Source organism: Xanthomonas indica (genome assembly GCF_040529045.1).
Classification (GTDB): Bacteria; Pseudomonadota; Gammaproteobacteria; order Xanthomonadales; family Xanthomonadaceae; genus Xanthomonas_A; species Xanthomonas_A indica.
Genome location: NZ_CP131914.1, coordinates 252,672 through 364,485, shown reverse-complemented (window position 1 = coordinate 364,485; position 111,814 = coordinate 252,672). Strand labels below are relative to the sequence as shown.

Genomic DNA, 111,814 nt, shown 5'->3' with positions numbered 1-111,814 from the left:
GCCGGTGGCAAGCGCTATGAAGGCGCGTTCGAGACGTCCGAGGACAACGCGGCACCCTACATGGAGGAAGGCGCCAACGTACGCGTGGCCTACGCCAATGCCAAGCCGTCCCAGTTCGATCGACTGGACAAGCTGGAGGGCAACAAGCACCTGGGCGCGGTGCTGCGGCGGCTGGCGTTCGGTCTGCCGCTGCTCAGCGTGCTGATCTTCGTCGTGTACCTGTTGATCACCCGTCGCCTGTTCGTGGCGCAGGCACCTCAGGCACCTCAGGCGCCTCAGGCACCGCCGATGCCGCCGGCGCCACCCGCGGCCTGAGCGGCGGACGGGACCGCAGGCATGGTGCCGATTGACAGCGATGATGCGGTAGTTAGGGTGACCTACTGCCCGCTGATCCGGATCCATTGCATGCCCGTTTCGGAGTTCCCCGACCTGCTGACCCGCCACATGCGCCGGATTCGTGCCAGCGCCGCCGGCGTGGCCAGCGAGATCGGGATCAGCCGCGAGGCGGTCAACAACTGGCGGCACGGCTATTCGCTGCCCAACCGCAAGCACCGCGACAAGGTGCTTGCCTGCGCCAACTACCTGCGCTTGACCGAAGCGGAAGCCAATCGGTTGCTGGTCGCGGCCGGCTTCGAAGCCGAATTCCCGGCCGAGCCGACAGCTGCCGCCGCGGTGGCGTCCGCACCGGCATCGGCATCGTCCTTGCCGACGTCGGTTGACACGACCGTGACCCGGTTGTTCGAGCGGCTGCAGCAGCTGCGCCCCTATCCGGTGCTGTTGCTGCTCACCCAGGCGCACTGGGGGCAGCCGCCGGAGCGGGCTGCGATCCTGGCGCAGGCGCAGGCGCGCTACGGTCGCGAGCGGGTCCTGCACCTGCAGCCCTCCTTCAGCGCCGGCGAGGATGCCGACGCCTACTTTGCCGCGCTGGGCCGGCAGTGCGGCATGGAGGGGGTGGCGTCGGACTACGACTTCGAGACCGGGCTGGGCCGCCTGTTGCGTGCACCGGGCTCGCTGTTCTGTCTGGTCAGCCGCTTCGAGCAGGGCGCGCCCGCGCAGCGCCATCTGCTGGCGGGAATCCTGCGCAGCCTCAGCGAGATGTACAGTGGGCAGTTGCACCTGATGATCTGCGGCGGCGCGGCGCTGGCCGACCTCAAGTACCAGGGCGGGGACCTGTCGCTGCTCAACATCGCCACCACGGAGACCTGGCCGGAACTGACCGTGGCCGACCTGCAGCGCATGGCCGCGGATCCCGCACCGACCGTGCAGGCCGCGGCGCGCGCGCTACGCCTGTCCGGCGGCCACCCGCTGCTGGCCAGCGCGGCGCTCCTGCTGCTGGCGCAGGACGATCCCAGCGATGAGGACGTGACCGAACAGTTGGCCTGCCACCCGCCGCTGTGGCAGGCGTTGCTGCCGCTGCTGCGCGACCCGATGCAGCGTGGCATCGTGCAAGGCTGGCTGGACCAGCCACGGCTGGCACCGGCACGCCCGTACCTGCTGGACCCGCTGCTGCGCCATCTGTACTGGAGCAACCTGCTGGTGGCGCGCAGGCATCCCGACGGCAACTGGCTGGAATGGCGCTGCGAGGCGATCCGCCGTGCCGCTCGCACCATCGTCCATCAGCTCGACGGCGGCGCTGCGTGAGGGCCGCTGCCGCGCACCTGCGTTGGCTGCGGCTGCTGGCGCTCGCGCTTGCCACCTGGTTTCTGGTGAGTCTGCTGTTCGCCCCCTGGCTCAATCCCTGGATCGCCTGGCGCGCGCAGCGCGATGGCCAGACCCTGATGCTGCTGCAGCGCAGCCGCATCGACATGCTGCTGATCCGCGAGGAGGCGCTGTCGCATTGGCTGATCCATCGGCAGTGGCCCACGGCGCCGGCCTTGCCTGGCGTGCAGGATGCGGCGCAGGCGGTGGTGACCGTCGATGCGCCGGCCGAGTTCGAACTGCGCTTCCGCTACACCAATCTGTTCCCGCCGCAGTCCGGCCTGCGTGGACGGGCGCTGATCTACCGGCTGGATCCCGCCTCGCAGGCATGGCACTGCCGTCCCGGGATTCCACCCCCCTCGGCGGCAGCGCTGATCCCACAGGAATGCCGCCACTCGGCGCCATGGACCATCGTCGAATGGCTGGCGTTGCTGCTCGCCACCGCGATCGCGCTGCTGCTGGCGCTGGCGCTGCTGTGGTGGCGCGTGCGCCCGGCGATGCTGGACGTCGTGCGCGTGCCGCGGCGCGTGTTCCGGCACCCGATTGGCACACTGCCGCAGTTGCACCGGAAACTGGGCTGGATCCGTGCGCGCGACGGCGTGCTGCTGGCTGCCGGCATCGCGGGGGCGCGCTGGCGCGAGGCGATGGCCTATGCGCGCGGTGGCGCGGACCTGCGTGCGGCGGCGCTGGCGGCGCGCGTAGAGGCCGTGGCCACGCGCGCGACCGACTGGACGCTGCCCGGCCAGGTCTGGCTGTGGGCGTTGCCGCAGAGCCTGCCCATCGCACTGGAACGCCTATGGCTCTACCAGCCCGATCCGGCCCTGCCCGGCGCGGCGATCGTCGAGCAGTTGCGCGGGATGCGCAGCGGGCAGGACGTGGTGCTGGTGGTCAGCCCTGGCGCCGATGCCGACGCGCATCTGCTGGGCTTCGCCAGCGACCCGGCCAACCTGTGCGCGTGCCTGGACCAGGCCGGCCAGACAGAATGGCTGCTGCGACCCAAGGCGACGGAGGTGCTGGTGGCGCTGCTGGCCCGGCAGTTGAAGGTGACCCGCATCTCGCCCTACCAGACCCATGGCGGCATCACCCGTCCGGCCTCGTTCTTCGGCCGGGAAGCGCTGCTGGCGCGTGTGCTCAACCGCGAGCCCGGCAACTACCTGCTGGTTGGCGGCCGACAACTGGGCAAGACCAGCCTGATGAAGGCAATCGAACGGCGCTTTGCCGGGCATCCGCACATGTATTGCACCTACCTGTCGCTGCGCGACCACCGCCTGGCGGCGCGCCTGGCTGCCGAGTTGCGGATGCCAGGCGACAGCGGCATCAATGCGCTGGTCGACGCGCTGGCGCAGCGCGCCGGCGGGCGCCGTCTGTTGCTGCTGGTGGACGAGACCGACCTGTTCCTGCGCGAGGAGGCGGCGAGCGGCTACACGCAACTGGCGGCGCTGCGCGCGCTGAGCGAGGAGGGGCGCTGCCACTTCATGCTTGCCGGGTTCTGGGACCTGTACGAAGCCGCGGTGCTGGACTACGCCTCGCCGATCCGCAACTTCGGCGAGGTCATTCACCTGGCCGGGCTGGAACACGAGGCCTGCGTGGCGTTGGCGACCGAGCCGATGGCGCGCCTGGGGATCTACTACGGCGAAGATCGCCTGCCCGAGACGCTGGCCACGGCCTGCGGGCAGCGTGCGAATCTGGTCGCCATCGCCTGCCAGCAATTGCTGGAACGCCTGCCGCGCGCGCAGCGCCTGATCGAGGCGCAGGCCGTGCATGCGGCGATGCACTCGGATGCGATGGCCGATGCGCTCGCCGGCTGGGCGCGGCTGAGCCCCGACCCGCTGGCGTGCCGGATCGACCGGATCCTGGTCTACCGCGTGGCTCAGGCGCACCATGCCGGGCCGGCGGCGCGATCGCAGACGGCCGTGGTGCGGATGCTGGCCGATTTCGACGCTGCCGGCGTCGCGATGGACGCGGAACTGCTGCGCCGCGCGCTGGCGCGCCTGCAGTTGGCCCACGTGCTGCGCCGCACCGATGATGGGGCGCACTACCGGTTCGCGGTGCCGCTGTTCGCCGCGCAGTTCCAGCCCGGCGAAGTGGATGCGCTGTTGGCACGCGAACTGCAGTCGTTGCGCGCGGAGATGCCGCCGCCTGCCTAGGGCCTGCCCAGGAATGGGTGATAGGCCCTGGCGCGTGCCAGGTCCGTTGCGGTACCGCGTCTCGCTTCACCGCGCATGACACGCTTCAGGGCGTACAGCCTGCCGGCGACGTCCCTGGGTGGATCACCGGACCGCTACAATCCGCGCCACTCCTTCTTGCAGCCGTCCGCCCCATGCAGTTGATCGACATCGGCGCCAACCTCACCCACGAGTCCTTCGATCGCGACCGCGACGCGGTGCTGCAACGCGCCCGCGCCGCCGGCGTCGCGCAGTTGGTGGTCACCGGCGCCAGCCGCGAACACTCGCCGCTGGCGTTGCAGTTGGCGCAGCAGCACCCGGGCCTGCTGTACGCCACCGCCGGCGTGCATCCGCACCACGCGGTGGAGTACACCGCCGAGTGCGACGCCGAACTGCGCGCGCTGCACACGCACGCCGAGGTGGTGGCGGTGGGCGAGTGCGGCCTGGACTACTTCCGCGACTTCTCGCCGCGGCCGGCACAGCACCGCGCGTTCGAGCGGCAACTGCAGCTGGCGGTGGACACCGGCAAGCCGCTGTTCCTGCACCAGCGCGACGCCCATGCCGACTTCATGGCGCTGATGCGCCAGTTCGACGGCAAGCTCGGCCCGGCGGTGGTGCATTGCTTCACCGGCAGCCGCGAGGAACTGTTCGACTACCTGGACCGCGATTGGTACATCGGCATCACCGGCTGGCTGTGCGACGAGCGCCGCGGTGCGCACCTGCGCGAGCTGGTGAAGCACATTCCGGCCGAGCGGCTGATGATCGAGACCGACGCGCCGTATCTGCTGCCGCGCACGCTCAAGCCGACGCCGAAGGATCGCCGCAACGAACCGGCCTTCCTCGCACACATCGTCGAGGAGCTGGCGCGCGACCGTGGCGAGGACGTGGCCACGGTCGCTGCTTCCAGCACTGCCGCCGCGCGGACGTTCTTCCGCTTGCCGACGCCGGCCTGAGGGCAGGCGCCGGCCGGTAAACAGGTGTAGGAGCGGCTTCAGCCGCGACCGGGCGTTACCGGCAAGGCGTCGCCGCGGCTGAAGCCGCTCCTACGAGACGCGCAATGCGGCCTGCCGGGCGGCAGCCGCCGCCTCACTCGACCTGCGCGTCCTCGCGCTTGGCTTCGGCCATGGCTTCCGGCTCCAGTTCCTCGGCGCTGCGGTTGAGCTTGACGAACACGCCCCAGGCGACCAGCAGCAGCGCCGCGCACAGGCCGACCGCGGCGGCGTAGGGCAGCTTGGCCGGGTCGTCGTGCATCAATTCGAAGATCGACACCAGGGTCTCGATCGCCAGGGCAATGACGATGACCACGAAGAACCGCGACAGGTAGCGTCGCACCCGGGTCGGTCCGCTGACCTTGACGTCGCGCTGCACCTCTTCCTCGTAGATGGTCTGGCCCAGCTCCAGGGTCACCAGCGCCACGGTGAGCAACCCGATCGCTTCCAGCACCACGTTGAAGCGGTCGCGCACCACCAGTTCGCCGCCCGGCGTCAGGCCGTACCAGAGCTCGAGCACGGCCATGCAGATCAGCCCGGCCGCGCACAGCAGGAACAGCAGGATGATGAGGAAATGCCCGCCGCGGAACAGTTTTTCCATGCGCGTGCCCGTCGCTTGCCCCTGTGTGGTGGGCGAGCATAGGCGCCAGGCACGTCAGCGGCGCGCGAAGACGCGTGGCCGCCTCGCGGTCAGGCACACGCTCGCCTGCGGCGGCGCGCGGCGTGCCATGGGGATGCGAAGGGCGATTGCCGCGTCGACCGCGCGCGGCGCGGGTCAGCGCGCGGGCAGACCGGCCTGGTAGGCCTGCAGGTGGCAGTACGCGGCCATCAGCAGCGGTGCCTCGTGCCCGGCGGCGCGGGCGCGGGCGAGCATGTCGCCGACGATCTGTTGCGCTTCCACCTGCTGCCCGGCTTCCAGGTCGCGCAGCATCGACGCCTTCATCGGCGATCCGGGGTGGGTCAGCAACTGCAGCGCGCTGGCCTGCGCCGCCTCGGGCACCGCTTCGCCGGCGGCCGCGGCCACCGCCGTGCACTCGGCATACAGGCCACGCACCAGCGCCACGCCGTCGTCGCTGGCGACGATGCGCCCGATCGGCGCACGCATCAGGCAGGTGGCTGCGGCCAACGCGGTGAGGAAGGTGTACTTGATCCATTGCTCCTGCGCGATCCGCGGCGTGGCCAGGTGATCCACGTCGGCGTGCGCGCATGCATCCGCCAGGGCGCGCACGCGCGCGCTGTCGGCGCCGCGGCCGTCGCGCTCGCCGAAGGTCAGCGAGGCCGGCTTGGCCAGGTGCTGGATCGCGCCATCGGCATCGAGCACCGCACTGATGAAGCACAGCCCGCCGATCACCCGTTCCGCACCGAAGCGCGCATCCAGCGCCCGGTAGTGGCGCAGGCCGTTGAGGATCGGCAACACGCTGGTGCCGTCGTGCACGGCCGGCGCCACCGCGGCCAGCGCACTGTCCAGGTCGTAGGCCTTGCAGCTGAGCAGCACCAGATCGAACGGCCGCGCCTGCGCCGCAGCGGGCAGCGTTTCGGCGGTGAGCGTGTTCACCGCGATCGTCGCATCGCCGCGCGGACTGCGGATGCGCAGATCGTCGCGCTGCAGGCGCGCGGCCCGCGGCGGCCGCACCAGGAAACTGACATCGACGCCGGCCTGGGCCAGGCGTCCGCCGAAGTAACCGCCGGTCGCGCCGGCACCGAGAATCAGGATACGCATGAGACGTGGATCGCCATGGAGTGGGAGGCGTCCGACTGCGGGAACGCATGCCGGCAAACGAGCGTGTATGCAGCGCGGTCGACGATGCGACGCAATCGGCTATGCCGTTGCGCCGCATCGCGCGCCGCACGCGCCGTCAGCTGACTGCACGTAGCGGCGACCAGTGCGGCTCAGCTCTTCTTCACCAACTCGACGCGGCGGTTCTGCGACTTGCCTTGTTCGGTCGCATTGTCCGCCACCGGATCGGCATCGCCGAAGCCGGCTGCGCTCAGCCGCGACGCATCGATGCCCTGCGCAACCAGGGCCGCGACCACCGCCTTGGCGCGGCCCTCCGACAGCGTCTTGTTGTGCGCGGCATCGCCGGTGCCGTCGGTGTAGCCGTTGACGGCCAGCTTCAACGCGGCGTCCTGCTTGAGCAATTGCACGACCTGCGCGATCTGCGGCTGCGAGTCCGGCAGGATGTCGGTCTTGTCGGTGGCGAAGTTGACGTGCAGCGCCACCTTGCCGGTCTTGTCGATCTGCGTCTTCAGTTCGCTGGCCGGCAGCAGGCTGGCGGTGACTTGCAGCGGCTTGGTTTCGGCGATCAGCAGGCCGCCGCCGAATTGGTAGCTGCACAGGTGGATCCAGATATCGCGATCGGCGCGATGCACCACGAACACCTGCGCCGGGTTGTTCCAGACATCGCCCAAGCCGCTGTTGTACTTGGTGGCGACATCGCGTGGCCACTCCTTGATCTTCTGCGTGGCCGCTTCGGGAATGCGGCCGTCGAAGATCTTCTTGCCGCCAAGTGCCGTGACGACCGCCTCGATGTTGCGTTCCAGTTCCAGGTCCGAGAAGGTCTTGCCCTGTGCGGCATCGATGTGCGCGGACCAGACCTTGCCCTCGACCGGCTGCAGGCGATCGCCGGTCCAGAACGGCACCTGGTCGAAGTCCGCAACGTCCGGTGTGCTGCTGGTGACATAGCCCGTGGGCAACGCGATGTAGGGGAAGTCTCCCAGCGGGACGTCGGACACCGGCAGGCTGGCCGGGTCGAATGCCGTACTGGCGGCAGCCTGCTGCGTGGGAGCGTCCTGCGTGCTGCTGGCAGTCGCCGCGGGGGCCGGCGCCTGATCGTCGGGATGCGCGGGCTGCTGCTCATGCTTCTTGCAGGCGCTCAGACTTGCGATGACGGCCAGGGCCAAGGTCGCCACTACTGCTCTTTTCACAGAGATACTCCTTGTCGGGGGACGAACCAAACTAGTGTAACGGCGAGATCGATCGATCTTGCCGCAGAACGATGAATCCGCGTCGACCAACGATGGCGACGCGTGCTTGGTCGCAATGGAAACGGGATCAGTGCGCGAGGTCGGGGGGCTGGAACAACGCGTCCGGCTGCGGACCGTAGTCGACGCGCTGGATGTCCCATTGCTGCTGCTGTTCCAGCCCGGTCTTGCCGCGATAGGCGAGCACCAGGCCGGTTTCGCGATCCAGCCACATGGTGCCCTGCCGGGTCCTGCCAGGACCGTCCGGGTTGGCCAGGCGATAGCGCCATTGCACGGCGGAGCGGCCCGCGCGCAGGCCGCTGTCGCCTCGCTGGCAGTCGGCGAACATGCCCAGGCCCGCACAGGGCTGTTCCGGGTCGAAACGCAGCGGCCAGCGCATGCCGGGAACCGGCATGGCACCGCCCTGCTGGCCGACGATCCAGCCAGTCGGCGCATCCTTCGCGAGGATCAGGGCATACGACCGACCGCTGGCATCCTGGAACTGGATGCGCAGCGCGCCGTCGCGAAAGAACACCGTCGCCGGCTGCGCCGCGCCGCGCGGCTGGATCCGGCTCAGGCCGCCAAGCTCGTTGGTGGTGACCTGCGCTACGCCAGCGAACCCGGCGTCCTCGGCGTGTACCACGCCGGCAAATGCCTGGCACAGCGCCACCACGCACGTCAGCCGTGTCTGTCGACGCATCACTTGTCCAGATTGCCCTGCGTATAGATCGGCGACTGCATGCGCACGATGGCGTAGCTCTCGATCGGCAAGCGCCTGGTGAATGGCTGCAGCGGAGACGATTCGAACGTGCCTGGCTTCAGGTACTGGGATTTTCCGCCCAACACCCAGTCGACAAAAGGAACCACCAGCGGCGCGTCGTAGACCACCTTGATCTTGAGGATGTTGGCGTCCTGCACATTGACGCCACTGCTGCCGACCGCATCGCTGCGATACGCGAGCGTGTCGTTGGGCAACGCATACTGACCGTTGTACTGGCGTTCGCGGAAGTTGCTCCACGCGGCGCGCGTCGGATTGATGACCGTGATGCGGCCATGCAGCGTGAGGTCGGCGAACGCCTTGGCGTATGCCACTTCAACCGCGGCTTGACCCGTGTCGTTGGCATACAGCGGCATCATGCCCTTGGCGAAGCCCTTGCGCATCTCCATGCGGTCCACCCCGCTGACCGCGCCCGCGCGCGCCGCCATCAGCGCGGCATAGTCGAGCGTGGACTTCATGCGGTACAGCAGCACGGCCTGGATGACGGCAAGCAACAGGAACAGCAGCACCGGTGTGATGATCACCAGTTCCACCATGGATTGGCCGCGCATGGACGAGCGGCTGCGCAGAGCGCGTACGCGTGCTTTCATGACCGGGCTCCCGAATAGGATGGCACCGGCGCGGTTGCACGCCAGTGCCAGTGTTCGCCGCGTTGCGGTTGCAGGCGGTCCAGCGCACCGCCATGGAACTCGATGGTGGCCGCGGCGCGCCGGCACATCGCGGTGCGATACGGCCTGACGTTCTCGCGCCACTCCAGCACCACATCATCGTGACCCAGGAACACCAGATCCAGCGGATAGCCCATGCCGATGGTATGCACGCTGGCGCAGGGCCGGATCAGCAAAGCTTCCGATCCATCCTCGGCCAGCGCCGGGCGCGCCAGCAGCCCGCGCGCGCGCGACCACCAGGTATCGGCCGCCCACACCTGCGGGATCGGGTTGCCGGCGCTGCGCTCGATGCATCCGCGCTTCACAGGATCCCCTCCTGCAGCATCTTCAAGTAGATGAAGTAACCCAGGAACAGGAAGATCAGCGGGAAGAAGAACATCACCAGCGGCAGCATCATCTTCACCGGTGCTTCCAGCGCCAGCTTCTCGGCGCGCAGGAAGCGCTCCTCGCGACGCTGGTTGGCCTGCGCGCGCAAGGTGTCGCTCAAATTGGCGCCGACCTTGTCGGCCTGGATCAGCGCACTGGTGAAGCTGGTGATCTGCGCGATGTCCATGCGCTCGGCCATGCGCCGCAAGGCCTCGGCGCGCGGCAGGCCGGCACGCAGATCGCGCAGCATGCGCGAGAACTCCTGCGACAGCGCCCCTGCCGGTCCCTTGGCGACTGCCTGCTCGATGCCGCCGGTGACGTTCAGGCCGGCCTCGACCGACATGGTGATGAAATCCAGGTAGACCGGCAGATCGCGCACGACGGTCTTCTGCCGGGCCTTGCGCCGCTCGCCCAGCCACAACGCGGGGTACAGCCAGCCCAGCACGCCGCCGAACAGTAGGCACATCAAGCCCGAGCCGATACCCAGATGGCCGAGCATCCCGGTGCACAGCAGGAAAAAAGCGATCACCACCAGCGCGCTGGCCATGCGCAAGCCGTAGAACTCTTCCGGCGTCAGCGTGTAGTCCTGGCCGGCGGCCTGCAACTGGCGATGCGTCTGTTCCAATTGCGCCACGCTCAGGCGCGGCGCGATGCGCCGGGTCAGCACCGTCACCAACGGCCACATCAGTTGCATCAGCCGCGGTAGCGGGTCGTAGTAGGTGCGGTCTTCCAGTTCGACCTCGCGGATCACGCCGCGCGTGCCGATGACCACCAGCGCGACGGCGCCGGCAGCCAGAAGAGCGATGAGGACGAGCATCCAGGTCATACGTCGATCGTCATGATCTTCTTGCAGAGACGATAGCCCAGGTATTCCATGACCAGGCAGATGGTGATCACCACCCAGCCGTGCCAGCTATGGAACATCGGCTGCATGGTTTCGCTGTACATCAGGCTCAGATAGCCGATCAGGAACACAGGCAGCATCGCCATGACGATGCCCTGCAGGCGGCCCTGTGCGGTCAGCGACTTCACCTTCTTCTCCATGGTCAGGCGTCGACGCAGGGTCTCGGCCAGGGTCGCCAGGGTTTCCGCCAGGTTGCCGCCGACTTCGCGCGAAATGTTGACCGCCGAGACGAACAGTTCGGCATCGGTAATGGGTACGCGCTTGCTGAAGTTCTCCATCGCCTCTTCGGCGCGAAGCCCCATGTGCTGCTCGCGCAGGACCAGCGCCAGTTCCTGCGCCAGCGGCGGTTGCCCGTCGTGGACCAGCACTTCCATCGCCGGCGCGAAGCCAACGCCGGCACGCAGGCTGCTGGACAGCATCTGCAGCGCGTCGGGGAGCTGCTCCTGGATCTTCTCCAGCCTGCGCTTGCGCAGGAATGCGTAGACCTTGCGGGGCGCGAAGATCAGGAAGATCCCGATCAGCACCGCGATGACCAGGCTGCCGGTCAGCATCCAGATCAGCAATGGAATGATCACCATCACGATGGCGCTGATCATGTACACCTGGGCCGGATCCAGGAACAGGAACATGTCCGCGAGGTTCATACGGGCCTGGTCCATGAAGCTTTCGCGGTAGCGCTTCAGGAACTGCTCGCTGGAGCGCGCGATCAGCAGGATGGCCATCGCGGTCCCGGCAAACACCAGCAGGGCGATCAGCCACAGGCCCATCAGCGCGCGCCTCCCTGGTTGCGGAAGATGCCCAGATCCACCGACACGCCGCGCTCGGCGAGTTCCTCGTAGAACTCCGGCACCGCACCGGTCGCCACGAAATTGCCGGCGACCTTGCCGTCGGGGCCGTGGTAGGTGGTGGGCTTGAACAGGAACAGGTCCTGCATCTGGATGGTGCCGCTTTCGATGCCGGTGATTTCGGTGATGTGGCTGACCTTGCGCGAGCCGCAGGGATAACGGCGCTGGTGCACGATCAGGTTGACCGCCGACGCGATCTGTTCGCGCACCACGACCATCGGCAGCTCCATGCCGGCCATCATCACCATCACCTCCAGGCGCGACAGCGTCTCGCGTGGGTTGTTGGCGTGCGCGGTGGTCAGCGAGCCTTCGTGGCCGGTATTCATCGCCTGCAGCATGTCCAGACACTCGCCGCCGCGACACTCGCCGACCACGATCCGATCCGGGCGCATACGCAGCGCGTTCTTGACCAGGTCGCGGATGGTGATCTGGCCCTTGCCCTCCATGTTGGGCGGGCGGGCTTCCAGTGCCACCAGGTTGGGCTGCACCAGTTTGAGTTCGGCCGCATCCTCGATGGTAACCACGCGGTCGCCGTCGGGGATGAAGTTCGACAGGATGTTCAGCAGGGTGGTCTTGCCCGAGCCGGTACCGCCGGACACCACGATGTTGCGGCGCTCGCGCACCGCCATGATCAGAAACTCCAGCATCGCCTCGTTCAGCGAGCCGAACTTCAGCAAGTCCTCACCCATCAGCCGACGCGTGGCGAACTTGCGGATGCTGATACTGGGCCCGCGCAGGGCAACCGGCGGGATCACCGCGTTGACGCGCGAGCCGTCCTTCAGGCGTGCGTCGACCAACGGCGAGCTCTCGTCGATGCGCCGCCCCAGGGGCGTGACGATCCGCTCGATCGCCGCCAGGCAGGCGCGTTCGTTGGAGAACACCACGTCGGACTTCTGGATGCGACCGGCACGCTCGATGAAGATGTCGTCATGGGAATTGACCATGATTTCGGTGACGGTCGGATCGTCGATCAGATCCTCCAGCGGCCCCAGTCCGATCGCCTCGTCCAGCACCTGCTTGGCCAGTCTGCGCGGGCTGATGTCGGCCGGCAGATCGCTGAACTCGCGCTTGAGGATGTCGTCGATCAGGTTGATGGTGCTGTCGCGCAGCGCGCTGTCGTCCATGCTGCGCACGTCCATGCGCCGCAGATCCATCTGCCGCACCAGCGCCATATGCAGCTTGGTGCGCCAGGTGGCGATGTCCGACGGCGGCGGGCCAGCCACCACCATGTCTGTTGCCGCGGGCGCGGTCGGCTGGCGGTCGGCGGCGGCCTCGCTCGCCGCCGCAGGCGCTTCTGCTGCCCTGGTGGCGGCGCCGTCGTTGGCGGCAGGCGTCTGCCGGACGATGCGCGCATCGTCGCCACTGACCTTCAGCATGTACTGGCCGATGCGGATCTCGTCCTTGCCGTCGATCGGCCCCTGCTTGGCGAGCACCACTTTGCCGTTGAGCGTGATCGGCTCGCGCCCGCCCAGGGGCAGGATGAACACGCCCTCGTCCTCGCGCAGCAGGGTGGCGTGTTTGCCGGCAATGTTCCAGCCCTGCAGCATCACCAGATTGGCATCGGCGCGGCCGATGCCGCACTCGCGGTGCATGCATTTGACCTGACGCGTGTCGCCTCCTGGCGTATTGATCAGCACTGTGAACATGGCGGTGAACCTTGCGCTCCGTGGGGTGGATTACTTGATCAACTTGTCTTGGCGGGGGCTGATTTCGTCCTGCAGCTCCTTCTCGATCCCCTGGGCGCGCTGCAGGTCCTGGAGGTTCTCCGGCGAGGTGGGGCTGACGATGCGCGGGGTCACGAAGATCACCAGTTCGGTCTTGTTGCCGCGGAAGCCATCGGAGCGGAACAGCTTGCCCAGGATCGGGATGTCGCCCAGCAGCGGCAGCTTGTCCACGGCCTTGGAGGCCTCCCGATCGAGCAGGCCGGAGATGACGATGGTCTGGCCGGCAATGACGTTCAGCTCGGTCTCGACGCGCCGGGTGAGGAAGCCGGGAACGCCCTGCACCGATACCGACGGATCGATCCGGCTGACCTCGGCCATGATCGAGGTATTCACCTGATTGGACGAGTTGACCGACGGGTTGATGTTCAGGCGGATGCCGTACTCCTTGTACTCGATCTGGGTCTGGCCAAGGATCGACGGCACCACGATCGGCACTTCGCCGCCGACCAGGAAGGTCGCGTTGCTGCCGCTCTTGGCGCTCAGCTTGGGTTGCGCCAGCACCCAGGCCTTGCCGCGGCTCATCAGCAGGTTGATCTTCGAGGCGATCGTGGTGGCGATGCCGAAGTAGCCCTGCGGCCCGGGCAGCTTGGTGGGCAGCTGGTCCTTGATGTCCTGGAAGGTCTGGTTGTCCTGCGGCAGTACGCGGAAGTAATTGTTCGTGGTCACGTCGCGGATGAGGCCGCCGATCGGACCATCGATGGTGCTGTCCCAGCGAATGCCCAGATCCTCCACGGCGTTCTTGTTGAACTCCATGATGGACACGTCCATCTGCACCATCGGCCGCATGCCCACCGGGTCGGCCCCGGCGAAGTTCAACACCTGCGGATAGATCTTCTGCAACGCCTGGATTTTTGCCGTGGTGGCCGCGTCGACGTCGTTGCCCGAGATCACCACATTGGAGCCGATGGCCCGCACGGTAACGCCCGGCGTATTGCCCAACAGTTCGCGCACGGTCTCGGCCGCACCTTCGGACTTGCTGCCACCCACCGTCACGTTGACGTCGCGCTGGCTGCCATCGGCCATCCATAGGTGGACGTTGGTCTCACCGGGCTTGGTGCCGATCATGACCAGCTCGGACTTGCCGACTGAGAAGACGCTCAGGACCTCGCCGTCGCCGACCGCGATGCGGCGTAGTGCCCCGGATACCCGCCGCACCACGGCCTCGCCCGCATAGATGCTTTGCGACGGCTGGATCAGCGGGGCGACCGACGGCTTCTTGTCGCCGGCCAGAGCGACGCCGCCACCGGCTGACGAAGAGCCGCCGTTGCCCAGTTCCTGGATCTGCGATTCCACTGTCTGCTTGAGCTGGTCGACTTGGCGCCCTTGCGCCATCAGTCGCGCCTGTTCCGCCGATGTGGCATCCGCTGCCTGTCCGGCCGCCGGCGCCGGTGACGGCGCCGCAGTGTGCGCGGCTGGCCGTGCGGCTGCGGCGTTGGTGGCGGCCTGTTGTGCCGATGCGTTCCATCCCCCGATGCCCGCCAGCAGCAAGCCGGCCAACCATGGCGCCGATGTCCCGGCCTTGCTCCTGCGACGGCGTGTTGCTTGCGTCATGCTTAACCCTTTCCGCCAATGATGAACTCAACGCGGCTGCTTCCGCTGCCTGTGTTTGCCGGATCGCCCGATCCCAGCGATCGCAACAACTGACTCTCGCTCATGCCCGTCGCCGCACCCGGCGAGGTGTCCTGTACTTCGCGCAGCAGCACGCGTACCGCGCCCACCTTGGAGGCAACGGCCAGCTGCTTGGCCTGGTACTGGTCCAGCTCAAGGGTGACGCTGGAGAAGCCGGTGGAGGTGTTGGACTCCTCACCTTCCTTCGGCGTCGACGCCTCGCCGATCCGGCTGCCGGCCGCGAGCACCTTGATCTTCTGCAGCAGCGGGAACACCTGTGCACCCGCTCCCTGGCCGCCAGCGCTGCCGGCACCGCCACTGCTGGTGGCGGCGTCCTTGACGAAGAAGATGTCGATCAGGTCGCCCGGCGCGATCATGCCCGAGATCGAATTGTTCTCGTCCACGCTCATCGTGTAGGCGACCTTGCCCTTGGGAATCAGCCGCGAGAACTGGTCGTACAGCGGGACCAGGGCGCTGGCGCTCAGCGGCGCACCGCCACGTGCCGGCGCCCGCAACATTCGGCCTTCGAACTGGGTGTGGTTGTCGGGCGTGACCGCATCGGCGGGCGCGAACTCGGCCGGGACCGTGCGCAGGGCCAGATCGCTGCCCTGCAGGATCGCCCCCTGCGGCAAATCGTTCACCGGTACGGCAACGTCGACCATCGGCCGGTTGTCCTGGGTGCGCTCGGCGACGGTGGTACGGATATAGCTGACTGCGATGAAGGCGGCCAGGCCGGCCATGACCACCGCGATCAGGATGAAAAGGACGTTCTTGCTGAGTTTGGGTTTCTGCATTGAAGAGGCGCCGTCGGGCAGGTCATCGCGAGGAAAGGGGGATCACCCCACCAGCACGTCCGACGCCGAGATGGCGTAGACGAAGGCGGCATAGAGATCTTTCAGGGCTGTCACCACCTCGGTGATCACGTCGGGCTTGGCGATCAGTACGATCACCAGCGCCATGACCACCACGGTGTATTCGATCGTGGACTGACCGCGCTGAAGGCGTCGGTCGGGCAGGGCATGCGCGTTCATTCGACCACCGCGACGATCACGGTACCGGTGTGTCCGCGACTCGAGGTCACGGTGACGCGATCGTCCTGCCGGGTGAAACGGGAAACGCAGTGCGGGCTGTTCGCCGTGCAGGCCGACGAAGACCCGTCGCGCGCATAGCCCTGCCCGGCAAAGTACCGCGCGTAGTACTGCTGGTTCTGCAGCGGCGTGTAGCGGTTGAGCATGCTCAGCGTCCTGACATGGCGCGGCGTGTCCATGTAGACGATGTCCTCGGCGACCTGCGTATCGGGCAGCCGGCCGAAGCCCTTGCCGACGCCGTCGGCGGGGAGGTCCTTCTTGGGGACCTCCATGACGCCGATCTGGCCCTGCGTGCGGTTGGCGTCCCCGCTCAGTTCCACCGTGATGTAGTAGCCGCTCTTGGTCATGTGTCCGAGCACGGTCTTGTTGCCCATCGGCGTGGTCACGACGGCGTTGCCCCACTCCTTGCGATAGAACTGCTCGACCTGCTTCGGCGATTCGGCGACCCGGAAGCGGCTGGCCCGCATGGCGATACCGTTGTAGAGCATGTGCTCGGACACGATCTCGCCCGAGGCCTGGTCGGGGACCGGCACCTCCGGCCAGTCCAGCGCATGCGCCTGCTGCGCCGCGGCCGTCGACAAGAGCGCGCCAAGCCCGCCTGCGAGCATGCGGTGGGAAACGCGCGGACTCATGGCTTGCCCGGCTTGACCGGGTAGTTGGCGAGCTTGTCTGCAGGCACGACATCCGGCTCGATCGCCCCCAGCTCGAGATCGCCCAGAGAGCCGACCATGGGCAGGATCGGTGTCAAGGGCTTCAGCAAGTCGAAGACCCCGTCCAGCCCCTCGAAGTAGGAGACCGGCGCCAGTGGGCGTACTGTGGCGATCACGCTGCGCGCACCGCTGCGCGGACCGGAGGCATTCCAGGCATCGGTCAGCAGTGTCTGGTGACGCTTGTCGGCCAGATTGAGGTTGTCCAGCGGCTCGAGAAAGCGCGCGGGTCGGCCGTCTGCGGTCTTCAGGTCGCGATAGTTCAGCGTCACTTCCGCAGTGACGTAGCCGCTCTTGCTGGGCGGAAAGGCATTGTCGAAATAGTTCTTCGGTAGCAACTGGGCTGCTTCGTCGACGTAGCCGGGAGAACCCTTGTTGGCAGTACGCGTGACCGACAGGTCGCGCTTTTCCAGCAGCTTCTGGTTCGAGAAAGTATTGAGCATCTGATCGGAGAACGTCCCGCTGCTGACGCCGGACGTACGGCTGGTGATGGGCGCGTCTGCATCGGCGAAGTTGCGGTCAAGCGCCTTGCTCTGCAGCACGGCGCGGCTGGCCGGCTGATAGTTCTTGGCTACGCTGGCTTCCCAGGCGGCGTTGCGGGCCGCCTGCATCGCCATCTGCTTGCCATGCCCCAGCTTGGCGACGACCGGGATCAACAGGAACAGCGGCACCAGCACAGCGGCGCACACCGCCAACTCCACCATCCCCTGTCCGCGCATCCTGCGCGCTGGTGTAAAGAGCGTCGTCTTCATCCTGTGTCCTCCTAGTTTTCTTCCTTCTCACCTGCCACGTTGGAAGGAATCAGACCGCTGCCGAGACTGAACGACTTGACCTGCAGCACGCAGCCGTTGCCGCCCTGCAGCGGCTTGGCCTCCAGCGGAATGGATTGCAGATACGCACCGGCACCATCGATCGTGCAGCCGGCCGCATCGCCGGGCGACTCGGAAAAGCCCCACTTGCTGCCGCCCGACCACATGCACACTTCCTGCTTGCCGTTCTCCCAACGCGTGCAGGGCTGTCCCTTGACCTGAGCGTCGCCAGCCAGTTTCCAGCCGATGGCCTGCACGGTCTGGCGCTCCTGCGCGCGCGCACTGCTGTCGATGGCCATGTACATGCCGTTCGCGTCTTCGATGGCGTCCTTGTCCGTGTGCTCCTCGAGCTTGACCATGCACGCAGCCTGCGCGCTATCGCCATCGGCGCCGAGGGTCCAACTGACCTGGTGCGCGAACTGCCGATGCGCATCGATCATGATCTCGACCTCGCCGGTTCCCAGCTTGGCTTCGTCCTGCGGCGAAAGCGCACGCGTGGGCATGCCGGAGCCACGGCAGGCTTCCAGCTTCGCCTGGTAGTTCTTGCGTTCCAGGTTTTCGCCCCCCATGCGCGACTCCCAGGTCAGGACGACATGGAGGGCGGGCAGCGACCTGACCCCGCTTTCCGAGGAGGAATCCCCGCCGTTGCCGCCCTCGGTGGCGTCGTGCGACTGGCAGCCGGCGGTGGACGCCAGCGAGGCCATGCAAGCAAGCGCCAGCGCACGGGATCGGTTGGTCAATAACATCATGGAGCGGCCACCAGGAGTGTTCGGTCGGAAAGGGGGGTTTGCACCAGGCGCGCCTGCCAATACGGACTGAACAGGCTGCCTTTTTCGAACTTGCTATCGCCTCTGCCCCATACCGAACGCCGGAAGGCGCTGAGTTCGTAGGGACGATTGAAGTAGACCTGCGCACTGGCCATCGCGCGCAATTGCTCGCCGCGCGCCTGATCCTTCAGCTGCATCCGTCCACTGCCGATCTTCAGCGCCGAGCTGGTGCGCGCCTTGTCGACCCGGGTGCCGACTTCGACGGTGTAGATCGGCCCGGCATTGGCACCCTCGGGCTGCTGCGAGTAGGCGTCCTTGACGTCCCGATAGCGAGGGCTGATGCCGTAACGATAGCTGTTGATGAAAGCTTTGTTGCGTTTGAAGTCCGGCAGGACGGCCGGATCCCCTTCGATGAATGCACCGGCGATGTCGCTGCGTTTGGTGCCGTTGTAAGCCCGATAGGTGCGATTGTTTTCGTAGGGCGACCGCCATCCCCGCCCGTTGTTCATGCCGGGAAAGAAGTTGGGTTTGCGATTGTCGACCGCCTGGGTGCCAGCCCAGCCGATCGGAATCTTGAGGGTGGTGACAAGCAGCGGAAGCTTGAGTTGAAAGGTGTCCACGGCCGACCACCGGTCGTACTCGACCATGTCGGTGCCGCCGTTGTTGTTGAAGATGCCGAACGCCGTGCCGTCGCGTGCACGCGTGAACGTATCGCGCGACGCCATCACCACATTGCGGTAGCGCTCGCCGCCCTTGTTGGTGCTGGTCAGGCCGCGGCGTTCGCCTGGGGTATAGCTTTCCAGCTGATTGCCTGCGGAAAGCACGTTCTTGGCCAGAACGCCCTTGCCGACCACGGTCAAATCGGCATCGGGCACATTGTCCTTGACCACCTTGCTGGCCATGGCGAAGACGTTGGCCTCCGACGTGAGGTCGCCCACCGCCGCCTCGGCGGCCAGCGCGTAGGGATGATCGAGCATTTGATCCAATATGCCGATGGTGGTGTCCGCTGCCCGCAAAAAGGTTTGGCGAAATATCTTGAGCGTTCTGTTGATCACCGTCATCGCGCGATCGACGCCGATCAGGACTTGACCAAGGGCCGGCACCCAGAACAGCAAGACTTCCGCGACCTCTACGACCTTCTCGAAGTGCACCGACGATGAGTGCACCATGGTCAGCCAGGAGTTGAGACTGACGATCTGCGCGACGGCCACCTCGTTGGCGACGCGTCCGCGATTGAGATACGCCGCGAAATTGCGCGCGCGCGCCTGCTCGACGGCGATGCTGTACGCCGCGGCATCGGCGGCATTGGTGAGTTCGACCTTCTTGCCGACCACCTGTCCGGTGTTGAAGGTCACCAGCAAGCCGACGCATAGCACCATCAGGAAGACCAGCACCATCGGCATTGCCTGCCCGCGCATCCTGGCGCGAGCGCAGGTCGGCCCTTGGGCGACCGTCATGGTCGAGGAATCGGCAGCGGCGATGATCACCATACAGCGTCCTTCGGGCAACACCACGCCGAGGGCACGACGCATGCGTCGGACCCGGCTGGTTCCATGGGATTGAGGAGCTAGCTAATGCGCAGAAGCCTGTGGACGGCTCCTGCCGGTACGACCAACGGCAGGCCACCATCTGCCCGTCGTCGGGCAGATGGTGGCAAGAGCGTTACTTGTTGCCGTTGTAAGCGGCCATGCCCTTGTCTTTGTCGGCCTGCGCCTGCGCCTTGCCGGCGTTGGTGCCAGCGCGGTTGATCATCTGGCTGGCATCCTGCTTGCCCGACAGCTCCTGCGCCATACCGGCAACCTGGCTGCGGACGGTGCCGCCGAAGAACGTGAACACGCCGATCGCCGCGATCGCGATCAGGGCCACGATGATGATGTACTCGGTCATACCCTGGCCGTGCTGCTTGCGGCCGAAGCGGATGGGCTTGCGTTGGATCTTCATCTGATTCCTCTCCTTGGCTCGATCGCCCAATTACCGGCAACACACAAGCGTGCCCCGCGGCAACGTGTGGCGAGTGGGTTCATTAAGTGAAGTCGTTCACGGAGACGAAGCTGGTCTCCGGCCCGCGCTTTACGTCCAGTAAAGAGATGGTGTGTAGCGGACGTGTGCACTGTAGCGTCGGCTTATTGCCGTTACAAGAAAACTAGCGTTAATAAATTGGCGCTTAACTAGGTTCGCATCACATTATTGAGTCAAACTTTGGACGCGTGCGATCCCGTATGGAATATACAATTGTGAATTCGGTGCCGTTGCGCCGTGCGCACCGTCAGATTTGGATGTGATGCATGGCAGGTATGTCGGCGTGTGGCGCGTCATGCCATCCGCGCATGCCTCTGCGCTCGCTGCCCTGCGCGGGCGCGGACCGAGTGATCGCAGGCGGTCGGCGACGCAGAACGGGACAGCCGGCGATTTGTATCGACACGGTGCAAGCTGGCGACGCCTGCTTCGGCTAAGCCCGTGAAATCACGACATAGCTGGCAGACGGCGCGACGCCGCCCCAGGTTTGCCGTCAGAGATTCTGAGCCGGGCCGACGCAGGGAGGCGTCCCGGTGGTGCCGCCGCCTGCGGGGCCTGGGACGCGTGAGCCGTCTGCAACTCGGGCGCGGAGGACGCGGAACGTCAGCTCCGCAACCCCACCCCGCGCCGCAGCAGCCACAGCGCCAGCGCCGCCAGCACCGCGACGAAGCCCAGCATCAGGCTGTAGGCCACCCACACCGGCACGTCGCTGCTGCCGAGCAGGCCGTAGCGGAAGGCGTTGACCATGTAGAAGATCGGGTTGGCATGGGTGGCGGCCTCGGCCCAGCCCGGCAGCAGCTTGACCGAGTAGAACACGCCGCCCAGGTAGGTCAGCGGGGTCAGGATGAAGGTCGGCACGATCGCCACGTCGTCGAACTTCTTCGCGTAGACCGCGTTGATGAAGCCGGCCAGGGAGAAGATGGTCGCGCCCAGCAGCACCGTGGTCAGGGTCACCAGCGGGTGCGGGATGCGCACCGGGGTGAAGAACATGGCGATGATCAGCACGATCACGCCGACCATCAGCCCGCGCAGCACGGCGCCGGCGACGTAGCCCCACAGGATCACCCAGTTGGGCATGGGGCTGACCAGCAGTTCCTCGACGTGGCGGCCGAACTTGGCGCCGAAGAAGCTGGAGCTGATGTTGCCGTAGCTGTTCTGGATCACGCTCATCATCACCAGGCCGGGGACGATGAACTGCATGTAGCTGTAGCCGCCCATGTCGCCCACGCGCGAGCCGATCAGGCCGCCGAAGATCAGGAAGTACAGGGTCATGGTGATCGCCGGCGGCACCAGGGTCTGGCCCCAGATGCGCAGGATGCGCTTGACCTCGCGGCGCACGATGGTGCCCAGCGCGATCCAGTTGCGCTGGGCCGGGGTGGCGTCGGAAACGGGAAGGGTGGAATCGGTCGGGGTCGTCATGGTCGTCGCCGTGGGGGCATCAGGGAGTGGCGGACGGCGGCGTGGCGCCGGCGCTGGCCGTGGCGGCGTCGCGGTGCTCGCCGGTGAGGCGCACGAACAGTTCTTCCAGGCGATTGCTCTTGGTGCGCATGGAGCGCACGCGGATGCCGGCGTCGCCCAGCGCGGCGAACACGCGGTTGAGGTCCATCGCCCGCGGCATGTCCAGGTCCAGGGTATGCGCGTCCTGGGCGAGCAGGGTGGTGCCCTCGATCGCCGGCAGCTGCGCCGGCAGTTCGCCGTCGATGTCCAGCAGGAAGCCTTCCACGTCCAGCTTGGCGAGCAAGGCGCGCATCGGGCCCTGCTCGACGATGCGGCCGCGGTCGATGATCGCCAGGTTGCGGCACAGGCTCTCCGCTTCCTCCAGGTAGTGCGTGGTGAGGATGATGGTGGTGCCGGCGGCGTTGATCTCGCGCAGCACGCGCCACATGTCGCGGCGGATTTCGATGTCCACGCCGGCGGTGGGTTCGTCCAGGATCAGCAGGCGCGGCCGGGTCATCATCGCCCGGGCGATCATCAGCCGCCGCTTCATGCCGCCAGACAGGGTGCGGCTCATCACCTGGGCCTTCTCCCACAGGTGCGCGCGCTTGAGTTCCACTTCGGCCAGGCGCTCGGCCTCGGCGCGCGGCATGCCGTAGAAGCCGGCGTAGTTGACCAGGATGTCGAAGGGTTTCTCGAACAGGTTGAAGTTGATTTCCTGCGGCACCAGGCCGATCAGGCGCATCGCCGCGCTGCGCTGGCTGCTCAGGTCGGTGCCGAACACCTCGACCTGGCCGGCGCTGAGGTTGACCAGCGAGCTGATGATGCCGATCAGGGTGGACTTGCCGGCGCCGTTGGGGCCGAGCAGGGCGAAGAAGTCGCCGGGCAGCACGTCCAGCGACACGCCGTGCAGGGCCTGCACGCCGTTGTCGTAGGTCTTGCGCAGGTCGCGCACGCGCAGGGCAGGCGCCAGCGTCTGGGGAGAAGGAGTGGATGCGGGAGTCAAGGCGGGCCTTCGCGCCGCATCGACGGCGCAGGAGAAGTGCAGCCGCTATTATAGAAGACCTCGTGGGGTCGCCCCCGGCCACAGACTGTTGCATCTCCGTGCCTGCCCAATTCCCGCTGAAACTGGTCGATCGCCACATGCTGGCCCCGGCCGTCGGCCACTACCGCTTCGTTCGCGACGACGGCCAACCCCTGCCGTTCGTGCCCGGCCAGTTCGTGCAGGTGCACTTCCACTATGCCGACGGTACCGCGACCAAGCGCAGCTACTCGCTGGCCACCCGCCACGATCCGGCGCAGCCGGCCGATGCCACCGTCGAGATCGCGGTCAGCTTCGTCGCCGGCGGCGCGGCCACGGCGTTGTTCGAGGGGCTGGAGATCGGCGGCCAGGTCTGCGCCAGCGGTCCGTACGGGCGCTTCTGCCTGCAGCCCGGCGACGTCAACCGTCGCTATCTGCTGATCGCCACCGGCACCGGCGTCACCCCGTACCGCTCGATGCTGCCGTTGCTGGAAGCGGCGATGGCCGAGCGTGGCGTGGAGGTGGTGCTGCTGCTGGGTGCGCGGACGCCGGCCGAGCTGCTGTACGGCGACGAATTCCGTGCCTTCGCCGATGCGCACCCCGGTTTCCGCTTCGTGCCGTGCTTCTCGCGCGAACTGCCGGAGGCGCCGCATGCCGATGTGCGGCATGGCTACGTGCAGCAGTTCCTGGGCGAATTCGCGCCGCAGGCCGAGGGTGACATCGCCTACCTGTGCGGCAATCCGAACATGGTCGACGCCTGCTTCGATGCGCTGAAGGAGGCCGGGCTGCCGGTGCAGCACATCCGCCGCGAGAAGTACGTCAGCAGCAAGTAGCGGCCGCGGTCGGCGCGGCGTCCGCTCGTAGGAGCGGCTTCAGCCGCGACCGCCTCACCGGGAAGGTCTGCCCGGGGCGAAGCCGCATGCTCCCGCAGCGTCGGTGCGCTTCGCGCCCTTACCCTCACCCCAACCCCTCTCCCGGTGGAAGAGGGGGCAGTTGTGCCAGCCCATGATGCTTTCACTCGAGCTGTAAAGGACGCTTGACAGTCGTTTCCGCTGCGCGCATTCTCCTGTCAAGCGTGCTTGACAGGGGGCAAGGTCGGCACGACAGGAGCGGCAGCCGCAACGGTGCCGGATCGGGGATCGGCTGAGAATCGGGGACAGTGATGGGCAACTGCAGGCGCAACGCGATCGTGATGCTGTGCGTGAGTCTGGCACTGCTGGCGGTGGCCTGGCTGCCGCTCGGCGGCAGCGACTATCTGCGTGGGGTATGCATGGGCGTCGGCATCGGCGGCCTGTTCATGGCGCTGTTGATGTGGTGGTCGCGGGGCAGCCTGGCCGACAGCGCACCGCGGGCGCTGGCGCGGCGCTACTACCGCGAGTTCTTTCCGCCGATGGGCGCCTACGTGGTGGTGATGCTGTTCTGGAAGCGCCTGCTCGACAGCGTCGATGCGCACTGGCTGCGCGTGGTGGTCGCGCTGCTGCCGGCATTGACGTTGGCGCTGGTGATCCGCGCGGTGGCGCGTTTCGTGCGCGACTCCGACGAACTGCAGCGGCGCATCGAGCTGGAATCCATCGCCATCGCTGCCGGCCTGACCTGTGGCGTCTACATGGCCGCCGGCTTCCTGCAGGCGGCGCAGGTGATCGCGGTGCCGGCCTCGAGCGCGATGCTGTGGGTGTTCCCGGCGCTGTGCATGACCTATGGGGTGGTCAAGGTCGCGAACGCGCGCCGCTACCAATGAACAGCCGCATCCGCGAACTGCGCGAGGCGCACGGCTGGTCGCAGGGCGAACTGGGCGAGCGGCTGGGCGTGTCGCGACAGACCATCAATGCGCTGGAGACCGGCAAGTACGATCCGAGCCTGCCGCTGGCGTTCCGTATCGCGCGGCTGTTCGCGCACAGCATCGAGCAGGTGTTCCTGTTCGATGAGGCCGAGTAAGCGCGCACTCCGTTCCATGCCCCACCGGGCACCGACGACGCCATGTTCCGGCATGGCATTCTGCAAGCCATGAACTCAAGGATGCGAACCATGCGACACCCCTCCCGGCCGTTCGCCATCGCGGCGGCGACCCTGTTGCTCGCCGCCTGTCAGGCGGCCCAGGCACCGACGCCGCAATCGTCCGAACGCAGCTATGGCGCGCTGCGCTTCCACCCGTGCACGCTGACCAATCCGGTGGCCTCCAACAACGTGCCGGCGCAGTGCGCGCGCATGGCGGTGGCGGAGAATCCGGCGGCGCCGAACGGCCGCAAGATCGAACTCAACATCGCCTGGCTGCCGATCACCGGCGAGGGCGGCAGCGACCCGGATCCGGTGTTCTTCCTCGCCGGCGGTCCCGGCCAGGCCGCCACCCAGGTCGCCAGCATCGTCGACATGGCGCTGCGCGAAACCCGCAAGCGCCGCGACGTGTTCCTGATCGACCAGCGCGGTACCGGCCAGTCCAATCCGTTGAGCTGCCTGGGCCCGGACGGCAAGGAGATGCCGCTGGCCGATCCGGCGCGCGCGCCCACCGCGAACGAACTGGTCGACTACGCCCGCCGCTGCGCGCAGTCGCTGCAGGGGCGCGCCGATCCGCGCTACTACACCACCACCCAGGCGATCGGCGATCTGGATGCAGTGCGCGCCGCATTGGGCGTGGATAAGATCAACCTGATCGGCGGTTCCTACGGCACCCGCGTCGCCCAGCAGTACGCGCGCCGCTACGCGCCGCACGTGCGCAGCGTGGTCATCGATGGCGTGGCGCCGAACGATCTGGTGGTCGGCGGCGAGTTCGCCACCACCTTCGAGGATGCCATCGCCCTGCAGGCCGAGCAGTGCAAGGCCGACCCTGCCTGCGCCAAGCGCTTCCCCACCGATACCCGCACGCAGTTGCGCGCGGTGGTGGAGCGGCTGCGGCAGGCGCCGGTGGAGGTGGACTACCGCGATCCGGCCAGCGGCGAGAGCCGCCACGACCGGGTCACCGCCGACACCGTCACCAGCCTGGCGTTCTCGTTCTCCTACGCGCCGCAGACCGCGTCGCTGCTGCCGCTGGTGCTGGACGAAGCCGCCAACGGCCGCTACGGGCCGCTGATGTCGCTGGCGCGGATGATGGGCGGGCAACTGGACGGGCAGATGAACCGCGGCATGCAGTGGTCGGTGATCTGCGCCGAGGACGCCGACCGCTATCGCGCGCCGCAGACCCACGACACGCTGCTCGGCCCGGACGTGGCGCAGATGTTCTTCGCGCCCTGCCCGGTGTGGCCGACCGGCACCCGGCCGGCTGACTTCACCGCGCCATTCACCTCCACTTTGCCGGTGCTGCTGACCTCCGGCCAGCTGGATCCGGTGACGCCGCCGCGTTACGCCGAGCGCGTGCTGAAGGGCCTGCCCAACGGCCGCCACCTGGTGGTGCGCGGCCAGGGCCACGGCACCATGACCCTGGGCTGCATGCCCAAGCTGCTCGGCCAGTTCTTCGAGACCGCCGATGCCAAGCACCTCGATGCCACCTGCCTGGACGCGATGAGCGGCGTGCCGGCCTTCACTTCATTCAACGGATGGGAACCATGAGCTGCGCAGCGTTCGACAGGGAGCGGCAGGCATGATCGTCGCCGACAATCTGCACAAGGCATTCAAGACCCGCGCCGGCGCCGTGCAGGCCGTGCAAGGGGTCAGCTTCCAGGCCGCCGACGGCCAGATCACCGGTTTGCTCGGCCCCAACGGCGCCGGCAAGACCACCACCTTGCGCATGCTGTACACGCTGATGGCGCCGGACCAGGGCCAGGTGCGCGTGGACGGCGTCGACGTGGGCCAGGATCCGATGGCGGTGCGGCGCGCGCTGGGCGTGCTGCCGGATGCGCGTGGCGTGTACAAGCGGCTGACCGCGCGCGAGAACATCGCCTACTTCGGCGAGCTGCACGGACTGTCGACGGCCCGTATCGCCGAGCGCACGCGGCTGCTGTCGAAGGCGCTGGACATGGACGACATCCTCGACCGCCAGACCGAAGGCTTCAGCCAGGGCCAGCGCACCAAGACCGCGATCGCCCGCGCGCTGGTCCACGACCCGCGCAACGTGATCCTGGACGAACCCACCAACGGCCTGGACGTGATGACCACGCGGGCGCTGCGCGGGTTCCTGCGCGAGCTGCGCGAGGAAGGGCGCTGCGTGATCTTTTCCAGCCACATCATGCAAGAGGTGGCGGCGCTGTGCGATCGCATCGTGATCATCGCCAAGGGCACGGTGGTGGCCGCCGGCACCGCTGACGAACTGCGCGCCCTCACCGGCGAACCCAATCTGGAAGACGCCTTCGTCAAGGCGATCGGCAGCGACGAGGGACTGCACGCATGAGCCTGCTCCGTACCGTATTCACCGTGATGCGCAAGGAATTGCGCGACCTCTCGCGCGATCGCCGCACCCTGGCCTTGGCCTTGCTGCTGGGGCCGCTGCTGTACCCGGCGCTGATCCTGGGCATGGGCGCGCTGGCCGAGAGCCGCGTGCGCACGCAGATCGACAAGCCGCTGGACATTCCGGTGATCGGCCGCGAACGCGCGCCGAACCTGGTCGCCTTCCTCGCCGCGCAAGGCCTGAACGCGGTCGCGCCGCCGAAGGACCTGACCAGTGCGATCCGCAGCCAGGACGTGGACCTGGCGTTGAAGATCGACGAGGACTACGCCAACGCCTGGCACGAAGGACGCCCGGCGTTGGTGGAGATCATCAAGGACAGCACCCGCCGCGATGCCGACATCCCGACCCAGCGCGTGCAGGCCGCGTTGAGCATGTACGGCCAGCAGGTCGGTGCCTTGCGCCTGCTGGCGCGCGGCATCGATTCGCAGGTGTCGCGGCCGCTGGACGTGGCGCTGCAGGACCTGGCCACGCCCGAGGCCAAGCGCGGTGCGTTGCTGGCGATGCTGCTGCCGGTGCTGCTGACCATCACCTCGTTCATCGGCGGCGCCTACCTGATCCTCGACGCCACCGCCGGCGAACGCGAGCGGCAATCGCTGGAGCCGCTGCTGGCCACGCCGGCCTCGCGCAGCGCCATCGTCAGCGGCAAGATCGCCGCGGCCTGCGTGGTCGGCCTGGTGTCGCTGCTGCTGACCCTGCTCGCGTTCAAGCTCAGCGCGCAGGTGGCCAGCGGCATCGGCCGCCAGCTCAACGTCAGCTTCGTGGCGATGCTGCAGATGCTGTTCGTGCTGTTGCCGATGCTGTTCATCGGCACCTCGCTGCTGACCTACCTGGCGGCCTCGGCCAAGAGCATGAAGGAAGCGCAGAGCCACATGACCTGGCTGATGCTGCTTCCGATGCTGCCCGGCTACGCCTTGATGGTGTATCCGCTGAAGACCACGCTGTGGCAGTTCGCGGTGCCGTTCCTGGCGCAGAACCAGATGCTGATGAAGATCATCCGCCGCGAGGCGATCGATCCTCAGATCTGGGCGGTCTACCTGCTCACCGGCTTCGGCCTGGCCGCGGTGCTGTGGCTGGCGGCGGTGCGCCGCTACCGGCAGGAGCAGTTGGCGATCTCCGCCTAAGCCGCCAGCAGCGCGCGGACAAGCGCCGCGCGCTGCGTCGCCCTGGTCGCGGTCGCCGCACGAATGCGTGACCGCGATGCGCATGGCGTTCCCGCACGGCGGCTGCATCCGCCTTCTGCGCCCCCATCCGTAGTGAGTCCTGCATGTCTTCCGATCCACACGATGAGCCTGCACCGCATGCCGCCGGCCGCACGCGCCTGCTGGTGTTGGGCGAGGCGCGCATCCTGCAGCCGGGCATGCTGCGCTGGCTGAGGGCGGTGGCCTGGGCGATCGCCTTGCTGGCGCTGATGGTGGTCGTGGCAGTGGCGGTGCCGCTGCTGTGCGGCAGGCTAATGCCACCGGGCGCGGGTCAACTCGCCCCGTATGCCACGGCATCGATGGCTGCCGTCCTCTACGCCGTGGCGGTCCGCCTGGGCGAGCGGCGCTGGCCGGCGGAGCTCGCCTGGCGCGCGGTGCCATCGCAGTTGACCCTGGGGGTGTTGCTGGGCGCGGCGATGTTCGCGGCGGTGATGGCGCTCATGGCGACGTTGGGCGTGTACGCGATCCGCGGGACCGGGCCGGCGCCGATGTGGGGGCCGCTCGGCAAGGCACTGCAGGCCGGCGTGGTGGAAGAACTGATGCTGCGCGCGATCCTGCTGCGGCTGCTGTGGCGCGCGTTCGGTCCCTGGCTGGCGTTTGCGTTGTCGGCGGCGCTGTTCGGCCTGGCCCACCTCGGCAATCCGAACGCGAGCGTGTTCGCCGCGCTCTGCATCGCGGTGGAGGCCGGCATCATGCTGGGCGCCTTCTACGTGCTCACCGGCCGGCTGTGGGTGTCCATCGGCGTGCATGCGGCCTGGAACTTCACCCAGGGCTACCTGTTCGGCGCGGCGGTGTCGGGCACCGACATGGGGCCGGCGATCGCGCGCAGCACGGTGCAGGCCGGGATGCCGGACTGGCTGAGCGGCGGCGCCTTCGGCCCGGAAGCATCGCTGCCGGGCCTGCTGGTGTGCACGGTGGTGGGCGCGATCGCGACCTGGGTGGCCTGGCGCAAGGGGCGCTTCGGCGCGCCTGGACGCCGTGCGGATAGTGCGCCGGTGTCCTGAACGTTTTCGCGCGGTGCCGCGCCTGGCGATGCGGCGTGCCCGGCCACGGTGGCCGGGCACGCGTCAACGGCGGCTCAACCGCCGGGATTGAAGGCCAGCGTCCGGCGGGTAGTCACCGGTGCGCTGACCGGCTCGAAGCGCCAGCGCTTGGTCGCGTTCAATGCCTCGCGGTCGAACACCCGCGGCGGCGTGGAGCGCAGGACGCGGGCATTGGTGACCGCGCCGTCGGTGCCGACGGTGATCTCCACCAGCACCTCGCCGGCCGTCCCCGAGCGCAGTGCTTCGGGCGGATAGCGCGGGGCCGGGGTGCTGATCGGGCGAAGGGTCTGCGCCGTGGCCGCCGGCGCGGCCGCGGGTGCTGCGGCAGGTGCCGGCGTCGGTTGCGTCGCGGCGGGCGTGGCGGGGCGGGCGGCGGCCTGGCGTTCGGCCTCCTGGCGTGCGCTCTCGCGGCGCGCGGCCTCCTGCTGTGCGGCGATCTGCTGCGCGGCCTGCGCTTCGCTGGCCTGCTGCTGCGCCTGCTTCTGCTGCTCGGCCGCGAGCTTGGCTTTCTGCTCGGCGTCCTTCTTGGCCTTGTCGGTCTCGTCCTGGCTGCGCTGGGCCACGGCCTCCATGCCCTTGCTCACGCCCTGCTTGAGCCGTGGCAGGGCCGGGGCCTGGGGATCCATCTTCTCGATCAGGCCGATCAGCCGCTGCGCTTCCGGGAAATCCTCGCGGTTGATGCTCTGTTCGGCGGCGATCAGCGTGTACGGCATCAGGTCGGTCAGCGCGCTCTTGACCCCGGCGTCGTCCGGCTGCTTGTCGCGCAGTGCCAGGTAGTACTCGACCGCGTTGTTGCCGGCCGGCGCGTACATGCGGTTCTCGCGCAGCGCCTGGCTGGCCGAGTCGTGCAACTGTTCGGTGCCCATCGACTGCACCTTGGCCGACACCGCCGGCGTCGCCGGTGCGTTGGCTGCGGCGGTGGCCGGCGTGGCGCTGGGTGGCGCGGTTTCGTCCTGCTTGGAGCAGGCCGCCAGCGCGGCCAGCAACAGGACGGGCGCGACACGGCGCGCCTTGGCGAGTGTGGTGAGTTGCGACATGCGTCCCCCTGAATCCCCGGTGTTGGCAATCAACGATGCGACGGCGGTGCGTTCGCGGTGCTGCGGCCCCCATGCCGCCAGCGCACCCCATCGGTCAATCTAGCATCCGCGGCCGCCGCGTGCGTGGCAGCCGCTGCCATGCGGCAAAAAGCGTGACGCTGCGCGCGTCCGTCAGTGCGCCGGGCGCGCCGGCGCGGACGCGGACATGATCCGGTCAGTCCAGGCGATGCCGATCGCCGACAGGATGAAGATGCCGTGGATGATGGTCTGCCACAGCACGCCGGTGGCGGTCAGCGTCGCGCAGCTCTTCAGGTCCACCGTGCCCACGGCGCTGGCCAGCTGTTCCGGCGAGCACATCGGCATGCCGCCGAGCGCGCCGACCGCGATGAAGGTCTTGAGCAGGTGGATCGAGGAGATGCCGATGATCGACAGCGCCAGCTTGACCTTGAGCACGCTGGCGTTGACGTGGCTCAGCCACTCCGGCTGATCCGGGTGGCCTTCCAGGCCCAGCCGCGACACGAAGGTCTCGTAGCCGCCGACGATCACCATCACCAGCAGGTTGGAGATCATCACCACGTCGATCAGGCCGAGCACGATCAGCATGATCTGCTGCTCGCCCAGGCTCGGCGCCTCGTGGATCAGGTGCCACAGCTCCTTGCCGAACAGGAACACGTACACGCCCTGGGCCACGATCAGCCCCAGGTACAGCGGCAACTGCAGCCAGCGCGAGGCGAAGATCAGATTGGACAGGGGATGCAGGCGAGGCCGCTCGGGAGTCATGGCGTGGTCTGGAATGCTGCGTTGCGGGAGCGGCCAGGGTACCCGGCCGGCGGTGACGCTGCCAAGCCGGGGGGCGCCGCTACACTCGGGGTCCCCTTTCCAGGACCGCCGCCATGATCGATCTGTACTACTGGCCCACCCCCAACGGCCACAAGGTCACCCTGTTCCTCGAGGAAGCCGGGCTGGACTACACGCTCAAGCCGGTCAACATCGGCGCCGGCGAGCAGTTCGCGCCCGCGTTCCTGGCGATCTCGCCGAACAACAAGATGCCGGCCATCGTCGACCATGCCCCGGCAGACGGCGGCGCGCCGCAGAGCGTGTTCGAGTCCGGCGCGATCCTGCTGTACCTGGCCGAGAAGACCGGCCGCTTCCTGCCGGCCGATCCTCGCGGGCGCGTGCTCGCCCTGGAATGGCTGTTCTGGCAGATGGCCGGCCTCGGCCCGATGACAGGGCAGATGGGCCACTTCAACGTCTATGCGCCGGAGAAGATCGGCTATGCGATCGAGCGCTACGGCAACGAGGTGCGGCGCCTGCACGGCGTGCTGGACAAGCGCCTGGCGCAAAGCGCCTATCTGGCCGGCGACGCCTACGGCATCGCCGACATGGCCAGCTACCCGTGGATCGAGGTGTACAACGGCCTGACCCCCGATTACGCCGCCTTCCCGCACCTCAAGCGCTGGCACGACGCCATCGCCGCGCGCCCGGCCACCCAGCGCGCCTACGCCTTGAAGGAGCAGGTGAACCCGAACGCGGGCAAGCCGCTCAGCGACGCCGAGCGCAAGCACCTGTTCGGGCAGCGCTGAGCCGGCGCGCTTCTCAAATCCCGGGCGCACGCGCATCATCCGTGCGCTCGGTGCTCCATCAGGAACCTTCATGCGCTCTCTGTTCGCCGCTCTCGCCCTCATGCTCGCCACGCCCATCGTTCCCGCCCACGCCGAGAAACTGACCCTGGAGGCCATCACCGGCAGCAAGCCGCTGTCCGGGCCGACCCTGATGAAGCCCAAGGTGGCGCCGGACGGCTCGCGGGTGACCTTCCTGCGTGGCAAGGACAGCGACCGCAACCAGCTGGATCTGTGGGAATACGACATCGCCAGCGGGCAGACCCGCATGCTGGTGGATTCCAAGCTGGTGCTGCCCGGCACCGAGACCCTGAGCGACGAGGAGAAGGCGCGCCGCGAGCGCCAGCGCATCGCCGCCTACACCGGCATCGTCGAGTACCAGTGGGCGCCGGATGCGCATGCGCTGCTGTTCCCGCTTGGCGGCGAGCTGTACCTGTACGACCTGAGCAAGACCGGCAGCGCCGCGGTGCGCAAGCTCACCCACGGCGAAGGCTTCGTCACCGACCCGAAGATCTCGCCCAAGGGCGGCTACGTCAGCTTCGTGCGCGGGCGCAACCTGTGGGTCATCGACCTGGCCAGCGGCCAGCAGCACCAGCTCACCCGCGACGGCAGCGAGACCATCGGCAACGGCGTGGCCGAGTTCGTCGCCGACGAAGAGATGGACCGCCACACCGGCTACTGGTGGGCGCCGGACGATTCGGCGATCGCCTTCGCGCGCATCGACGAAACCGAGGTGCCGGTGCAGAAGCGCCCGGAGGTCTATGCCGACCATACCGAGGTGGTGGAGCAGCGCTATCCGCAGGCGGGGCAGCCGAACGTCAAGATCCAGCTCGGAGTGATCGCGCCGCGTGCCGGCGCGCAGCCGCAGTGGATCGACCTGGGCAAGAACCCGGACATCTACCTGGCGCGCGTGGACTGGCGCGATCCGCAACGGCTGACCTTCCAGCGCCAGTCGCGCGACCAGAAACACCTGGAGCTGATCGAGGCGACCCTGGCCAGCGGCAAGCAGCGCGTGCTGATCACCGAGACCAGCCCGACCTGGGTGCCGCTCACCTACGACCTGCATTTCCTCAAGGACGGGCGTTTCGTCTGGGGGTCGGAGCGCAGCGGCTACGAGCATCTGTACTTGGCGTCGGAAGACGGCCGCACGCTGCGTCCGCTGACCCAGGGCGAGTGGGTGGTGGACGAACTGCTGGCGGTGGACGAGGCCGCCGGCAAGGTCTACTTCTCCGCGACCAAGGCGTCGCCGACCCAGACCCAGCTCTACGCGGTGCCGCTGGCCGGCGGCGCGATCGAGCAGTTGTCCAAGCCCAACGGCACGCATGCGGCCAGCTTCGCCAAGAACGCCAGCGTCTATGTCGACAGCTGGTCCAACACCACCACGCCGCCGCAGATCGAGCTGTTCCGCGCCAACGGCGAAAAGATCGCCACCCTGCTGGTCAACGACCTGGCCGATCCGCAGCATCCCTATGCCGCCTACCGCGCCGCGCAGCGTCCGGTCGAGTTCGGCACCATGACCGCCGCCGACGGCAAGACCCCGCTGCACTACCGGCTGATCAAGCCGGACGGGTTCGATCCGGGCAAGCGCTATCCGGTGGTGGTCTACGTGTACGGCGGCCCGGCCGCGCAGACCGTGGTCGATGGCTGGCCCGGCCGCGGGGATGCGCTGTTCGACCAGTACCTGGCCCAGCACGGCTATGTGGTGTTCTCGCTGGACAACCGCGGCACGCCGCGCCGCGGCCGCGATTTCGGCGGTGCGCTGTACCAGCACCAGGGCACCGTGGAAGTGGACGACCAGTTACGCGGCGTGGCCTGGCTGAAGGCGCAGCCGTGGGTGGATGCGGCGCGCATCGGCGTGTACGGCTGGTCCAACGGCGGCTACATGACCCTGATGCTGCTGGCCAAGCACAGCGAGGCCTATGCCTGCGGCGCCGCCGGCGCGCCGGTCACCGACTGGGGCCTGTACGACAGCCACTACACCGAGCGCTACATGAACCTGCCCAAGGCCAATCCCGACGGCTACCGCGACAGCCGCGTGGCCGCGCACCTGGACGGGCTGACCTCGCAATTGCTGCTGCTGCACGGCATGGCCGACGACAACGTGCTGTTCACCAATTCCACCTCGCTGATGAGCGAACTGCAGAAGCGCGGCAAGCTGTTCGAGCTGATGACCTATCCCGGTGCCAAGCACGGCCTGTCCGGCAGCAACGCGTTGCATCGCTATCGCACCACCGAGGCGTTCCTGGGGCGCTGCCTCAAGCCCTGAGCGCGCCGCTGCATTTCACCTTTCGCTTTCGCACGACAAGGAGTGACGTCATGTCGAGTCCGCCGCCACTGCCCGGGACGCCCGGTCCTGCCTCCGCCACGGCGCTGCCACCGGCCAAGCGCGGCTGGTGGTCGCGGCATTGGAAGTGGGCGGTGCCGCTGATCGTGCTGGTGCTCGGCGCCCTGCTGCTGGCGTCGATCGCGGTGTTCGTGCTCGGCATCGCGCGCGTCACCAAGTCGTCCGAGCCGTACCGGGTCGGCGTGATGGCCGCGCAACGCGATCCGCGCGTGGCGGCCGCGCTGGGCGCGCCGATCAAGGACGGCATCATGCCCAGCGGCAGCTTCAACAGCAGCGGCGGTGGCAGTGGCAACGCCGAGCTGAGCGTGTCGCTGCACGGCAGCCGCGCCAACGGCACCCTGTACATCGAAGCCGAGCGCCATGCGGGCGAGTGGCACTACACCACCTTGCAGGTGCTGCCGGACGCGGGCGAGGCGATTCCCTTGCTCGACGTACTTGGGCAGGGCGCCGATACCGACGACGAGGAGGCGGATGGCGCGACGGTCGATGCGCCGCCGGTGCCCGCAACAGACGCGGACAACGCCGCACCGGCCGAGGACGCCGCCACGAAGTAGGCGGTCGGCGAACGTGTTGCCACCCACGGCGTTGCGTGGGTGGCCTCCATGGGCTGGTGGCGTCGCAGCGCCCACGTTCCCTGCAATGAAGTGCCTGCGCTGCCGCCATCGCACGCGCACTGCGACAGCCGCGGCGTAGATCCGAGCGCATGTTGCGCTGCCGCGCCTCGGCAGCCATGACCTCCGGCAGATGGCCGATCCGGCCCGTGCCGCGTACGGTCCTTACCTCATTCTGTCGGAGCTGCGCCATGAAGCCACGTGTCCTCGCCATCGCCCTGACCCTGGCGCTGGCGGCGCCTGCGCCGTTCCCGGCGCTGGCCGCAGCGTCTGCACCGGCTGCCGCAGCGGCCACGCGTGCGCCGGCCTGGGTGGAGCGCAGCAATGCGTTCGCGCAGATCCTGCTGCAGGCGCAGGCGCCGTTCCAGGCCGAGGAAGTGAGCTTCTTCGGCGTGCCCGGGTTCGACGACCAGGTCTCCGATTTCGGTCCCGACAACGCGCGGCGTTTCCGCGAGGCCACCGCCGCCGCGCGCCGCACACTGCAGGAAAAGCTGCAGGTGGAGCGCGATCCGAACGTGCGCCAGGATCTGGCGATCCTGATCCACGCCGCCGATCAGTCCATCGAGGGCAGCACGCTCAACGAACGCCTGTTGCTGCCATGGACGGACGCGCCGCAGCATGTGTTCGGCGGCATCAACAACCTGTTGTCCGAGCAGGTGCCGGCGGCGCGCCGTGCCAAGGCGCTGGCACGGCTGCAGCGCTACGTAGGGCTGGCGCCGGGCAGCACCTCCAGCCTGCTGCTGGCGCGGCAACGCTACGAAGAGAAGCGCGCCGACGGCAGCCTGCTGCAGCCGACCAGGCGCGAGGTCGAGCAGGCCTTGAGCAATGTCGACACCTACGCCAAGGGCATTCGTGCGCTGTTCGCCGAGTACAAGATCGCCGGCGCGGACGCAGCGCTGGCGGCGATGGACCAGCAGTTCCAGGACTACGCCACCTGGACGCGCACGGTGGTGCTGCCGCAGGCGCGCGAGGATGCGCGCCTGCCGCCAGAACTGTACGCATTCCAGCTCAAGCAGGTCGGCATCGATATCGCACCGCAGGTGCTGATGCAGCGCGCCCAACTGGAATTCATGGAGACTCGTGCGACGATGCAGCAGTTGGCGCCGCTGGTGGCCGCCGCCAAGGGCCTGCGCGGCGACGATGCGCGCGACTATCGCACCGTGCTGCGCGCGCTCAAGCGCGACACCATCCCCGACGACAAGCTCGAGGCGCACTACCGCAGCGTCATCGACCGCATCGATCCGATCATCCGCCAGCAGCGCATCGTCGATGTGCCGCAGCGGCCGATGCAGATGCGCCTGGGCTCGCCGGCCGAAAGCGCCGCGCAACCGGCGCCGCATTTCCGCCCGGCGCCGCTGGTCGGCAACACCGGCGAGCAGGGCACCTTCGTGCTGCCGCTGGGCAATCCGGACAGCGACGGCAAGGGCGAGCACTACGACGACTTCAACTTCGGCGCGGCGGCGTGGACGCTGAGCGCGCACGAGGGCCGGCCCGGCCACGAACTGCAGTTCACCGCCATGGTCGAGCGTGGCGTGTCGCTGGCGCGCAGCCTGTACGCGTTCAATTCGGTCAACGTCGAAGGCTGGGCACTGTACGCCGAGGCCGAGATGGTGCCGTACGAACCGCTGGACGGGCAGTTGATCGCCTTGCAGTTCCGCCTGCTGCGCGCCGCCCGGGCCATGCTCGACCCGATGCTCAACCTCGGCCTGATCGACCGCGAGCGCGCGCGCCTGGTGCTGGAGAACGAGGTCGGCCTGTCGCCGGCAATGGCGCGGCAGGAACTGGACCGCTACATGGTGCGCGCGCCCGGCCAGGCCGGCAGCTACTTCTATGGCTACAGCCGCATCCTGGAATTGCGCATGCGCACCGAACTGGCGCTGGGCGCCAGGTTCGACCGGCTGAAGTTCAACAACTTTCTGCTGGACCAGGGGCTGCTGCCGCCGGACCAGCTGGCCGCGGCGGTGGACGAGGTATTCGTGCCGTCACAGCGCAAGTGAGCGGAGATCAACTAGACGCGCCACTGCGCCAAACGGCGCAGTGGCAGTCGCTGCGGATCAATGATCCTTTGGAACCTTCTCGGGTCGCTGCCGTCCCGTCCAGTCGCTGGCCTTGCCGCCGCCGATCGGGCAAATATGCATGTACTGATAGACCGCATCGACAGCTTTCTGCGTCCACGGTTTGAAGCATACGTTTCCGACGCAGCAAGGGCCGGTCGACGTTGGCCAAGGACAGTAGCCAGGTACTGCAACCCACACGCCGGCTTGAGGAGTCACAGGCGTCCAGTTCTTGTCCTTGCCCTTGCAGCCTTGTGTGCACAAGACGAAGGGATCGTTGTCGCGACAGGCCAGATCTTCATAGACCTCCTGCGCGCCAGCGACGCCCTGAAATCCCAGAAACGCCACCAGAATCCATATCCATCGCTTCATCGCACTTCCCTCTGTCGAAAGCGGTCCGTCCCAGACGTTCGGACCAAACGTGTCGTCGCATGCGGGCCGCACCCCGGATCGAGACCCGCGACGGGTCGTGCCGATCCTGCCCGCAAATAGCTTAGCAAGGGTTTCAGCACGCCAGGGGATGCCATGCGCCACGGGCCCTACCCGGCCCAGCGGGCTGACACGGGCGATCCGCTTCGGAGCGAGGCGCGTGCATCGGCCGGGCAGGCCAACAGGCCCATGCCCGACCTGACCGGATTCAGCGACCGGGCGGTGGTGCAGGCTGCGGCGCCGCCGGCGCTGGTCCCTGCGCCCCCGGCGGCACCCAGATCGCCATGCCCGCGGCGCGCTTCTGCGTGGTGGGGATGCCGATGCCCAGGCCGCCGCCGACGTGGCCGCCGTAGCTGCCCGCGCCGACCGACAGGCCGCCGCCGGAGCGCTGCGAGCCCACGCCCATCAGCACCACGCCGTTGGCACCGAGCTTGGCCGCGTCGCGCTTGAGGCGGGCCACCGCCGCGTCGGTCTGGCCCTGGGTGCCGAAGCCGGCCGCACTGGAGGCCTCCAACTGGGCGATGTCGATCGCCCCGGGGGGCGGCGCGGAATAGATCTGCACCAGCGCCGGATCGATCGGCGGGCGTGCCGCGCCGACCATCACCTTGGAGGAGCTGGCGCAGCCGGCCAGGGCCAGCAGCAACGCCAGCGGCAGCAACGGTCGGACAGTCATGGCCTTACCCCCGTGTTCGGATCTCACGCGATCATAGGCGGGCCGGGTGAATCGCGCCGAACCCGCCGCCGTCACCCTGGCAGGGTGGGCGTGATCCCCATGCCAAGGGTCGGGCGTCTGGCGGGGCAGCACGCCGCTGCGTCGTGCAGCGGCATGATCGTCAGTGCTCGTAGGGCACGTTCTCCGGACGCCGGCTTGGGTCCGTCCAGTCGCCTTGTGTGACGGCGGCAGGACAGATGTCTTCGTACTGCCTGACGGCCACGATCGCGGTGGGCGTCCACGCGCCGCAGTGCGAACCGTGCTTGCAGCAGCGCACCGGACTTGGCCGCAGGCAATACCCGGGGTCCGCTTGCCAGGAGCCGCTGATCGGGTCGACCGGGCTCCAGTTCTTGTCCACGCCCTTGCAGCCTTGGGTACAGAACACGAACGGGTCGTTGTCGCGGCACACGAGCTTCTTGTAGACGGGCTCGGCGACGGCGGGGAACGACAGTAGGCAGATGGCGAAACTCCATATCCAGCGCTTCATGGGCTGCTCCTCGATGGGGGACGGTCCAGGTTCCTGTCCCGCATAAAGACGATCCAGTGCGTGCATCCCCTACCCGCGTTGCCTGGGCGATCCGTCGCGCGGTCAGCGGGGACTGCCCGCTATCAGCCGGGCGGACGCGCCGCGCCAGCCTCCGCAGTGCGCTATCGTGCAGGCTGACATTCGCATGGAGGCCGGCATGGGCCTGATCAGTCTGCTGTGGGGCATCGTGGCGTTGCTGTGGATGATCCTGGCCTTCATCCCGTTGCTCGGCTGGGGCAACTGGTTCCTGATCCCGTTCGCCGCGGTCGGTGCGCTGATCGCCGCGATCGGGCTGCTGTTCACCGCCGCGCCCAACCGCGGCCGCGCCAAGACCGGCCTGATGCTCAATGCGCTGGTGATCGTGGTCGGGGTGATCCGGCTGAGCCTGGGCGGCGGCGTGATCTGAGCCGCAGGCCGGCGACCGGCATGCTGTGTTGCACCATCCCATGCGGCGGGCCACGCCGGCGGGAGTAACATGCGCAGCCGACGGCGCCGCTCGCGGGCCGCCTTGCGTTCACGCCGGTGCCGGCGGCGCGGCCTGCGGTGCCTTGGCGGCATCGGCCCGTGCGACCGGCGCGGCCTCCCAGAATCCGCCCACCCAGGAGCCTGCACGTGGCCCATCCCCACTATCGCCCCCGGCGCATGCGCCGCGATGCCTTTTCGCGCCGCCTGATGCGCGAGCACACCCTCACCGTCGACGACCTGATCTGGCCGGTGTTCGTGCACGACGTGCCTGGGCGCACGCCGATCGCCTCCATGCCCGGCGTGGAGCGCCTGTCGATCGAGGAACTGCTGAAGGAGGCCGAGGCGGCCCTGGAACTGGGCATCCCGGTGATCGACCTGTTCCCGGTGATCGACCCGGCCGGCAAGTCGCTGGACGCGGCCGAGGCCTGGAACCCGGACGGCCTGGCGCAACGCGCGGTGCGCGCGCTGAAGACGCGCTTCCCCGAGCTGGGGGTGATGACCGACGTGGCGCTGGATCCGTACACCAGCCACGGCCAGGACGGCATCATCGACGACCGCGGCTACGTGCTCAACGACATCACCGTCCAGGCGCTGGTGCAGCAGTCGCTGTCGCACGCGCAGGCCGGCGTGGACATCGTCTCGCCGTCGGACATGATGGACGGGCGCATCGGCGCGATCCGCCGCGCGCTGGATGCCGACGAGCACCTGCACGTGCGCATCATGGCCTACTCGGCCAAGTACGCCTCGGCGTTCTACGGCCCGTTCCGCGAGGCCGTGGGCAGCGCCGGCAACCTCGGCAAGGCCGACAAGACCACCTACCAGATGGACCCGGCCAACGGCGACGAGGCCCTGCGCGAGATCGCCCTGGACCTGGAAGAGGGCGCGGACATGGTGATGGTCAAGCCTGGCATGCCCTACCTGGACGTGGTGCGGCGGGTGAAGGACGAGTTCCGCGTGCCGACCTTCGCCTACCAGGTCAGTGGCGAGTACGCGATGCTCAAGGCGGCGATCGGCAACGGCTGGCTGGACGAGCGCGCCTGCGTGCTGGAGTCGCTGATGGCGTTCAAGCGCGCCGGTGCCGACGGCGTGCTGACCTACTTCGCGCCGCAGGTGGCGCGCTGGTTGCGCGAGGCGCGCTGATCCAGCGTCTGTCTGTCAGAGACACCTCCGTCGCGACGCTTTTCTCGGGAAAGCCCTGTCGCGACTGAAGTCGCTCCTACACAGGCAGGAGCTTGCGATCCATCGACCCATCTATTTCGGCTCCTCGTAGGAGCGGCTTCAGCCGCGACCGGGCGTTCCCATTACAGCCCGGTCGTGCCTGAAACCGCTTCTACGCGCACGTCGGCGTTGCCGATGGAGATGCCACCGGCAAACAGCTCAGTCCGCGCAGCGTCGCCTCCACCGCCACATCCAGCGGCGTATGCGGCTCTTCGCCGAGCAACTCCAGCAGCCGCGTGTTGCGCATGCGCAGCGGCTGCCGCCACAGTGGACGCATCTCGTGCAGTTCGCGCGCCAGCGGCCAGAACGGCACGGCCAGGGTCAGCAGCGGCCACGGGAAGCGGCGCGTGCGCGGCGGCGCCAGGCCGTGGCGTTGCGCGACCCGCGCGATCGCCGCGGCCATCTGCGTGCCGTCGGCGTCCCAATGTCCATCCATGTGCAGACGGGCGAAGGCCGGCAGACGCTCGCGTCGTTGCAGCAGCGCCCGCATGGTCCGCGCCACGTCCGGCACGTAGGCCCACTGGTGGCCTACGCCCGGATCACCCGGCAGGGTCACCGTCGTGACCGGTCGTCCCGGCCGCACCAGCCCTTGCGCGAACCAACTGTTGCCCACGCGCGGGCCGAAGAAATCCCCTGCGCGCACCACGATCACCCGTGCGCCGTGCGCGGTCGCGGCCTGCAGGCGTCGCTCCAGTTCCACCCGGATCGCGCCCTTGCGGGTGATCGGCACCTGCGGTGCGTCTTCGTCCGGCGCCGGATAGGCGTCCGGGCCGTAGTTGTAGACCGTGCCCGGCAGGACCACGGTGGCACGCTCGGCGATGGCCGCGGCGACGGTGTTGTCGATCATCGGCAGCACCAGTTCCGACCAGCGCCGGTAACCCGGTGGATTGACCGCATGCACGATCACCGCGCATCCCTGCGCCGCCTGCAATACGTCCGCCCGCTGCTGCGCATCGCCGCGGCACCAATGGATGCCATCGCGCTCCTCGCTGGCGTGGGCGAGGCCACGTTGCAGGGCGCGCACCTGCCAGCCGGCGTCGCGCAACTGCCGCGCCAGTTCGCCGCCGATGCCGCCGCTGGCGCCCAGCACCAGGGCCGTGGAAGAAGGGGACATGACAGCGCTCCGTTGGGGTCGGTGGTCAGTGTCGGTGTCGGTGCCGCTGAAGAAAATTGGCGAATAGCGCGGACCAGCTATACATTTCTGTATGGACAACACGATCGGCTGGGAACTCTATCGGTCCTTCCTGGCGGTGCTGGAGGAAGGCTCGCTGTCGGCGGCGGCACGCGCGTTGGGCCTGACCCAGCCCACCGTCGGCAGGCACGTGGCGGCGCTGGAACAGGCGCTGGCGGTGCCGCTGTTCGTGCGTTCGCAGACCGGCCTGCTGCCGACCGATGCCGCACTGGCCTTGCGCGGGCATGCGCAGGCGATGGGCAGCCTGGCCGCGTCGCTGCAGCGCGCGGCGGGCCGCCACGGCGATGCGGTACGCGGCACGGTGCGCATCGCCGCCAGCGAGGTGATCGGTGCGGAGGTGCTGCCGCCAGTGCTGGCGGCCTTGCGCCGCGCGCATCCGCACCTGCGGCTGGAACTGGTGCTGAGCAACCGGATGCAGGACCTGCTGCACCGCGAAGCCGACGTGGCGGTGCGTATGACCCGGCCGACCCAGGAGGTGTTGGTCGCGCGCCACGTCGGCGCGGTGGCGGTGGCACTGTTCGCACACCAGGACTATGTGGACCGCTGCGGCCTGCCGCAGACGCTGGAGGACCTGCCGCAGCATGCGCTGATCGGTTTCGATGTGGAGACGCCGTTCCTGCGCGCGGCGCGCAGCGCCCTGCCGCTGTGGCGGCGCGAGGCGTTCGCGTTGCGTGCCGATAGCGACCTGGCGCAACTGGCGCTGTTGCGTGCCGGCTGCGGCATCGGCTTCTGCCAGGTCGCCCTGGCGCGGCGCACGCCGGCGCTGGTGCCGGTGCTGCCGCAGCAGGTGCGCGTGGGCCTGGAAAGCTGGATCGTGATGCACCAGGACGTGCGCGGCAGCGCCGCCTGCAGCGCAGTGTTCGCGGCGCTGGTCGAGGCGATGACGGCGCACGCCGCCTGAGGTGCGCGCGCTTGCAGTGGCGGCCGGCTGGCGCACACGCGCGCCTCCGGCCGCCCCAACCCGGGCAGGGAGTCAGGACGCTTCTACGAATCCCGATTCCCCACTCCCGAATCCCCGCTTACGGCAACGTCAGGGCGATCGGATTGGCCTTCATGCTGGCGCTGATTGCCGGGAACGGATCCACGCCGGACATGGTGATGACGTCGTTGATCGACACCACGTCGCAGTTGATGGTGCTGTCGTTGACGCACATGTAGGCGGCCGCGCCGTTGCCCGGCTCGTACACCGCCTTCCACACGTAGTTCGGGATCTGCACGTTGTCGGCGCCGATGCTGCTGCGCGTGCCGCTGTCGAAGGCCGGGCCGGTGACCACGTAGACCTCGCCGCGCTGCTTGGCCAGCTGGCGCACCTGCTCTTCGATCCGCGCCCACTCGCCGGTGTTGAGCTTGTGGTCCTGCGGGACCACGTTGGCCATCGAGAAGGTTTCCTTCTCCGAGTTGGTGGTCGAGGCATCGCCGGCCGGGGTCATGTGCCCGCGGTCGAAGCCGGAGTTGGTGTAGTCCGAGGTGTGCGAGCGGTCGGCGGCGGGGATGCCGGTCTCGTCGTGGAAGGAGCCGACGCGGCCGATCGATTCGGCGCCGGCGACCTGCTGGTCGGTCAGGTGCTCGGCCGAGTACAGCGGGCCCTTGGTCACGCCCGAGGCCATCAGCACGTATTCGGTATGGCAGACCTCGGTGGTGCGGCTGGTGATCGACGCGTCGAGCGTCGGCGCCTTGCCGCCGGCGTAGAGCGTGGGGCAGCTGGTGGCGGCGCTGGCCGCCTGGGCGGCGAACAACGCAAGCAGGGCAAGACAACCGCGCAGGGAGACGGACATTGCAGGAACCTCGGGGGTGGTCGATGGAGGTGAAGAAACTGGCCAGGTTCGATGTCCGCCAGGTGACCGCTGGATGTGCGGCAAATGGCAACCGCGGCGGCGGTCACGCTTGGCGGTAGACGCCGCGCCGGGCCGGATCAATCGCATGCGATAAGCGTTCTCATTTACAATGCGCGCCCGCCCTGTCCCCGCCCGCGCCGTGATCAAGACGCTGTTGTTCCAGTTGCACTGGCTGCTCGGCATCAGCGCCGGGCTGGTGCTGTCGGTAATGGGGCTGAGCGGCGCCACGCTGGCCTTCGAGGACGAGATCGTGCGCCTGGCCAATCCGCCGCTGGCGGCGATCGCCGCGCGCCATGCCGCCGGCGAACAGCCCTTGCCGCTGGCCGAGCTGGCGCGGCGCCTGGACCTGGACGGCGCACACCGCAGCAACCGGCTGCTGATCGACCCCACCGGCACGCGGCCGTCCGCGGTACGCCTGCCCGGCCGCGACGGCGGCCGCCTGTACTTCGATCCCTACACCGGCGCGGTGCTGCCGGCGCCGCGCCTGGACGGGTTCTTCTCCTTCGTCGAAGACCTGCACCGGCGCCTGGCCGCCGGCGAGCGCGGCAAGGCGGTCACCGGGGTTTGCGCCTTCGTGCTGATCTTCTTCTGCCTGTCCGGGCTGTACTTGCGCTGGCCGCGGCGCTGGTGGAGCTGGCGCGCTTGGTGGGCGGTGGAGTGGAACCGGCAGGGACGCAGCTTCCTGTGGAGCCTGCACTCGGTGATCGGCACCTGGTGCCTGCTGCTGTACCTGCTGATCGCCGCGACCGGGTTGTACTGGTCCTACGACTGGTACCGGCAGGGGCTGGTGGCGATGCTCGGCGGCGATGCTGCGCCGAAGGACAAGGCCGGCGGCCGCGGCGGCAAGCCGCCGGCGGTGGACTACGCACGGCTGCAGGCGGCCCTGGCGACCGTGCCCGCTGCGCAGCGCGCCTACCTGGATCTGCGCCTGCCCGGCCGCAGCGGCCAGCCGATCGTGGCCCGCTACCTGCCGCCCGATCCGGCGCACGACCGCGCCTACGACAGCGTGGAGGTCGATGCGGCCAGCGGCCGCATCCTGCGCCACCTGGAGTATCGCCAGCAACCGCTGGGCCGGCGCCTGCTGACCAGCATGTTCGCGCTGCACACCGGCAGCTTCTTCGGTCTGCCCGGGCGCGTGGTGATGCTGCTGGCGAGCCTGTGCATGTCGCTGTTCTTCGTCACCGGCTGGATGCTGTACCTGGACCGCCGGCGCAAGAAGCGCGCCTTGCGCGATGCGCGGCGTGCGCTGCCGGGGCTGGTCGGCGATGCCGCCGGTTCCTGGCTGGTGGGCTTCGCCAGCCAGAGCGGCCTGGGCGAGCGCCTGGCCTGGCAGACCGCCGCGCAACTGCAGGCCGCCGGCCTGGCGGTGGACCTGCGCTCGCTGGCGCAGCTGGACCTGGCGCACCTGCGCGGCACCCAGCGCGCGCTGTTTGTGATAAGCACCTTCGGCGATGGCGAACCGCCGGACGCGGCACGTGGCTTCGTCCGCCGCGTGCTGCGCCAGGCGCAGGCGCTGCCGGACTTGCGCTATGCGGTACTCGGCCTGGGCGATCGCCAGTATCCGCAGTTCTGCGGCTTCTCGCGCGAGGTGCAGCATTGGTTGGACGCACAGGGCGCGCAGGCGCTGTTCCCGGCGCTGGAGGTGGACAACGCCGATCCGCAGGCGCTGGCGCAGTGGCAATGGCAACTGTCCGCGCTCACCGGCGTGGCGGCGTCGGCGCCGGTGTTGCAGGCGCCGGAACCGCTGGACTGGCGCCTGGCCGGCCGCGTCCTGCTCAACCCCGGCAGCGCCGGCGCCCCGGTGTGGCGCATCGATCTGGCGCCGCCGCCGCAGGCGCACTGGCACGCCGGCGATATCCTGGAAGTGCAGCCCTGTCACGCCGCCGACACGGTCCGCGCCTGGCTCGCCACGCAGGCGCTGGACGCCGAACAGACGGTGCACGCCGATGGCGTGCGTCAGCCGCTGTGGCAGGCGCTGGCATCACGGGCGTTGACGCCGCCAGCGCCGGGCGACGATCTGCAGGCCTGGGTGGATGCGCTGCCGAGCCTGCCGTTGCGCGAGTACTCGATCGCCTCGGTGCCGGCCGACGGCCTGCTGCAACTGGTCGTGCGCCTGACCCTGCGCGACGACGGCAGCCCCGGCGTGGGCGCCGGCTGGCTGTGCCAGCACGCGCCGGTGGGTGCGGTGCTGCGCGCGCAGGCGCGGGCCAACCCCGGGTTCCGCCGGCATGGCGATGCGCCCATGCTGCTGATCGGCAACGGCACCGGTATCGCCGGCTTGCGCAGCCTGCTGCGCGAGGCCGAGCAGGCCGGCGTGCATGGGCACTGGCTGCTGTTCGGCGAGCGCAACGCCGCGCACGATGCGCTGTTCGGCGACGAATTGCGGGCCTGGCAGGCCGCGGGCCACCTGCAGCGCCTGGACCTGTTGTTCTCGCGCGACCAGGCGCACAAGCGCTACGTGCAGGACGGGCTGCGCGAGGCCGCCGACACGCTGCGCGCCTGGGTGGCGCGTGGCGCCACCGTGTACGTCTGCGGCAGCCTCGCCGGCATGGCGCGCGGCGTGGACACCGCATTGCGCGAGATCCTGGGCGAGGACGCGCTGGATGCGCTCAGCGCCGAGGGGCGCTACCGACGCGATGTGTATTGAGATGATGCGCCGATAGCGGCGTAATCGGCGTGCGCTGCGTGCGCTGCGTGCTTGCGTCGACTGCTGCTGCACATCATGTGCCGGCTGGAGATGCGAGTGACGCGACTTCAGGGCGTCTCCTATCGTCTGCGCCGGTCAGGGATCAACCGGATACGCCGTGCCTTGTAGGAGCGGCGTCAGCCGCGACCGGCACCCGGGAATGTACGTCGCGGCCGTTTCTGCAAAAAAGGGCGAAATGCGCTCGTGCAAGACCACGGGGTGTCTCGCTGACTGCGGTAGAGCGCGTTGTTGGAGCAGGGCTTCGGTTGCGGCAAGCGCAGAGGGGATGCGCCCAGGTGCCAAGCGTCCGGACTGAAGTCCTCCCACAACGGCCTTTTCTTACGTCGCTTGCCCGACGGCATGGCAGCGGCCCGGGCATCCCGGAAACGCCCGGGCGTGGTCGCCGGACGGCGTGCCTGCCGCCACCGCACTCCTTCGGCGAACCTGCGCGACTGCGCTCGACCAATTGCCGCGTGCGTCGCGTCGCCGCGCAACCCGCTTACATGCAGTCGCCGCTGCCGGTCGCCGCCGGCGCCTTGATCCGGTACAGGTCGCGCTTGCCGGCCTTCGGCGCGCGGGTGCTGCCGGACAACAGCAGTTCGCCCGGCTTGGATGCGTCCACTACGGCGCCGGCGGTGTGGCCATCGCTGCCGTTGAACGACAGCGCCAGCGGCTGCGGGTCCGCGTAGCGGCCGCCGGCACATTGCGCCAGCAGCACCTGGCTGCGCGCGCTGCCATGCGCACGGGCGAACAGCAGCGCGCGGCCGTCGCCCAGCCAGGCGGCGTCGCTTTCGTCGTCGGCGCTGTTGACCCCGGCCAGCGCCTGCGGGCGCACGAACCCCTGGCCGTCCAGGCGCGCCACGAACAGGTCCAGGCCGCCGGCGCCGCCATGGCCATCGCTGGCGAACAGCAGCCGCGTGCCGTCCAGCGAGAGGGCCGGCGCACGTTCGTCGCCCGCCGAATTCACTGCCGCGCCCAGGTTCTGCGGCGCGCCGTAGCCGCCGTCGGCCAGCACCGGCGCACGGTACAGGTCGCTGCCGCCGTGGCCGCCGGGACGATCGGAGGCGAAGTACAGCCAGCGGCCGTCGGCGCTGAAGAACGGGTCGCTGTCCTGGTTCGGCGAGTTCACTGGCGCCGGCAGCGGTTGCGGGTCGCGCCAGCGCCCGTCGCGCAGCACCGCCTGCCACAGGTCGCCGTCGCCGGGCCCGCCGGCGCGGTCGGGACTGGCCCAGACGATGCGCTGGCCGTCGGGCGACACGCTCGCGCGGGTCTCGTCGGCGGCGGTCGACACTACCCCCATGCCCTCGATGCCGAATTCGGAAAGCGCGAACGCACACGGCGCGCAGAGTAAACTCGCGGCCAGCGCGAGCGGCAGGGCAGGGGTCCGCATGAGGGATTCCATGGAATGTCGCCGCCAGTCTAAAACAACCAACGAGCGCTCCATGCCCAACTCCCGTTTTGCCGTGTTCGGCCATCCCGTCGCCCATTCGCTGTCGCCGCGCATCCACGCCGCCTTCGCCAAGCAGACCGGCATCGCCCTGCAGTACGAGGCGATCGACGTCCAGGCCGACGGGTTCGCCGCGGCGCTGGCCGCCTTCGCCGCGGCCGGTGGCGTCGGCGCCAACGTGACCCTGCCGCTGAAGGAAGCCGCGTTCGCGCTCAGTCTGGTGCACAGCGCACGCGCGCAGTCCGCCGGTGCGGTCAACACGCTCAGCTATCGCGATGGCCAGTGGCACGGCGACAACACCGACGGTGCCGGCCTGGTACGCGACCTGACCGGCCGCAACGGCCTGGACCTGCGCGGTCGCCGCGCGTTGCTGCTGGGCGCCGGCGGCGCCGCGCGCGGCGTGGCGCCGGCGCTGCTGGACGCCGGCGTGCAGCAGCTGGTGGTGGTCAACCGCGCGCCGGAACGCGCCGACGCGCTGGTCGATGCGCTGGGCGAGCCGGCGCGCGCGATCTCGCGCTATTGGGAAGACCTGCGCGAGCTGGGCGATTTCGAACTGATCGTCAACGCCACCACCATCGGCCGCGATCCGGCCGCCAGCTTCACCCTGCCGCTGTCGCTGATCAACAGCATGACCCTGGCGGTGGACCTGAACTACGGCGAGGTCGCGATCGCATTCCTGGCCTGGGCGCGCGCGGCGCGGTGTCGCGACACCGTGGACGGCCTGGGCATGCTGGTGGAACAGGCCGCCGAGAGCTTCGAGGCATGGCATGGCGTGCGCCCGGAGACCGATCCGGTGTATGCCGCGCTGCGCGAGCGAGACGCAGTGCTGGTCAGCGCCGACTGAAAGACGTCGCCTCCGCCATCCATCCGGGAGTAAACGCATGGACGAATCGTTGATGCTGCAAGTGCTGACGCGACTGCTGACGCAGTTGCCGCTCTTGCTGGTCTATGTGGTCGGTCTGGCGCTGCTGTTCACGCGCCGTCCTGGCCGTGCGCGCACCTTGGGCATCTGCGGGCTGGCGATCCTGCTGCTGGCCTTGGGCCTGGGGACGGCGATGTCGTTCGTGCCGATGTGGCTGATTTCCCAAGGCCATAGCTACTCGTCGGTCTCGAGCATGCTCGGCATCGTCAGCTTCGTCGCCGCGCTGATACTCGCGGTGGGCATGCTGCTGGTGGTGCTGGCGCTGCGCTTCGCCCTGCCGCCGCGCGTGGCGGCGCCGCACTGACCGACGCCGACGGGCCTGGCCCATGGAGGGCGCCATGCTGGCGATGGGGCTGTACCCGGTGCTGGACGTGAGCGCACTGACCGGCGCGCTCGGCCTGCTGGCGCGCCTGCTGCTGCCGCTGATCGCCCTGCTGCTGCTCCCACGGCTGGCGCCGGGCCGCGCGCGCACCCGGGCACGGCTCGGGCTGACGGTGTTGCTGGTGGGCGCGCTCCTGCCGCGGCTGTTGGACGCGGTGCTGAGTTGGGCGGCCCTGATCGACGGCCAGTTCCGCGCCAGGCATCCGGGCGTCTATGCGCTGGTGCATCTGCTGGACGATGCGCTGTACGTGGTCGGCCTGGGGTTGCTGCTGCGCGCGCTGTGGCTGGCGCTGCCGCGCAAGGCCGCGCCGCCGGCGCCGTAAGGCGGCACGGCGCGCCGTTCAGTTCCCGCGTTTCAGTCCTTGCGACGGGACGTGAGAAAATGTCGGGATGACCGAGTCCCCTTCGCCGTCGACGCCGCCCGCGTCCGGCCCGTCCCCGCGCCAGCTCACCGAACCGGTCAAGCTGGCCATCCGCGATGCCTACGCCAAGCTGCAGGCCAATACGCCGGGCTTCCGCGTGCGCCGCGCGCAGAGCCAGATGATCGGCGTGGTCTCGCGCGCGCTGGGGACGTCCGGCGGGGTGGGCGTGGCCGAGGCGCCCACCGGCGTCGGCAAGAGCCTGGGCTATCTGACCGCCGGCGTGCCGATCGCACTGGCCAGCAAGAAGAAGCTGGTGATCAGCACTGGCACGGTGGCGTTGCAGTCGCAGCTGGTCGAGCGCGACATCCCGGCCTTCCTCAAGGCGACCGGGCTGGAGGCCACGGTGGCCCTGGCCAAGGGCCGCACCCGTTACCTGTGCACGCGCAACGTGGCCGAGCTGCATGGCGAAGCCGCGCAGGACAGCATGTTCGAGGACGAGGCGCCGCTGTACGACCGCCCGCTGAGCCCGGCCGAGGCCGAACAGGCGCGGGCGCTGGCCAAGGCCTATGCCGACAGGACCTGGAACGGCGACCTGGACGCCGCGCCGGAGCCGGTGCCGCCTTCGCTGCGCGCGCGCATCACCACCAATGCCGCCGGTTGCGCCGGCCGGCGCTGCTCGTTCGCGGTGCAGTGCCCGGTGCTGAAGGCGCGCGGCGAGGTGCGCGATGCGCAGATCGTGGTCACCAACCACGCCCTGCTGCTGTCGGCGCTGTCGCTGGGCGACAGCGACAACGGCCAGCCGCTGATCGCGCCGCCGTCGGACATGCTGCTGGTGCTCGACGAGGGCCACCACATCGCCGGCGTCGCCATCGACCAGGGCGCGGCCAATCTGCCACTGGACGAGATGGCGCGGCGCACCGGCCGCCTGCAGGCGCTGGTCGGCGCCGCCTACCGGCTGGCCGACAAGGACCGCATCGGCAACCAGTTGCCCAACGAGGCGGTCGAACTGGCCGCGCAGGTGGCCAAGGGCCTGAAGGCGTTCCGCGCCGAGATCGAGCGGGTGTGGGTGCCGGAGCCGGGCCAGGACGAACCGATGTGGCGCGCGCCCAACGGTCGCCTGCCCGAGGACTGGAAGCCGCTGATCGACGCGCAGGCGCAGGACACCGGGGCGCTGCTGAACTGGGTGCAGGCCGCGCACCAGATGGCGGCCAAGTCCAAGCAGGAGGATGCGGCCAAGGAGCGCCTGCAGCGCAACCTGGGCATGGCCCTGGAGATGGTCGAGCAGCAGTACGCGCTGTGGCTGGGCTGGCGCCGCGAGGACCAGGACGGGCAGCCGCCGATGGCGCGCTGGATCACCGCCTCGCGCGATGCCGACCTGATCTGCCATTGCTCGCCGGTGTCGGCGGCGCAGGTGCTGCGCTCGCTGCTGTGGAGCGAGGTGGACGCGGCCGTGCTGACCTCGGCCACGCTCACCGGCGGCGGCGATTTCCAGGCGCTGGCGATCGACAACGGCCTGCCCGCGCATGCCGAGATGGTGTCGCTGTCCTCGCCGTTCGACCTGCCCAACCAGGCCGAACTGATCGTGCCGGCGTTCCCGGTGGCGCCGGACGACCGCGAGGGCCATCCGCGCGAGGTGGCGCGCTACCTGGTGCGCGAGCTGGACTGGGGCAAGGGCTCGATCGTGCTGTTCACCTCGCGCTGGAAGATGCTCAAGGTGGCCGACCTGCTGCCGATCGCGCAGCGCAACCGCGTGCTCGTGCAGGGTGATGGCTCCAAGTCGCAGATGATCGGCGAGCACATGCGCCGCATCGCCGCCGGCGAAGGCTCGGTGCTGTTCGGCCTCAATTCCTTCGGCGAGGGCCTGGACCTGCCAGGCGAGGCCTGCACCACGGTGGTCATCACCCAGGTGCCGTTCGCGGTGCCGACCGATCCGCAGACCGCCACGCTCGGCGAATGGTTCGAGAGCCGCGGCCTCAACGCCTTCAACCTGATCGCGGTGCCGCACGCGCTGCGCACCCTGACCCAGTTCGCCGGCCGCCTGATCCGCACCGCCGACGACCACGGCCGCGTGATCATTCTCGATTCGCGGCTGCTGACCAAGCGCTACGGCAAACGCATCATCGATGCGTTGCCGCCGTTCAAGCGGGTGATCGGCTAACGGATGTGACGCCGGTTGGGCTGGCGATGTGACGCCGTGCGCCAAGTCGGCATCGCAGTGGCGGCGATGCCGTGCGGTTGCCGCCGCAGCGCGGACAGGCCGCGCGCGCTGGTCTAGTATCGCGGGCGACAGGGGGGGGAATGATCATGCGAATCGCCAGACAGTGGGCGTTCGGAGCGGCGTTGTGCATGCTGGCGGGCATCGCCGTGGCGCAGCCGACAGGCGCACCGACAGAAGACACCGCGGCGGCAGCGCCGGCCAATCCGGCCTACCGTACGCAACTGCTGCAGTTGATCAGCGACGACGCGCAGGCGCGCGCCGATCTCAAACGGGACTACACGCCGCAGCGGCTGCAGCACGATACCGTGTCGCTGCGCGCGTTCGCGCGCGAGGTGCGGATGGCGCAGAAGGAAAGCCAGGAGCGCCTGACCGAGCTGATCCGGCGCCAGGGCTTTCCCGACGCGCAGGCGGTCGGCGCCGAGACGGCGCACGCGGTGTTCCTGATCGCCCAGCGCATCACCGAGCCGGGCTTCCGCGCCGACTTCCAGCGCGGGATCGACGCGGCCGTGCAGCGCGACGCCTACAGCCGTGCCGATCAAGCGCTGTTCGCCAATCGTAGCCGCGCGCTGAGCGCGAAGCGCTAGCGTCGCCATCGCGGCAATGCCGACGCGGCATCGCGCCGCGGTGCGCGTGCGAGCGCATCGCCAGGTGTCGATGCTGCCGATGCCCTTCGCGCATGTCTACATTTTGCGGCCGATCTGCACCGGCATCGCCGTTGATTGACGCTGCAGCTGCGCTGTCGCTGCAACGGAATGCGCGCTCCTGCAACGGTCGCGATCACAGTGCGCGTGCATGATTGGCCGCGTCGATGGCATCGATTGCAAGGAACGAATGTTCTGTGCGCCGCACTGCCGCCATGCTGCAGCTCCCTTCACGCGAGCCGACGCCATGCGCCCTGGATCCCTGTTGTTGCTAGTCCTGTTGTCGCCTTCCCTGATCCTGTCGGCCAGCGCCGCACAGTCCACGCTCACCCGCGACAACGGCGCACCGGTGGGCGACAACCAGAACTCGCAGACCGCCGGGCCCAACGGCCCGACGCTGCTGCAGGACGTGCAACTGATCCAGAAGCTGCAGCGCTTCGACCGCGAGCGCATCCCCGAGCGCGTGGTGCACGCGCGCGGCACCGGCGTGCATGGCGAGTTCACCGCCACCGCCGACATCTCCGACCTGAGCAAGGCCAAGGTGTTCGCGCCGGGTACCACCACGCCGGTGTTCGTGCGTTTCTCCTCGGTGGTACACGGCAACCATTCGCCGGAAACGCTGCGCGATCCGCACGGCTTCGCCACCAAGTTCTACACCAGCGAAGGCAACTGGGACCTGGTCGGCAACAACTTCCCGACCTTCTTCATCCGCGACGCGATCAAGTTCCCGGACATGGTGCACGCGTTCAAGCCGGACCCGCGCACCAACCTCGATGACGATGCGCGCCGCTTCGATTTCTTCTCGCACGTGCCCGAGGCGACCCGCACGCTGACCCTGCTGTACTCCAACGAAGGCACGCCGGCCGGCTACCGCTTCATGGACGGCAACGGCGTGCATGCCTACAAGCTGGTCAACGCGCAGGGCCAGGTGCACTACGTCAAGTTCCACTGGAAGAGCCTGCAGGGCCTCAAGAACCTGGATCCGCAGCAGGTGGTGGCGGTGCAGGGCAAGGACTACAGCCACCTGACCAATGACCTGGTCGGCGCGATCAAGCGTGGCGACTATCCGAAGTGGGACCTGTACATCCAGGTGCTCGCGCCCGAGGATCTGGCCAAGTTCGACTTCGATCCGCTGGACGCCACCAAGATCTGGCCGGGCGTGCCCGAGCGCAAGATCGGGCAGATGGTGTTGAACAAGAACGTGGACAACTTCTTCCAGGAGACCGAGCAGGTGGCGATGGCGCCGGCCAACCTGGTGCCGGGCATCGAGCCGTCGGAAGACCGCCTGCTGCAGGGGCGCATCTTCTCCTACGCCGACACGCAGTTGTACCGCGTCGGCACCAATGGCCTGAGCCTGCCGGTGAACCGGCCGCGCGTGGCGGTCAACAACGGCAACCAGGATGGCGCGATGAACGCCGGCAGCACCAGCAGCGGCGTGAACTACGAGCCGAGCCGGCTCAGCCCGCGGCCGCAGGATCCGAACGCGCGCTACAGCCAGTTGCCGCTGTCCGGCACCACCCAGCAGGCCAAGATCACGCGTGAGCAGAACTTCAAGCAGGCCGGCGAGTTGTTCCGCAGCTACAGCAAGAAGGAGCAGCAGGACCTGATCCAGAGCTTCGGCGAATCGCTGGCCGGCACCGACGACGCGAGCAAGCACATCATGCTCTCGTTCCTGTACAAGGCCGATCCGGCCTACGGCAGCGGCGTGGCGCGGGTGGCCAAGGGCGACCTGGCGCGGGTCAAGCAACTGGCTGCGCAGTTGCAGGATTGATGCGTCCCACGCGCGGCGGCGGCGCTATCGCCGCGCCGCGCATCTTCTTGCGGAGATCACTATGCGTCGTGTTGTTCTCTTCCTGCTCGGTCTGGCGGTGAGCGCCACGGCCGCCGCGGCACCGGCCGCGCCTGCGGCCCCCGATCCGGCCGCGGTGCAGGCGCAATTGCGCACCTATTTCTTCGATGCCGCGCGGCAGGGCCGCCAGGACATGCTGGCCGAATTCATCCGTGCCCATTACGACCTCGATACCCGCGACGACAAGGGCTATACCGCGTTGATTCTGGCCGCCTACCACGGGCAGCAGGCGGCGGTGGAGCAGTTGCTACGCGCCGGTGCCGATCCCTGCGCGCAGGACAAGCGTGGCAACACCGCGCTGATGGGCGCGATCTTCAAGGGCGAACTGAGCATCGCCAAGCGGCTGATGCAGGCCGATTGCGCGCCGGACCAGCGCAACAACGCCGGGCAGACCGCGGCGATGTACGCGGCCCTGTTCCAGCGCACCGAGGTGCTGAAGGAACTCGCGGCCAAGGGCGCCGATCTGCAGGCCAAGGATGCGCAGGGCAACGACGTGGCCCGGCTGCAGCGCGGCGAGTTCGCGACCGCACCGGCGCGCTGAGCGGTCCCGGCCTGGCTCCTGGGCGGGTGCCGGGCACGGCGATCGCACGGCGCGTGGATCGCAGGCCCCGGATCGGCGAAAATGCCCGGGTGGCCGGTTCCTCCGGCCCGCCGCGGCCCGAGCCGCCGCTGTCCGCCGCCTTGGCGGGAGGTGGCGCATCCGGGCTGCGTGCTGCCCTGTCGGCATCGTGCCGGCGCTCTGCCGCGGCTCGCCGTTGCCCATCCCGGATCTGTCTTGAACGCCACTGCCCCTGTTTCGCCCGACGACCTGCCCCTGGCCGAGCGCCTGCGCATCGCCCTGGACCTGCTCGAGGCCATCGCCGCCGACCGGCGCGTGCTCGATGCCGTGCCGGAGGCCGAGCGGGTGCGCCTGCTGCAGGTGGTCGCCCAGGTCTTCAACCCCGAACCCAAGGCGCGGCGCAAGCTGCTCAAGGAACAGGCGCGCGAGCGCCACCAGGAGAAGGTGCGCAAGGCCGAGGAGTTGCTGGCGCAGACCGGCATCCGCGCGCTGCGGCGCAAGCCGGTGTTCAGCACGCCGAACTATTTCCCGCCGCACACGCCGGAAGCGCTGATCCACGCGCAGGCCGCGGCGGCCGAGCCGGCAGCGCACTCGCCCGAACTGCGCCACTGCTACGTGTGCAAGCAGAAGTACACCGAGCTGCACCACTTCTACGACCAGATGTGCCCGCCCTGCGCGGAGTTGAACTACGTCAAGCGCACCGAGACCGCGGACCTGCGCGGGCGCGTGGCGCTGCTCACCGGCGGCCGGGTCAAGATCGGCTACCAGGCCGGGCTCAAGCTGCTGCGCGCCGGCGCCGAGCTGATCGTGACCACGCGCTTCCCGCGCGACTCGGCGGCGCGCTACGCGCAGGAGCCGGATTTCGCCGAATGGGGCCACCGCCTGCAGGTGTACGGGCTGGACCTGCGCCACACGCCCAGCGTCGAGGCGTTCTGCAGCGAACTGCTGGCCACCCGCACGCGCCTGGATTTCATCGTCAACAACGCCTGCCAGACCGTGCGTCGGCCGCCGCAGTTCTACGCGCACATGCTGGCCGGCGAGACCGCCGCGCTGCACGAGCTGCCCGAACACGTGCGCCGGCTGGTGGGCCAGTACGAAGGCCTGCGTGGCCCCGACCTGCTGCCGTCCGGGGGGAACACGCTGCCGGCCGGGGCCGGCAATGGACGCGCCGGTGCCGACGGTCTGCTGCGCGCCGCGGAACTGTCGCAGGTGCCGCTGCTGGCCGACGACCTGCTCGCCCAGCAGCACCTGTTCCCGGAAGGACGCCTGGACCAGGACCTGCAGCAGGTGGACCTGCGCGGGCGCAACTCCTGGCGCCTGCTGCTGGACGAAGTGTCGTCGGTGGAGCTGCTGGAGACGCAACTGGTCAACGCGGTCGCGCCGTTCGTCCTCAACGCGCGGCTCAAGCCGCTGATGCTGCGCACGCCCGAGCGCGACAAGCACATCGTCAACGTGTCGGCGATGGAGGGGCAGTTCTACCGCAACTTCAAGACCACCCGGCATCCGCACACCAACATGGCCAAGGCCGCGTTGAACATGATGACCCGCACCTCTGCGGCCGATTACCAGAACGACGGCATCCACATGAACAGCGTGGACACCGGCTGGGTCACCGACGAGGATCCGGCCGAGATCGCCGCGCGCAAGGTGCAGGAAGAGCGCTTCCATCCGCCGCTGGACATCGTCGACGGCGCCGCGCGCATCGTCGATCCGATCATCCACGGCTTCAACACCGGCGAGCACGTGTGGGGCCAGTTCCTCAAGGACTACGCGCCGACCGATTGGTGAGGCGGCGCGTCGCCATCGCAACGTTGCGCGACGTGTATTCGCGCCCGCGCGCGGCCTAGCCGCGCGTGCGGTCCGCGGCCGTCGCGGCAGCGGGTTCGGCGTGCTTCTCGCGGCCCCAGAACTCCACCATGATGGTCATCATGGTCCACACGATCAGCGTCGGCTGCACCTTGTCCGGCAGCAGGTCGTGCCCCTTGAGCATCACGTCGATCACCTTCGGCAGCAGCAGCGCCATCACCAGGGTGTAGATCGCGTAGGCCACCCGGTGCCGGCTGCTGGAAATGAACAGGATCGAGATGACCAGGCTGGCGAGCACGGCCAGCGCCACGCCGAACTGCCAGGCACTGAGACGTTCGGTGCCGGTGAGCACCAGGCCCAGGACGGCGCTGAAGAACATGTTCAGGCCGTTGAGGTTGGCCTGGTACTCGTCCTTGGTCATGCGGCCGAGGCCGACCTTGCCGAACACGTTCCATCCCTTGCGCATGCTCGCTCCCCTTCGCGCTGTCGCATCCTGGCGCCGCCACGCCCATCCGCTGGCCGCACGCCTCCCCGCGCCCACTGTAGCGAAGATCGCGCGTGTCCGCCGCCTGTCCGCCGCACGCGGGGCATCCGTGCGCCGACAGCGCGGGACGCGCGCCTGCGCTAGCCCAGGGTCTGCAACTCGCCGCGCGGGCCGGTCGCGGTCAGATACAGGTGGCCGAGGCTGATCGGCAGGCGGAAGCGGCGCGGGCCGGCGCTGCCGGGGTTGAGATAGAGCACGCCATCGCGGGTCTGCAGCGACGGCATGTGCGAGTGGCCGCTGATCACCACGTCCACGCCGTCGGCGACGTGGTCCAGCGTCTTCAGGTCGTGGCGCACGTGCAGGCGCACGCCCTCGATGTCCAGGTCCAGGGTCTCGGGCAGCGCCTGCGCCCACGGCGCGGTATCGATGTTGCCGCGGATCGCGTGCAGCGGCGCCAGTGCCCGCAGCGCCTCCAGTACGTCGGCTTTGCCGATGTCGCCGGCATGCACGATGGCCGCACAACCGCGCAGCGCCTCCAGCGCCTCGGGCCGCAGCAGGCCGTGGGTGTCGGCGATCACGCCGAGATGCAGCGGTCGAAGGGCAGGCATCGGTGGCGCTTCCTTGGGGCAGGACCAGCCTGCAGCCTACCGATTCGGGGTGGTGGTGTCGTCGACTGTATGTGCGCGCCAGGTTCGGTGGAGTTGGTTGCGCCGAAGCATCGTGCCGATGCCCGGGACGGATCAACGCCGGTATCGGCACTTGCGCGCATTGCCGGCGTGTCGCGGCGCATCCCGGCGTTGCAATCGCGCGTGTCCACGAGCCGCGCCCTCGGACCGCCATGCATTAACCCGCACGTAGCGGCGTGCCGCTTCGTGGCGGCATGCGCACGCGACGTGTTGTACCGTTGCCACGCGCGCCGCCGCCGATGTCGCACACCATCGCGCGGCGGCGCCTTTTCTTCTCCAGCAGACTTCGATCGATGGCCTCTTCCGCTACGCCCCCAGCCGCCGCCGAGGCCGCGCCGCACGGCGCCGCCGCCGTGTTCCGCGTGGTCACCGGCAACTTCCTCGAGATGTACGACTTCATGGTCTATGGTTTCTATGCCACGGCCATCGGCCATGCGTTCTTCCCGTCGCACAGCGCGTTCGCCTCGCTGATGCTGTCGCTGGCCACGTTCGGCGCCGGTTTCCTGATGCGGCCGATCGGCGCGCTGGTGCTGGGCGGTTACATCGACCGGCACGGCCGCCGAAAGGGCCTGATCCTGACCCTGGGGCTGATGTCGGCCGGCGTGCTGCTGATCGCCTTCGTCCCCGGCTACGGCACCATCGGCATGCTGGCGCCGCTGCTGGTGCTGCTCGGCCGCCTGCTGCAGGGCTTCTCCGCTGGCGCCGAATTGGGCGGCGTATCGGTGTATCTGGCCGAGATCGCCACGCCGGGCCGGCGCGGCTTCTACGTGGCCTGGCAGTCGGCCAGCCAGCAGGTGGCGGTAGTGTTCGCCGCCGCGCTCGGCGTGGCCCTGCATGCGCTGCTGTCCGATAGCGTGATGGACAGCTGGGGGTGGCGCGTGCCGTTCGCCATTGGCAGCCTGATCGTGCCGCTGATCTTCCTGATCCGCCGCTCGCTGCAGGAAACCCCCGAGTTCGCCGCGCGCCAGGCGCCGGACCTGGCCGGCATCGCGCGCTCGCTGCGCGCCAATGTCGGGCTGATCCTGGCCGGCGTGGGCATGGTGATGATGACCACCGTGTCGTTCTACCTGATCACCGCCTACATGCCGACCTACGGCCGCGCCGAATTGCACCTGAGCGAGCTCGACAGCCTGGTGGTGACCGGCTGCATCGGCCTGTCCAACTTCGTGTGGCTGCCGGTGATGGGCGCGCTGAGCGACCGCATCGGCCGCAAGCCGCTGCTGGTGTTCGCCAGCGTGGCCATGTTGCTGACGGTGTGGCCGGCGCTGCAGTGGCTGGTCGATGCGCCTTCGTTCGTGCGGCTGTTGCTGGTCGGCGAGTGGCTGTCGCTGCTGTACGGCGCCTACAACGGTGCGATGGTGGTGGCGCTGACCGAGGTGATGCCGGCGGAGGTACGCACCACCGGCTTCTCGCTGGCCTACAGCCTGGCCACCGCGACGATGGGCGGCTTCACCCCGGCGGTGTCCACCTGGCTGATCCACACCACCCATAGCCGCGCCGCGCCGGCCTTGTGGCTGTCGCTGGCGGCGCTGATCGGCCTGGCCTGCACGCTGCTGTTGTTCCGTCGGCAACGCGGCGCTGGCACGTTCCACGCCGCCTGATCGCGCCACGGCGTGGCGGCGGGGCCGGCCAGCGGCGGGCGACGCGTGTGCCCGCGCTGGCGCGGGCTCAGCCCAGGTCCAGCGCGGCGGTGAGATCGCCCGGCACCACGCCGCTGGCGGCGTGCATCGCGCGTTCGCGCTCGACCAGGCCCGGCAGCGGCTCCAGGCCGAAGCGGCGGGTGATGAAGCGCAGGATCGAGCCGGTGTCGTAGACGCTGTGGTCGACATGGCCGCGCTTGGCATACGGCGACACCACCAGCGCCGGGATGCGTGAGCCGGGGCCCCAGCGGTCGGCCTTGGGCGGCGCCACGTGATCCCACCAGCCACCGTTCTCGTCGAAGGTGATGAACACGACGGTCTTGTCCCACAGCGGGCTGTTGCGCAGCGCGTCCACCACCATCGCGATGTGGCGATCGCCGGCGGCCACGTCGGAGTAGCCGGCGTGCATGTTGAGGTTGCCCTGCGGCTTGTAGAAGGTCACCGGCGGCAGCGTGCCGGCCTGCACGTCGGCGAGGAAGCGGTTCTGCGGGGCGCTGTCGCCCAGGCCGCCGTCGCGCAGGTGGCGTGCCCGCGCCGGCGTGCCGGGGGCGAGGTTGGCGAAGTAGTTGAACGGCTGGTGGTGGATCTGGAAGTTGGGACTGCCCGGGAACTCGCTGGTGTCGCCGGTGTCGCCCTTGCCCTGCACCGCCAGCCCCCAGCCGCCAGCGTACCAGGCCCAGTCCACGCCCTTGGCGTCGAGCGCGTCGCCGATGTGGCGGTGGGTCTGCGGCGGCAGCGTGTTGGGGCTGTTGGGGTCGGCGTAGTCCGGGCGCGCCGGGTCCTGGCTGGTGCTGGGCTGGAACGGCGGGCTCAGGGTGTTGATCGCCCAGAAATCCGGGGTCAGCGCGCCGTTGCGCACGAAGCGCGGGCGGCCGTTGAGCGCGGTGCCCGGCGAATCGTCCTGCACCGCCAGGCGGATCTCGTCGGGACGGTCGCTGGCCAGCACGCTGATCTGCGTCCGTGCCGGGCTGCTGTCGGCCTTGGGGTAGTACGGCGCCTGCGCGGCGATCAGGTACTGGTGGTTGAGGAACGAGCCGCCGAACGCGCCCATGAAGAAGTTGTCGCAGAGCGTGTACTCGCGGGCCAGGCTCCACAGCCGCAGCGTGGCCGGCGCATCGCCGTAGTGGCCCATCACCAGCCCGCCGGCGTCGCTCCACGCGGCGAAGCCGTCGTTGCGGCCGCCGTTGATCTGCATCTGGTTCTCGTAGAAGCGATGCACCAGGTCGCGGGTCACGATGCCGTGCGGCAGCAGTTGGCCGTCGGGCGTGCGCAGCGCGAACGGCGCATTGGGCAGCGGCCCGATCGCGTCCTCGCCAATCTTGTAGCGGCGATGCGCCACCACCTGTTCGTCCGGCGCCAGGCCGCCCCAGATCGGCGGCAGGATGTCGAGCACGCTGCCGTCGCGGTCCAGCTGCCGCGCCTGTGCCGGCGTCACCTTGGACAGCGGCTGCTGCAGCCCGGGGAACTCCGGGAACAGGTTGTTGAAGCTGCGGTTCTCGGCGTAGATCACCACCACGTGCTCGATCTTCTGCCGCAGTTGCCGATCCAGCGCCGTCGCCGACAGCGCACGCGCGGGCGCGCGCTTGGCGGTCGCGGCCTGGGCCTCGGCGGGGCCGCCAAGCGCCAGGGCGCTGCCGGCCAGGGCCAGGCCACCGAGCAGGCGCCGGCGTTGCGGGTTTTCGGGAGTGGTGTCGGTGTCGGCGGTGGTGGACGCGGGATCCTGAGGCGGCTTCTTCACGGTGTCATCGGGCGAGGGAAAGGCACCCGCCAGTGTGGGCCGCGTGAATGACAAGTCAAAGCGAGCCGGTCCCAGTGCCGGACTCGCGTTCAGCGGCCGTATCGCGGGAGCGACCCGGCGCGGATGTCGAGATGGATCGAGCGCGGCGCTCGCTTCGGTTCAGCGAGCGGGATGGACCCCAAAGCCCTGTTCGCACAGCGCGGCGTACCGTCCCGAATCGTCGCGCGCCGCCGCCCCATTGGCGATGGTCGCGCTCGGCGCCGGGCCGAGCGGCGCCTCGCCCAGGCACACGGCCAGCGCCGTCAGACACGTCTGGAACCGGTGCTGCATGTCGGCGATCTGCCCGGCGTCGTGCCCGAGCCAGGCGTGGCCCCTGTCGTCGTGCGCGGCGGCACCGTGCAAGGTGTCGGCCAGGTCGCGCTGCGGATCCTGCGGGCCGGTCGACATCATGGGGTGCCGGACGGGATGCGGCAGCGCCGGTCAGGCGGGCTTTCCGGCCCCGTCCGCCCCTTCGGCATCGCCCAGCGCATGTTGCACGTACAGGCGCTTGACCAGCACGTAGAGCACCACGGTGAGCGGCGCCGCCAGCACCACGCCCATCGGCCCGAACAGCACGCCGATGCCGAACAGCGAGAACAGCAGCAACGCCGGCGGCAGGTCGACCGCACGTGCCTGGATCAACGGCTGCAGCACGTGGCCCTCGAGTTGCTGCAGCACCACGAACAGCAGCAGCGCGCCCAGCGCCACCTGCGGGCTGACGGTGAAACCCAGCAGGATCGCCGGGATCGCGGCCACGATCGGGCCGACGATGGGGATGAAGTCCAGCAGCGCGGTCAACAGGCCGATGCCCAGCGCCACCGGCACGCCCAGCAACCACAGGCCGATGCCGGTCAGGGTGCCGATCACCGCCATCGCCAGCAATTGCCCGGTCAACCACGCACGCAGCGCCTGGCCGCTGGCGGTCAGCGCCTCGTCGGCGACGCCGCGACGGTCGCGCGGCAGCAGGTGCAGCAGGCCCTGCCGATACAGCGTCGGCTGCGCGGCCAGGTACAGCCCGCCGACCATCATCAGCACCGCGTCGGTGACGCCGCCACCGGCCGACAGCACGATCGCGCCGGCGTGCGTGGCCAGGGTCGAGGCGCCGTCGCGCAACTGGTCGGGGATGCGCTCGATCTGCGGCCCCAGCGGGCCGGACTGCAGCCACGCATGGAACTTGTTCCAGGCTGCCGGCAAGGTCGCGCGGAAGGTGTCGATCTGCGCGGCGACCTCGGCGCCGAACAGCAGCACGATGGCCGACAACGCCAGCACCAGCACCAGGATCACCAGCGCCAGCGCCGCCCACTCCGGCAGCGGCAACCACTTGCGCAACAGCGTGGCCAGCCCGTGCAGCAGCACGCCCACCACCACCGCGCCGAACACGATCAGCAGCAGCTCCGACAATTGCCAGGCCAGCAGCGCCAGCGCGCCCAGCGCCATGACGACCAGGACCCGCGCCGTGAACGCGCGCAGGGGCGAGGGGGAATTCGGGAGCGAGGCATTCATCGGTGGCGCGGATCCCGATCAGGTCAATGAGCGCGGACAGTAGTGGCAGGGCGGTGCAGGGCGAGCGAAGATCGCGCACCGCCCGTCGGCAGCGCCTGCCCACCGGTCGGCGCGGGGGCGATGCCGGCGCGTGGGGTGGTTTCGACGCTCGTTGGTCGGGCGTGCGCTGCTACCGGTCGACCAACCGACCGGCCGAGGCCAGCGCTACTGGCCGGCGGGCGGCTGCCAGAGCTCCACCTTGTTGCCTTCCGGGTCGATGACCCAGGCGAAGGCGCCGTATTCGGATTCGTCGATGCGGTCCAGCACGTGGCAGCCTTCCTCGCGCAGCGCCGCGACCAGGGCGTGCAGATCGTGCACCCGGTAATTGATCATGAAAGGGGCTGTGCCGGGCGAGAAGTGCGGCTCCTGCGCCGCCGCGCCGATCGACCAGACGGTGGACCCGGTCACCGGTGCGCCGCTGCCGTCGTTCCAGGCGAAGGCAGTGCCGCCCCAGGCTTGTACATCGATGCCGAGGTGCCGCTGGTACCAGGCCTGCAGTGCGGCCGGATCCTGCGCCTTGAAGAAGATGCCGCCGATCCCGGTGACGCGTTTCATGGAGCCTCCGCTGGTCCGATGGTGGGCTGGCCGGGCAGTGGCTCGTACCCGTCGCCGCGGCCGCTCAGCCAGCGCAGTCTACGCTTGCCGGCCTCGCCGAGGTACGCCGCGGCGGCCAGGAGCAGGGGATGCCGCAGATCCGCATTGGTCATCGTCCGCGCGCGTCCGCCCACCTCGATGCTCAGGAAATGCGCCTGGTCCGCCTCGTCGTCGTAGCTGCGCGCCAGCAACTGGTTGTGGCCGTCGCTGAAGCGATAGAGGGTGTAGGCATAGTAGTAGCCGTCCGCGTCGTCCGGCTCGCTGGCGTCCACGTGGTGGGTGATGTCGACGTGCATATGGGGAGATTTCTGTGGCCGCCGTGTGGTCAGGCCGTACTGGAGACCACGTCCACCTTCACTGCTTACCCCAGCGTTCCTCGACATTGAAAAGCACTTCGCAATCGCAGAAGCCGCCGTGCGCACCGAGCCAGGGGATGACTGACGCCGGCGGAACATCACGGGAGGCGAGAAACTGGGTGGTGAGTCGCAAGGAATGATCGCAGCCGTCGGCGAGCGCTTCATTCAAGTAATCGAACAAGGCCCAGAGCGTTTCCTTGGGGAGAGGAAGGGCGGCTTCTTCAAGTGGACGCTTTTCGTCCTCTGCCGCCTCGCGGATGGCTTTGCGACGTTGAGCTTCCGGATCCTTTGTCATTGTGGCTGTCGCTGGTAGAAAACGAGGATATGGCGTGAAGAATCAGCAAGTGCGAAGCGCGCCGCGCAATGCGCAGGCGATCAGTCGCATGTCAGTCGCATCACGGTGGAGCCACGTGCCCACGCTCCGCCGCCATCCGCTCGATCGCCTCGATCCCAAGACGCATCTTATCTCCCGCGGAAGTGTTTGCAGAATGGACGTGCATCCTCGGCGGAACGAAGGACCGAAGTGCCACTGCCTCCTCGATCCAGAGCACTACGTCATACCCGGTTCCGCGTGCATCGTCGCCTAGATCGTGGTCCAGGCTGAGTTCCTGTACATTCCCGGTTTGGAGCAGTGCGATGACATCGTCCGGCCAATAGGCCCTTGTCCATCCCGTGGGTGTCTCTCGCTCGTCGTCCAGAAATACACGCATGGCAATCGGCACCTGCTTTCGGATCGGGGGGTCTGCCCATCGACCCGTACGCGACGAACCTACTACAGTCCAAGGAGCGGCGCGACCTCGCACGCCGCGAGACAAGGGCGAAGCGGCGCGCCGCATCAACCGGCGAGCGGCGTGGGCGGCAAGGCCTGTCACGGATGGTTCCGCGCAGTTCCGTCGCCGCCGGCCCCATCGCCACGAAATTCAGCACATCCGTGGCCGCTTATGCCGGAACACAAGGCCTTCCGGCGCGAATTAGCGCCGGCGGATCGCATCGTGTGCCGTAGCCGGCGGCAGTGCGGTTATCGATCGGATACATCACACCTTCAGGCGTGCAAGGGCGATGATGTGCCTGGCCTTTTCGTCACCAAGCGCGCCTACTTCCACTTCTTGAATGATGCCGCGACGCAAAAGGCCGGCGAAGACGAGGATGAGCTGAGAATAGCGGTAGTCGTATGTCCGAGCGATTTCGCGCTCCCTTTTTACGGCTTGGTCGATCAGGGGCCATAGAGCGTCCGGCGTGTCGATGCTTGCGGCACTGCGTTTAAACTCTTGGAGATAGGCCTGGAGTTCGCGTTGAAGCGCCGTGTCGAACAGTGCTCTGGCTGCCTTTTTCTCGGAAGCGCTCCAGGTCATGTCATGCATGGCGGCTTTCTCTTTCCGGGGACCCAGCTTGTTGTGGATCATGCCAGAGCGGGACCGCATGCGATAAGGAGTGGCTTGCGCCGGCGATGCCGGTCGGGTGCATCAGTCGATTACTGGGTGTGGCTTATGCACTGCTGTTGGCACGAGCGGCAATGCTGCCTTGATTTCCAGGTAGAACGCCCAGGAAGTCAGTCGCGCTGGTTCCAGGCCTTGATCGCCAGGGTGACGCGCTGGCGCGTCTCGGCATCCGCTTTGCGAACCAGATACGGCGACCGATTGCCCAACACTCCCGGCGCGGTCGACTGCACGCGCTCGGCGAGCTGCGCGATGAAATCACGCCCGAGCGCGCGGAATTGCTCTACTTCCTGGGCAATCAGCGCCATGGTCCATGTATAACCGACCGGGCCATGGCTGCAGTTGACGTCGAGCAGCAGCGTCTCTCCGTCGCGCAGCAGGAACCACGCGTGCGGTTCGTGGTCCACTACCTGCATGGCGCGCTCCTGTGATGCGCGAGGACGACGCTTTGCGCAGGGTCGCACCACGTTGCTTGCATGACGTGACCGCGCATGCCCATTAGGTTGACGGCTTGTTCTTGCTGTACACGATCTTCTTGCTTCCCGCCGCACAACTGCCGATGACCTTGCGATCCTTGATGTCGGCGTTGTCGACGATCTCCAGCGTGTAGTCCTTGACGCCGTGGGCGTCGAGTTTCGCGGTGAGCTCGGCCTTCAACTCTTCGCAGTATCTGCCGGCTGCCAAAACAGGAGAAGAAACAACGGCGAGCAGGAGGAACACGATGGCCTGTTTCATGGTCGTACCAATGTCGAGGAGAGGGACGGGGCTCTGAGAAAGACGGCGACCGGTGCGGCGGGCTTTGGGAATGGAGCCGATCGGTCCGACCACCGGAGGGCACCCGGCAGTCGAGCCGAGTGTAGCAAGTGGCCGACCGCGTCAAGCACCACGACCGTCGCACGCCGCCGACACCGGCAAGAAAAGTGCAAGCGACGCCGCGTTCTGGACGCTTCACATCAGGGGTCGACCCAGACGCCCGCGTCGTACATCAGCCGCATGGTGTAGTTGAGCTGCAACGTCTGGTTGGGGCCACAGGCGATCTCCGTGGCCTTTTCCGAGGTTTCCGGCGGTAAGACCAGGATCGACGAACCCGATCTGAGCGGGTCGAACAGGCTGTACCGGTAGCCGGCATTGCTGAATTCGATCGAGGCGTTACCGTTCGGGAACGTGTTGTAGGTGAACAGCCCCGCCGGCGATGTCTTCGCCGCCGGATATTGCAGGACCAGCTTGCCCGCCTCCGATGCCCGGTACTGCAGGTAGCCACCCGTCCGGTTCACCACTTTCGACGAACACAGCGAAAACATCCGCTTGCGCGTTTGGCACGTCCATAGTGTGAGCTCCGCTTTGTCGCATAGCGGGCTGTGTTGGTATTCGCTCTCTGAGTCCTTCAGCGTCGCCCGGGTGATGGACGGAAGCGGTTCGGATGCTCGCGCTGCTGCAGGTAAAAGGCCTACCGAGCAGGCTGCCATGACGATTTTCATCCATATCTTCATCATCTTTTTCACCTGATCATGTTCCTGGCGGGAGGCGGGTGCATGCGATGGCTGCAGCTATTGCAGCCTGCGTTGATCGGCAGAGCGCCGAAACAGCCAGCCAATGAGCAAGCCGCAGCCTGTGGAAGCGAGCAACTGCAGCCATTCCAGAATGACGAACATGGTCGGCACATCCCCTAGGTCTGGTGGCAACAACGCCGCGACTACATCTGCTACGGCGGCGTAGACGACCAGGACAAGGCAGGCATGCGCAAGGTGGTGTTGCGCCACACGCAGTGCGAGGTGCACGAAAAGCGTGGCGCACAGCAGGAAGGAGAGGAGGGTCCAGGCATTGACCAGTCCTCCGAGGTCGAAGAGGCCACTCAAAAAGCCAACGCCGCAATGGAAAAGGAACAGCAGCGCGGCATAGGCAAGGATCGCTTTCCAGTTCATGCGGGCGTGTGCGAGGTGCGTATTGAAAGCGGGGCTCAGCGCCTGTCCGCCGCAGCGCGCTGGACGATCGGCACGTCTTCCGCATCGATCACAACTACCTCAACTGGACTTTTGCGGTTGGGAAATGCAATGGGCGAATGGTAGGTGACCACGTAGGTGAAAGTAAGCGGATGGCCTCAGGACAGCCCGCTTGACTGCTGAACTGGGTGGGGATGAACGCTTGAAAAGATGAACTACTCGTGGCAGTACTCATTTTCGTGCAGCCATGGACTCAATTGGCCATCTCCCTCGCCCGTAGTCGTCCCGCGTAGGGTGCAACGATCGAGAGGACGAGACAAAGGGCTAGCCATACCCAAGGAGACTCCAGCTCTTGGAGGTTGCCAATGACTTGAACGTTGTTTGGCCCATCTTTGCGATACAGAACCGGAAGCCCCTGATCTGAAGATGCCTGCTTGTACTGGTCAGACTTTAGGTGCGCGTGAGAACTAAGAGTCTCACCAGACTCAAGTTTCAGGAGAACCGCGTGGCCGTACTTTCGCTGATCTGATGCCACTTTTATTTCATCCTGCGGGCTGTCGCCTACGGGTTGGGGCAAGAGGATCAGCCTGGCGGGTGCAGACGACAGGCGGTATTGGAACCAAGGCACTACGTTGCTGACAAACACAACGAATGTCGAAGCGGCCATCAGGTACAGCACGACAACAAACAATAGACGTTGGAATCTCATGTCGAAGATTGGGTCAAGTGGCGCGTATGCTGGGATCAGTGAGGCATGTCGTCGGATCAAGCCGCGCTGCGAAGCGGCGTCGGGTCGAGCGTATTGTTAGAACGCACCCACTTTCGATGCTGCGCGAAGGCCGCGGCGCCAAACGCGAGCTCGATGACCGCCCCCACGGCAGCCGCGAAGACCGTGGGTGCGCGACACAAGGCCAAGATAATTGCGCTTGCAGCGAGCGCCAGACCCAACGCCCAGTAGAGCCGCATGCCATAGACAGATGCAAACACGAGGTAGCGGCCCCCGATGACGAGCAACATGCCCAAGAAGAACCAAGCAGGTTTACCGAGTCCGTACGCGAGCGGCAGGCTGAAGATGAGCCAGAACGTGCTCGCTCCGGCAAGTTGACCGAGCGGATTGCCTTTACTGTGTGCGCCAGAGGCTCCAAGAAGCTTGCACAGCAGCACGCTGACCGGGTAGATCAACATGCCGCCAATAAGCAGCGCCCAGATAGCGCGCTCCGGCGAGACGAACGCCGTAAAAGCAGTGGCGACTGCCCACGCCGTCGCCGAGGCCACAATTCCAGTGCTTCCGCTCAAGTAGCCGCGACGCATGTCCCACTGCGCGTCTCTGATCGTCATTTCCATCGAGCCCCTTCTCGCTGTTGTGTGTGCTAATGCCTGAGTTGCGCCGCGTTGCGAAGCGGCGTCGGCTTGAACGAATGGTTAAACGGCGCTGCCAGGCGGTGGTAAGGCATGGACCGTGCTCCCCAGCACTGCCGCCGAGCGCCGAGCATGCCATAGATCGTAGCCTTGGGGCTCACCCGAGGCGCTGGCTGCTGGATGTGACCGAAGCTCAAGGTAATGAGCGCAGCGGGGCAACGACGCCGGACGACGAAGCAGCGGGCGATCCGATGACGGGAGACGTGAGGACTGCGCGCCGGAGCCAACCGTGAGGCGCCAGCGCTGTTGCCGAAGGTGGAAGCCGCGCCGCACGTACAGCACTGCCGCCTAACACCTGAGTTAAGCCGCGTCGCAAAGCGGCGCCGGCTTGAATAGCTTGTTAGGCGCCAACCCGACCACCATGCCACGTGTCCAGGAGCTCATTTGTTAGGCGGTCTTTTCTGGGGCCGAACCAGGCCCGGCATCCAAACCGGATGGGTCCGACCCAAGCAGGTCCTCAAACAGCATGGCTGCGTCATCTGGTTTGATCCCTGGATCCGCCATTTTATAGAGCGTGTCGAACACGGCCTCATAGGATGCCATGCGATAGATGAGGGACAGGTCGCGCCTCGATGCTCCCAAAGAAAGCAATCGTTCCAGGACAGGGCCGGCGTCCCCGAATGGACCATCGGGCTGCTGCTGCGATGTATTGATTGCATTGTCGATCCAGACTTCCTGCATTGGCGAATTGATGATTTCGCTCCACAGTAAATCTAGGAATTCTTCGCGGCTTGGGTACTCTTCTGAATCATCCATGTTGTAGTGGTCTTGTATGCCTAGGAGTGAGTTTTGTATCTAACACCTGAGTTAAGCTGCGCCGCGAAGCGGCGTCGGCTTGAATGAATTGTTGGGTGCCATGCTGGAGCACTTTACGGCTCAATGTCCACGTTTAGCTCGGCGCGCTGATTGAGCGAGTTCTCCTCCCGTTCGCCAGCGATCGGGCGAGTGGACCCGTACTCGGTTAGAGCAATGACACAAAGCGGATCTACGCCAGCGGCTAGCAGGAACTTGTATAGGAGAAGCGCTCGACGTTGGGCGAGATAGCGGCACTCTTGCCCGGAACACTCATACTGATCCGTATGGCCCGCAATCTCGAACCTGACGTCCGGGTGGCGCTTGATTAGCTCGACAGAGCGATTCAAGTTGGCAATTTGGTCTGCCCCAGTTGCAGCCTCGTCGATCGTCTCACCTTTGATGGGATGGCCGGCCTTGAAGAAAGCACCATACAGGTCGAGTGAACAACTGCATGCAGCGGCGGAATATCCACCGAGCAGAGCTGTCGATAGCAGGATTGAGAGGAGCTTGGACATGGCACCTAAGGCTGGAGTTAAGCGGCGCGCGGTACGCGCGTCCGCCTTGAACGAGTGGTTAGGCACATTGCTAACTGCCTTGCCCGGAGACACTCAGAACCTCTCGCCCAAAAGCGGTGATGCCCCAAGTATCCAGCAACGCCAGACGTCTGCAAAGCGGGAAATTCCCACCCTGCATCAATGACTTGCCTGATGGTGGCCGCGGCTCCGTGCGCCAATGCTGGCTACGTTATCCGACGTTCGAGCTGGCGTATGAGTTACACCCATGACGATGAAGGCGTAACGGCGCATCAACCGCCGAGGTTGCTGGAGCAGGTGCGGGCCGGTTGCGACTTCGGCATGACAGCCTGCGTACCGAGCAAATGTCTGTTGGCTGGATGGGACGCTTCATCCTGGTCAATGGTGAGCGGCATTCAGCGCGGAAGGGGCAGGCCGCGCAGATCCTCCGCATGTGCCGTGGTGTCCAGAAAAGCAGCATAGCCGTGGGCGTTTGCGGTCACGCGTCGGGACTGAAGTCCCTCCCACAATGCAGTACCTGGACGCCATGAAGACCGCGGCAATCCGCGGCCATCATGACAACGCTTCACCCATCCAGCAGCGCCTTGTCGCGCACCGCCCCCTTGTCCGCACTGGTCGCCAGCAGCGCATACGCCTTCAGCGCCGTACTGACCTTGCGCGGGCGCGGCTCAGCCGGCTTCCAGCCGCGGGCGTCCTGGTCGGCGCGACGCGTGGCCAGTTCCGCGTCGGAGACCAGCAGGTCGATGCGGCGCTGGGGGATGTCGATGCGGATGCGGTCGCCGTCGCGGACCAGGCCGATGGCGCCGCCGGCCGCCGCTTCCGGCGAGGCGTGGCCGATCGACAGGCCGGAGGTGCCGCCGGAGAAGCGGCCGTCGGTGAGCAGGGCGCATTGCTTGCCCAGGCCCTTGGACTTCAGGTACGAGGTCGGGTACAGCATTTCCTGCATGCCGGGGCCGCCCTTGGGGCCTTCGTAGCGGATCACCACCACGTCGCCGGCCTTCACCTCGTCGGCGAGGATGCCCTTGACCGCGGCGTCCTGGCTCTCGAATACCTTGGCGTTGCCCTCGAACACGTGGATGGATTCGTCCACGCCTGCGGTCTTCACCACGCAGCCGTCCTCGGCGATGTTGCCGTACAGCACCGCCAGGCCGCCTTCCTGCGAGTAGGCGTGGGCGACGTCGCGGATGCAGCCGGTGGCGCGGTCGGCGTCCAGGCTCGGCCAGCGCGTGGCCTGGCTGAAGGCGACCTGGGTGGGGATGCCGGCCGGCCCGGCCTGGTAGAAGGTCTGCACGGCGGGGTCGTCGCTCTGGGTGATGTCCCACTGCGCGATGGCCTCGGCCAGGCTGCGGCTGTGCACGGTGGCCTGGTCGGTGTGCAGCAGGCCGCCGCGGGCCAGTTCGCCGAGGATGGCGACGATGCCGCCGGCGCGGTGCACGTCCTCGATGTGGTACTTCTGCGTGTTCGGCGCCACCTTGCACAGCTGCGGCACGCGCTTGGACAGGCGGTCGATGTCGCGCAGGGTGAACGGCACGTCGGCTTCCTGCGCGGCGGCGAGCAGGTGCAGGATGGTGTTGGTGGAACCGCCCATCGCGATGTCCAGGGTCATCGCGTTCTCGAAGGCTTCGAAGGTGGCGATGCCACGCGGCAGCGCGCGCGGGTCTTCGGCGCCGTACCAGCGGTGGCACAGTTCCACCGCGGTGCGGCCGGCCTTGAGGAACAGTTGCTCGCGGTCGGCGTGGGTGGCGACCACGGTGCCGTTGCCGGGCAGGGCCAGGCCCAGCGCTTCGGTCAGGCAGTTCATCGAGTTGGCGGTGAACATGCCCGAGCAGGAGCCGCAGGTGGGACAGGCACTGCGCTCGAATGCGGCGACCTTCTCGTCGGAGGCGGTGGGATCGGCGGCGATCACCATCGCGTCGATCAGGTCCAGGTTGTGGTCGGCGAGCTTGGTCTTGCCGGCTTCCATCGGCCCACCGGAGACGAACACGGTGGGGATGTTGAGGCGCAGCGCGGCCATCAGCATGCCGGGGGTGATCTTGTCGCAGTTGGAGATGCACACCAGCGCGTCGGCGCAGTGCGCGTTGACCATGTATTCCACCGAGTCGGCGATGATCTCGCGGCTGGGCAGCGAATACAGCATGCCGTCGTGGCCCATGGCGATGCCGTCGTCCACGGCGATGGTGTCGAACTCCTTGGCCACGCCGCCGACGCGCTCGATCTCGCGCGCGACCAGCTGCCCGAGATCCTTCAGGTGCACGTGGCCGGGCACGAACTGGGTGAAGGAATTGGCGATGGCGATGATCGGCTTGTGGAAGTCGGCGTCCTGCATGCCGGTGGCGCGCCACAGTGCGCGGGCGCCGGCCATGTTGCGGCCGTGGGTCGAGGTCTTGGAGCGATAGTCAGGCATGGGAGCAGCGAACGTGCGGGCGGGGAGGCTGGCGATGGTGGCGCGATCGGATCGTTGCTGCTGCAACCGTCCTGGCGGCCACCGGGTGGGCCGATCACGTTAGCACGCAGGCCGGCGCCGCCGCGCGCCGGCCAGGACTGCGAAACGGGTCGCAGAACCGCCCGCCGCCGCTTGGCAGACTGCGGGGGCCGGTGCGTCAGGGGGCGTAGGCCCGGCTCGCCCATCATGACCACAGGAGGTGTCCATGCCCCGGCATGTGCGTTCGTCGTCTTCCGCTGTTTCCTCCCCCACTCCATCCCTTATGACCGCCCCAGCCGATCCGGGCCGCCGCAGCGTGCTGCGCGCCGGTGTCGGCATTGCCGCCGGCGCCGCGCTGTGGGGCCTCGGCGGCCAGGCCCGTGCCGCCGGCACGCTGCCGTTCGCCGGCCTCAACCTGTCCGGGCTGGCGTCCAACAACTTCGTGGACAACGCCATCATCGACCGGCACTACCGCGACATCCGCGACCAGCACATCGCCGCCGCCGGTGCCTGTCCGCTGTTCCGCCTGCCCACCACCGCCGCACGCTTCAGCACCGGCCAGGGCATGCCGCTCAACGCCACGTATTGCGACCAGGTCGAGCAGGTGCTGAATCGGCTCGCGCAGCGCGGCAAGGTGGCGATCCTGGAGTTGCACGACTACATGCGCCTGCCGATCAAGGTGGCGAGCAAGTCCGGTTACCGGCGCGACGGGTCCGGGCAGTTGATCGGGCCGGATGGGCGCGCGGTCACCGACCCCGCCGACCAATCGGTGTGGAACGGGACCTACCGCAAGGGCAATTTCCTTTACCTGGCCTATTTTGATCCGGCCGACAACCTGCTCAAGCTGTACGAGTACCGCGTGATCGGCACGCCGGGCTGCACGCTGTACAACGCCGCCGGCCTGCCGGATCTGTGGAGCCGCATCGTGCAGCGCTTCCGTTCGCATCCGGCGATCTTCGGCTGGGGCCTGATGAACGAGCCCTACGAGGGGCCGGAGTACAACGCCGACGGCAGCAAGCTGGTGATGGCCGACCACTGGCTGCGCACCGCCACCGCCACCGCGGCGCGCATCTTCGATTTCGACCGGTCGCATTACGTGTTCGTCTGCGGCAACGAATACGCCAGCGCCCGCCGGTGGAAAGAGGCGTCGAACAACCTGGACACGATCCCCGACCCGTACGACCGCATCGTCTACGAGGCGCACAATTACCTTGACAACCAGGGCCAAGGCGGCGGCGCCTGGGCCAATCCCAATGAATCCGTTGCGCCGGATACCGGCATCGAGATGGTCACGCCGTTCATCGATTGGCTGGCACACCGAGGCAAGCGCGGCTTTCTCGGCGAGCATGGCTATCCGGCCGGCAACGCCAGCGCGGAATTGGCGACCAAGCGCATGCTCGCGCACCTGCAGGCCAACAACATCCCCAGCACGCAATGGTGCTTCGGGCCCGGCTGGCCGGACAACGACGTGCTGGGCATGAGCCGTGACGTCGGCATGGACATCCAGGTCAAGTCCAACATCGCCGCGGTGCAGCCGTACTTCGACGCGCGCCTGTCCAGCTACGTGCCGCCGCCGCCGACGAGCTGACGCGTCGCGACTGCGTCAGCAGCGACGTCCAACCGCCGGCCGCGGGTTTCCGCGGCCGGCGGAACCGGGCATCATCGTGGCTGGACTCAGGAAGACGTTGCCATGAAAAGGTCGAAGACGACCGCACTGTTGCTGATGAGCGCCGCGCCGCTGTTGTTCACCGCCTGCGGGCGCGAGCCGGAAACCAAGGCCCAGGAAGGCCTGTACACCTCGGTGGATGCCTGCGTGGCGCAGACCCACGACATCGCCACCTGCCGCGAGGCCTTCGCGCAGGCGCAGAAGCAGGCGGCCGAGCAGGGGCCCAAGTACGCCAGCCGCGAGCAGTGCGCGCAGGACTATGCGCAAGATCGCTGCGTGGAGCAGCGCGACAGCCATGGTCATTCCTTCATCGGGCCGATGATGACCGGCTTTTTCCTGTCGCAGATGCTCAACAACAACCGTGCCGCCGGATTCAATGCGGCCCCCGCCTACCAGGACCGGCAGAACCAGTGGCAGCGGCCGGCATCCTATTCCGGCGGCGCCGGTGCGGTGAGCAGCGCCACGATGCTGCGCGGCAACCAGACCATGACCCATATCGGCGCCACGCCGAACCGGGCGGTCACCGTCAGCCGCGGCGGTTTCGGCGAATCCGGCGGTGGGCGCGGCTTCGGCAGCTGAGCTCGGCTTTCTTTTTCATCGCACGAGACCCCGCATGAAACGCATCGCGATCGTCGAGCGCGGCGACTGGCGCGCCCAGGCCGCGGAGTACGGCTTCCGCTTCCATACCATCGACGGCCAGCGCTACTGGGACGAACGCGCCTACTACGCGTTCAGCCTGCGCCAGATCGAGCGCGATCTGGAAGATCCCAGCGCCGAACTGCATGCGTTGGCGATGGGCCTGCTTGACGAGATCGTCGCCAGCGAGGCGTTGATGCAGCGGCTGGCGATTCCGCCGGCGTTCCGCGACTGGATCGCCGACAGCTGGCGGCGCCGCGAGCCGCATCTGTACGGCCGCCTGGACCTGGCCTACGACGGCCGCGGCCCGGCCAAGCTGTACGAGCTGAACTACGACACGCCGACCTCGCTGTTCGAGTCGGCATTCTTCCAGTGGCAGTGGCTGGAGGACCAGCGCGCGCAGGGCCGCCTGCCGGACGATGCCGACCAGTTCAACTCCATCCACGAGGCCTTGCTGGAGCGCTTCGCCGCGATCGCCGGCTGGCTGCCGCCGCCGCTGTACTTCGCCGCGGTGCGCGATTCGGAAGAGGACCAGGGCACGGTCGCCTACCTGCGCGACTGCGCCGCGCAGGCCGGCGTCGGCGGCGAGCTGATCGCGATTGAGGACATCGGCCTGTCCAGCGACGGCCGCTACACCGATCTGGACGACACGGTGATCGGCGCGCTGTTCAAGCTGTATCCGCTGGAGGACATGTTCGCCGAGCGCTTCGGCCAGGCCCTGCCGGGATCGGGCCTGCGCCTGCTGGAGCCGCCGTGGAAGGCGCTGCTCAGCAACAAGGGCATCCTGCCGCTGCTGTGGGAACGCCACCGCGGCCACCCGAACCTGCTGCCGGCCGCGTTCGACGACGGCAGCGCGTTGCCGCCGGGCTGGGTGCGCAAGCCGCTGCATTCGCGCGAGGGCGCCAACATCGTGCTGCACCTGGACGATGGCCGCGTGGTGGAAAGCGATGGCCCCTATGCCGGGCCGTATGTCCGCCAGCAGGCGTATCCGCTGCCGGCGTTCGAGGGCCGCTACCCGATGGTCGGCAGCTGGATCGTCGGCGACCGCGCCTGCGGCATCGGCATCCGCGAGGACGATGGCCCGATCACCCGCGATAGCGCGCGGTTCCTGCCGCACGCCATCGTCGAGGACGCGCGGCCGGGCGTGCTGTATGCCTGAGTCTGTGTCGCGCGCCGATGCGGCGTCGCCTGGCGCGCCGCGCCGGCATCGCAACGACGGCACGCCCTTGGCCGCCTATGCCGACCAGGTGGCGGTGCGCTGCCATCGCTGCGGCGCCTCCGGCTGGGTGCTGGCGCAGTGGGAGCCGTATCGCTGGCAGGCACGCTTCCGTTGCGGACAGTGCGCCGCGGGCTTGGACAGCGCCGCCGACGACTGGGTGGGGGCGGTGCAGATGGAAGGCCATCGTGCCTGCGGCCATTGCGGACACAAATGGGTCCGGGTCCGTGCGACATCGACCGGCGCGGCATCTCCGCCAGCAACCTTGCCCGGACGTTGCGCGCAGTGCGGAAAGAGCAGCGCGGTGGCCGTCACCACGTACCGTATGCGCGACGGATTGCCCTGCGACCCGCATTTCGGCCTGCCGTTGGCGCTGGTCGCGCCAACCCGCGTCGGCGTGCTGTGGGCCTACAACCCGCGCCATCTGCAGGAACTGCAGGACTACGTGGCGGCGACGCTGCGCGAACGCCGCGGCCTGTTCGGCCGCTCGATGGTGGCGCGCTTGCCGGCGTGGATGAAGCTGGCGCGGCATCGGCCGCTGATGCTGCGCACGCTGCAGCGCCTGCAGCAGGCCAGCGCGCAGTTGCCGCCGGTGCCTGCGGCGACGTGAGCGGCGGCGGAGTGCGAGGTGTTGCAGTCGTCCTTCGAGCGAAGGGCGTGGATGCAATCGATCCGGCGCAATGGCCGAGCTTTACGGAAACGACGGCGCGGTGTTGGTTGGAGCGTTGGACTGCCGGAGGTGATGCGATGGGCACCAGAACGCGCAGACGGGGAGCGCGCTCGGAACGCCTGGGTGTGTGCCTCGGCGTCAGTGCTGTGTTCGTGGCGCACTGGCCATGACCAGTAAGACGAAGGACCCCGTGCTTCTGCAGATCGCCGACGTGGTCGCTCCGCTGCTCACACGGCGATCGGCGCGCTGTTCAAGCTGTATCCGCTGGAGGAGCCTTGACGCCTGAACTAAGCCGCGCCGCAAAGCGACTTCGGCTTGAATGCATCGCCAGGCCTCAGCACGCAAGCGTTGAAATTGCGTTGAGCTTCCATTTGTAAATCACCCAGAGAAGCGCCAAGGAAAACGCGCATAGAGCGCTAATCGCCTTGCTCAAGCGCGAATCCTCGCGCATTCCGATCAGGAGCTCAGTAACGCAGCCAGTCCCCAAGGTCACAGAGACCGGAAGAATCCACATAAAAATTGCCTGCCTCTCGATGGAAGAGCAGTTGGGTACTTGACCTACGTTCAGCGCAAAGAAGATCCCAGCGACGGCAACCGCCGTGATGGCGAGTTCTGTTAGAACGATGGGTAAGGATTTGTCGCTCATCACCTGAGGCCTAACCAACTAGTGGACCGCGTAAAAGCGGTGTTGCACCCAGTATCGACCAAGGCGGGAGGTCTGAGAAGAAGGAACTCCTACTCTGCAACCAATGACTTGCCGGATCGCACCGCGGAGCTCTGGCCTTGAGGCTGGTTGCGTTATCCGACGGTGGAGCAGGCGCATGAGTGAAACCTGTGGCGATGCAGGCCTAACTGCTTACCTGGCCACCGTGTTGCTGGATCGGGTCCGTGGCCGGCGGCGGCTTCGCCATGACAGCCTGCGTACCGAGCAGGCGCCCGTGCGCCAGAGATGGCGCGCATTCCAGCCAACCGTAAGCGGCATCCCGTGCAAGGGGGACCGGAAGCGACGCCATGGGCCGCAGCGCCGCGCTACAGCAACCCGTCGCGCTTCACCGCCAGGTAGCGCTCGATCAGTGCGGCGGGCAGTTCTTCGCCGGTGACGTCGAGCACCATCACGCCGTGGCTGCGCAGGGCGTCGTGCGCGGCGCTGCGTTGCTGCAGGTAGCGCGCCACCGCGCCGGCCTGCACGGCCTGCGGCAGGTCGTGGACCTCCTCGCTCAGCGCCTGGTCCAGCTCGCGCTCGCGCAGGCTGGCCACGCAGACCAGGTGGCGGCGCTGCAGCAGGCGCACCGCGGCCAGCAGGTCTTCGATGTCCTCGTCGCGCACGTTGCTGACCAGCATCACCAGCGCGCGGCGGCGCTGGCGCAGCGACAGTTCGGTGGCCGCGGCCAGGTAGTCGGTGGCCACCGGCTGCGGTTGCAGGTCGTAGCTGGCGCGCAGCAGCACGTCGACCGTGGCCATGCCGCGTTGCGGCGCCACCCAGCGCGCCTCGCCGCCGCTGGCCATCATGCCCACCGCATCGCCCTGGCGCAGCGCCAGGTACGACACCACCAGCGCCGCGTTGAGCACGTGGTCGAAGTGCGACAGGCCAGACTCGCTAGCCAGCATGCGCCGCCCGGTGTCGATCAGCATCAGCAACTGCTGGTTCTTCTCGTCCTGGTACTCGCGCGAGATCAGCTTGCGCGCGCGCGAGGTGGCCTTCCAGTCGATCTGGCGCAGGCTGTCGCCGATACGGTACTCGCGCATCTGGTGGAAGTCGGTGCCTTCGCCGCGGCGCCGCTTCAGGTGCGCACCGACCAGGCGCGAGGCCTGTTCCGCACTGAACAGGGCGAAGCGGGTCAGCGGCGCGAAGTTCGGATACACGCGCACGGTCTGTACTTGTCCGGCCAGGCGTTGCTGCCGCCACAGGCGCCAGGGCGCATGCAGGCGCAGGTGGGTGCCGTCGAAGGCGAAGCGGCCGCGCGCGGTCGGGCGCAGTTGATAGCGCACCTGGGTCTGGTGCGCGGCAGGCAGGGTCATGCGCTGCGGCAGGCCCTGCAGCTCCCAGCCGCTGGGCACCAGATCGAACAGATCCACGCGTTGGCGCTGCGCGCTGTCCAGGTGCAGCACCACCTCGCGCTGCACGCCCAGCGGCAGCGCTTCGGGCAGGTCGCGGCGCACCTGCGGCGTCGGCCGCCGCCACAGCCGCCAGGCATCCAGTGCCGCGACCAGCGCGATGCCCGCCGCGGCCGCCTGCCAGCTCCACAGCGGCAGCCAGCCCAACGCCACGGCCAGGCCGCACAGCGCCCACAGTGCGAGCAGGGCCAGCAGGGGCGGGGCGGGTCTCATCGCTGGGGGGCCGGGAGTGGGGAATGGGGAATGGGGAATCGGAAAAGCGGCAGGGCTGCAGCGCGACGCGTCGCCGCGTTCGTCGCTTCATCGCAATCGGGAATGACTGAAAGCGCCGAGAATCCCGGCTTTTTCCATTCCCGATTCCCCATTCCCGACTCCCCGCTCATTTCCGCGGCGCCTCCACCTTGGCCAGCAGGGCGCTCAGGGCGTCGTCGGCGCTCTGGCCTTCGATCTGCAGTTCCGGGGCCAGGGCGATGCGGTGGCGCAGGGCGGGCTTGGCTACGTCGCGGATGTCGTCGGGGATGACGAAGTCGCGGCCGGACAGCACCGCCTGCGCGCGTGCCGCGCGAACCAGGGCGATGCTGCCGCGCGGGCCGGCGCCCAGGGCGATGCCGGGCCAGCGGCGGGTGGCGGCGACGATGCGCACGGCGTAGTCGATGACCTGCGGGTCGACGGCGATGGCGGCGGTGCCGGCCTGCATCGCCACCACGTCCTCGGCGCCCAGCACGCGCGGCACCTGCGACAGGTCGAAGTCGCCGGCGCTGCGGCCGCTGGTGACCGCGGCGACCATCCGCGCCTCGTCCTCCAGCTGCGGGTAGTCGATCAGGATCTTCAGCAGGAAGCGGTCCAACTGCGCTTCCGGCAGCGGGTAGGTGCCTTCCTGCTCGACCGGGTTCTGCGTGGCCAGGGCCAGGAACGGCGGCGCCAGCGGGAAGGCCGTCCCTTCGATGGTGACCTGGCCTTCCTGCATCACTTCCAGCAGCGCCGATTGGGTCTTGGCCGGCGCGCGGTTGATCTCGTCGGCCAGCAGCAGGTGGGTGAACACCGGGCCGCGGCGGATCTTGAAGCTCTCGGTCTTGGGGTCGTACACAGCGTGGCCGCTGACGTCGCTGGGCATCAGGTCCGGGGTGAACTGCACGCGTGCGTAGTTCAGTTCCAGCGCCTGCGCCAGCGCGCGCACCAGCAGGGTCTTGCCAAGGCCCGGCACGCCCTCGATCAGCACGTGGCCGCCGGCCAGCAGCGCGATCAGGATCTGCTCCAGTACCTGCGGCTGGCCGATGAAGGCGTGGCCGACCGCGGCGCGGATCGCCTCGGCGCGTTCGATCAGGGCAGGGCCGGCGAGCGGCGCGACGGCGTCGGAGGAGGCGGTGGTCATAACTGGTTTCTCATCTGGACGAGGAGGCGGATACGCTCGCGCAAGGCGGCGGGTTGATTGGGCGGCGGCGGCTGCAGCGCCTGTTCGACCTGCGCCACCGGCAGCTGCAGGCGGTCGGCGATGGCGGCGGCCTGGGCCGGGCCCTCCAATGCGGCGGCGAGCGGCGCGCGCCGCCGCAGCCGCGCCAGGAACGCCTCGCGCACCGCCGCGTGCAGCAGGGCGGCGCGGCCGTGGCGCAGCAGGTGTTCGCCGCTGGCGCGCACGTGTTCCAGCAGCGAGCGGCGGTCGGCCGGCGGTGCGGCGCGCAGCGGCCCGAAGCGCTGCATGCGCGACCACAGCCAGGCCAGCAGGATCAGCAGCGCCGGCAGCCAGGCCGGCCAGCCGCGGGTGAACAGGGTGCGCCACAGCGACGGCAGTTCGGCCGAATAGATCAGGTGGATGGTGCCCTGGCCGTAGTTCGGTCCCAGCACCTGCCGGGCGAGCAGGCGGTTGCCGGCCTCGCGCAGCCCGCCGCTGCGCAGGACCGGGTCGTTCTCCATCGGCGAACCCTCGAACATCTTGCCGATCCGGCTGTCCTGGTTCTCGAGGAAATCCAGTTGCGACAGCACGTCCACGCTGCCGTCGCCGTAGGGCACGCGCGCAAACACGAAGTCGTCGTCCTCGCCGCTCCACCAATTACTGGGCGTGTCCGGATCGATGTGGAAGCGGCGGCCGTCGCAGAAGACTTTTTGCGGCGCCGCGCCGGGCACCGCCATCATCAGGCAGTTGTCCGGACTGCGCGCCTCGACGGTGACGTCCAGCGCTTCCAGGATCGGCACGTCGCCGTGCTTGACCTCGGCCGTGGGCGTGCGCAGCACCAGATGCCCGCCATGCTCCACCCAGTCCAGCAAGGCGTCGCTGTCGGCCTGGCCGAGCATGCGCGGATCGCCGTACAGCACCACGCTGTCGTGCGGGTGCAGGCGCATCGCCGCCAGGTCCAGGCGTTGCCGCGATTCGGCGCGCACGCCGTCGGCGCGCAGGGTCTGGCGCAGCGCGTACAGCGGGTTGTAGGCGGCCTCGCCGCGCGGCGGCAGCACGATCACCCGCTCGGCGCGTTCGTAGCGGCCGAAGAACCAGGCCGCGGCGACGCTGGCCAGCAGCAGGCCGACCAGGAAGATCAGCGCATTGCGCGTGCCGCTGTTCATGCCTGCCACCGGAACTGCCGCTGCAGGTCGTCGACCAGCGCATCGAAGGCGCCGTCCTCGGGCAGGCGGCCGGCGTAGGCGGCGTGCTGCCAGACCCGCACCATGCGCGCGAACAGGCCGCGGTCGGTCTCATCGGGCAGGCGCTGCGCGGCGCGCAGGCACTGCGCCTCGGTGGCGCTGGGCGGCAGCACCAGGTCGGCGCGCTCGCACAGCGTCGCCACGCTGGCCCGGTACAGCAGCGCCAGTGCGTCGCGGTGGCGGCCCTCGCGCCAGGCGCGCCGCGCCACCGTCGCCACGTCGTCGGGCAGCGGCTGCGGCGCCAGCACCGGCACGTGCTCCGGCGCCACCGGCGCCGCCGCGCGTCGGCGTCCGCCGCCGCGCATCCATGGGAGCCAGTGCTTGGCGGTCAGCAGCAGCACCAGCAGCACGATCCCCGCCAGCAGCCACATGCCCCATCTGCCGACGAAGGCGATGGCCTGGCCTGCGGCCTGCAGCCATTCGCCAAACGGGGTGAGGGTGCGCTCCTTGCTGTCGTCCGGTTTCGGCGGTTCGTCGGGATTGCGCTTCTTCCAGTAGCCGATGGTGCGCTTGGCGGTCAGCAGCGGGTCGGCGTAGGCGCGGTCGGCGGCGCGGGCGAAGCGCGCATCGGCGGCGGGCACGGTGTCGAACACCTCGTCCAAGGGGACCGGGCGCGCCCCATGGTGGTGGCGCTCGGTGGCGTGTGCGGCAGGCGTCTTGCCGTCGGCATCGGTGTCGGTGTCGGCATCTGCGTCCGAGTCCGAGTCCGAGTTGGTGGCGGTCTCGCCATCGGCATCGCGCGTGTCGACGGCTGTGGCCGGCGCTGCCGCAGTCTGCACTGCCGTGTCGTCGGCCACCGGCTGCGCACGCAGCGCTGCGGCCGGTGCGGCGAGCAGGGCCACGCACAGCAGCGCCAGCGGCGCGGCATTGCGCAGGCGCGCGGCCATCCGGCGCAGCGCCATCTCCACGTCCCAGGCTTCGAGCTGGGTGCGCCGGTTGAGGTACAGGCCGAAGCCGGCGCCGACGAAGAACGGTTCGATCAGGGTCATCGCCAGCCAGCCGATGGCGTTGAAGCCGAGGTCGGCCCACACCGGGGTCTGCTGGCCAATCAGCGACCAGGCCGCGCGCGCGGTTTCCGGCAGCAGGTCGATGGGCACGAACAGGAAGATCGTGGCGATGCAGGCCAGGCACAGCATCGCCTCGAAATGCCAGTACACGGTGGCCATCAACAGCGCATGACCGTAGACGGCCCCGCCCAGGGTGCGGCGGCGCTCGCGCTGCTGGTCGGTGCTCGCGCCTTCCAGCAGCTCCAGCGGCATGAACACGCTGCGCGCCGGGCTCAGCCGGCGCCAGGTCAGGTAGCCGAGCAGGGTGCGCCAGCCCCAGGTGCCCTGCGCGCGCACGGTGTCGCGCACGCGCGGCACGTCGCCGAACACCGCGCGCGAGATCACGAACAGCGGAATCCGGTCCAGCACCGGCTTCAGCCACCACAGCAGCAGCGGCGCCAGCCACAGTTGGTCGATCGCCCAGGCGCCGAGGTTGAGCACGGCGAACAGCGGCAGGGTGACCAGCAGCCAGGGCTTCCAGATCGCCCCGGCGTGGCGGCGGACCAGGGCGCTGCCCAGTTCCATCGCTTCCCAGGCCGAGCGTGCGCGCAGCACCACGTCCAGGCGCTCAATCCGCATCGATGGCCTCCGCCCGGCCGCGCCCGCCGCGCCACAGCCACGTCAGCACCAGCGTCCACAGCACCGCCGACACGCTGTACTTGATCCACGCCGGCACGGTCGCGATGGACGACCAGAACGCCTCGATGAAGGCGGCCACCAGCAACATTGCCGCCACGCCCAGGCATAGCCGGGCGCCGATCCTGCCGCCCTCCACCAGCGCATCGATGCGCCGCCGTCGTCCCGGCGCCAATACCTTCAGTCCCAGTTGCAGGCCGGCGCCGCCGGCGATCACGATCGCCGTCAGTTCGAACGGCGCATGCCCGGCGACGAAGCGCCAGAAGGTGACGCCGTAGCCGATCTGGTGCAGGTGCCCGGCCACCGAGCCGATGGTGATGCCGTTGAACAGCAGCACCAGCACCGTGCCCAGCCCCGCCAGCAGGCCGCTGGCGAAGGTGCGCAGGCCGATGCTGATGTTGTTCATGATGTAGTGGCCGAACATCTGCCAGTCGGTGCCGCTGTCGCGACCGAGCTTCTGTGCGCTGGCGGCCGGGTCGTACATGCGTTCGAGCTGGCTGACCTGCATCGGGTCCATCAGCCCGTGGATCAGTTCCGGCCGGAACTGCAGCAGCACGAAGAGGGTCACCAGCGGCACCACGAACAGCGCGGTGGCCGCGGCCATGTAGCCGGCCTGGCTGCGCACCAACTGCGGGAACTCGGCGAGCAGGAACTCCGCCGCGCGCCGCCAGCGCGGACGCGGCGCCCGGTACAGGACGGTATGGCCCTGCTGCATCAGGTGCTGCAGGCGCGCGGTGACCTGCGGGCTGTAGCCGCGCCTGCGCGCCAGCGCCAGTTGATGGCACACGCGCCGGTAGCGTGCCGGCATGTCTTCGTCGGCGAGCGGCGGCGGCTGGTCTGGCACGGCCGCGTGCTTGGGGTCGACGGCGGTGTCGGCGGCCTTCGCCGGCTTGCGTCCGCTGCCGCTGCGCTGCAGCCAGGCCTCGAACGCCTGCCACTCGTGCTGATGGCGCAGGACGAACTGTTCCTGCTTCATCGGCGGCCCAGCAGCCAGTTGGCCATCGCATACAGGCGCAGCACCCCGGCCTGGCCGGCCGCGTCGGTCAGCGGCTGCGCCAGCGCGGCCAGCTCCAACTGCCGCTCGGGGGTGAGCCGAGGCGCGCGCTCGGCGAAGGCGATCAGCGCGGTCTGTTCGGCCGGCAGCAGCGGCCGTGGTGGCGCGAGCGCGCTGGCGATCGGCGGCAGCGCCGCGTCCTCGCGCGGCGGCTGGTGCACCACCAGCGTGCCTGCGACCAGATCGCCCAGGCGCCGCGAATGCGCATCGAACAGGCAGGCGATCAGCCCGACCGCATAGCCGAACGGCAGCATGTCCACGGTGCGCAGCAGGTTGCGGGTGATCGCCGCCATCCACCCCACCGGCGCGCCGTCGCGCGCCACCACGCGCAGGCCCAGCGCCTGCTTGCCGAGGGTCTGGCCACGCCAGCCCTCCAGCACGATCGGGTAGCCCCAGAACACCAGGAACATCGCCACCAGGTACAGGCCCTGGCCGAGGCCGCCGAGCAGGCCGAGGAACATGCCCATCGCGGTGAGCAGGGCGAAGCGCAGCGCCAGGTCGATCAACCAGGCCAGCGCGCGCGGCACCGCGCCAGCGGCCGGCAACTGCAGCGGCACGCCCTCGGGCGTGATGACCTCGCGGTAGGTATCGAGCATGCGGTTCACCGCCGCCGCGCGGCGCGGCGGACAGGGGCGCCTGCGATGTGGGGAGGCCGTCCTTCCGTTCGGCCGGCTGCCTGTGGCGGCATGCTGCTCTCGACTGCGTCCTGCTTCCGAAGCGGCACTTTAGCCGGCAAGGCGTGAATTGCCCAGCGCGCCGGCGGCGCCGATCAGCGCACCGTGCCGCCGTCGCGCTGGCGCCCGGAGAACAGCTTGCGCACGCCGGCGACCAGGGCCATCAGGCCGACCAGCACCAGCTTCCAGGCCTTGGCCAGCAGCAGGCCGAGCTTGGCGAACAGGCCGGCCTTGGCCGCCAGGCCGCCGCCGATCAGGGTGGCCAGGCCGTAGCTGGCGATCTTGTCGGTGGACGGGTTGTGGTCGGCATAGCGCGCGCCGCTGTCGAACTCGGCCATCGGCAGCAGTTGCTGCATGCCCTCGCGCACCTGCGCCAGTTCGCCCATGCCCGAGACTGCATTGAGGCTGAGGTAGCCATGCCGGCCGAGCACGCGGATGTCGTAGTTGAGGGTGTGCTCGCGCTCGCCCGCGAACGCCAGCTCGCGCGCCCAATACAGCTTCTTGCTGCCGGTGTCGTAGCGCGGCGGCACGGCCCAGCCGATCAGGTCGACCTGCTCGTAGCCGGCCTTCTTGCGCTGCGCGTTGGACTCGCGCGTCTCGTCCTGCATGTCCTTGAGCATGGCCTGGTAGTCGATCTTGCTGGCGTCCTCGTCGGACACGTAGCCATCGTCCGAATAGGTGACCACCACCGCCCAGCTGCCCTTCTCGTCGAGCGCGGGATGGCGCGGCACGATCAGGCCCAGCACGTCGTCGTCGGGCGGGTTGCCCCAGTAGCTCTCCAGCACCCGGCGCGCGTCGGTCTTGTCCAGGAAGCGGAACGCCGGGCCGAGGTCGAAATGCACCTTGGCCTGCGGCAGTTCGATATGGCCGTCGCGGAAATGCAGCGAACCGACGAACTGCTCGGCGGTCATGTCCGGGCCGCTGTCCTGGGCCAGCGCCGGAACGGCGGTGGTGCACAGCGCACAGAAAAAAGCGGCCAGCAGGCCGCGCAGCGAAGTCGTGATCATCGCGATTCCATTCGGTGGCGTCCCCACGCCAGAGACGCATAGTGTCGCGCAAGCGCGCGCGGCGCGCCAGTCGCGAGCACGCTTTTTCCCGGCCCACGGCGCCGCGCGGCATCCCGCCGGCGCTGCGTCGGTGGCGCTCAGGCGGGGGAGGCCGGCGCAGGTCCGAGGCCGGCGTCGAAGGCGGCCAGCAACTGCGCGCCGTGCGGCCATGCGCCCAGGCCGCTGGCCGCATTGAGATGTCCCTGGCGGTCGAGTGCGACCAGTCCGCTGCCCCAGTCGGCCGCGCAACGGCGGCTGTAGGACGGCGCCGCGTACGGATCGTCGCTGCTGGCCACGATCAGGCTGGGAAACGGCAGCGGTGCGGTCGGCACCGGCACGAAACTGGCGGCGTGCGCATGCGGAAACGCGGCGCTGTCCGGGTCGGGCACCGCGACCAGGAAGGCGCCGCGTGGCAGGCGTTCGGCACGCGCGGCCCAATGCGCGACCAGCAGGCAGCCCAGGCTGTGCGCGACCAGCAGCGGCGGCGTGGCGCAGTGCTGCACGCAGCGGTCGAGCGCGCGCAGCCAGTCGTGCAGCTGCGGGTGGGCGAACGAGTCCGGCTGCAGCCGGCGCATGCGCGGGTCGTGCTGCTGCCAGAGGGTTTGCCAGTGCTGCGGCCCCGAGTCGCCGATGCCCGGTACGATCACCACGTCCTGCATGCGCTACGCTCCGTTGGAAGAAAGCATGAGTGTCGCGATGCCTGCCCGGCATCGCCATGGCAATGCATCGGCTCATGCGGCGTTTTTCCGATGAATCCACGGTGCGTGACGAGGGGGCGAGGCAAGTGGCGGCGAAAACCTGGCGGGGCGATGCCCTGGACTACGCGATCCTGGAGGCGCTGCAGTGCGACGGACGCATCGCCCTGGCGGCGCTGGGGCGGCGCATCGGGCTGTCGCAGCCGGCGATGTCCGAGCGTGTGCGCCGGCTCGAGGAGCAGGGCGTGATCACCGGCTATACCGCCCGGGTCGATCCGCGCGCGCTGGGCCTGGCGACCTCGGCTATCGTCCGCCTGCGCACCACGCATGCGCAGATCGGCGCCTGCCTGGACCTGTTCGCGCAGATGCCGCAGGTGCTGGACGTGCATCGGGTGACCGGCGAGGACTGCTTCGTGCTGCGCGTGCTGGTGCCTGCGCCGGCGCAGCTGGAGCCGGTCATCGACGCCCTGGCGCGCTTCGGTGCGGTGACCACCAGCGTGGTGCTGCGTAGCGAGACGCCGCGCCCGATCGGCCGCGCCTTGCTGGCGCTGGCGGCCGAGTAGCGGTGCGGGCTACTGCGGCGCGGCCGTGGCCGCGGCCAGGTAGCGGTCCTTCAGCCGCACGTAGTGCTGTGCCGAGTAGTGCAGGCTCTCGATCTCCTTGTCGCTGAGCATGCGCGCCTTGCGTGCGGGATTGCCCAGCCACAGTTCGCCTTCGCCGACGGTCTTGCCCGGGCCGACCACCGCACCGGCGCCGACGAAGCCGTACTTCTTCACCGTGGCGCCGTCGAGGATGCAGGCGCCCATGCCGATCAGGCACAGGTCCTCGATGGTGCAGGCGTGGATGATGGTGCCGTGGCCGACGGTCACGTCCGCGCCGATCAGGGTCGGGTAGCCGGCGGCGTTGAACGGGCTGTGGTGGCTGACGTGGATGATGGTGCCGTCCTGGATGTTGCTGCGCGCGCCGATGCGCACGTAGTTGACGTCGCCGCGGATCACCGTGCCCGGCCACACCGACACGTCGTCCGCCAGTTCCACGTCGCCGATCAGGGTGCAGGCCGGGTCCACGTAGACGCGCGCGCCCAGCTGCGGGGTCTTGTCGAGGTATGGGCGGATCGGGGACATGGCGCTCTCCGGCGGTGGGCGGCCGGCGGCCACGCGGGCGCCGATGATACCGCGCTCGCTCGGGCCGGCTGCCGCGGCGGGCGCGTCCCCCGACGCCTGTCGCACACAAGGGCTAAGCTACGCCGGGCGTCGTGCGACGCCGTCGCGGAGCAATCGCCATGGTGGATCGCCCGACCGTCGCGGCCTACGACGCCGATGCCGCGCGCTATGCGCAGGACTGGCGCGACCAGGCCGCGCCCGAGGACATGTACGCACTGCTCCGCCGGCATTTCGCGCCGGGGCCGACCGCCGACGTCGGCTGCGGCGCGGGGCGCGATACGGCCTGGCTCGCAGCGCGCGGTTTCGAGGTGTGCGGCTACGACGCGAGCGCCGGGCTGCTCGAGGAGGCGCGGCGGCGCTACCGCGGCCTGCGGTTCGAGCTGGCCGCGTTGCCGGCGCTGGACGGCGTCCCGTCCGGCGCGTTTCGCAACGTGCTGTGCGAAACGGTGGTGATGCATCTCGACCAGGCGGACGCGGCCGCCGCCGCCGCGCGGCTGGCCGAGCTGCTGATGCCGGAGGGCACCTTGTACCTGAGCTGGCGGGTGGCCGGAAACGACGCGCCGCGCGATGCGCACGGCCGCCTGTATACCGTGCTGGATGCGGCGCGGATGCGTGCGGCGCTGGGCGGCGGCATGCAGGTGCTCGACGACCACGAAGTCATCAGCGCCTCCTCCGGCAAGCGCGTGCATCGGCTGATCGCGCGCAAGGCCGCCGCCGCCGCCGCGTAGCGCCACGCACCTGGCATGTGCCGTGGTTGCACCGCCGCTCCCAAAGCGCCGGGGTTCGACGCGGCCAAGATCCGATTGTGCGATAAACGCACCGACAATCGATATTCGCACTTGAATGGTGCACTGCGATAAAACTAGCGTTGCCCCTGTTCCGGCGCCTGGCAGCGCACGACGCGTGCGCCACCGGCGGCCGCGGCGCCGCCTGCCGCCGGCGCGGTCCCGATTCTGTTGGAGATGGTGCATGTCCTGTGCGTTTTCCCGCGGCCTGGCCCTGCTCGCGGCCCTGCTTCCCGGTGCCGTGCGCGCCTACCAGGCCGAGCCGCCGCCGCCGGAGCGCAGCGTGCTCACCGTGGATCGCTACGCCGACGACGCCGCCCCGGGCTCCCTGCGCTGGGCGATCACCACCGCCAACCAGGCGCCCGGCCGCTACCGCATCGAGATCGCCGCGGTGGGCGCGCCGCCGTACGTGATCCGCCCGCGCGCGCCGCTGCCGGCGCTGCAGGGGCCGCTGCAGGTGGTGGGCCTGGCGCGGGCGCACGATGGCCAGTACATCGCCATCGACGGCGCCGGCTACATCCAGGGCAAGGGCACCGCCGCCTGCCCGGGTGCGGAGAAGGGCCAGTTCGGCACCAACGTGCGCAGCACCACGCTGCCGGGCCTGGTGCTGCGCGATACCCATGGCGTGGAACTGAGCGGCCTGGAGATCCGCAACTTCTGCATCGGCGTACTGATCAACCGCGCCAGCGACAATGTGCTGCGCGACAACCGCATCGTCGCCAACCACGGCGGCGCCGGGGTGATGCTGACCGGCGACGACGGCAACGGCCAGTCCACCGCCACCACCACGGTGCGCAACCGCATCGAGCGCAACACCTTCCTCGACAACGGCGACGGCCTGGAGCTGACCCGCGGCGCGGCCTGGAACCTGGTGGCGGACAACGTGTTCCGCTCCACCGACGCCAACCCCGAGCCTTCGCAGGGCATCGAGATCCTGTGGGGCAACGACAACACCGTGCTACGCAACCGCTTCGAGCGTTACTCCGACGGGCTGCAGATCAACTGGGGCAACCGCAACACCATCGCCGACAACGACTTCGCCGGCAATTCGATCGGGGTCAGCGTCAGCGGCCGCGACAACCTGATCGAGGGCAACCGCCTGGTCGGCAACGGCATCGGCATCGCGGTGCGTCCGCAGCCGCGCAGCGAACCCAACCGGTTCAGCGCCAACCTGCTGTCCGGCAACGGCCTGAAGATCGAACGCTGTTTCGCCGGCGGCGCCTGCGTGCCGGGCCAGCCGCGCGGCGCTATCGTGTTCGGCGTGCCGGGCCTGGAACATGCGCCCTTCGTCGGCTCGCGCGGCATCGGCGTCGATCCGGATCCGCGCAAGCGCGCGGCGATCTGCGGCGCCGCCGCGGCCGACGGCTGCCAACCGCCGCCGAACTTCGGCCAGGCCGCCCCGCAGTTGCGCGCGATCGCGCGCGGGGCCGGCGTGCCGCAGGTGCAGGGCAGCTTCTTCGGCCGCCCCGGCCATCTGTACACGGTGGAACTGTTCGGCAACCGCCGCCCTGGCGACGACGAAGCCGAACGCTATCTCGGCCGCGTCGAGGCGCCGGTGGATGCACAGGGGCAGGGCCGCTTCGCGCTGCCGCTGGATGGCGACAGCACGGGTCTGGCCACGCTCACCGCCACCGTCACCAGCGACGACGGCGCGACCTCGCCGCTGAGCGCGCCGCTGGCGGTGGCACCGTGAGCCGCGCCGCATCGGCTGGCGGTCGCACGCTGCGACGCGTGCCGTGGTTGCCGGCCTGGTCGCTGATGGCCACGGCCGTCGCCTTGCTCCCGGTGGTCGCCGCCGCGCAGGACGCCACCGACCTGGCGCACAGCACCTTCAGCGGCGACTGGAACGGCACGCGCAGCGACTGGCTGCAGCGCGGCGTCAACGTCCGCGGCGACTACGTCGGCGAAGCCATGGGCGTGGTCGACGGCGGCCGCGGCGAGCGCGGTGCGCGCTATGCGCAGCAGGTGCGGCTGGGCGTGGACCTGGACCTGGCGAAACTGGCCGGCTGGGACGGCGGCACAGTGCATGTGACCCTCAACGACCGCCGCGGCCGCAGCACCTCGGCCGACCTGCTCGGCAACCGCTTCCCGATCCAGGAAGCCTACGGCGGCCAGTTCACCCGGCTGACCGAACTGAGCTACGACCGCCGCTTCAACGACGGGCGCACTTACGTGAAGGCCGGCTTCTACGCGATGGGCAACCAGTTCGGGGCGCACACGCTGCTGACCAACTTCGTCAACGCCGCGTTCTGCGCGCATCCGCTGGCGATGTCCGGCAACAGCGGCTGGTACAACTATCCGAACGCGCGCTGGGGCGCCGAGGCGGCGCAGCAACTGACGCCGGCGACGAACCTGCGGGTCGGCTGGTTCCAGGTCAACCCCAGCACCAACAACAACGTGCACACCGCCTTCGACCTGGACGCGCGCGGCACCACCGGCTCGCTGTTCCCGGTCGAGCTCACCTGGACGCCGGGCGCCGGCGGCGCCTATCCGGGCACCTACAAGGTCGGCGGTTACTACGACTCCTCGCGGGTGCCGCGCAAGGGCCTGGATCCGCGCGCCACCACCGGCCGCGATGGCGCCTACCTGCTGGTGGAGCAGAAGCTGTATTCCCCCGGCGGCGAACGCGGCCGCGGCCTCACCGGCTTCGCCCAGTACATGGTCTCCGACCGCGCCACCGCGCAGATCACCCGCTGGTACGCACTGGGCGGCGTGTACCAGGGCATCGGTCGGCGCAGCCAGGACCGCATCGCCCTGGGCTATGTCGGCGCCGACATCAACCATCGCCTGCTCGACGCGCGGCGCGCGGCGTTGCTCGATGCCGGCGTGCCCCCGGATGCGCCGGTGTTCGCGCTCGATACCGCCGAGGAACTCTACGAACTGTCCTACAGCGCGCAGCTCACGCCGTGGCTGATGCTGCGGCCGGATGTGCAGTACATCGTCAACCCCGGCACCTTCGCCTATGCGCGCACCGATAACGCGCTGGCGGTGGGGCTGCAGGTCAAGCTCACCTTCTGAGCGCGCGCTGCGCGCCTTCCTGTCCAGGCCGACCCCGATGCCCTTGTTCCCACGACGACTGACCTTCCTGTGCTGCGTCGGCCTGTTGCTGGCGTCGCCGCTGCAGGCCGCACCCGCGGCGCCCGCGGCGACGTCCGCGGCCACCCCGCTGCCGGCGCCGCGCGTCCTGCAGATCCGCGGGCTCGCCATCGGTGCCGGCCTGCCCAAGATCATCGTGCCGATCACCGCGCACGACGCCGAGCAGGCGTTGGCGCAGGCGCAGCGCATCGCCGCCTCCCCCGATGCGGACCTGGCCGAGTGGCGCATCGACCTGATGGACGGCGCCACCGACGCGGCGGCGCTGGCGGCATTGGGGCCGCGCGTGGCGCAGGCGCTGCACGGCAAGCCGCTGCTGCTGACCTTCCGCACCAAGGCCGAGGGCGGCGCGGTGGCGATCGACGATGCCGCCTACGGTGCGCTGTACGCCCGTCTGCTGGATGCGCGCTTCGCCGACCTGCTCGACGTGGAGATGGTCCGCGACCCGGCGGTGCTGCGGCAGCTGGTGGAGCATGCGCACCGGCAGGGCGTGTACGTGGTGATGTCCAGCCATGACTTCCATGCCACCCCGCCTGTGGCGGAGATGGTGGCGCGGCTGCAGCGGCAGCAGGCGCTGGGCGCCGACGTGCTGAAGATCGCGGTGATGCCGCGCGATCCGGGCGACGTGCTGCACCTGCTGGACGCCACCTGGCAACTGCGCCAGCGCAGCGGCCAGCCGTTGCTGACCATGGCGATGGGGCCGCTGGGTGCGGTGTCGCGGCTGTCCGGCGGCACCTTCGGGCAGAGCCTGACCTTCGGCATGCTCGGCAGCGCCTCGGCTCCGGGCCAGATCGATGCGGCACGCCTGCGGCAGGCGCTCGATGCCCTGCACGCGGCCGCGCCCGCCCAGTGACGCCGCCTCGCCGCGGTTCTCGTTCGCCGTTCCTGCAGGAGTGACCCCATGAGCCATGCCGCCGCCCCGCCCACCGCGCTCGTCCTGGACCGCATGAGCGGTTTCCAGTGGACGGCGATCGCGGTCTGCGTGCTGTTGAACATGCTGGACGGGTTCGACGTGATGGTGATGGCCTTCATCGCCCCGCACGTATCCGAGGCCTGGCATTTGTCCGGCAAGCTGCTGGGGATTGCGCTGAGCGCCGGGCTGGTGGGCATGGCGCTGGGCTCGCTGCTGCTGGCGCCGCTGGCCGACCGCTGGGGCCGGCGCAGCATGATCCTGTGCTGCCTGGTGATCCTGACCGTCGGCATGGCCGCCTCGGCGCTGGCGCAGGACATCTGGCAACTGGCCGCGCTGCGCGTGTTCACCGGCATCGGCATCGGCGGCATGCTCGCCGGCGTGGGCGTGATCACTGCCGAATACGCCAGCCCGAGGTGGCGCAGCACGGCGGTGGCGCTGCAGGCCACCGGCTATCCCATCGGCGCCACGCTGGGCGGGCTGATCGCCGCGGTGCTGCTGGAACGATGGGGCTGGCACGCGGCCTTCCTGTTCGGCGCACTCGCCTCGCTGCTGTGCATCCCGGTGGTGCTGGCGCTGCTGCCGGAGTCGCTGGATTTCCTGCTCAGCCGCCGCCCGCCGGATGCGCTGGCGCGGCTCAACGCGCTGCTGGCGCGCATGCGCGCACCGACGCTCGACGCGCTGCCGCCGCGCCCGCCGGTACAGGAGAAGGCCGGCTACGCGGCGCTGTTCACCCCGCGCCTGCGCCGCAACAGCGTGCTGATCGCCTTGGGCTTTTTCATGCACATGTTCGCCTTCTATTTCGTGCTGAGCTGGACGCCGAAACTGCTGGTGCAAGCCGGGCTGTCGGCCGAACAGGGCGTCACCGGCGGCGTGCTGCTGAACCTGGGCGGCATCGTCGGCGGCGCGGTGTTCGGCGCGCTGGCCGCACGCGTCGCGCTGCCGCGGTTGACCGCGGCCAGCTTCCTGATCGCCGCACTGGGCATGGCCGCGTTCGCCACGCTGGGTGCGCAGCTGCAATTGGCCTTCCCGGTGGCCTTCGTGATCGGCGCGGCGCTGTTCGGCTCGATGGCCGGCCTGTATGCGCTGGCGCCGATCGTGTTCGCGCCGAGCGTGCGCACCACCGGCCTGGGCTGGGCGATCGGCATCGGCCGCGTCGGCGCGATCCTCTCGCCGATGACGGTGGGCGTGCTGGTCGACGCCAACTGGCAACCGGCCAACCTGTACTACGTGCTGGCGTTGCCGCTGCTGGTGGCCATTGCCGCGGTGTTGACGATGCGGCTGCAGCCGGCGCGTTGAGGACAGGGCGGCGCGGGCGCGCGTCTGCGCCGACGCCGAGAACACCGCGCTTGACGGTGCGGGCAGCGCCGGCCTGGCCTACGCCACCGCGCGCTGCGCGGCGCCGTAACCCATCGTCGGCCGACGTGCTGCGCCCGGTCGAGGCGCTACGAGGTCCGACGAACGCGAGGCCATCCATTGCCACCGCGTGCGGTGGCAATGGGACGACGTCTGCCTACTTGGCGTTGGGCAGGGCGTAGGCGATCACGTAGTCGCCGCGGTCCGGAGACTGCCGCGCGCCGCCGGCGGTGATCACCACGTACTGCTTGCCGGTCTTGGCCGACACGTAGGTCATCGGACCGCCCTGGCTGCCCACCGGCAGCCGCGCCTTCCACAGTTCCTTGCCGGTGCCGCTGTCGAACGCGCGCAGGTAGTAGTCCTGGGTGCCGGCGATGAACACCAGGCCGCTCTGCGTGGCCAGGGTACCGCCCAGGGTCGGCATGCCGACCGGAATCGGCAGGTGCATCTTGAAGCCGAGCGGGCCGGTGTCCTGCACGGTGCCCACCGGCACCTGCCAGGCGATGCTTCGGGTCTTCAGGTCGATCGCGCTCAACGTGCCGAACGGTGGCGCCTGGCAGGGGATGCCCAGCGCCGACAGGAAACGGTTCTTGTTGACCGCATACGGCGTGCCCTTCAGCGGCACCGCGCCCATGCCGGTGTTGACCGCCTCGCCGCCGCTGGAGGCGGCCGCCTTCTCGGCCTTCTGCGGGATCATCTGCACCCACAGGCCCAGGCGCATGTCGTTGGCGAACACCACGTCGTGCACCGGGTCGACCGACAGCCCGCCCCAGTTCATGCCGCCCAGCGAGCCGGGGAAGCTCAGCGACACGTCGGTGCCGGGTGCGGTATACAGGCCTTCGTAGCGCATCTTCTTGAAGGCGATGCGGCACAGCATCTGGTCCAGCAGGGTGGCGCCCCACATGTCCGCTTCGGTCAGGTGCTTGGTGCCGATCTGCGGCATGCCGACCGACAGCGGCTGGGTCAGCGCATACGGTTCGTGGGGGATGTCGGCGGCCTTCACCGGCACCTCGCGGACCTCGGTCAGCGGTTTGCCGGTGGCGCGGTCGAGCACGTACAGCTGGCCGGCCTTGGTGCCGATGATCAGCGCCGGCACCTTGCGGCCGTCGGCCATCGGGAAGTCGATCAGGCTCGGCTGCATCGGCAGGTCGAAGTCCCACAGATCGTTGTGCACGGTCTGGTAGACCCACTTGACCTTGCCGGTGCTCGCATCCAGCGCGGTGATCGAGGCGCCGAAGCGGTGGTCCAGCGCGCTGCGCTCGGCGCCGTACAGGTCGGTGGACGGGCTGCCCATCGGCAGGAACACGGTGTTGGAGGCGGCGTCGTAGGACATCGGCGCCCACACGTTCGGCGTGCTGCGCACATAGGTCTTGCCCGCGGCCGGCGGCTGCGTGTCCTGCGGATTGCCCGGGTCGAAGGCCCAGCGCTGTGCGCCGGTGATCACGTCGAAGCCGCGGATCACCCCGCCGGGCATGTCGGCCTGGACGTTGTCGGCGACGCGGCCGCCCACCACCACCGTGGTCCCGGCCACGGTCGGCGCCGAGGTCAACTGGTAGAACGGATCGGGTGCGGCGCCGAGGCCGGCCTTCAGGTCGACCTGGCCGTTCTGGCCGAAGCCGCTGCAGAACGCGCCGGTGTCCGCATCCAGCGCGATCAGCCGCGCGTCGATGGTGTTGGTCAGCACGCGGCGCCGGCAGTTGGCGCCGGCCGGCAGCACCGCCGCCGCCACCGGCGACGCGTTGGCCGCCGTTGGCTGGGCCAGCGCCGCGTCGGCATCGAAGTAGGCCAGGCCGCGGCAGCGCTGCCAGACCGAGGACTGCGCATTGATCTCGTGCTTCCACAGTTGCCGGCCGCTGCTGGCGTCCAGCGCGATGACGTTGTTGTGCGGGGTGCACACGTACAGCGTTTCGCCGATCTGCAGCGGGGTGGTCTGGTCCTCGGCACCGTTGCCGTCGCTGAGGGCGACATCGCCGGTGCGGTAGGTCCAGGCCACCTGCAACTGGCCGACGTTGCCGCGGCCGATCTGGTCCAGCGCGGCGAAGCGGTTGCCGCCGGCGGTGTTGCCGTAGTGGCTCCAGTCGCGCTGCGCCTGCGCCGGGGTCACCGGCACCGGTGCCGGCCCGGGGCCGCTGGCGGCCACCGGCGGATGCGGCACGAACATGCCGGCCAGGCCGCCGGCGCAGGCCAGCGCCAGCACCGCTGCCAGCGCATACGCGCCGCGGCCGCCGGGCAGGCCGCGGGCGCGGCGCAGGGTCGGGTAGACCAGGGCGACCAGCAGCGCCAGCACCGCCGGCATCATCAGCCGCGACACCAGTGGCCAGAACGCCAGGCCGGCGTCCCAGTACGCCCAGGCCACGCTCAGCACGAAGGCCAGCGCGTACAGCCAGGCGCCGGCCGGGCGCCGCCGCAGCACCAGCACCGCCGAGGCCACGCAGGCCGCGCCCATCGCCAGGAAGTAGGGGCTGCCGCCGAGCGTGGCCAGGCGGATGCCGCCGACCAGCAGCGCCAGCCCGATCAGCGCCAGCAGCAGGCCGACGCTCCACAGCACGATCCGGCCGCCGGCCGACACATCCGATTGGGTTTGCACGTTTTCGATCCTCTGCAGGGGAGACGCACGGCGTCCGCGACCGGCCACGAGCGCGGCGAAGGCGGGGCGTGCGCACGATGACATGCCGCGGCGGGAAAGCACGTCGGCAGATTGGGCGATTATCGCATTTGTGTTCGGTAATAGAACGAACGACGACGTTCGCCGATGCGATGCTGCGTGCCGGTTTCCGACGTTTCTCCGACCTTGGTGAAGCCCGTACAACGCACTGTTACAGGGATGGTGCGATGCGACACATCCGTGGAGTAGCGTTGCGCGTTTCTTCCCAGCCCCACTCCCCATGTCCGACCTTCTCCAGGCGCCTCGTCGTCCCCTTCGCTGTGCCGTCGTGCTGGCCATTGCCGTGGCCGGAGGCTGCTCCGGCGACAAGCCAGCGGCTGCGCCGCCGCCGCGGGTGGGGGTGCTGACCCTGGGCGCACGTACGCTGCCGGTCGAGCGCACCCTGGCCGGTCGCACCGTGGCCTACGAGACCGCCGACGTGCGCCCGCAAGTCGGCGGGCTGCTGCGCCAGCGCCTGTTCCAGGAGGGCCAGGAGGTCAAGGCCGGGCAGGCGCTGTACGTGATCGACCCGGCACCGTACCAGGCCGCCTACGACATCGCCCGCGGCAACCTGGTGCAGGCCGAGGCGGCGCTGGCCAGCGCACGGCCCAAGGCCGAGCGCACCCGCACGCTCACCGACATGGATGCGGCCAGCAAGCAGGACGCCGACGACGCGCTGTCCACCCTGCACCAGGACGAGGCGGCGGTGGTCGCGGCCAAGGCGGCGCTGCAGGCGGCGCGGATCAATCTCGACTACACCCGCATCACCGCACCGATCTCCGGCACCATCGGCACCTCCGCCTACACCGTCGGCGCGTTGCTCACCGCCGCGCAGGACGCAGCGCTGACCACCATCCAGCGGCTGGACCCGATCTACCTGGACGTCACCCAGTCCAGCACGCAGATGCTGGCGCTGCGCCGCCAGCTCGATGCCGGGCAGATCCACGCCATCGACGGCAAGGCGCAGGTGCAGGTGCGGCTGGAGGACGGCAGCACCTACCCGCATGCCGGCACCCTCGAATTCGTCGGCACCCAGGTCAACGCCGGCACCGGCAACGTCACCCTGCGCGCGGTGGTGCCCAATCCCGAGCACCTGCTGCTGCCGGGCATGTACCTGCGCGCGGTGTTGCCGATGGCCACCGACCAGGGCGCCGTGCTGGTGCCGCAGCAGGCGGTGACCCGCGACAGCAAGGGCGAGCCGCTGGTCAAGCTGCTCGACGCGCACGACAAGGTGGTGGAGCGGCACATCCGCACCGGCGAGGCCCTGGGCCACGACTGGGTGGTGGAGTCCGGGCTCAAGCCGGGCGAGCGCCTGATCGTGGTCAACGGCAGCCGCGCCGAACTCGGCAAGCCGGCGCAGCCGTATCCGGTCACCGCCGCCCAGCTCGACGCCGCGCCGACGCTGCCGGGCGACGACGCCCAGGCCGACTGAGGACTCCCGCATGTCGCGCTTCTTCGTCAACCACCCGGTGGTGGCCTGGGTCATGGCCATCGTCATCGTCCTGATCGGCATGCTGGCCATCCATGGGCTGCCGGTCGAACGCTATCCGCACATGGCGCCGCCCACCATCACCGTGCGCGCCACCTACACCGGCGCCTCGGCGCAGACGGTGGAGAACACCGTCACCCAGCTGATCGAGCAGTCGCAGCAGAGCCTGGACCACCTGCTGTACATGACCTCCACCAGCGCCTCGGACGGCACCGCGCAGGTCAACCTGGTGTTCGAGACCGGCACCAACGCCGACACCGCGCAGGTGCAGGTGCAGAACCAGTTGCAGTCGGTGATGTCGGTGTTGCCGCAGGCGGTGCAGCAGAACGGCCTGGTCATCACCAAGTCCAGCGGCTCGCTGTTCGAGGTGGTGGCGTTCACGTCCGACGACGGCAGCATGGACAACTTCGATGTCGCCAACTACATGGAATCGAACATCGACGACCAGATCAGCCGCGTCAGCGGCGTCGGCAACATCCAGCCGCTGGGCTCGGAATACGCCATGCGCATCTGGCTGGACCCGGAGAAGCTGCGCAAGTACGCGCTGATGCCCTCGGACGTGGAGAACGCGCTGCAGTCGCAGAACACCGACGTGTCGGCCGGCGAGATCGGCGGCCAGCCGGCGCTGCGCGGGCAGCGCCTGGACGCCACCGTGACCACCCGCAGCCGCCTGCAGACCCCGGCGCAGTTCGGCGCGATCGTGCTCAAGAGCGATGCCAGCGGCGCCGCCGTGCACCTGTCGGACGTGGCCAGGATCGGCCTGGGCCCGGAGACCTACGACAGCATCACCCGCTTCAACGGCAAGCCCTCGGCCTCGCTGGGCATCGAGCTCAACTCCGACGCCAACGCGGTGGAGACCTCCAGGGCGATCGACCAGCGCCTGCAGGAACTCAAGCAGTACTGGCCGCACGGCTTCAACTACCACATCGCCTTCAGCACCACGCCGTTCGTCACCACCTCGATCAAGGAAGTGGTCATCACCCTGATCGAGGCGGTGCTGCTGGTGGTGGCGGTGATGTACCTGTTCCTGCAGAACTGGCGCGCCACGCTGATCCCGACCATCGCCGTGCCGGTGGTGCTGATGGGCACCTTCGGCGTGCTCGCCGCGTTCGGCTACTCGATCAACACCCTGACCATGTTCGCGATGGTGCTGGCGATCGGCCTGCTGGTCGACGACGCCATCGTGGTGGTGGAGAACGTGGAGCGGGTCATGGGCCAGGAAGGCCTGCCGCCGAAGGAAGCGACGCTGCGTTCGATGCAGCAGATCGGCGGCGCCCTGGTCGGCATCGTGCTGGTGCTGACCGCGGTGTTCGTGCCGATGGCGTTCTTCAACGGCGTCACCGGCGTGATCTACCGGCAGTTCTCGATCACCATCGCCGCCTCGATGATCCTGTCGGTGCTGGTGGCGATGACCCTGACGCCGGCGCTGTGCGTGACCATCCTCAAGCCGCTGCACCAGGGCGAGGCGCCGATCGGGTCGCACGGCCGTCTGGGCTGGTTCTTCGTCTGGTTCAACACCCGCTTCCGGCACCTGTCCGAGCGCTACCGCACGCTGGTCGAGCGGGTGCTGGGCCGGCGCGCGCTGGGCCTGGTCGCCTATGCGCTGCTGATCGCGGTCACCGGCCTGCTGCTGTGGCGCCTGCCCGGTGCGTTCCTGCCCGACGAGGACGAGGGCATGCTCAACGTGCTGGTCAAGCTGCCGGCCGGCTCCACCCTGGAGCAGACCCTGGCGGTGACCGACCGGCTGACCAAGGCCGCGCTGAAGGACCCGGGCGTGCGCTCGGTGCTTTCCTCGGCCGGCTTCAGCGTCACCGGCGCCGGCCAGAACGTCGGCATGGCCTTCGTGCGCCTGAAGGACTGGGACGACCGCGACGACGACGCGGCGACCATCGCCGACCATCTGAACAAGGCGCTGGCCGACGTGCCCGACGCGGAACTGTTCGTGACCTCGCCGCCGGCGATCACCGGCCTGGGCGACGCCTCCGGCTTCACCTTCGAACTCATGGACTACGAAGGCGCCGGCCATGCCGCCCTGGTCGCCGCGCGCGACAAGCTGCTGCGCCTGGCCCAGCACGATCCCAAGCTGATGAACGTGCGCTACGCCAGCCTGGAGGACGCGCCGGTGTACGCGGTCAAGATCGACGACGCCAAGGCGCAGGCGCTGGGCGTGGACCCGGGCGACATCAACGCCACGCTCAACAGCGCGCTCGGCGGCGACTTCGTCAACAACTTCATCTACAAGGGCCGCATCAAGAAGGTGTTCGTGCAGGGCGATGCCGACGCGCGCATGGCGCCGCAGGACCTGGACCGCTGGACGGTGCGCAACGCCGGCGGCGACATGGTGCCGATGTCGGCCTTCACCCGCTCGCACTGGACCAGCGCGCCGGCGGCGCTGGAACGCTACAACGGCGTGTCGGCGATGGAACTGACCGGCCAGGCGGTGCCCGGGGTCAGCTCCGGCGCGGCGATGGACGCGATGGCCGAACTGAGCAAGCAACTGCCGCACGGCTTCGGCTATGCGTGGTCGGACATGGCCTACCAGGAGAAGCTGTCGGCCAACCAGGCGCCGGCGCTGTATGCGATCTCGCTGCTGTTCGTGTTCCTGTGCCTGGTGGCCTTGTACGAGAGCTGGTCGATCCCGTTCGCGGTGATGCTGGCGGTGCCGGTAGGCGTGTTCGGCGCGGTGCTGCTGATGACCCTGCGCGGGCTGGAGAACGATGTCTACTTCCAGGTCGGCCTGCTGACCACGGTGGGCCTGGCGGCGAAGAACGGCATCCTCATCGTCGAGTTCGCGCGCGACCTCGAACACCGCGGCGAAAGCCTGCTCGCCGCCACCCTGCACGCGGTGCAGATGCGCCTGCGGCCGATCCTGATGACCTCGCTGGCGTTCCTGCTCGGCGTGCTGCCGCTGGTGTTCAGCAAGGGCGCCGGCTCGGCCGCGCGCCACTCGCTGGGCACCGGCGTTACCGGCGGCACCCTGGCCTCGATCACCCTGGGCCTATTCTTCGTGCCGCTGTTCTACGTGATCGTGCGGCGGATGTTCCCCGGGCGCCCGGCCGCCACCGAGGAGGCGCAGGCATGAGCGCGATCTTCCGCATGAGCGTGGCGGCGGCCACGCTGCTGGCCCTGTCCGGCTGCACCCTGGCACCGACCTACGTGCGCCCCGCGGCGCCGGTACCGGCCGACCTGGCCGCGGCCGATGCGGCGCCCGCGACCGGCGCCGCCACCGATACGCTGGCGATGCCGGACTGGCAGCAGGTGTTCCTGGATCCGCGGCTGCGCCAGACCATCGCGCTGGCCTTGCAGAACAACCGTGACCTGCGCGTGGCGATGCTGTCCATCGACAAGGCGCGCGCGCAGTACCGCATCCAGCGCGCCGCGCAGCTGCCGTCGTTCGATGCCAACGCCAGCATGAGCCGCGGCCGCAGCAGCGCCGCCAGCAACGACGACGGCGTCTCCCAGGTCAGCACCAGCGACACCCTGCAGGTCGGGCTCAGCAGCTGGCAGTTGGACCTGTTCGGGCAATTGCGCAGCCTCAGGCAGGAGGCCCTGCAGAACTGGCTGTCCAGCGCCGAGAACCAGCGCAGCGTGCGCCTGAGCCTGGTCGCCCAGGTCGCCGCGGCATGGCTGAGCGTGGGCGCGGACCAGGAACAACTGACCCTGGCGCAGCAGACCCTGGACAGCCAGACCCAGACCCTGCAGCTGACCGAGCGCCAGCACGGCGTCGGCAGCGTGTCCGGGCTGGACCTGGCGCAGCAGCAGACCAGCGTGGAATCGGCACGCGTCGCCGTCGCCAGCGCCGCCACCCAGTTGGCGCAGGCGCGCGATGCGCTGCAGCTGCTGGTGGGCGCGCCGGTGGAGGCGGCGCTGCTGCCGACCGCGCAGGCGATGCAGGACAGTGTCGCGCTGGCGCCGCTGCCGGCGCACCTGTCCTCGACGGTGCTGCTGCAGCGCCCGGACGTGCTCGCCGCCGAGCACACCCTGCAGGCGGCCAACGCCGACATCGGCGCCGCGCGCGCGGCGTTCTTCCCGTCGCTGAGCCTGACCGCCTCGACCGGGCGCAGCAGCGATGCCCTGTCCACGCTGTTCTCCGCCGGCAGCCGCACCTGGTCGTTCGTGCCCAGCATCACCGCGCCGATCTTCCACGCCGGCGCGCTGAAGGCCTCGCTGGACGCGTCCAAGCTGGGCAAGGACATCGCCGTGGCGCAGTACGAGAAGGCGATCCAGTCGGCCTTCGCCGAAGTGGCCGACGCCCTGGCCGCGCGCGACCACCTGCAGGCGCAGCTGAGCGCGCAGCAGGCCCTGGTCGACGCCAGCCAGCGCAGCTACACCCTGGCCGACGCGCGCTACCGCGCCGGCCTGGACGGCCACCTGGCGGTGCTGGATGCGCAGCGCTCGCTGTACGCCGCGCAGCAGGCGCTGATCGCGTTGCGCCTGCAGGACGCCAGCAACCGCGTGACCCTGTACCAGGTGCTCGGTGGGGGCGCCGACGCCCAGGCCACTGCCGCGCCCTGAGCCGGAGTGCGGCAGGCTCTAGGCAACTGAGGCGGAAAGTGGGGCAGAGAGTAAAGCGGAGCTCGAGGCAGGCCTGAGCATGCAGAAGCGTCGCCACGCGCGACGCCCCCCTTTGGGAGGGACTTCAGTCCCGACGCATGGCAGTTGGACGCCGTCCAACTGACGTCCTGTGCGACATCCCCATCGCGCCTCACGCGGCCAGCCGCGCGCTGTTTCCCTGGCCGAACCCGGTCGCACGCAACGGCACGTGCCGCACAGTTAGCGCGGGAGGCGCTTGTTGTGGGAGGGACTTCAGTCCCGACGCGATAGCCGTCGAACGCCTCTGCAACCATCGACCCAAGCAACGCGCGCGCCCTCGCGGCACACAATACGACAGCCTTGCGCCACCGTCTCGATCGCTGAACGCAGCGGCACGCCTCGGCGGACGTTGTAGACAAATGCCGGACGCCTGCGCCCCGCCTCTCGTTCGTTGCACAGGCCGCAGGCCGCGCCGGACGCAGCTTCGGCGCGTTGGCGCCATCGGCGACGCCGCACCGACGCGCCCGGCAAGACGCCAGGCTTGGGCCATAATCGCGGCGACCCACTCCAGGTATGCCGCACCCGATGAAGATTCCTCCGAGCCTGCAGCCGTTGATCGACGATGGCGTCATCGACGGCGTGCTGCGCCCGCTCAAGAGCGGCAAGGAGGCCGCGGTCTACGTGGTCCAGGCCGGCGACGACGTGCTCTGCGCCAAGGTCTACAAGGACATGGCGCAGCGCAGCTTCCAGGCGCGCGTGCAGTACCAGGAAGGGCGCAAGGTGCGCGGCAGCCGCCAGGCGCGGGCGATCGGCAAGGCCAGCAAGTTCGGCCGCCGCGAGCAGGAGGCCGCGTGGAAGGACACCGAGGCCAACACCCTGTACCAGCTGGTGGATGCCGGCGTGCACGTGCCGCAGCCGCGCGGCTATTTCCACGGCGTGCTGCTGATGGACCTGGTCACCGATGCCGACGGGCAGAGCGCGCCGCGGCTGAGCGAAGTGGAACTGGAACCGGCGCAGGCGCAGGCTTTCCACGCGCAGCTGGTCGGGGACGTGGTCAAGATGCTGTGCCTGGGCCTGGTCCACGGCGACCTGTCCGAATACAACGTGCTGGTCGGTGCCGACGGCCCGGTGGTGATCGATTTCCCGCAGGTGGTCAGCGCCGCCGGCAACAACGCCGCCCGCACCATGCTGCTGCGCGACGTGCACAACCTGCGCGATTGCCTGGGCCGCTTCGCCCCCGAGCTCAACGCCACCCATTACGGCGAGGAGATGTGGGCGCTGTACGAGAAGGGCACGCTGCGCCCGGACAGCGCGCTCACCGGCCGCTTCGCCTTCGATACCCGCCGTGCCGACGTGCGCGCGGTGCGCGCCTCGATCGAGGACGCGCGGCAGGAGGCCATCATCCGCCAGCAGGGCCGCGAGGCCGCCGCGCAGGACGACTAGCGCGGTCCTCCCGCTCCGAGCACGCCGCCCTGCGGGTGGGCGTGCCTGTGGGCGGGACGCGACGACATGGACGCTCGACTGCGTTCGGATGAGCGCATGCAGCACGGCCACCGCCGCCCGCAACGCCCCATGGCCTCGGCCAGTCCGCGCATCGCTGCCGCGTCGCCCGATCGGCACCCGATCGAGTGCGCCGACTCCAGCAGCGCACGCGGCCACAGGCGTGCGGCCCCGACCCATCGGATCAGGCTGGCAAGACGTCGACGACACCGCGCCGGTGGAGCCGACGCCAGCAGAGCGCGGCGCCCCGCAACGCCAGCGGCGTGCGCGCCAGCCCCGACGCGATGTCCTCGGATGTACGGCAGGCTGCGGCGCGAACCCTGTGTTCGCGCACGCGCATGTTGCGCTGCAATGCGGCGCAGTCACATGCGCGACCCCGGCCCGCGTGCGCCGCAAACCGCGCGAAGCCTTGTCACGCCTGCATTGCGCCCGCCGCCGCGCCGCTGCAGGCGGCCGTCTGCCGCTGGCCCGCCAGGCGCCGTGATGCGCGTTCCAGTTCGATTATTTGCGGAAATGGTTATGGGAAATAACAATCTGGTCGACGCCGCTTGCGCAGCCGCCCCGGGAGGGCCACCCATGTATTTCGATCCAGACGTCGTCCGTTTCTTCGCCCTGGCGCAGCAGTCCGGGCAGCCGCCGATGGAGGAACTGCCCTTGCCAGAGGCGCGGGCGATGATGCGCGGCGTCGCCGCGCAGTTCGGGTTCCCGCGCGCGGAGATGGCCGAGGTCCGCGACCTGCAGGCGCCCGGTCCGGCTGCGCCGATTCCGCTGCGCCTGTATCGCCCGCACGGCCTCGACGCCGGCCCGGCGCCGACCTGCCTCTACGCGCATGGCGGCGGCGGTGTGGTCGGCGATCTCGACTCGCACGACGACGTGTGCCGGCAACTGGCCGCGCGCGCCGGCTGCCAGGTGCTGGCGGTGGACTACCGGCTGGCGCCCGAGCATCCGGCGCCGGCCGGCATCGAGGACGTGATCGCGGTGGTGCACTGGGTGGCCGCGCATCCGGGCGAGGTCGGCGCCGATCCGCAGCGCCTGGCCATCGCCGGCGACAGCATGGGCGGCGCCCTGGCGGCCAGCGCCGCGCTGGCCGCGCGCGATGCCGGCATCGCCCTGCGCTGCCAGATCCTGATCTATCCGCTGACCAACCTGCATGCGGACAATCCCTTCCCCTCGCGCGTGCACAACGCCGGCATCCCGCCGCTGACCGAAGCGGCGATGCGCTATTTCGACCGTCAGTACCTGCCCGACCCGTCGCTTGGGTCGGATTGGCGCATCTCGCCGGTGGTCGCGCCGGACGTGGCCGGCGTCGCCCCGGCGCTGGTGGTGCTCGCCGACCGCGACGCGCTGCACGACGAAGGCCTGCACTACGCGCAGCGACTGCGCGAGGCCGGCGTGGAAACCCTGGTGCGCGTCCACCCCGGCATGATCCACGGCTTCATCAACATGGGCAGCGTGATGCGCGTGGCCGGCGAAACCCTGGACCTGGCCGCGCTGCTGCTGCGTCAGCGTCTGCTGCCGGTGGCCGCGCAGGACTGAGCCCACCGCAGCGCGCACCACGTCCCGGCAAGCTCCGCCGGTCGCTGCTTCGCCAGGGACAATGCGTCCGCTGCGTCCGTAGGAGCGGCTTCAGCCGCGACCGGGTATTGCCGATGCACCTTCCGGTCGCGGCTGAAGCCGCTCCTACGGGGGTGCTGCGCGCGATGCGCGTTCGCGACCGATCACGCCACCCGGCCGCGCCGCGCCCGTTCCAGGTGCACCAGCAGCAGCGAGATCGCCGCGGGGGTCATGCCGGGGATGCGCTGCGCCTGGCCCACGGTCTGCGGGCGCACGCGCTCGAGCTTCTGCTGCACTTCGGCCGACAGCCCGCGCACCTGCGCGTAGTCGAACGCGGCCGGGATCGGGGTGTCCTCGTGACGCTGCTGGCGCGCGATCTCCTCGCGCTGGCGGTCCAGGTAGCCGGCGTACTTGATGCCGATCTCCACCTGCTCGGCCACCTGCGCGTCGGCCACGCCCGGGCCCAGCGACGGCACCCGCATCAGTGCGGCGTAGTCCAGCTCCGGGCGCTTGATCAGGTCCAGCACGGTGGTCTCGCGGCTCACCGCCACGCCCAGCGTGGCCGCGACCTCGCGGCCCAGCGCATTGCCCGGGGTGGCCCACAGCGCGCGCAGGCGCTCGTTCTCGCGCGCCACCGCCTCCTGCTTGGCCTGGAACCGCGCCCAGCGCATTTCGTCGACGATGCCCAGGTCGTGGCCGATGCCGGTCAGGCGCGCGTCGGCGTTGTCTTCGCGCAGCTGCAGCCGGTACTCGGCGCGGCTGGTGAACATGCGGTACGGCTCGCTGGTGCCGTGGGTGATCAGGTCGTCGATCAGCACGCCGATGTAGGCCTGGTCGCGGCGCGGCGACCACGGCTCCAGCCCGCGTACCTGGCGCGCGGCGTTGAGGCCGGCGATCAGGCCCTGCGCGGCCGCTTCCTCGTAGCCGGTGGTGCCATTGATCTGCCCGGCGAAGAACAGCCCGGGCATGGCCTTGGTCTCCAGCGAAGCCTTGAGCCCGCGCGGGTCGAAGAAGTCGTATTCGATGGCGTAGCCGGGGCGGGTGATGTGGGCGCGCTCGAAGCCGCGGATCGAGCGCACCAGCTCCAGCTGCACGTCGAACGGCAGCGAGGTGGAGATGCCGTTGGGGTAGATCTCGACCACGTCCAGGCCTTCCGGCTCGACGAAGATCTGGTGGCTGGCCTTCTCGGCGAAGCGCACCACCTTGTCCTCGATCGAGGGGCAGTAGCGCGGGCCGATGCCTTCGATCTGGCCGGTGTACAGCGGCGAGCGGTCCAGCGCGCCGCGGATGATGGCGTGGGTGCGCTCGGTGGTGTGGGTGATCCAGCACGAGACCTGGCGCGGATGCTGGGCGACCTCCCCCAGGAACGACATCACCGGCAGCGGATCGTCGCCGGGCTGTTCCTCCATCGCCGCGTAGTCCAGGCTGCGCCCGTCGATGCGTGGCGGGGTGCCGGTCTTGAGCCGGTCCACGCCGAAGCGGCCGTCGCGCAGCGCCTGCGCCAGCGCGGTGGCCGGTGGATCGCCGGCGCGGCCGCCGGCGTACTGGGTCTGGCCGATATGGATCTTGCCGGCCAGGAAGGTGCCGGCGGTCAGTACCACCGCCGCGGCCTCGAAGCGCAGCCCGGTCTGGGTCAGCACGCCGCGCACGCGCTCGCCGTCCATGACCAGGTCGTCCACCGCGGCCTGGAACAGGGTCAGGTTCGGCTGTGCCTCGACCAGGCGCCGGATCGCGCTGCGGTACAGGCTGCGGTCGGCCTGGCAGCGGGTCGCGCGCACCGCCGGGCCCTTGGAGGCGTTGAGGGTGCGCCACTGGATGCCGGCCAGGTCCGCGGCCTGCGCCATCGCCCCGCCCAGCGCGTCGATCTCCTTGACCAGGTGGCCCTTGCCGATGCCGCCGATGGCCGGGTTGCAGCTCATCGCCCCCACCGTCTCCACGTTGTGGGTCAGCAGCAGGGTGCGCGCGCCGGCACGCGCGGACGCCAGCGCCGCCTCGGTGCCGGCATGGCCGCCGCCGATCACGATCACGTCATAGCGGTAGAAGGAGTCGCTCATCGGGGTCTCGCGGCCGGCCCGTGAGCCGGCGGAAGGGGGCCGCAGGCGGGAGCGCCCTCGGCGGGAACAAGAATTTTAGCGGTTGCATCACAAATTGCAGATCTGCGCCTCAAGTTGGCACGCAATCTGCAGATATTCCCACTGCACCCAACGTGGCAATGCGTCAGGGGCGTATGACTGGAATTGGAACAGGGGCCAGTCACGCGCACGTTGGGGGAGCTGGGGGCCGGTAGTCGGGGGACTACCGGCCCTTTTTTATGCCCGTTTTTCGCCCGGCGCCGGCGCCGGTCCAGCAACGGCAAGGCCCCAACGCGAAAAGCCCCGGCGGACCGGGGCTTTTCGTTGTGAGGCGCCGACGCCCGACAGGGCCGGAACAGGGGGGATCCAGATTTCCCTGTCGGACATCGACATAGACGGTGGGGTCACCCCTTCGGGTCATAAAGCGACGCAGTCGGTCACCCCGTAGGACGTAGAGTGCGTGTTGGGGCTGGCGAACGCAAGCCCTTTCTCAGGGCTCGAGTGTGCGACGTGTCCCATTGCTGCGCCCCATATTGCCGGGGCGTGGGGCAGGCGGGCGCTGCATCCCCTCGGGACGCTGCATCGCTGGCCGGGCCGGCTGCATCGACTGCGGCCGCGGCGCCGAATTGAGCGCGTCCGGACGCCGCAGGCGGTCCATGTCGCGCCAGGGGGAGGGCACCCGACCGCCCACGCTGGGCGGCGGCGGGCGTGAACCGCCGTCGTCCGGCCGCGGACGCGGCGGCGGGCGGTGGCGCGGGCCGTCGTAGCCGCGATAGTAGTAATACGGCACGCCGTAGCCGTAGTAGCCGTAGTACGCGGGGCCGTAACCGTAGTAGGGCACCGCGCCGTAAGGCGAGTAGTATTCGGAATAGCCGGCGGGGTAGCGGTACTCGACCGAGGGCGCGCCACGGTAGTAGCCACCGTCGCCGCCTCCGGCGTAATCGTAGGTGGCGCAGCCGCCCAGTGCGGCCAGCAGTCCAGCGGCGCAGATCAGGCGCAGTTTCATGGCGTTTGCCCTCCAGCAGGCTGGCTGACAGGTTCGGTCCGTTGCATTGAATCCCCCCTTAACTTCCCGCGCCGCACTTGAACGCTTAAGTCGCGCGCAACGGCGGCGAGCCGGCACGGCTGGCGGGCGCTGCACGTTGGCGACGATACGCTACCCTTTCGCGCATGGTCTCACGTTTTCTGCCCGAGTTCGGCGACGTCCTGGCGGCCGCCGCACGCATTGCCGCGCACGCGCGGCCGACGCCGGTGCTGCGTTCGCAGGCGCTGGACGCCGCCAGCGGCGCGCAGCTGTACTTCAAGGCCGAACACCTGCAGCGCGGCGGCGCGTTCAAGTTCCGCGGCGCCTGCAATGCGGTGTGGGCGCTGGATCCGGCACAGGCGGCCTGCGGGGTGGTCACCCACTCCTCGGGCAACCACGGCGCGGCGCTGGCCCTGGCCGCGCGTACCCGTGGCATCGGCTGCCATGTGGTGGTGCCGGAAGGCGCGGTCGCCGCCAAGCTCGCCAACATCGCCCGCCACGGCGCCACCCTGTGGCGCTGCGCGCCGAGCATCGCCGCCCGCGAGGCGCTGTGCGCCCAGGTGCAGCGCGACACCGGCGCGACCCTGGTGCATCCCTATGCCGATCCGGGGGTGATCGCCGGGCAGGGCACCGCCGCGCTGGAGCTGCTGGACGCCAGCGGCGGGCTGGACCTGCTGGTGGTGCCGGTTGGCGGCGGTGGCCTGGCCGCGGGCAGCCGCCTGGCCCTGTCGGCGCTGGCGCCGCAGGCGCAGCTGCTGCTGGCCGAGCCGGCCGGTGCCGCCGATACCGCGCGCTCGCTGGCCGCCGGCGAGCGCCGCGTGGACATGGTCCCGGACACGATCTGCGACGGCCTGCGCGGCAGCCTCGGCGAACCCAACTTCGCCCTGCTGCACGGCCATGCCGAGGTGCTGGTGGTGGACGACGCGGCGACCGTGACGGCGATGCGGCTGCTGTGGCAGGTGCTCAAGCAGGTGGTGGAGCCGTCCTCGGCGATCGCCCTGGCGGCGGTGCTGGCGCAGCCGGCGCGCTTCGCCGGGCGCCGGGTGGGACTGATCCTGTCCGGCGGCAACGTCGACCTGGACGCCTTGCCGTGGGGCGCGGCATGAGCGCGCGGGGCGGGTTCCGCTGGCTGCGCTGGCTGCTGCGCCTGGCGGCGTTGCTGGGGCTGTGGCTGCTGGGCGTGGCGATCTACATCGTCTGGGTCGGCGACCGCGACCAGGCGGCGCCGGCCGACGCGATCATCGTGCTTGGCGCGGCGGCCTACGACGCCAAGCCCTCGCCGGTGTTCGAGGAGCGCATTCGCCACGGCCTGGATCTCTACCAGCGCGGCTACGCGCCGACCCTGATCTTCACCGGCGGCTTCGGCAACGGCGCGCGCTTCGCCGAGTCGCAGGTCGCAAAGCGCTACGCGCTGCGCCACGACGTGCCGGCCGATGCGATCCTGATCGAGACGGTGTCGCGCACCACCCGGCAGAACCTGATCGAGGCGCGCCGGCTGATGCGCGAACACGGCCTGCACCGGGTCATCGTGGTCAGCGATCCGCTGCACATGGCGCGGGCGTTGCGGCTGTGCCAGGAACTGCAGATCGACGCGCTGGCCTCGTCGACCCCGAGCAGTCGCTTCCGCAGTTTCCAGACCCGCTGGCGCTTTCTGCTGCAGGAGCTGTACTTCTTCCACCGCGACCTGCTGGAGCGGGGCGTCGAGCACGGCGGCGAGACCGTATGATGGGCGTTTCCACGGCCCGAGGGCGGCAGCCATGAGCAACCACGGAGTTCCTGCGCAGGACCAGGCCATCGCCCTGGTCCAGGCCTATTACGCGGCGTTCAACCGCGGCGACTGGGACGGCATGCTGGGCATGCTCAGCGACGACGTCGCCCACGATCTCAACCAGGGCCCGCGCGAGACCGGCAAGGACACGTTCGCAGCGTTCCTGCGGCGCATGAATGCCAGTTACCGCGAGCAGTTGCACGACATCGTGGTGCTGGCCGCGCAGGACGGCGGCCGCGCCGCCGCCGAGTACGTGGTGCACGGCGAATACCACCACACCGATACCGGCCTGCCGGAGGCGCGCGGCCAGCGCTACGTGCTGCCGGGCGGGGCGTTCTTCGACATCCGCGACGGCAAGATCGCCCGGGTCAGCAACTACTACAACCTGGAAGACTGGATCGCGCAGGTCTCGGCCTGAGCCGCGCGCCGGCCTGAGGCCGGCGCGTTCGCGCTGTCGCAAAACTGTCCGCCGGCCGTCATCCGCGACCTCACGCGATACGGCTATGGTCGCCGCGCCGACCGAGAGGACCGCCGATGCGCGCGCTGCTTCGTTCCCCGGCCGTCGCGGTGGCGCTGCTGGCCTGCACGCTCGCGCTGGCCCTGCTGGGCGCCCGCGGGATCTGGGACGCCGACGAAGGCCGTTACACCAATGTCGCGCTGAACATGCTGCACAGCGGCGATTGGCTCACGCCCCGGCGCAGCGAGGACGTGGCGCACTGGACCAAGCCGCCGCTGACCTACTGGGCGATCGCCGCCAGCGTCGCCGCCTTCGGGCCGTCGCCGTGGGCGGCGCGCTTGCCGTCGGCGCTGGCCTACCTGCTGTGCGTGCTGCTGGTCTGGCGCCTGGCCGCGCGGCTGTTTCCCGAGCGGCCCACGCTGCCGGCGCAGGCGGCGCTGCTGTACGCGACCATGCTGGCGCCGTTCGGCGCGGCGCAATGGATTTCCACCGACTTCCTGCTCGCCGCCTGCGAGACCCTGGCGGTGTGGGCCTTCGTCGAAGCACGTGCGCACCCGCCCGGGCAGGGCAAGCGCTGGATCGCGGCGATGTGGGCCGGCTTCGCCCTGGCGTTCATGACCAAGGGGCCGCCGGGATTGCTGCCGTTGCCGGCGCTGCTGCTGTTCAACGCGGTGACGCCGGGGCCGCCGCGGCGCGCGCTGCAACTTTCCGGCATCGCGCTGTTCACGGTGCTGGCGCTGCCCTGGTACCTGGCGGTGATCCATGGCCATCCCGGCTTGCTGCAGTACTTCGTCGGCGACGAGGTGGTCAAGCGCGTGGCCAGCGATGCGTTCGGGCGCAACGCGCAGTGGTATGGCTGGGCGGTGGCGTATGCGCCGATCCTGGTCCTGGGCACGCTGCCGTGGACCCCGGCGCTGGCGCGCTGGGTCTGGCAGCTGCCGCGGCAGCTGCGGCAATGGTGGCGAACCCCGGCGCTGCGCCTGCAGCAGGCCGCGCCGCTGCTGCTGACCCTGTGGCTGCTGCTGCCACTGCTGGTGCTATGCCTGTCGCGCTCGCGGCTGCCGCTGTACGTGCTGCCGCTGTTCGTGCCGCTGGCGTTGCTGGCGGCGTGGCAGCGTGCGCAGGAGGGGCGCGCGCCGTGGCGCTGGCCGTGGCTGCTGGGCTGGTGCGGGCTGTTGCTGGCGCTCGAACTGGCGCCGGCGCTGCTGCCCACGCACAAGGATGCCGGCGCCTGGGCGCAGGCGATCGCCCAGCGTGCCGGCACGCCGGTGCGCGAGGTGGTGTTCGTCGAGGACATGGCACGCTACGGCCTGCGCCTGGAACTGGGCGCGCAGGTGCGCAAGATCCGCCTGGATCCGCTGCCCGACGCGCCGCGCTTCGGTCCCGAGTACGACGCCGACCTGTCCACGGTCTTGCGGCAACCGCGCGCCGGCCGCGTGTGGGTGTGCAAGCAGGAGGTCTGGCCGCAGGTGGCCGCGCGCATCGCCGCGCAGGGGGCGCAGGTGCAGGCGCTGGGTCCGCCCTACCGGGGCCGGGTGCTGTTCCGGGTGCGGCCCGGCTCAGTCGCCGCGGCGGCGGATCGGGATCGCTGACAGCGGCACCGCAGCGATCTCGCCGCCGCCTTCGCGGATCGGCGCGCCCGGCGGTGGCGCCCAGGCGTGCGCGTAGATCACTTC

At 69.1% G+C, this 111,814-nt stretch carries 106 protein-coding genes and 1 pseudogene (2 of these 107 only partly in view); 48 read left to right on the top strand and 59 right to left on the bottom strand.

What is annotated here, in order from left to right:
* The 4 genes from Q7W82_RS01560 to Q7W82_RS01545 all read left to right on the top strand — a co-directional run.
* Positions 1 to 315, top strand: the 3' portion of a protein-coding gene (locus Q7W82_RS01560; protein ID WP_242159174.1) for a DUF3592 domain-containing protein. It extends 252 nt beyond the left edge of the window; 315 of the gene's 567 nt are visible here — the last part of the coding sequence; its start codon lies off the left edge, out of view; the stop codon is at positions 313 to 315.
* A 90-nt stretch (positions 316 to 405) separates the two neighbouring features.
* Complete coding sequence (locus Q7W82_RS01555) at positions 406 to 1,641, top strand: hypothetical protein (protein WP_242159175.1); 1,236 nt, start codon at positions 406 to 408, stop codon at positions 1,639 to 1,641.
* Positions 1,638 to 3,845, top strand: a complete 2,208-nt coding sequence (locus Q7W82_RS01550; RefSeq protein WP_242159176.1) for a hypothetical protein — start codon at positions 1,638 to 1,640, stop codon at positions 3,843 to 3,845. The genes Q7W82_RS01555 and Q7W82_RS01550 overlap by 4 nt, the downstream gene beginning before the upstream one ends.
* A 173-nt stretch (positions 3,846 to 4,018) precedes the next feature.
* Entirely contained in the window at positions 4,019 to 4,816 is a 798-nt protein-coding gene (locus Q7W82_RS01545) for a TatD family hydrolase (RefSeq protein WP_242159177.1), read from the top strand.
* Between the two features lie 133 nt (positions 4,817 to 4,949).
* On the opposite strand, the gene Q7W82_RS01540 is transcribed toward Q7W82_RS01545, so the two are convergent.
* From Q7W82_RS01540 to Q7W82_RS01450, 19 genes are all read right to left on the bottom strand, one after another.
* Positions 4,950 to 5,453, bottom strand: coding sequence for a hypothetical protein (locus Q7W82_RS01540; RefSeq protein WP_019798367.1), 504 nt, complete (start codon positions 5,451 to 5,453; stop codon positions 4,950 to 4,952).
* A gap of 174 nt (positions 5,454 to 5,627) precedes the next feature.
* Positions 5,628 to 6,572 carry a 2-dehydropantoate 2-reductase gene (panE, locus tag Q7W82_RS01535; protein WP_242159178.1) on the bottom strand — a complete coding sequence of 315 codons (945 nt, stop codon included), beginning with the start codon at positions 6,570 to 6,572 and terminating at the stop codon, positions 5,628 to 5,630.
* 170 nt (positions 6,573 to 6,742) lie between these two features.
* Positions 6,743 to 7,777 carry an OmpA family protein gene (locus Q7W82_RS01530; protein ID WP_242159179.1) on the bottom strand — a complete coding sequence of 345 codons (1,035 nt, stop codon included), beginning with the start codon at positions 7,775 to 7,777 and terminating at the stop codon, positions 6,743 to 6,745.
* Between the two features lie 127 nt (positions 7,778 to 7,904).
* Positions 7,905 to 8,483 (bottom strand): hypothetical protein, encoded by a 579-nt coding sequence (locus tag Q7W82_RS01525; protein WP_353949507.1) that lies wholly within the window; start codon positions 8,481 to 8,483, stop codon positions 7,905 to 7,907.
* A 29-nt stretch (positions 8,484 to 8,512) separates the two neighbouring features.
* Positions 8,513 to 9,181: a TadE family protein gene (locus Q7W82_RS01520; RefSeq protein WP_242159181.1), complete on the bottom strand. Its 669-nt coding sequence runs from the start codon at positions 9,179 to 9,181 to the stop codon at positions 8,513 to 8,515.
* Complete coding sequence (locus tag Q7W82_RS01515) at positions 9,178 to 9,564, bottom strand: DUF192 domain-containing protein (RefSeq protein ID WP_242159182.1); 387 nt, start codon at positions 9,562 to 9,564, stop codon at positions 9,178 to 9,180. Before Q7W82_RS01515 ends, Q7W82_RS01520 begins: the two co-directional genes overlap by 4 nt.
* Complete coding sequence (locus Q7W82_RS01510) at positions 9,561 to 10,451, bottom strand: type II secretion system F family protein (protein ID WP_019795943.1); 891 nt, start codon at positions 10,449 to 10,451, stop codon at positions 9,561 to 9,563. Before Q7W82_RS01510 ends, Q7W82_RS01515 begins: the two co-directional genes overlap by 4 nt.
* Positions 10,448 to 11,296, bottom strand: a complete 849-nt coding sequence (locus Q7W82_RS01505; protein ID WP_242081467.1) for a type II secretion system F family protein — start codon at positions 11,294 to 11,296, stop codon at positions 10,448 to 10,450. The genes Q7W82_RS01510 and Q7W82_RS01505 overlap by 4 nt, the downstream gene beginning before the upstream one ends.
* On the bottom strand, positions 11,296 to 13,020 hold the full coding sequence (locus tag Q7W82_RS01500) for an ATPase, T2SS/T4P/T4SS family (protein WP_184502836.1): 1,725 nt from the start codon (positions 13,018 to 13,020) through the stop codon (positions 11,296 to 11,298). The genes Q7W82_RS01505 and Q7W82_RS01500 overlap by 1 nt, the downstream gene beginning before the upstream one ends.
* A 30-nt stretch (positions 13,021 to 13,050) precedes the next feature.
* The gene (locus tag Q7W82_RS01495) at positions 13,051 to 14,430 is read right to left on the bottom strand and encodes a pilus assembly protein N-terminal domain-containing protein (RefSeq protein WP_242159183.1); all 1,380 of its coding nucleotides are present in this window, start codon (positions 14,428 to 14,430) and stop codon (positions 13,051 to 13,053) included.
* A gap of 221 nt (positions 14,431 to 14,651) precedes the next feature.
* Positions 14,652 to 15,500: a Flp pilus assembly protein CpaB gene (gene cpaB, locus Q7W82_RS01490; RefSeq protein ID WP_242159184.1), complete on the bottom strand. Its 849-nt coding sequence runs from the start codon at positions 15,498 to 15,500 to the stop codon at positions 14,652 to 14,654.
* A 42-nt stretch (positions 15,501 to 15,542) separates the two neighbouring features.
* Entirely contained in the window at positions 15,543 to 15,737 is a 195-nt protein-coding gene (locus tag Q7W82_RS01485; protein WP_160946803.1) for a hypothetical protein, read from the bottom strand.
* Complete coding sequence (locus Q7W82_RS01480; RefSeq protein WP_242159185.1) at positions 15,734 to 16,426, bottom strand: hypothetical protein; 693 nt, start codon at positions 16,424 to 16,426, stop codon at positions 15,734 to 15,736. Before Q7W82_RS01480 ends, Q7W82_RS01485 begins: the two co-directional genes overlap by 4 nt.
* Positions 16,423 to 17,253, bottom strand: coding sequence for a TadE family protein (locus Q7W82_RS01475; RefSeq protein ID WP_242159186.1), 831 nt, complete (start codon positions 17,251 to 17,253; stop codon positions 16,423 to 16,425). The genes Q7W82_RS01480 and Q7W82_RS01475 overlap by 4 nt, the downstream gene beginning before the upstream one ends.
* A gap of 11 nt (positions 17,254 to 17,264) precedes the next feature.
* Positions 17,265 to 18,059 carry a hypothetical protein gene (locus Q7W82_RS01470; protein WP_242159187.1) on the bottom strand — a complete coding sequence of 265 codons (795 nt, stop codon included), beginning with the start codon at positions 18,057 to 18,059 and terminating at the stop codon, positions 17,265 to 17,267.
* Positions 18,056 to 19,567, bottom strand: coding sequence for a pilus assembly protein TadG-related protein (locus tag Q7W82_RS01465; protein WP_242159188.1), 1,512 nt, complete (start codon positions 19,565 to 19,567; stop codon positions 18,056 to 18,058). Before Q7W82_RS01465 ends, Q7W82_RS01470 begins: the two co-directional genes overlap by 4 nt.
* A gap of 172 nt (positions 19,568 to 19,739) precedes the next feature.
* On the bottom strand, positions 19,740 to 20,018 hold the full coding sequence (locus tag Q7W82_RS01460; protein WP_242159189.1) for a pilus assembly protein: 279 nt from the start codon (positions 20,016 to 20,018) through the stop codon (positions 19,740 to 19,742).
* Between the two features lie 678 nt (positions 20,019 to 20,696).
* The gene (locus tag Q7W82_RS01455; RefSeq protein ID WP_019795950.1) at positions 20,697 to 21,512 is read right to left on the bottom strand and encodes an ABC transporter permease; all 816 of its coding nucleotides are present in this window, start codon (positions 21,510 to 21,512) and stop codon (positions 20,697 to 20,699) included.
* A gap of 19 nt (positions 21,513 to 21,531) precedes the next feature.
* Positions 21,532 to 22,533 (bottom strand): ABC transporter ATP-binding protein, encoded by a 1,002-nt coding sequence (locus Q7W82_RS01450; RefSeq protein ID WP_242159190.1) that lies wholly within the window; start codon positions 22,531 to 22,533, stop codon positions 21,532 to 21,534.
* Positions 22,534 to 22,670: 137 nt separating this feature from the next.
* Between Q7W82_RS01450 and Q7W82_RS01445 the strand changes: the two genes are divergently transcribed.
* The 7 genes from Q7W82_RS01445 (at position 22,671) to Q7W82_RS01415 (ending at position 29,126) form a co-directional block, all read left to right on the top strand.
* The gene (locus Q7W82_RS01445; protein WP_237473131.1) at positions 22,671 to 23,381 is read left to right on the top strand and encodes an FAD-binding oxidoreductase; all 711 of its coding nucleotides are present in this window, start codon (positions 22,671 to 22,673) and stop codon (positions 23,379 to 23,381) included.
* A 329-nt stretch (positions 23,382 to 23,710) separates the two neighbouring features.
* Positions 23,711 to 24,286: a hypothetical protein gene (locus Q7W82_RS01440; protein WP_242159191.1), complete on the top strand. Its 576-nt coding sequence runs from the start codon at positions 23,711 to 23,713 to the stop codon at positions 24,284 to 24,286.
* Positions 24,283 to 24,483: a helix-turn-helix transcriptional regulator gene (locus Q7W82_RS01435; RefSeq protein WP_010340539.1), complete on the top strand. Its 201-nt coding sequence runs from the start codon at positions 24,283 to 24,285 to the stop codon at positions 24,481 to 24,483. Before Q7W82_RS01440 ends, Q7W82_RS01435 begins: the two co-directional genes overlap by 4 nt.
* Before the next feature lie 90 nt (positions 24,484 to 24,573).
* On the top strand, positions 24,574 to 26,088 hold the full coding sequence (locus Q7W82_RS01430) for an alpha/beta fold hydrolase (RefSeq protein WP_242159192.1): 1,515 nt from the start codon (positions 24,574 to 24,576) through the stop codon (positions 26,086 to 26,088).
* Between the two features lie 31 nt (positions 26,089 to 26,119).
* Entirely contained in the window at positions 26,120 to 26,866 is a 747-nt protein-coding gene (locus Q7W82_RS01425) for an ATP-binding cassette domain-containing protein (RefSeq protein WP_242081456.1), read from the top strand.
* Positions 26,863 to 28,044 (top strand): ABC transporter permease, encoded by a 1,182-nt coding sequence (locus Q7W82_RS01420; protein WP_242159193.1) that lies wholly within the window; start codon positions 26,863 to 26,865, stop codon positions 28,042 to 28,044. The genes Q7W82_RS01425 and Q7W82_RS01420 overlap by 4 nt, the downstream gene beginning before the upstream one ends.
* A gap of 143 nt (positions 28,045 to 28,187) precedes the next feature.
* Positions 28,188 to 29,126 (top strand): CPBP family intramembrane glutamic endopeptidase, encoded by a 939-nt coding sequence (locus Q7W82_RS01415; RefSeq protein ID WP_242159194.1) that lies wholly within the window; start codon positions 28,188 to 28,190, stop codon positions 29,124 to 29,126.
* A 74-nt stretch (positions 29,127 to 29,200) separates the two neighbouring features.
* Here the strand turns inward: Q7W82_RS01415 and Q7W82_RS01410 are convergent, their stop codons facing one another.
* Positions 29,201 to 30,202 carry an energy transducer TonB gene (locus tag Q7W82_RS01410; protein ID WP_242159195.1) on the bottom strand — a complete coding sequence of 334 codons (1,002 nt, stop codon included), beginning with the start codon at positions 30,200 to 30,202 and terminating at the stop codon, positions 29,201 to 29,203.
* 171 nt (positions 30,203 to 30,373) lie between these two features.
* Positions 30,374 to 30,982: a TIGR00645 family protein gene (locus Q7W82_RS01405; RefSeq protein ID WP_017908501.1), complete on the bottom strand. Its 609-nt coding sequence runs from the start codon at positions 30,980 to 30,982 to the stop codon at positions 30,374 to 30,376.
* A 113-nt stretch (positions 30,983 to 31,095) separates the two neighbouring features.
* Between Q7W82_RS01405 and Q7W82_RS01400 the strand changes: the two genes are divergently transcribed.
* From Q7W82_RS01400 to Q7W82_RS01385, 4 genes are all read left to right on the top strand, one after another.
* The gene (locus tag Q7W82_RS01400; protein WP_242159196.1) at positions 31,096 to 31,785 is read left to right on the top strand and encodes a glutathione binding-like protein; all 690 of its coding nucleotides are present in this window, start codon (positions 31,096 to 31,098) and stop codon (positions 31,783 to 31,785) included.
* Between the two features lie 70 nt (positions 31,786 to 31,855).
* Complete coding sequence (locus tag Q7W82_RS01395; RefSeq protein WP_242159197.1) at positions 31,856 to 34,087, top strand: S9 family peptidase; 2,232 nt, start codon at positions 31,856 to 31,858, stop codon at positions 34,085 to 34,087.
* 50 nt (positions 34,088 to 34,137) lie between these two features.
* Complete coding sequence (locus Q7W82_RS01390; RefSeq protein ID WP_242159198.1) at positions 34,138 to 34,719, top strand: cytochrome c oxidase assembly factor Coa1 family protein; 582 nt, start codon at positions 34,138 to 34,140, stop codon at positions 34,717 to 34,719.
* Positions 34,720 to 34,967: 248 nt separating this feature from the next.
* Complete coding sequence (locus Q7W82_RS01385; RefSeq protein WP_242159199.1) at positions 34,968 to 36,773, top strand: DUF885 domain-containing protein; 1,806 nt, start codon at positions 34,968 to 34,970, stop codon at positions 36,771 to 36,773.
* A gap of 57 nt (positions 36,774 to 36,830) precedes the next feature.
* Here Q7W82_RS01385 and Q7W82_RS01380 read toward each other — a convergent pair whose 3' ends face one another.
* The 3 genes from Q7W82_RS01380 to Q7W82_RS01370 all read right to left on the bottom strand — a co-directional run bounded on the left by Q7W82_RS01380 (position 36,831) and on the right by Q7W82_RS01370 (position 38,458).
* Positions 36,831 to 37,202, bottom strand: coding sequence for a hypothetical protein (locus Q7W82_RS01380; protein WP_242159200.1), 372 nt, complete (start codon positions 37,200 to 37,202; stop codon positions 36,831 to 36,833).
* Positions 37,203 to 37,467: 265 nt separating this feature from the next.
* Complete coding sequence (locus Q7W82_RS01375) at positions 37,468 to 37,932, bottom strand: hypothetical protein (RefSeq protein WP_242159201.1); 465 nt, start codon at positions 37,930 to 37,932, stop codon at positions 37,468 to 37,470.
* A gap of 160 nt (positions 37,933 to 38,092) precedes the next feature.
* Complete coding sequence (locus Q7W82_RS01370) at positions 38,093 to 38,458, bottom strand: hypothetical protein (RefSeq protein WP_019797800.1); 366 nt, start codon at positions 38,456 to 38,458, stop codon at positions 38,093 to 38,095.
* 196 nt (positions 38,459 to 38,654) lie between these two features.
* Between Q7W82_RS01370 and Q7W82_RS01365 the strand changes: the two genes are divergently transcribed.
* Complete coding sequence (locus Q7W82_RS01365; protein ID WP_010340624.1) at positions 38,655 to 38,903, top strand: hypothetical protein; 249 nt, start codon at positions 38,655 to 38,657, stop codon at positions 38,901 to 38,903.
* Between the two features lie 206 nt (positions 38,904 to 39,109).
* Complete coding sequence (hemB, locus tag Q7W82_RS01360; RefSeq protein WP_242159202.1) at positions 39,110 to 40,102, top strand: porphobilinogen synthase; 993 nt, start codon at positions 39,110 to 39,112, stop codon at positions 40,100 to 40,102.
* Between the two features lie 190 nt (positions 40,103 to 40,292).
* Here the strand turns inward: hemB and Q7W82_RS01355 are convergent, their stop codons facing one another.
* Entirely contained in the window at positions 40,293 to 41,294 is a 1,002-nt protein-coding gene (locus Q7W82_RS01355) for an NAD-dependent epimerase/dehydratase family protein (protein ID WP_242159203.1), read from the bottom strand.
* A gap of 91 nt (positions 41,295 to 41,385) precedes the next feature.
* Between Q7W82_RS01355 and Q7W82_RS01350 the strand changes: the two genes are divergently transcribed.
* On the top strand, positions 41,386 to 42,273 hold the full coding sequence (locus tag Q7W82_RS01350; protein ID WP_242159204.1) for a LysR family transcriptional regulator: 888 nt from the start codon (positions 41,386 to 41,388) through the stop codon (positions 42,271 to 42,273).
* A 118-nt stretch (positions 42,274 to 42,391) separates the two neighbouring features.
* Here the strand turns inward: Q7W82_RS01350 and Q7W82_RS01345 are convergent, their stop codons facing one another.
* Positions 42,392 to 43,147: a DNA/RNA non-specific endonuclease gene (locus tag Q7W82_RS01345; protein ID WP_242159205.1), complete on the bottom strand. Its 756-nt coding sequence runs from the start codon at positions 43,145 to 43,147 to the stop codon at positions 42,392 to 42,394.
* A 199-nt stretch (positions 43,148 to 43,346) separates the two neighbouring features.
* Between Q7W82_RS01345 and Q7W82_RS01340 the strand changes: the two genes are divergently transcribed.
* Positions 43,347 to 45,854, top strand: coding sequence for a sulfite reductase flavoprotein subunit alpha (locus tag Q7W82_RS01340; RefSeq protein ID WP_242159206.1), 2,508 nt, complete (start codon positions 43,347 to 43,349; stop codon positions 45,852 to 45,854).
* A 538-nt stretch (positions 45,855 to 46,392) separates the two neighbouring features.
* Here Q7W82_RS01340 and Q7W82_RS01335 read toward each other — a convergent pair.
* Positions 46,393 to 47,283, bottom strand: coding sequence for a TolB-like protein (locus tag Q7W82_RS01335; RefSeq protein WP_242159207.1), 891 nt, complete (start codon positions 47,281 to 47,283; stop codon positions 46,393 to 46,395).
* A gap of 52 nt (positions 47,284 to 47,335) precedes the next feature.
* On the opposite strand from Q7W82_RS01335, the gene aroE reads away from it, so the two are divergent.
* The 8 genes from aroE (at position 47,336) to Q7W82_RS01295 (ending at position 56,060) form a co-directional block, all read left to right on the top strand.
* The gene (gene aroE / locus Q7W82_RS01330) at positions 47,336 to 48,184 is read left to right on the top strand and encodes a shikimate dehydrogenase (protein WP_242159208.1); all 849 of its coding nucleotides are present in this window, start codon (positions 47,336 to 47,338) and stop codon (positions 48,182 to 48,184) included.
* A 37-nt stretch (positions 48,185 to 48,221) separates the two neighbouring features.
* Entirely contained in the window at positions 48,222 to 48,566 is a 345-nt protein-coding gene (locus tag Q7W82_RS01325) for a hypothetical protein (protein ID WP_242159209.1), read from the top strand.
* Between the two features lie 34 nt (positions 48,567 to 48,600).
* Positions 48,601 to 48,966 (top strand): hypothetical protein, encoded by a 366-nt coding sequence (locus Q7W82_RS01320; RefSeq protein WP_242159210.1) that lies wholly within the window; start codon positions 48,601 to 48,603, stop codon positions 48,964 to 48,966.
* A 67-nt stretch (positions 48,967 to 49,033) separates the two neighbouring features.
* Entirely contained in the window at positions 49,034 to 51,163 is a 2,130-nt protein-coding gene (gene dinG / locus Q7W82_RS01315; RefSeq protein ID WP_242159211.1) for an ATP-dependent DNA helicase DinG, read from the top strand.
* Positions 51,164 to 51,309: 146 nt separating this feature from the next.
* Positions 51,310 to 51,807 (top strand): hypothetical protein, encoded by a 498-nt coding sequence (locus Q7W82_RS01310; RefSeq protein ID WP_242159212.1) that lies wholly within the window; start codon positions 51,310 to 51,312, stop codon positions 51,805 to 51,807.
* 304 nt (positions 51,808 to 52,111) lie between these two features.
* Positions 52,112 to 53,635: a catalase KatB gene (katB, locus tag Q7W82_RS01305; protein WP_242159213.1), complete on the top strand. Its 1,524-nt coding sequence runs from the start codon at positions 52,112 to 52,114 to the stop codon at positions 53,633 to 53,635.
* 61 nt (positions 53,636 to 53,696) lie between these two features.
* Entirely contained in the window at positions 53,697 to 54,254 is a 558-nt protein-coding gene (locus Q7W82_RS01300) for an ankyrin repeat domain-containing protein (protein WP_160946774.1), read from the top strand.
* A 234-nt stretch (positions 54,255 to 54,488) separates the two neighbouring features.
* Positions 54,489 to 56,060, top strand: a complete 1,572-nt coding sequence (locus Q7W82_RS01295) for an SDR family oxidoreductase (RefSeq protein ID WP_242159214.1) — start codon at positions 54,489 to 54,491, stop codon at positions 56,058 to 56,060.
* A 55-nt stretch (positions 56,061 to 56,115) separates the two neighbouring features.
* Here the strand turns inward: Q7W82_RS01295 and Q7W82_RS01290 are convergent, their stop codons facing one another.
* Both Q7W82_RS01290 and Q7W82_RS01285 read right to left on the bottom strand, forming a co-directional pair.
* The gene (locus tag Q7W82_RS01290) at positions 56,116 to 56,544 is read right to left on the bottom strand and encodes a hypothetical protein (RefSeq protein ID WP_242159215.1); all 429 of its coding nucleotides are present in this window, start codon (positions 56,542 to 56,544) and stop codon (positions 56,116 to 56,118) included.
* A gap of 158 nt (positions 56,545 to 56,702) precedes the next feature.
* Entirely contained in the window at positions 56,703 to 57,170 is a 468-nt protein-coding gene (locus Q7W82_RS01285; protein WP_242159216.1) for a metallophosphoesterase family protein, read from the bottom strand.
* Positions 57,171 to 57,541: 371 nt separating this feature from the next.
* On the opposite strand from Q7W82_RS01285, the gene Q7W82_RS01280 reads away from it, so the two are divergent.
* The gene (locus Q7W82_RS01280) at positions 57,542 to 58,849 is read left to right on the top strand and encodes an MFS transporter (RefSeq protein ID WP_242159217.1); all 1,308 of its coding nucleotides are present in this window, start codon (positions 57,542 to 57,544) and stop codon (positions 58,847 to 58,849) included.
* A gap of 67 nt (positions 58,850 to 58,916) precedes the next feature.
* Here the strand turns inward: Q7W82_RS01280 and acpA are convergent, their stop codons facing one another.
* From acpA to Q7W82_RS01205, 15 genes are all read right to left on the bottom strand, one after another.
* Positions 58,917 to 60,626, bottom strand: a complete 1,710-nt coding sequence (acpA, locus tag Q7W82_RS01275) for an acid phosphatase (protein WP_242159218.1) — start codon at positions 60,624 to 60,626, stop codon at positions 58,917 to 58,919.
* 159 nt (positions 60,627 to 60,785) lie between these two features.
* Entirely contained in the window at positions 60,786 to 61,073 is a 288-nt protein-coding gene (locus Q7W82_RS01270; protein WP_242159219.1) for a hypothetical protein, read from the bottom strand.
* Positions 61,074 to 61,106: 33 nt separating this feature from the next.
* The gene (locus Q7W82_RS01265; protein ID WP_242159277.1) at positions 61,107 to 62,102 is read right to left on the bottom strand and encodes an AI-2E family transporter; all 996 of its coding nucleotides are present in this window, start codon (positions 62,100 to 62,102) and stop codon (positions 61,107 to 61,109) included.
* 270 nt (positions 62,103 to 62,372) lie between these two features.
* Complete coding sequence (locus Q7W82_RS01260) at positions 62,373 to 62,762, bottom strand: VOC family protein (RefSeq protein WP_017907682.1); 390 nt, start codon at positions 62,760 to 62,762, stop codon at positions 62,373 to 62,375.
* Positions 62,759 to 63,097 carry a hypothetical protein gene (locus Q7W82_RS01255; RefSeq protein WP_242159220.1) on the bottom strand — a complete coding sequence of 113 codons (339 nt, stop codon included), beginning with the start codon at positions 63,095 to 63,097 and terminating at the stop codon, positions 62,759 to 62,761. Before Q7W82_RS01255 ends, Q7W82_RS01260 begins: the two co-directional genes overlap by 4 nt.
* 58 nt (positions 63,098 to 63,155) lie before the next feature.
* Positions 63,156 to 63,452, bottom strand: a complete 297-nt coding sequence (locus Q7W82_RS01250; protein ID WP_242159221.1) for a DUF2695 domain-containing protein — start codon at positions 63,450 to 63,452, stop codon at positions 63,156 to 63,158.
* A 100-nt stretch (positions 63,453 to 63,552) separates the two neighbouring features.
* Complete coding sequence (locus tag Q7W82_RS01245; RefSeq protein ID WP_353949506.1) at positions 63,553 to 63,867, bottom strand: cyclic-phosphate processing receiver domain-containing protein; 315 nt, start codon at positions 63,865 to 63,867, stop codon at positions 63,553 to 63,555.
* Between the two features lie 324 nt (positions 63,868 to 64,191).
* Entirely contained in the window at positions 64,192 to 64,560 is a 369-nt protein-coding gene (locus Q7W82_RS01240; protein WP_242159222.1) for a hypothetical protein, read from the bottom strand.
* 146 nt (positions 64,561 to 64,706) lie between these two features.
* On the bottom strand, positions 64,707 to 65,009 hold the full coding sequence (locus tag Q7W82_RS01235) for a hypothetical protein (protein WP_242159223.1): 303 nt from the start codon (positions 65,007 to 65,009) through the stop codon (positions 64,707 to 64,709).
* A gap of 82 nt (positions 65,010 to 65,091) precedes the next feature.
* Positions 65,092 to 65,328: a DUF1161 domain-containing protein gene (locus Q7W82_RS01230; RefSeq protein ID WP_242159224.1), complete on the bottom strand. Its 237-nt coding sequence runs from the start codon at positions 65,326 to 65,328 to the stop codon at positions 65,092 to 65,094.
* A 218-nt stretch (positions 65,329 to 65,546) separates the two neighbouring features.
* Positions 65,547 to 66,086 (bottom strand): hypothetical protein, encoded by a 540-nt coding sequence (locus tag Q7W82_RS01225; protein WP_242159278.1) that lies wholly within the window; start codon positions 66,084 to 66,086, stop codon positions 65,547 to 65,549.
* A 54-nt stretch (positions 66,087 to 66,140) separates the two neighbouring features.
* Positions 66,141 to 66,515 carry a hypothetical protein gene (locus tag Q7W82_RS01220; RefSeq protein WP_242159225.1) on the bottom strand — a complete coding sequence of 125 codons (375 nt, stop codon included), beginning with the start codon at positions 66,513 to 66,515 and terminating at the stop codon, positions 66,141 to 66,143.
* 783 nt (positions 66,516 to 67,298) lie between these two features.
* A complete protein-coding gene (locus Q7W82_RS01215; RefSeq protein ID WP_242159226.1) occupies positions 67,299 to 67,877 on the bottom strand; it encodes a hypothetical protein in 579 nt (192 codons plus the stop codon).
* A 462-nt stretch (positions 67,878 to 68,339) separates the two neighbouring features.
* Positions 68,340 to 68,708, bottom strand: coding sequence for a hypothetical protein (locus Q7W82_RS01210; RefSeq protein WP_242159227.1), 369 nt, complete (start codon positions 68,706 to 68,708; stop codon positions 68,340 to 68,342).
* 113 nt (positions 68,709 to 68,821) lie between these two features.
* Entirely contained in the window at positions 68,822 to 69,262 is a 441-nt protein-coding gene (locus tag Q7W82_RS01205) for an OmpA family protein (protein WP_242159228.1), read from the bottom strand.
* A gap of 252 nt (positions 69,263 to 69,514) precedes the next feature.
* Here Q7W82_RS01205 and Q7W82_RS01200 point away from each other — a divergent pair.
* A pseudogene (locus Q7W82_RS01200) lies at positions 69,515 to 69,696 on the top strand (recombinase XerD); the annotation flags it as partial.
* Between the two features lie 149 nt (positions 69,697 to 69,845).
* Here the strand turns inward: Q7W82_RS01200 and ilvD are convergent.
* A complete protein-coding gene (gene ilvD, locus Q7W82_RS01195; protein ID WP_242159229.1) occupies positions 69,846 to 71,684 on the bottom strand; it encodes a dihydroxy-acid dehydratase in 1,839 nt (612 codons plus the stop codon).
* A gap of 301 nt (positions 71,685 to 71,985) precedes the next feature.
* Between ilvD and Q7W82_RS01190 the strand changes: the two genes are divergently transcribed.
* From Q7W82_RS01190 to Q7W82_RS01175, 4 genes are all read left to right on the top strand, one after another.
* Positions 71,986 to 73,290: a cellulase family glycosylhydrolase gene (locus Q7W82_RS01190; RefSeq protein ID WP_242159230.1), complete on the top strand. Its 1,305-nt coding sequence runs from the start codon at positions 71,986 to 71,988 to the stop codon at positions 73,288 to 73,290.
* Between the two features lie 102 nt (positions 73,291 to 73,392).
* The gene (locus Q7W82_RS01185) at positions 73,393 to 73,947 is read left to right on the top strand and encodes a DUF1190 domain-containing protein (RefSeq protein WP_242159231.1); all 555 of its coding nucleotides are present in this window, start codon (positions 73,393 to 73,395) and stop codon (positions 73,945 to 73,947) included.
* A 34-nt stretch (positions 73,948 to 73,981) separates the two neighbouring features.
* Positions 73,982 to 75,163, top strand: coding sequence for a glutathionylspermidine synthase family protein (locus Q7W82_RS01180; RefSeq protein WP_242159232.1), 1,182 nt, complete (start codon positions 73,982 to 73,984; stop codon positions 75,161 to 75,163).
* Positions 75,164 to 75,230: 67 nt separating this feature from the next.
* The gene (locus Q7W82_RS01175; RefSeq protein ID WP_242159279.1) at positions 75,231 to 75,830 is read left to right on the top strand and encodes a hypothetical protein; all 600 of its coding nucleotides are present in this window, start codon (positions 75,231 to 75,233) and stop codon (positions 75,828 to 75,830) included.
* 394 nt (positions 75,831 to 76,224) lie between these two features.
* Here Q7W82_RS01175 and Q7W82_RS01170 read toward each other — a convergent pair whose 3' ends face one another.
* The 9 genes from Q7W82_RS01170 to Q7W82_RS01130 all read right to left on the bottom strand — a co-directional run bounded on the left by Q7W82_RS01170 (position 76,225) and on the right by Q7W82_RS01130 (position 85,754).
* A complete protein-coding gene (locus Q7W82_RS01170; protein WP_242159233.1) occupies positions 76,225 to 76,536 on the bottom strand; it encodes a hypothetical protein in 312 nt (103 codons plus the stop codon).
* Positions 76,537 to 76,919: 383 nt separating this feature from the next.
* Complete coding sequence (locus Q7W82_RS01165; RefSeq protein WP_242159234.1) at positions 76,920 to 78,218, bottom strand: DUF58 domain-containing protein; 1,299 nt, start codon at positions 78,216 to 78,218, stop codon at positions 76,920 to 76,922.
* Between the two features lie 166 nt (positions 78,219 to 78,384).
* Entirely contained in the window at positions 78,385 to 79,377 is a 993-nt protein-coding gene (locus tag Q7W82_RS01160; RefSeq protein WP_160946756.1) for a MoxR family ATPase, read from the bottom strand.
* A complete protein-coding gene (locus Q7W82_RS01155) occupies positions 79,374 to 80,561 on the bottom strand; it encodes a DUF4350 domain-containing protein (protein ID WP_242159235.1) in 1,188 nt (395 codons plus the stop codon). The genes Q7W82_RS01160 and Q7W82_RS01155 overlap by 4 nt, the downstream gene beginning before the upstream one ends.
* The gene (locus Q7W82_RS01150) at positions 80,558 to 82,264 is read right to left on the bottom strand and encodes a DUF4129 domain-containing protein (RefSeq protein ID WP_242159236.1); all 1,707 of its coding nucleotides are present in this window, start codon (positions 82,262 to 82,264) and stop codon (positions 80,558 to 80,560) included. Before Q7W82_RS01150 ends, Q7W82_RS01155 begins: the two co-directional genes overlap by 4 nt.
* Entirely contained in the window at positions 82,254 to 83,297 is a 1,044-nt protein-coding gene (locus tag Q7W82_RS01145; RefSeq protein WP_242159237.1) for a stage II sporulation protein M, read from the bottom strand. Before Q7W82_RS01145 ends, Q7W82_RS01150 begins: the two co-directional genes overlap by 11 nt.
* Complete coding sequence (locus Q7W82_RS01140) at positions 83,294 to 83,971, bottom strand: RDD family protein (RefSeq protein WP_184502845.1); 678 nt, start codon at positions 83,969 to 83,971, stop codon at positions 83,294 to 83,296. Before Q7W82_RS01140 ends, Q7W82_RS01145 begins: the two co-directional genes overlap by 4 nt.
* 173 nt (positions 83,972 to 84,144) lie before the next feature.
* Positions 84,145 to 85,056: a DUF2167 domain-containing protein gene (locus Q7W82_RS01135; RefSeq protein WP_242159238.1), complete on the bottom strand. Its 912-nt coding sequence runs from the start codon at positions 85,054 to 85,056 to the stop codon at positions 84,145 to 84,147.
* A 137-nt stretch (positions 85,057 to 85,193) separates the two neighbouring features.
* On the bottom strand, positions 85,194 to 85,754 hold the full coding sequence (locus tag Q7W82_RS01130) for an alpha/beta hydrolase (RefSeq protein ID WP_242159239.1): 561 nt from the start codon (positions 85,752 to 85,754) through the stop codon (positions 85,194 to 85,196).
* A 125-nt stretch (positions 85,755 to 85,879) separates the two neighbouring features.
* Between Q7W82_RS01130 and Q7W82_RS01125 the strand changes: the two genes are divergently transcribed.
* Positions 85,880 to 86,353 (top strand): Lrp/AsnC family transcriptional regulator, encoded by a 474-nt coding sequence (locus Q7W82_RS01125; protein WP_242159240.1) that lies wholly within the window; start codon positions 85,880 to 85,882, stop codon positions 86,351 to 86,353.
* Between the two features lie 9 nt (positions 86,354 to 86,362).
* Here the strand turns inward: Q7W82_RS01125 and Q7W82_RS01120 are convergent, their stop codons facing one another.
* Entirely contained in the window at positions 86,363 to 86,914 is a 552-nt protein-coding gene (locus tag Q7W82_RS01120; protein WP_242159241.1) for a gamma carbonic anhydrase family protein, read from the bottom strand.
* Positions 86,915 to 87,072: 158 nt separating this feature from the next.
* Here Q7W82_RS01120 and Q7W82_RS01115 point away from each other — a divergent pair, with 158 nt between their 5' ends.
* From Q7W82_RS01115 to Q7W82_RS01095, 5 genes are all read left to right on the top strand, one after another.
* A complete protein-coding gene (locus tag Q7W82_RS01115) occupies positions 87,073 to 87,681 on the top strand; it encodes a class I SAM-dependent methyltransferase (protein ID WP_242159242.1) in 609 nt (202 codons plus the stop codon).
* Positions 87,682 to 87,922: 241 nt separating this feature from the next.
* Positions 87,923 to 89,431 (top strand): NosD domain-containing protein, encoded by a 1,509-nt coding sequence (locus Q7W82_RS01110; RefSeq protein WP_242159243.1) that lies wholly within the window; start codon positions 87,923 to 87,925, stop codon positions 89,429 to 89,431.
* Complete coding sequence (locus Q7W82_RS01105; RefSeq protein ID WP_353949505.1) at positions 89,428 to 90,756, top strand: carbohydrate porin; 1,329 nt, start codon at positions 89,428 to 89,430, stop codon at positions 90,754 to 90,756. The genes Q7W82_RS01110 and Q7W82_RS01105 overlap by 4 nt, the downstream gene beginning before the upstream one ends.
* 37 nt (positions 90,757 to 90,793) lie before the next feature.
* Positions 90,794 to 91,684, top strand: a complete 891-nt coding sequence (gene aroD, locus Q7W82_RS01100) for a type I 3-dehydroquinate dehydratase (RefSeq protein ID WP_242159245.1) — start codon at positions 90,794 to 90,796, stop codon at positions 91,682 to 91,684.
* A 48-nt stretch (positions 91,685 to 91,732) separates the two neighbouring features.
* Positions 91,733 to 93,040, top strand: a complete 1,308-nt coding sequence (locus Q7W82_RS01095; protein WP_242159246.1) for an MFS transporter — start codon at positions 91,733 to 91,735, stop codon at positions 93,038 to 93,040.
* A 214-nt stretch (positions 93,041 to 93,254) separates the two neighbouring features.
* Here the strand turns inward: Q7W82_RS01095 and Q7W82_RS01090 are convergent, their stop codons facing one another.
* Positions 93,255 to 95,684 carry a glucose/quinate/shikimate family membrane-bound PQQ-dependent dehydrogenase gene (locus tag Q7W82_RS01090; protein ID WP_242159247.1) on the bottom strand — a complete coding sequence of 810 codons (2,430 nt, stop codon included), beginning with the start codon at positions 95,682 to 95,684 and terminating at the stop codon, positions 93,255 to 93,257.
* Between the two features lie 346 nt (positions 95,685 to 96,030).
* Between Q7W82_RS01090 and Q7W82_RS01085 the strand changes: the two genes are divergently transcribed.
* The 5 genes from Q7W82_RS01085 (at position 96,031) to Q7W82_RS01065 (ending at position 104,799) form a co-directional block, all read left to right on the top strand.
* Positions 96,031 to 97,173, top strand: a complete 1,143-nt coding sequence (locus Q7W82_RS01085; protein ID WP_311195492.1) for an efflux RND transporter periplasmic adaptor subunit — start codon at positions 96,031 to 96,033, stop codon at positions 97,171 to 97,173.
* Positions 97,174 to 97,183: 10 nt separating this feature from the next.
* Entirely contained in the window at positions 97,184 to 100,312 is a 3,129-nt protein-coding gene (locus Q7W82_RS01080; protein ID WP_242159249.1) for an efflux RND transporter permease subunit, read from the top strand.
* Positions 100,309 to 101,745 carry an efflux transporter outer membrane subunit gene (locus Q7W82_RS01075; RefSeq protein ID WP_242159250.1) on the top strand — a complete coding sequence of 479 codons (1,437 nt, stop codon included), beginning with the start codon at positions 100,309 to 100,311 and terminating at the stop codon, positions 101,743 to 101,745. The genes Q7W82_RS01080 and Q7W82_RS01075 overlap by 4 nt, the downstream gene beginning before the upstream one ends.
* 603 nt (positions 101,746 to 102,348) lie before the next feature.
* The gene (locus tag Q7W82_RS01070) at positions 102,349 to 103,206 is read left to right on the top strand and encodes a PA4780 family RIO1-like protein kinase (protein WP_048491578.1); all 858 of its coding nucleotides are present in this window, start codon (positions 102,349 to 102,351) and stop codon (positions 103,204 to 103,206) included.
* Positions 103,207 to 103,839: 633 nt separating this feature from the next.
* Positions 103,840 to 104,799, top strand: a complete 960-nt coding sequence (locus Q7W82_RS01065) for an alpha/beta hydrolase (protein ID WP_242159251.1) — start codon at positions 103,840 to 103,842, stop codon at positions 104,797 to 104,799.
* A gap of 182 nt (positions 104,800 to 104,981) precedes the next feature.
* Here Q7W82_RS01065 and mnmG read toward each other — a convergent pair whose 3' ends face one another.
* Positions 104,982 to 106,871: a tRNA uridine-5-carboxymethylaminomethyl(34) synthesis enzyme MnmG gene (gene mnmG / locus Q7W82_RS01060; protein ID WP_242159252.1), complete on the bottom strand. Its 1,890-nt coding sequence runs from the start codon at positions 106,869 to 106,871 to the stop codon at positions 104,982 to 104,984.
* A gap of 508 nt (positions 106,872 to 107,379) precedes the next feature.
* A complete protein-coding gene (locus Q7W82_RS01055; protein ID WP_242159253.1) occupies positions 107,380 to 107,895 on the bottom strand; it encodes a hypothetical protein in 516 nt (171 codons plus the stop codon).
* 164 nt (positions 107,896 to 108,059) lie between these two features.
* Here Q7W82_RS01055 and Q7W82_RS01050 point away from each other — a divergent pair, with 164 nt between their 5' ends.
* The 4 genes from Q7W82_RS01050 to Q7W82_RS01035 all read left to right on the top strand — a co-directional run bounded on the left by Q7W82_RS01050 (position 108,060) and on the right by Q7W82_RS01035 (position 111,730).
* Positions 108,060 to 109,019, top strand: a complete 960-nt coding sequence (locus tag Q7W82_RS01050; protein WP_242159254.1) for a pyridoxal-phosphate dependent enzyme — start codon at positions 108,060 to 108,062, stop codon at positions 109,017 to 109,019.
* Positions 109,016 to 109,639, top strand: a complete 624-nt coding sequence (locus Q7W82_RS01045; RefSeq protein ID WP_242159255.1) for a YdcF family protein — start codon at positions 109,016 to 109,018, stop codon at positions 109,637 to 109,639. Before Q7W82_RS01050 ends, Q7W82_RS01045 begins: the two co-directional genes overlap by 4 nt.
* 31 nt (positions 109,640 to 109,670) lie before the next feature.
* Complete coding sequence (locus Q7W82_RS01040; RefSeq protein ID WP_242159256.1) at positions 109,671 to 110,099, top strand: ketosteroid isomerase-related protein; 429 nt, start codon at positions 109,671 to 109,673, stop codon at positions 110,097 to 110,099.
* A gap of 116 nt (positions 110,100 to 110,215) precedes the next feature.
* Complete coding sequence (locus Q7W82_RS01035; protein WP_242159257.1) at positions 110,216 to 111,730, top strand: glycosyltransferase family 39 protein; 1,515 nt, start codon at positions 110,216 to 110,218, stop codon at positions 111,728 to 111,730.
* Here the strand turns inward: Q7W82_RS01035 and bioC are convergent.
* Positions 111,698 to 111,814, bottom strand: partial view of a malonyl-ACP O-methyltransferase BioC gene (gene bioC / locus Q7W82_RS01030; protein WP_242159258.1) — the end only. It continues 774 nt past the right edge of the window; 117 of the gene's 891 nt are visible here — the last part of the coding sequence; its start codon lies beyond the right edge, outside the window; it ends in the stop codon at positions 111,698 to 111,700. The genes Q7W82_RS01035 and bioC overlap by 33 nt on opposite strands.

What these genes read in the sequence shown, in the direction of transcription:
- Q7W82_RS01555 (WP_242159175.1), top strand. Translation starts at nt 406, where the DNA reads ATGCCCGTTTCGGAGTTCCCCGACCTGCTGACCCGCCACATGCGCCGG.
- Q7W82_RS01320 (WP_242159210.1), top strand. Translation starts at nt 48,601, where the DNA reads ATGCTGGCGATGGGGCTGTACCCGGTGCTGGACGTGAGCGCACTGACC.
- Q7W82_RS01185 (WP_242159231.1), top strand. Translation starts at nt 73,393, where the DNA reads ATGAAAAGGTCGAAGACGACCGCACTGTTGCTGATGAGCGCCGCGCCG.
- Q7W82_RS01470 (WP_242159187.1), bottom strand. Translation starts at nt 18,059, where the DNA reads ATGATGTTATTGACCAACCGATCCCGTGCGCTGGCGCTTGCTTGCATG.
- Q7W82_RS01280 (WP_242159217.1), top strand. Translation starts at nt 57,542, where the DNA reads ATGGCCTCTTCCGCTACGCCCCCAGCCGCCGCCGAGGCCGCGCCGCAC.
- Q7W82_RS01110 (WP_242159243.1), top strand. Translation starts at nt 87,923, where the DNA reads ATGTCCTGTGCGTTTTCCCGCGGCCTGGCCCTGCTCGCGGCCCTGCTT.
- Q7W82_RS01520 (WP_242159181.1), bottom strand. Translation starts at nt 9,181, where the DNA reads ATGAAAGCACGCGTACGCGCTCTGCGCAGCCGCTCGTCCATGCGCGGC.
- Q7W82_RS01205 (WP_242159228.1), bottom strand. Translation starts at nt 69,262, where the DNA reads ATGTCCAAGCTCCTCTCAATCCTGCTATCGACAGCTCTGCTCGGTGGA.
- Q7W82_RS01455 (WP_019795950.1), bottom strand. Translation starts at nt 21,512, where the DNA reads ATGACGACCCCGACCGATTCCACCCTTCCCGTTTCCGACGCCACCCCG.
- Q7W82_RS01070 (WP_048491578.1), top strand. Translation starts at nt 102,349, where the DNA reads ATGAAGATTCCTCCGAGCCTGCAGCCGTTGATCGACGATGGCGTCATC.
- Q7W82_RS01440 (WP_242159191.1), top strand. Translation starts at nt 23,711, where the DNA reads ATGGGCAACTGCAGGCGCAACGCGATCGTGATGCTGTGCGTGAGTCTG.
- Q7W82_RS01255 (WP_242159220.1), bottom strand. Translation starts at nt 63,097, where the DNA reads ATGCACGTCGACATCACCCACCACGTGGACGCCAGCGAGCCGGACGAC.
- Q7W82_RS01190 (WP_242159230.1), top strand. Translation starts at nt 71,986, where the DNA reads ATGACCGCCCCAGCCGATCCGGGCCGCCGCAGCGTGCTGCGCGCCGGT.
- Q7W82_RS01055 (WP_242159253.1), bottom strand. Translation starts at nt 107,895, where the DNA reads ATGAAACTGCGCCTGATCTGCGCCGCTGGACTGCTGGCCGCACTGGGC.
- Q7W82_RS01265 (WP_242159277.1), bottom strand. Translation starts at nt 62,102, where the DNA reads ATGGCGCTGGGCGCGCTGGCGCTGCTGGCCTGGCAATTGTCGGAGCTG.
- cpaB (WP_242159184.1), bottom strand. Translation starts at nt 15,500, where the DNA reads ATGCAGAAACCCAAACTCAGCAAGAACGTCCTTTTCATCCTGATCGCG.
- Q7W82_RS01220 (WP_242159225.1), bottom strand. Translation starts at nt 66,515, where the DNA reads ATGAACTGGAAAGCGATCCTTGCCTATGCCGCGCTGCTGTTCCTTTTC.
- Q7W82_RS01250 (WP_242159221.1), bottom strand. Translation starts at nt 63,452, where the DNA reads ATGACAAAGGATCCGGAAGCTCAACGTCGCAAAGCCATCCGCGAGGCG.
- Q7W82_RS01325 (WP_242159209.1), top strand. Translation starts at nt 48,222, where the DNA reads ATGGACGAATCGTTGATGCTGCAAGTGCTGACGCGACTGCTGACGCAG.
- Q7W82_RS01140 (WP_184502845.1), bottom strand. Translation starts at nt 83,971, where the DNA reads ATGCTCGATACCTACCGCGAGGTCATCACGCCCGAGGGCGTGCCGCTG.
- Q7W82_RS01115 (WP_242159242.1), top strand. Translation starts at nt 87,073, where the DNA reads ATGGTGGATCGCCCGACCGTCGCGGCCTACGACGCCGATGCCGCGCGC.
- Q7W82_RS01485 (WP_160946803.1), bottom strand. Translation starts at nt 15,737, where the DNA reads ATGAACGCGCATGCCCTGCCCGACCGACGCCTTCAGCGCGGTCAGTCC.
- Q7W82_RS01215 (WP_242159226.1), bottom strand. Translation starts at nt 67,877, where the DNA reads ATGGAAATGACGATCAGAGACGCGCAGTGGGACATGCGTCGCGGCTAC.
- Q7W82_RS01430 (WP_242159192.1), top strand. Translation starts at nt 24,574, where the DNA reads ATGCGACACCCCTCCCGGCCGTTCGCCATCGCGGCGGCGACCCTGTTG.
- Q7W82_RS01260 (WP_017907682.1), bottom strand. Translation starts at nt 62,762, where the DNA reads ATGAAACGCGTCACCGGGATCGGCGGCATCTTCTTCAAGGCGCAGGAT.
- Q7W82_RS01540 (WP_019798367.1), bottom strand. Translation starts at nt 5,453, where the DNA reads ATGGAAAAACTGTTCCGCGGCGGGCATTTCCTCATCATCCTGCTGTTC.
- Q7W82_RS01345 (WP_242159205.1), bottom strand. Translation starts at nt 43,147, where the DNA reads ATGTCCGTCTCCCTGCGCGGTTGTCTTGCCCTGCTTGCGTTGTTCGCC.
- Q7W82_RS01035 (WP_242159257.1), top strand. Translation starts at nt 110,216, where the DNA reads ATGCGCGCGCTGCTTCGTTCCCCGGCCGTCGCGGTGGCGCTGCTGGCC.
- Q7W82_RS01130 (WP_242159239.1), bottom strand. Translation starts at nt 85,754, where the DNA reads ATGCAGGACGTGGTGATCGTACCGGGCATCGGCGACTCGGGGCCGCAG.
- Q7W82_RS01170 (WP_242159233.1), bottom strand. Translation starts at nt 76,536, where the DNA reads ATGAGCGACAAATCCTTACCCATCGTTCTAACAGAACTCGCCATCACG.
- Q7W82_RS01285 (WP_242159216.1), bottom strand. Translation starts at nt 57,170, where the DNA reads ATGCCTGCCCTTCGACCGCTGCATCTCGGCGTGATCGCCGACACCCAC.
- aroD (WP_242159245.1), top strand. Translation starts at nt 90,794, where the DNA reads ATGCCCTTGTTCCCACGACGACTGACCTTCCTGTGCTGCGTCGGCCTG.
- Q7W82_RS01245 (WP_353949506.1), bottom strand. Translation starts at nt 63,867, where the DNA reads ATGCGTGTATTTCTGGACGACGAGCGAGAGACACCCACGGGATGGACA.
- Q7W82_RS01380 (WP_242159200.1), bottom strand. Translation starts at nt 37,202, where the DNA reads ATGAAGCGATGGATATGGATTCTGGTGGCGTTTCTGGGATTTCAGGGC.
- Q7W82_RS01165 (WP_242159234.1), bottom strand. Translation starts at nt 78,218, where the DNA reads ATGAGACCCGCCCCGCCCCTGCTGGCCCTGCTCGCACTGTGGGCGCTG.
- Q7W82_RS01375 (WP_242159201.1), bottom strand. Translation starts at nt 37,932, where the DNA reads ATGACTGTCCGACCGTTGCTGCCGCTGGCGTTGCTGCTGGCCCTGGCC.
- aroE (WP_242159208.1), top strand. Translation starts at nt 47,336, where the DNA reads ATGCCCAACTCCCGTTTTGCCGTGTTCGGCCATCCCGTCGCCCATTCG.
- ilvD (WP_242159229.1), bottom strand. Translation starts at nt 71,684, where the DNA reads ATGCCTGACTATCGCTCCAAGACCTCGACCCACGGCCGCAACATGGCC.
- Q7W82_RS01225 (WP_242159278.1), bottom strand. Translation starts at nt 66,086, where the DNA reads ATGATGAAGATATGGATGAAAATCGTCATGGCAGCCTGCTCGGTAGGC.
- Q7W82_RS01095 (WP_242159246.1), top strand. Translation starts at nt 91,733, where the DNA reads ATGAGCCATGCCGCCGCCCCGCCCACCGCGCTCGTCCTGGACCGCATG.
- Q7W82_RS01415 (WP_242159194.1), top strand. Translation starts at nt 28,188, where the DNA reads ATGTCTTCCGATCCACACGATGAGCCTGCACCGCATGCCGCCGGCCGC.
- Q7W82_RS01420 (WP_242159193.1), top strand. Translation starts at nt 26,863, where the DNA reads ATGAGCCTGCTCCGTACCGTATTCACCGTGATGCGCAAGGAATTGCGC.
- Q7W82_RS01155 (WP_242159235.1), bottom strand. Translation starts at nt 80,561, where the DNA reads ATGAACAGCGGCACGCGCAATGCGCTGATCTTCCTGGTCGGCCTGCTG.
- Q7W82_RS01350 (WP_242159204.1), top strand. Translation starts at nt 41,386, where the DNA reads ATGGACAACACGATCGGCTGGGAACTCTATCGGTCCTTCCTGGCGGTG.
- Q7W82_RS01510 (WP_019795943.1), bottom strand. Translation starts at nt 10,451, where the DNA reads ATGACCTGGATGCTCGTCCTCATCGCTCTTCTGGCTGCCGGCGCCGTC.
- Q7W82_RS01180 (WP_242159232.1), top strand. Translation starts at nt 73,982, where the DNA reads ATGAAACGCATCGCGATCGTCGAGCGCGGCGACTGGCGCGCCCAGGCC.
- Q7W82_RS01150 (WP_242159236.1), bottom strand. Translation starts at nt 82,264, where the DNA reads ATGCGGATTGAGCGCCTGGACGTGGTGCTGCGCGCACGCTCGGCCTGG.
- Q7W82_RS01435 (WP_010340539.1), top strand. Translation starts at nt 24,283, where the DNA reads ATGAACAGCCGCATCCGCGAACTGCGCGAGGCGCACGGCTGGTCGCAG.
- Q7W82_RS01310 (WP_242159212.1), top strand. Translation starts at nt 51,310, where the DNA reads ATGCGAATCGCCAGACAGTGGGCGTTCGGAGCGGCGTTGTGCATGCTG.
- Q7W82_RS01400 (WP_242159196.1), top strand. Translation starts at nt 31,096, where the DNA reads ATGATCGATCTGTACTACTGGCCCACCCCCAACGGCCACAAGGTCACC.
- Q7W82_RS01235 (WP_242159223.1), bottom strand. Translation starts at nt 65,009, where the DNA reads ATGCAGGTAGTGGACCACGAACCGCACGCGTGGTTCCTGCTGCGCGAC.
- Q7W82_RS01480 (WP_242159185.1), bottom strand. Translation starts at nt 16,426, where the DNA reads ATGAGTCCGCGCGTTTCCCACCGCATGCTCGCAGGCGGGCTTGGCGCG.
- Q7W82_RS01355 (WP_242159203.1), bottom strand. Translation starts at nt 41,294, where the DNA reads ATGTCCCCTTCTTCCACGGCCCTGGTGCTGGGCGCCAGCGGCGGCATC.
- Q7W82_RS01495 (WP_242159183.1), bottom strand. Translation starts at nt 14,430, where the DNA reads ATGGCGCAAGGGCGCCAAGTCGACCAGCTCAAGCAGACAGTGGAATCG.
- Q7W82_RS01120 (WP_242159241.1), bottom strand. Translation starts at nt 86,914, where the DNA reads ATGTCCCCGATCCGCCCATACCTCGACAAGACCCCGCAGCTGGGCGCG.
- Q7W82_RS01210 (WP_242159227.1), bottom strand. Translation starts at nt 68,708, where the DNA reads ATGGATGATTCAGAAGAGTACCCAAGCCGCGAAGAATTCCTAGATTTA.
- Q7W82_RS01405 (WP_017908501.1), bottom strand. Translation starts at nt 30,982, where the DNA reads ATGACTCCCGAGCGGCCTCGCCTGCATCCCCTGTCCAATCTGATCTTC.
- dinG (WP_242159211.1), top strand. Translation starts at nt 49,034, where the DNA reads ATGACCGAGTCCCCTTCGCCGTCGACGCCGCCCGCGTCCGGCCCGTCC.
- Q7W82_RS01230 (WP_242159224.1), bottom strand. Translation starts at nt 65,328, where the DNA reads ATGAAACAGGCCATCGTGTTCCTCCTGCTCGCCGTTGTTTCTTCTCCT.
- Q7W82_RS01500 (WP_184502836.1), bottom strand. Translation starts at nt 13,020, where the DNA reads ATGTTCACAGTGCTGATCAATACGCCAGGAGGCGACACGCGTCAGGTC.
- mnmG (WP_242159252.1), bottom strand. Translation starts at nt 106,871, where the DNA reads ATGAGCGACTCCTTCTACCGCTATGACGTGATCGTGATCGGCGGCGGC.
- Q7W82_RS01475 (WP_242159186.1), bottom strand. Translation starts at nt 17,253, where the DNA reads ATGAAGACGACGCTCTTTACACCAGCGCGCAGGATGCGCGGACAGGGG.
- Q7W82_RS01270 (WP_242159219.1), bottom strand. Translation starts at nt 61,073, where the DNA reads ATGTCGACCGGCCCGCAGGATCCGCAGCGCGACCTGGCCGACACCTTG.
- Q7W82_RS01460 (WP_242159189.1), bottom strand. Translation starts at nt 20,018, where the DNA reads ATGAAGATCCAACGCAAGCCCATCCGCTTCGGCCGCAAGCAGCACGGC.
- Q7W82_RS01505 (WP_242081467.1), bottom strand. Translation starts at nt 11,296, where the DNA reads ATGGGCCTGTGGCTGATCGCCCTGCTGGTGTTTGCCGGGACCGCGATG.
- Q7W82_RS01465 (WP_242159188.1), bottom strand. Translation starts at nt 19,567, where the DNA reads ATGGTGATCATCGCCGCTGCCGATTCCTCGACCATGACGGTCGCCCAA.
- Q7W82_RS01410 (WP_242159195.1), bottom strand. Translation starts at nt 30,202, where the DNA reads ATGTCGCAACTCACCACACTCGCCAAGGCGCGCCGTGTCGCGCCCGTC.
- Q7W82_RS01445 (WP_237473131.1), top strand. Translation starts at nt 22,671, where the DNA reads ATGCTGGCCCCGGCCGTCGGCCACTACCGCTTCGTTCGCGACGACGGC.
- Q7W82_RS01290 (WP_242159215.1), bottom strand. Translation starts at nt 56,544, where the DNA reads ATGCGCAAGGGATGGAACGTGTTCGGCAAGGTCGGCCTCGGCCGCATG.
- Q7W82_RS01545 (WP_242159177.1), top strand. Translation starts at nt 4,019, where the DNA reads ATGCAGTTGATCGACATCGGCGCCAACCTCACCCACGAGTCCTTCGAT.
- panE (WP_242159178.1), bottom strand. Translation starts at nt 6,572, where the DNA reads ATGCGTATCCTGATTCTCGGTGCCGGCGCGACCGGCGGTTACTTCGGC.
- Q7W82_RS01040 (WP_242159256.1), top strand. Translation starts at nt 109,671, where the DNA reads ATGAGCAACCACGGAGTTCCTGCGCAGGACCAGGCCATCGCCCTGGTC.
- Q7W82_RS01300 (WP_160946774.1), top strand. Translation starts at nt 53,697, where the DNA reads ATGCGTCGTGTTGTTCTCTTCCTGCTCGGTCTGGCGGTGAGCGCCACG.
- Q7W82_RS01385 (WP_242159199.1), top strand. Translation starts at nt 34,968, where the DNA reads ATGAAGCCACGTGTCCTCGCCATCGCCCTGACCCTGGCGCTGGCGGCG.
- Q7W82_RS01075 (WP_242159250.1), top strand. Translation starts at nt 100,309, where the DNA reads ATGAGCGCGATCTTCCGCATGAGCGTGGCGGCGGCCACGCTGCTGGCC.
- Q7W82_RS01045 (WP_242159255.1), top strand. Translation starts at nt 109,016, where the DNA reads ATGAGCGCGCGGGGCGGGTTCCGCTGGCTGCGCTGGCTGCTGCGCCTG.
- Q7W82_RS01135 (WP_242159238.1), bottom strand. Translation starts at nt 85,056, where the DNA reads ATGATCACGACTTCGCTGCGCGGCCTGCTGGCCGCTTTTTTCTGTGCG.
- Q7W82_RS01145 (WP_242159237.1), bottom strand. Translation starts at nt 83,297, where the DNA reads ATGAAGCAGGAACAGTTCGTCCTGCGCCATCAGCACGAGTGGCAGGCG.
- Q7W82_RS01365 (WP_010340624.1), top strand. Translation starts at nt 38,655, where the DNA reads ATGGGCCTGATCAGTCTGCTGTGGGGCATCGTGGCGTTGCTGTGGATG.
- katB (WP_242159213.1), top strand. Translation starts at nt 52,112, where the DNA reads ATGCGCCCTGGATCCCTGTTGTTGCTAGTCCTGTTGTCGCCTTCCCTG.
- Q7W82_RS01390 (WP_242159198.1), top strand. Translation starts at nt 34,138, where the DNA reads ATGTCGAGTCCGCCGCCACTGCCCGGGACGCCCGGTCCTGCCTCCGCC.
- Q7W82_RS01080 (WP_242159249.1), top strand. Translation starts at nt 97,184, where the DNA reads ATGTCGCGCTTCTTCGTCAACCACCCGGTGGTGGCCTGGGTCATGGCC.
- Q7W82_RS01065 (WP_242159251.1), top strand. Translation starts at nt 103,840, where the DNA reads ATGTATTTCGATCCAGACGTCGTCCGTTTCTTCGCCCTGGCGCAGCAG.
- Q7W82_RS01240 (WP_242159222.1), bottom strand. Translation starts at nt 64,560, where the DNA reads ATGATCCACAACAAGCTGGGTCCCCGGAAAGAGAAAGCCGCCATGCAT.
- Q7W82_RS01335 (WP_242159207.1), bottom strand. Translation starts at nt 47,283, where the DNA reads ATGCGGACCCCTGCCCTGCCGCTCGCGCTGGCCGCGAGTTTACTCTGC.
- Q7W82_RS01050 (WP_242159254.1), top strand. Translation starts at nt 108,060, where the DNA reads ATGGTCTCACGTTTTCTGCCCGAGTTCGGCGACGTCCTGGCGGCCGCC.
- Q7W82_RS01160 (WP_160946756.1), bottom strand. Translation starts at nt 79,377, where the DNA reads ATGACCACCGCCTCCTCCGACGCCGTCGCGCCGCTCGCCGGCCCTGCC.
- Q7W82_RS01395 (WP_242159197.1), top strand. Translation starts at nt 31,856, where the DNA reads ATGCGCTCTCTGTTCGCCGCTCTCGCCCTCATGCTCGCCACGCCCATC.
- Q7W82_RS01425 (WP_242081456.1), top strand. Translation starts at nt 26,120, where the DNA reads ATGATCGTCGCCGACAATCTGCACAAGGCATTCAAGACCCGCGCCGGC.
- Q7W82_RS01370 (WP_019797800.1), bottom strand. Translation starts at nt 38,458, where the DNA reads ATGAAGCGCTGGATATGGAGTTTCGCCATCTGCCTACTGTCGTTCCCC.